Genomic DNA, 111,946 nt, shown 5'->3' on the forward strand with positions numbered 1-111,946 from the left:
TGTTCAAGGCCCTCCTGGTCATACCCGCTCTGCCTAGCATGCTCTGCTGTTTGCGCAGCTTGGTGGATAGCAGCTTCGAGCGAAAGGTTCTCTCTAACGCCGATATCTACATAGTAGATCGGTGTGCGACGAGACTGCATGGTGGACTTGCCTCGCAGTCGAATCTCCAAGGCCAGGTAGGCCAGCAAATCTCCAGATGCGGCTTGCAGGTAGTGCATGCGAGCCAATAGCGTGCGCAACGTGTTGATGCCCGTGGTGCGCAATACAAAGGTGCTCAGTGAATCGGCTGGGTTTCCTGGATGGTCGATCCGTACATGAAAACGCCCAAACGGCTTGCATCCTCCCTGCTGAGCAAGCTCACAAAGATCTGGTCCAGCACAGGTCAGTTGCTTGATGCCAGCGTCAGTGACACGTTTGCAGCTCTGGCCATCACCAACACAAACTGGCCGTGCTGTGGCTCGGTCAAACAAGGTGTAGTTGGCACGCAGGTTCAATGCTGGATCGTTGAAGAGTAGCCGCACGGGAATGCGGCGCAGCTTGGTGCCAATCGCGCGAATTGTCGGCTTGGCTTCTTTGCCCGCGCTGTTATCCGATGCTTGGTCCAGAACACAGCTATGGTTGGCTGCAGTGCTTTTGACCTTCACACGCTGCGAGAGCTTTTCTCGCAAGCTGGGCTTAGTCGATTGCAAGGATTGCTGCGGGTCCTCTGGCTGGCCTTCGCTATGTGGCTGGTGCTGCTGCTCGTGCTTCTCAAAGTGCTCGGCAAATTCTGGAGGTACCTCTTTGAGCTCAGTCACCTCTACGCCTGTAGTGATCTGCGCACGGTCCAACTCTTCTTTGCGCAAGATGCCATCTAGAGGGTGCAGCACCCAGCCCTGGCGGCTTTGCATCTGCGTAGTGATGGTGAATTCATCGTCTTTCTCTGGCAAGCGCATGCCGTTGCGCTCAACCACTTTGCCAATCGAAATCCGCCCAACTACGGGCGGGGTCATCATCAGTCCTTTAATCATTTCTTACTCCATTCGTAAATGCAAAAGCCCCGTCTGCCTGGTGTGGCGGACGGGGCTGCTGTGTTGCTGTGCTCTGCTGAGCAGCATGTGTCTGTTGTGCGTTCTTGACTTGCGTTATGTCTCACTATTCGTGAACTTGTTTGCGCTGCAGTGGCCATCACGGCTGTGCATGCAGCAAGAATCGCCGGGAGCCTGGTTTGGCTCCCATGTAGGCCTTGGCAAGTGCTGGATGCTCTTTCTGGAACAGGGCTGCGTTAAAGACCTGGCTATCCTTGCTCTTCTTCCAACTGACCGAGCCAGCGGCAAACCGCGCAAGGCTTGCATTGCCCATGCGCTGCTGGATCTGGTGCTTGAGAAGCGCCTCTTCTGTTTCGCCCTCACTCATCTGCAGACGTACCTGCTGGAGCTGGATAAAGGCACTGGTGGCGGCCTCGTCTTCCGACAGGTCCAGCTCATCTCCCATGTCTTGCGCATAGAGGCATCGCAGCGCAGTTGCAGCGCTTTCTGAGGCATCCGCAGGAGGTTCCTGCTCCGCCTTGACCCACTCCCAGAATTGCTGCTCCAGGGCAATCAGTTGGGAGATCATGGTTTCGTCGCGTTCGATGCGGTGGATCTGCAACTCCTGCCCACAGATAAGGACGGCGACATCGGCCGCACGCTTGCCGGTGACTGCCAGCTGGTGCATGACCTGAAGTTGGATGTACTCAGGAACACCATCCTTCCAGAGCTTGGCACCATTGATACCTGCGGTTTTGCATTCGAGGATCTGTACGTCGAGGGCACCCACGACTTCTCTGTCGATGTTGGCCAGCATCCAGGGGACTTCGGGGTGCCCAAGAACCGCATTGATACGGCGTACGCGGTTGCCGGTGCGCTTGGTGTAATGCGCAGCAACGATGGGTTCGAGCAAAGTGCCCCAGTACATGGGGCTGATCTCATCATTAGGATCGACTGCTGGCAAGAGCTCTCCCTTGCCTGTTTTGTGCATCCACAACTCTAGCTGAGACTGGTAGGGGTTCAAACCCACCGCAGCGGCTGCATCGGAGCTACCAATGCCTTGGCGGCGAACATCCAGCCAGGTCTCGCGGGCCATGCCTTTGGTGGAGACCAAACGCAATGCGGGACGCTGGCGGGGTAAAGAGTGGGCAGCATCGGTGGCTGCCGTTGTTGAAACGAGAGTTGGCATAAAGCCTCCTACAAGGTTGCACCCTCCCCCACAAAGCACAAAGCCCCTACCGCGATGGCAAGGGCTTTGGCTGGGTGGAATGTGGCGAGAAGGAAAGGTGGGTGGAATTGATAAAAGAACAGGATTGGAATGAATTACTGCTTGTCGAGTGACAAACCTTGCGGCCTACGAGATAGACACTTATGAGCCGGATCCCAACTACGCGACGAGCTGGAGAGCATGCTCCAAAGCCCGCTGCTTGAGTACTGCGCCTTGGCCGAACCAGGCACTGTCCAAGCGATTGTCTTGGCTGCGGGCTTGCTTCTCATGATCGACGAATTCGGTCACGGCGCTCAAAAGACCCCAAGCGGTGTCCTTGGCCGCTTGCAGCTCTGCACCGCGTCCATGACCTTCGAACAAGGTTTGCACTTTCTTCAAAGCTCGCTCGTTGGCCAGGCCAGAAGCACCTGAGCCACCACCCTGCCCTTGTTGATCGGTTTGACAGATCACTTTGAGGAAGTAGTTCATAGCCTCATGGGTCTTGACCTTGCGTTCCGCCAGCGTCTTCATGCGGTACATGAAACTGTCCCATTGGCCAACTGCAATACCCAGTTGCCGTTTGACAGCTTGGGCATCGAAGCTGGTGGAATGTGGGACCTTGATGGATCCTGCATTAGCCCCTTGGAGAGCCATCGCCAGGGTGTTGTTGCACACCACGCGAACTGTCGTGGGGATCGCCATGGTGGCCAGAGTTCCGTCGCATGACGTTGCCAGCAGCAGGTAGCTGTGCACAACATCGTTGCCTTTGAGGCACGCAGATTTACCAGTTCGAGCCAACGCCCAAAAGCGCCGGCCAGCCTTGAGAACACCTGCTGTTTCAAGTTCAAACCCGGCAACCTCGGAAAGATCGCGGTAGAACTCCAGCACCTCTTGGGGCTGCACTACCTTGTATCGCTGGCTGACCACAGACAGGGCAGCATGGTTGTCGCTGCGGTAGAGTACTTTTTGCTCGGGGAATTCCAAGGCTTCGCCGTAGAGAGCGTCGGCATCGCCCGTAGCCATGTAGCGCACGGGAGTTTCTTGAATTTTCCACTGCATGCTTGCCGCTTGCGCCCAGACATCAATGGATTGCTTCTTGGGTAGCGCGTGGCCCAGTTGGTGCCACGGGGTTTGGCCGGTGTAGGCCATGGTTTCGACAAGATGGGACATAGTAAATATCTCCTTAAATCAAGCTTGAAAGGAATGGCCGCAGTTCTGACATTCGTGGTTGTCGAGATAGGTCTGGTCGATCTGCTCGCCAATACGGCCTCCGACTTCGTGGCCAACGGTGCCGCCTAAAACGCCACCGATGATGGCCCCGAGCAAGGAGCCGAGAACACTGCCGACGGGGCCAGCAGCTAGACCAACGCTCGCACCAGTAGTTGCGCCTTGCATGGCTCCTGCGATACCGGTGGCAGTTCCTGTAGCTGAGCCAACTCGCTGACCCACCTGTTTGGCGACACCCTTGGCACGAACATTCAGAGAATGGCAATGGGGACACTGGATAGACATAAATGCTCCTGACGTAAAAAAGCGCCCCTGGCACGAAGCCAAGGGCGATGGTTGAAGAGAGAAATCAATGCGGAACGAGTCGCTACGAAGCAAACAGCTCCTGCATCACGTCAGGGATATATGATTGAAAAGATTTGGAATCGAAGAAATGGCTGGCAGCTCCAGGCTGGATGCGGAAGCTCACCAGAGACCGCTTTGTGGCACTTGATGCTTGACAATTGAGTCCTGGAGAACGTGATCGAGGGCTGCGGTTCTTTGTCGCCTGCTCTCGCCCACATAGCTTGGGGTTGGCGGAAATCAACTTACTTGACGCGCAGCCCCGGTACTTCACGTAGCACCGCAAAACAGGCGTAATGCGCCCCGCTTAAGTCGTTAGCCTGCCGCATCTGCTTCCTCAGGCTGCGGACTACGCGCTAGATGGATTGTCTTAAAGGACTCTCCTAGAAAGCTGAATTTCTTCGAGAACAAAGATGCCACTCGGGTGTCAGCGGTGGCGAAGAAGATTTGCCGACCCGAGTTCACCGCCAAGTCGCGCAGGTAGTCAAGGAACGATAGAGCGTTGAGGTCGTCGATGTGCGCGATGGGATCGTCGATGAGCAACATAGGTGGGGCTGCCCCGGCCGTGCGATTCCTGGCAAGGAAGATTGACAAAGCAAACGCGGCTCGCTGCCCAGTGCTGACCTCATCTAGCGTGCGGGAATTATGACCATCCGCAGTCCGCAGAAGAACATTCGGGCTTCCGACGTACTCGTATTCTCGCGGCGAGTGGATACGCGAGAATACTTCATTGATTTGACCGCCGATGGTATCAAGCGCCTCCTGGGTGGCGTTCTCCAGGGAGGCGTTCTCAATTAGGTCGTCCAATACCTTGCCGGCATCTTGTAGCGCCTCCTCCTCGCTGCGATGCTTTCCTAGGCTGAGATTCACCTCCTGAATCTTCTTCATCAGATCACGCTGCTCCGTCGATTTCGCCGAATCCCTATGCGACGCTTCGTCAGCATGCTTAAAGGCGGAGGTCACGGCTGCAATGCGCGCCTGAACCTCGACCAGCGGAATATCGTCTTCGACAGTAACGTAGGAACGAAGCTCGGCAGCATTGCTAGTAGCGGCAAGGAATTCGTCATGCAGCGCAACAAGCGATGCGAAGGTGCCGCTGCGCTCGACGCGAGTGACCCAACCGTCAACGTCGACAGATCGAGCAAAGCCTCGCATGACCTCAACAAGGCCTCCCATGTTGCTTCGGCACTCACCCAGAGTTTTTCGCGTCTCTTCCACCGCGTCCGACTGACGCCGCCTTTCGCCCGAGACAATGTCGGCGGTGAGACTGCCGGACTCGGGCTCGAATAGCCCAGCAATTCGACCCCAAACCAAATCCGCCTCGTTGCTGGAGAAGCCCGCGCTGCGCAGATCCTGTCCCTCCTTTATGACGCGCTGCAGCTCCAACTGCGCTTGATTTGCCAGCTCACGTAGTCTGACTAGTTCTTCCAGAACCTCCTTGGGCGTGGTCGCCCTCAGTTGCAATTGCGCTGCAAGCTTCTGACAGAGCTCAACGGCGCTAGCCCAACGCCGCGCTTCGTTCGCCTCGTCTCCCGCCAGAAGCAACGACTCCGCAAGTGCCTCGACCTCCCGCGTCGTCTCAGGCCCCGAGGTGAGTTCCTCGATGAGATGCTTCAATGTGCCGCTCGCATGCACCGTACGGCAGACTGGGCACCTGTCCGGATTCTCCAAAGACTTGAGCGCTTCATTCGCCGCGTCCTTTAGCTTCGCGGCCGCAGTAGCGCGAGCAGCAGCGGCCCGTCCATGAAGGTCAAGGGCTTGCTGAGCGCGGGTAAGCCTCGCGTGGGCGGTAGTGGCTGCTTCGCCCGAAGCCTGCACGGCATGTTGCAGTTGGAGGGAGGTGTACTGCGGCGGCACCTCGGGCAGGCCGCCGGCGATTAATCCTCCAAGGCGTGTGGCCAGTTGCTCTGAGACCTCGCGAGCCGACTTGTAACGACGACGAGCGTCCTGAAACCCCGCAGACTCATACGCAATCCATCGGTCCAGGTTTTTGACGTTGGCCTCAAGCTCCTCCATCTTCGAAACAAGTTGTTTCTCTTGCTCGAGGGTTCCAACAAGCTGCGTGTCGACAGGCTTTGCGTTGCTAACTGTGGCCTGCAGATGCGCCATGCGATGATCGACATCCTTGATGGTTCGGGCTGCGCCGCCGAGGGAGACCAGCGCTTGCATGTGCGTCAGCGCGGCCAGAAGCTCTTGACCCTCCTTCGGCATGGGAACACCGGCTTCAGTTGGCCTCATCCAACCGAGGCCTGCAAGCGCGGCGCGATATGCCTCCGTCAGCGTTTTAGCCATGGACGGCTTGTCTTGTAGTTCCTTCAGACGCCGCTCGAAAACGGTCAACTCCACCTGCAGCCCATCGACTCGGCGCTGAGCTCTGTCCCAAGCCTTATCTACATCTGCTCTAATCTTCTGCAAGTAGTCAAACGTCGTAGCAGCTGAAGAGCCCACCAACAACCGGCTCAACTCGGTCTTAATGTCATCGGGCTTAAGATTGCCGGACAAGCGATACGCGGCATCGGTATCGAGAAAATTGTAGAGCGAGAAGCTGTCAACGATGTCTGCAATGCTTTGTTCCTTGCGGTTGTACCAAGCAAGATTTCGAGCCTTGATGCGAGGGCCATCCCCGGTGGATGAAAGCTCGAGCGTGCTGCCACCTGCGCTCGGCCGCAGTTTCCCTTTGAGACGCACTGGCCCCACGGCTGTGCTTCTGCGGTTGTTTCCGCAGTAGAAGTATTCGACTGCCTCGAGCAGGGATGTTTTCCCGCTTCCATTAGCGCCAACTAACAGCGTGACGTCGCCGAATTCATAGGTTTTTCCGTTGTGTATCGGACGGAACGAAGCGATGCTCAGGCTGAGTAGCTTCGCAGTCGCCAACGGCGTGTCGGCTGCGTTTATTTCGTTCACGCGCTGCTTAGCGTTCGCAGCCGAACCTACTTCGCGCTGAGCAATCTTCTCCACCACCGTGGTGCGAGGAGTAGGCGCGTCGAGCAGTAGCTCAAGCCCAGCAGCTGACAGGCGTTTCCGCCAGTCCGTCAGCACGTCGTACGTGCTTCCGAGCTCAGTTGCCTCGAACAGCTTCGGCCCTCCCAGCAGGGACTCGAGGTCGTCCTGTAAGACGACACGCTTGCGCGCGTAGTCTTTGTCAGCCTCGATTGCGGCTTTCGCCTGAGCAAATTGAGGACTTGCCTTCGAGTTCGGGCCGGCGACGATGTAAAGGTACTTGTTCCATCGAAGATCGCCTGGCGTGTCGAAGAAATCGTCAGCAAGGATGCGTTCTTGAAAGTCGCGCAGGTGTAGCGAGCGCGCCACCACATCATCAGCGAAATCAACGTAGGCAACCGCGTAGGTCTGGTCACCGAGTTTCTTCTCGCCGCGCACAACGGAATCGTCGACGTCGTGAAGCCCGACGAGTAGATGAGACAGCGCTTCACGCGCAGCTTGCATTTCAGCCATTTCACTGTCCTCCGGTGATGGAGGCCATGCTGCTTCCATCGTATGTAATGTCAGTCTGCTGCTTGATGTCGGCGAACTTCGTGACGCCCGCGACCGTGCGATAGCAGATGGCCACGCGCTCCTTGTGGTCCTTGTTTTCTTTTCGCAGGAGCTCGAAAGCGTTCTCGCCAATCCTCTTGACCATATCCATCGGCGGGTTGTCACCGAGGTAAGCCACTAGTGCCGGACGCAAGCCGGCCTTGATGACATTGGTGTTTGGAGAGTCGGGAGACCACGCTATCGCGGCTCCGCCACCGGCAAGGTCCTTGATTTGCGGAGGCAACGTCTCTGTCTGAAGGATGTGTGCCAAGGTCGCAACGCGGGTGATACGTCTATTACGCTCTTCGGAGGCTGGAATGTCGCGGTCGAGTTGAAGGGTGGCGCGGGCTACGACTTCAGACTCTGGGATGCGGCACACGTCCAGGTTATTCACGCGATGCCACTGGTCCCTCATGCTGTAAGGACCGCATGAAAGCGAGATGGCCCGCTCGATGTGTAGCCGGTTCGCGATGTCCTGTAGGCTTTGAAACGCTGCGTTCACTTCCGGGCTGGTATTGATGACGTCGCCCCATCCGGTCTCCGGAGAGTTCGCACAGGCCAGCCATGCGCCAGCTCCGTCGTCCCAGGCGAAACGCGTATCTAGCTGCGGTCCGATGAGCACATCGTGTACAGCTGGGCCATCCTGCATGACTTTGGGAACCGTCAGCGCAAAAACGGCCTCGTCGTAGTGGAAGTGCAAGACGTGGCGCCGCTTTTCATGCCAAGTGTAATACAGGCCATTGGCCTCATTGCTAGCAACCTCGTCATCTTTCACTGAGCAGCGACGCTCTGGTATATACCAAGCTGAACCGCTCTCGTTTTTCCAGGCATTCGCATGGACAGGTGAGTCGTGTTGAATGACGTTGTGAGCCCAGTTCAAGCACACGATGTCGCAGTCGGTAGCGACTGGACTGCGCCGGAAGACCTCATTTCGGTATCGGCGGTAGTCGGTGTGCTTGGGCTTCGGGTTCAACTGGATGTGGATGAGGATGGTTCTGTCCGATAACTTCTTATTGGCATTAAGGTCTTCGCCTAGATTCAGTGCGTCGGAACAAATGATGGTCGAAAGCTTGATATACCCGTCTTTGCCCTGGAACCGGTAGATGGCGCGGCCACAGCGCAGTTGCTTGTTCTCAAAGCCGTGGTCATCCCGAGATGGCGCGGTCTTGAATTGGAACAGGACGACCCGCTTGAGCGTCTGTTCCGCATCACGAGTGACAAAGCAATACGCGACCGGGTCAAAGTAGTTGCCCTGCACCGCCGGCGCGGGGTCCTCCTCGTAGATTACGTCGCAATGTCCAGCGCAGTCCGCTTTAAACGTCGCGAGCCTTTCGGGAGTCATGCTTTCGCATCCCAGCACCCAAAGTGCGCCGTCTACGGGGAACGGCCCACCCTTCGCTGCCTTCGCCAGCGAGCTCACCGGGAGAAAGTATTCCGGCGTCACCACTAGCTGGTCACCTCGCTCTGCAGCCATCGCGAGAAAGGCGTCAGCCCTAGCGGCTGCGACGGCCAAGTCGAGGTGACCAATTCGGAGGGGGTCTGCGTAAATAGGACCCGACGGCTGGAGTAGAAGTGCGCGGTAGCTTTGATGCGTGGCTTGGAGCGCAGCCAAGTCGGGCATCTCCAGACCCCGCAAGGCAAGTACATCTTCCACATCACTGATGAATACAGGCAAAGCCATTTCCCTTCCACAGACGGTGAATACCCTTTTGAGCAATATAGTAGCAATTTGTTGCTTACTTGTTGATGGTATCAGTATCGTCTCGACGCCACCTCTGGCAGCAATGCTTCGGAAATGTTGCCGCGCGGTTCAACTTCAACGATGAACGACAGATTCAGATTCGCTCCATGAGCGTATCGATGGACCGCAACCGCTGCGCAGCCGAAATAGGCTGATTGCCGTCAGTCAACTCAGAAGTACCCATGACTGCTGATACTCAGAACAGTCATTGATCCGAGGCTTCTGCAGAAATCTTCCCATGGACAAAACAGTCCAATGTCTGCCTAGAATGGGTTTGTCGATTCACAGCCGCGATCTAAGCCAAGATAGCATTAGGTGATGAACCAGCACTACTACGACACATTGTTCTCAGCAGCCCGCGAAAAAGGCTTGACGATCTCAGCAGCAGCGGACGAAGCAGCGATGGCATTTCTTGACGGAAAGCCGATGGGTCAGGGCAAGAAAAAGTGGAGTGGTAGAGATCGACACACAGCCCTCTGGAGCTCCGAGTTCCTGAAGGCTCTACCCGCTGATGTTTGGAGCCAAGAGCCCATTCGCTTAGCTTTAACGCAATACTTAGCGCAAGATCGAGTTGCATGTCCCGAGCTTGTGGCGCGGGTTGCCGCCATCGCTCCCGATGTGCTGATGTGGGCTACCCGCCATTCTGACCTCGTGATGCGACAGGATTCTCCGCGTTGGTTGGAGATCAGCAAGCTGGATGCGGATCAGCATGAGGCGCTCGCTGAACTGACGCGCGTGTTTCTCATATTCCGCGAAGCTCACCAGGTACGGCTTGATGAAGTGGCGCGTCTACGCAACCCCTTGCGTGAGCTCGCTCCTGTAGATTTGCTGATCTATGCCAGCCTTTTCGCCTTTGAGCACCAAATACCAAATTTGCTTGATGGTCGGTCGCGACCAAATTTGCCCGATGTTCAAGAGGCATGGGATGCCATTGACGATATATTGGCCTGGAGCCTCGCCAACTGCGATGAGTCGGACCTGCAATTGAGCGAAACATCAATCGCTTCATCATTGAGGCAGCATCTGATTCCATTTCTATTCCCGTCTGCGGAAAGGCCACGACACGATTGTTATCAGGCATTTCTTGCATTGCTTGGCGCACAGGTCGAACTGAACGCATTTGTGCATAGATCTGCTGACGCCTTCAGCTACGACGACTCTATTCGGTTTGAACGATGTGGAGATCACCTTGAGATAGTCGAAGTGGATGCCGATGCCATAGCGGCGTGGCGTCGAGATGGCAAGAAGTTCGACCTTTTACACCAGTACTGGTTGTACCGGGGCATGGATGCCCTCCTGAACGCTCCTGATCTGCTAGCCCGTGTAAGCCCTGCAAACCTTGAAGCCAATCTTCAGGCTCTGGCCAAGGCGATGGGCACATGGCTTCGCTTGCAAGAAGTCTATGGCATGGCCGAGCAGGTCCGAACAGACACTGACTCATCTGCAATAGTCTTTCATGTTCTGATGGCCATCGAACTGATGACAGCCTTTTTCATTGAAGACTACCTCCGGCCATATCAGCAGTCCCTTTCTGAGACCGGAAATTCTTTTCTCGCGATGGGGCGGCTGGCATTTGGTGGTTTGCTTCAGCCAGACATGCAAAATCGCTTCCCACTCACATGGTCGGATAGAGCGGCCAAAGTTGAGCGTATTAAGCCTTGGACGGCTACGGCAAAGCATCCGAGTGGCTCCTCACGAGCTGCCGAGACAGTCTTGGACTTCATGACATGTGACTGGGCTGCGATGGCGAAGCAGTTGCGCGCCGGTGAGGTGGCATTGCGGCCCCGCTGGCAAGAGCGACCTTTTTTCAAGATGGGACGACTCTCGCTTCAGTTGCCATGGATGATGGCTGTACAAAATAACTCTGCGGCTGTAATCAATAACCTACGGCGGTTGGGCGCTCGGCGAAATGAAACCAAAGAAGAGACACGTCGAATTGAAGAGCGGCTCGGAGCACTGTTTCGAAAACGCGGGTTTCAGGTGCTTATTGGGTATCAGGTTGCAGAGGATGCCAATGCGGGAGAAATTGATTTAATTTGTGCTCGAGACGGTCATGTACTCATCTTGGAACTCAAATCAACCTACCAACGCCGCTCTGTAAAGGAGGCTTGGGCGCATCGAACTTCTACGCTTCGAAAGGCTGGGCTGCAGTTGAGCAGAAAAGTGCCTGTTGTCCAGCGGGCACTTGGGCGAGACATGGAATTAATGAATGCGCTCGGTCTTAAGAACGGCCAGCCCACGGTCACAGCTTGGATCGTTGATACCTCAATCGAATGGGATCACCAACTTTTCCGAGGTTTCCTCAAGATATCTCTGGAAGAGGTACTGATTGCGCTGCGAGATGACAGGATGCTGCTAAATCACCCGCATGGGCTATTTGCCGGCCATGCCGACCGTGCTCACCCGCCTGATGATTATGCGAAACCCTACAAAGATGACACTCTATATCCGGATGGCTTTTCTGCTGCGCGACTTGTTGAGGTAATTAAGACGGCTGCCGTATGGGAAGGTAGCCTTTGAAGATGTATTGTGCACAGCTGAGTCGGTCCGACTGAGTCAAAGACGCCTGATCCTTATGCATGTGGAGACGACAGCTTTGTAGCTGATCACCGCCGTTCGAGCTTTGCCAGGCGTTGGCCACAATCACTTGTGAACTCAACCTTGTAGGCTGAAGTCTGGTTCAGGCTGGTTGCAGTCTTCCATGTCAGATGAAGCAATGACCGCGTTCGCAAAGACCAGACATTGGTCGGCGAACCGGTCAGACGTGTGATGAAAATTTTGGAGCAGCAGTTTCAACGACTGCTTCCCGAACTTTGAACTGGCGATCTAGACCAATTACGTAAGTTCGCTCTTGGCCAACGCAGCAATTCATCCACAGGCAAGAATCCAACAAAAAAGCAAGAAGGGGCATGGCACGTCGGTGCTTCTTGATTGTTGCCAGATCTACTGGCTATTCCGACATCAAGCTGCTCTACGCGACCGCAGGACCAACGCAGACACGTCCACCACCATCAACGACAGCAGCGGCTTCTCCCACAGCTCGCCAAACAAGCTGCGCATGCGTTGCCACGAGTTCAACGACGCCATTGTAAACAATTGCAAGCATTGCTGTGTTCTCACGAAGCATTGTAGTTTTTCAGCATCTTGAAGGTTGACTTGCCATATTTGTTTCCATACGATGAATTGAAATTTCCTCTGATGCAGATCAATATTTCAGTAAATTAATCGAACGAACTATGAGAATCCTGTTGAAAAATTCTCCGCGTTACCGCTTTGCAAGCCCATTGATGCGAGGGTTGCTGGCAGCAGGATTGCTTAGTGCGAGCACTGCCTGGGCCGGTACTTGGAATATCAACTATACGCCTCAGCAGACACCGAATTCTTCTTTTTATACGTCTCCACCTTCAGCTTCCTCACTTACACCTGTGATGGCGTTCAGTCCGCCTACAGGCATGAAACTTGGCGTTTATTTCTCTTGCAATGGTGGTGCCTTTACGCCTGACCCAGCAGCAGGGGTTTATCAACAGGTTAATAACCCAAGCGGTGGATTCATCGCATTCGATAATTTAGGGGCTAGTCCATCGGCGGTCGCGATCAATGTCACACCGGATACTGTTGGGGGCGTGGCTAATTGCGAGCTTGAAGCTTTCCCTACATATTATGATGTAGTGACGGGCGACTCAGCGCAGGTAGAGGACGTGCCTCACGCTGGATATGTGAGTAATGCACAAGGTTATGATCAGAGTGGAGATCCTTCTGCACCAAGCTATTATGCGTGGGTGTCGGAGATGCTCGTTTTTCACTCGGAGCCGATCATATCAATTCCAAGCATTGAGTCCGGCCCCATTAGTGACTCGGGGTCTGTTACCAGCAACTTATTCATCAATTCGAAGACTACCACGGCTACTGTTACGTTCGAGTTGACTAATGCGCAGGCCACAGACAGCACCATCACTTTCATGGTGACAGAAGTTCCTCAATCTTATTTGGGTGGCAGTTATGACCCTGTATCTGAGGGCTATTTACCCGCTTATGGGAATTCCACACCAATTACGGTTACTATCCCCGCCAATCAAACTAGTATCGTTGTGACTTTGCCCGCCATCTTGCCAGGATCGCAAGTCATTATTAACCCCACCACCTATCCGGGAGCCATCGATGGCACACCTGTTTTGGATCAGTTGACGCCCTTGGTATTTAGAATGATGGGTAACCATGGCGATCCCGAGCCATTGGTTTATGTAAAAGGTATTCCTGGTTCAGACCCTGCAGCTCAAGTCGTCCCAACTAACCAGATTAGCTTCAGTGTGAAGTTGAATGTGCCACCACCGCCGAATGTTAGCCTAAGTTGCCTCCCATCCGAGATTTTGGACTCAGACAACCAGTCCGCGACCTGCACCATTTCATCCGATGTGGCCGCAGGCACTGCTGGTCTTCGGGTCAACTTGAATCTGCCGCAATCCAATCCACGATACTCCACCGATTGCCCTAACCCGATCATCATTGCTTCGGGCGCAACCGCAGCAAGCTGCAAAATAACTGCCACGTCCAATATGGTCGCAGGCGACGGCAATGTGACAGCAGCGCTTTCTCTGGCGGCCCCTACCAATGCGAACGAATATGTAGTCACAGGGTCTGCCGCCCAGGTGCTGGTCAAGGATGACGATGTCGTCACGCCACCAGACCCATCTGTTACGCCTCAGCCTGTGCCGACCCTTGGGGGTTGGGCATTGGGACTTTTGAGTGCCTTGTTGTTCGGATTCGCATCCATTCGACGCTCTGCTTTTGGCGTTCGGGAGTGACCATCAAGCCTGAGATACTCTCGGGCTCTCAATTTTTCTGATTCAGCTTATGTTTTCCTCGCTATTGCACGCCAAAACGCTATTGTCCAACTGTCTTTTGGTGCCGGTGGAGCACATTGGCGATGACGCCAATGTGGGCGATCTTCGGGATGTCGACAGTTTGATGTTCGAAGGAATTGTGATTGAAATCGAGAATGCCACTGGGATGCCGGTGGATGTGATGGATTTGCTGCAGCTGAGAACAGTTCGAGACGTAGCGAAGCTATTGGATGGTCAGCCGTTGAACATGGCTGATTGATAGCGACAAATACACGCTGATGGATCCTTCCGATATCTGCAATGAGTTGTACCACTTAGCACGTACCCAGCCTGGTATTTCGTCTTTGCATCGTCTCAGTGATCGCAGAGTCTGGATTGTGCAGCATCCCTCAGATGCCCATCACATTCTGAAGGCAAATGCGGACAACTGGCCCAAGCATATGGCGTGGATGCGTCAAACGCTGGGGCCGTCGCGCATGTCGGAGAATCATGGCGCCTGGGTGTTTCGCAGGCAGCTTACACAAACTCATTTCAACCGCTATGACGTTGTCAAAACGGTTCGTGCATCGCGCCAAGCCTTTTCGGAGGCTTTACCACAACTGATTGCACAAACGGCAACCGCTCCGCTCTCAGACCATTTGCTGCGGGAGATGACACTGCGGATTTTTCTGGATGTGTTTTTTGATGTGGATTTGCGCGAGACAAATATCAATTCAGAGCATCTGTTTCGATTGTTGGAGATGAGTTCTCAGTATGCTTTTATTCCTCCTGGTGACCTGACGGGGGATGAGCGGCGGCACCACGTAAGCCAATTGAACGCCGCCAAAGCACGGGTAATGCAAGATATGAGCGTATTCAGGCAACCCGAATATGCCAATAAGCCTGTCATTCGAGAGATGCTGGCGGCCGAGTCGGTCACCCGTGGTCAGCCTGATCGTTTTGTTTTGGAGCAGGAGCTGATCACCTTGCTGGCGGCAGGTTCGGAGACTAGTGCAAGTACCTTTGGGTGGGTTTGTTACTTGTTGGCTCAGCATCCTGACGTGCAGAAAATGCTACGTGATTGTGAGGACTCCTCGCCAATGCTCGATGACTTCCTGAGTGAAACGTTGCGGCTGTTTCCCGCCAACCCGATATTGAGCCGTCATGCTGTGTCCCATGATGTTTTCAGTGCTGGCGCGGTTCAGCCTGGCGACGTTGCCTTGGTTTCCTTGGTGGGACTTCAAATGCATGGTGTACGCCGCGACAAACCGTGGCAGCTTGAAATGGCGGCGTCTCGCGAGTTGCATAATCGAGCGGAAAGTGGTTTGGGTACGGCCTTTGGCGTGGGTGAACGGGTTTGTGGCGGACGTCTGTTTGCAATGACGGAGATGCGCACGCTGCTTCATGCGTTGCTCGGCCGAACTGAAGTTCACCCAACGGCCCACGAACCACTCGACCAGCCACTGGATATGCAGTGGTGTTCTCTCATGGTGCGACGTGGTGGTCACCGTGTACGCATTCAGCCTCTTATGTCTCACTGATGAATTCACGATTGCAACCGCTATCCCCTGAGCAACACTTGGGCATGGGCCTGCGTACTGACAAAGACTGGACGTTTTGTCAGACCTTGGATGCGGCGCCCATAGCCTTGACAGAGTTCGCGAACATGGTCGGCAGCCAGCCCATTGTTTTTTCAATCGGGCCAATGCCCCAGCCGCTTGCCATATTCGGAATGCAGCCAGGCAAGAATGATTTCCTAGACTTGCAGCATCAATGGCCTGTGCACTATACGGTTCCTAACGTACTTCTGCATCACCCTTTTTCGATTGCGCAAGATCAAGACAATCCAAAGAGAGCCGTGATGTGTGTGGATACGACGGCTTCCCGCTTCGTGCCATTGGAGGAGGATGAGTCGGCTTTACCCTTGTTCACGTTCGATGGCCGTCCGACGCCCATGCTATCGGGAATCACGCAACAGCTGGGGGCGCATTGGAGCGCCTTGCAAGAAGCCATTGCATTCGGCCAAGCCTTGAACAAGGCGGGTTTGCTGGAAGACGTGTGCGGGAACGTCCGCCTGTCAGATGGTTCAACTCACACAACCCGGACCTTTCGCCGCGTGAATGCCTCGGCGTTCCGTGCTTTGCCGGAAGCTGAGCTGACTCGCTGGTTCCGCCAGGGTTGGACTGATGCCATTGCTTTGCATCTGGCCAGTTTGAATCGCTGGATGCAGTTGTTTGAAAGGCACCAACGCTCAAACCTAGTGATGTCGCCAAAGGCGCATGATGGTGAGTAACTCATCCTATTCAAAGATCAGTTGCCTCGCGGAAGCGTTGGAGTATGCGGCTAGCAGTTCGGCAGGGCTGCGTATTTTTGATGCTCGCGGCAACCTGACAGCGAAAATCAGTTATCAAGATTTGTATCAGGCTGCGCGGATGCGGGCGACGCAATTGCAAGGGTTAACAAGGAAATGGCCCCAGCCTGCAGTGATTGGATTGATTGCCCAAACCAGCTTATCCTTCATCACTGATTTTTTCGCTTGCCAATTGGTGGGGCTTCTGCCGTGCCCATTGCCTCCCCCCCCGGTTGCTTTGGGGTTGGAAGCATATGTGCGGCGCACCAGGCAATTGCTGGCTGCTGTTCAAGCGAGGATGCTGCTGTTCGACTCCATCCATGCGCCTTTGCTGGATTGGTTTGAGCGTTTTGCACGCTCAGATGATCCAAATTTGCAACTGATCAGGAGTACATCGTTGCCCGTACCCGACGAGTCGTTGACGTCGCAGCCTCTGAAGGGTGATGCCGCTGCCTACATACAGTTGTCATCGGGCACCACTCATGAGCCCAAGGGCATTCAAATCTCTCAGCACGCCGTATGTCACAACCTCAAGGCGATTTTGCATGAAGGGCTGCAAATCAAGTCTTGTGACCGGGCTTTTTCGTGGCTGCCACTCCACCACGACATGGGGCTAGTGGGGTTTCTATTGGCTCCTTTAATGGGTGCCGTACCGCTGGATTTGCTGCCTCCTCAGGCCTTTGCACGTCGTCCGCAAATATGGCCGAACTTGATGGCGAAATTGGGCAGTACGGTGTGCTTTGCCCCTAGCTTTGCCTGGGGCCTTGCGGCCGACAGAACCTCTCTGGAGGAAGCGCAGCAGTTGCGTTTGAACTTGCGTATTGCAGGTGTTGGTGGCGACATGGTGCGTGCTCACGACCTGAATCGATTTACCAAGCGCTTTGAAGCTAGCGGATTTGCTCCCCAGAGCTTTCATCCCTGCTATGGTTTGGCTGAAGCCACATTGGCTGTCAGCATGGGATCATCGAATCCCGACGCCTTGGATCGACTCAGCAGTGGTAAGCCCCTGACGAATTGGGAGATCCGCATCGTGGATGATGCCGGAGCGTCCCTTCCTGCGCTGAAGTCGGGACACATCCACATTCGTGGACCTGCGTTGATGACAGGGTATTGGCAGGAGGGCCTGCTATCTCGTTTGTCGCCTCAAGCGTGGTTTCGAACGGAAGATTTGGGGTATCTCACTCCATCAGGAGAATTGGTTGTGACTGGACGCATGCAATCACTCTTGCTGGTTCGTGGTCGCAACGTCCATGCGGAAGCTATTGAGTCAGCTATCTGCGAAGATCTTCAGCTACCCCATGGGACAGTGATGGCCTTCCAAGAAGAAAGACCTTTTTCGGCTGGGATTGTCATTGCGGTGGAGTGTGGGTCAAAGGATCAGGCACTGCGACAACAATGGACTGAGGCTGTAAGGAAAATAGTCTTTGAAACGTGTCAGGACGCTGCTGAAATTCTGCTTGTGTCCCCTCGAACTGTGAAGCTAACGACATCTGGAAAGATTGCGCGACAGATGACGTTAGAACGATTAAGCGACCAACGCCAATGAAAGATTCTGTTCAATCTTCGATCGCATTGAATGCGGCAGGTGCTCGGCTTGATCTCTTGCAGCCCAATGAAGTCCCTTCAGACTGGTCTTGGTTACGCCCGGAGACTTTGGCCAGCTTGAATATGGCATTTCCCTTGTCCGCGGCGGATCAGATCCCAAAGTTGCTGACACAATCCGGCATTCAATTTTGGGGCATCAATGTAGATGGGCGATTGCGCGCCCTGTATCTATGCAGTAATCATTTACAGCATCAGGTTACACGCATTGCATTTATAGCACTACCGCACGCCCGCGGCCTGAAGCTCCTCACTCAAACTTTCGGGCAACTGGCGGACAGGCTATTGTCTGCTAGTTCTCCAAAATTGTCTGTTTACTTGCTTGGCTGTGAAGTGAGGAGATTGTGGCCCTTGCTTCGGGTTAACAGGCATTTTTTTTTGGAAGGTCGGTTACGTCAAGTTTGGCATCCTGCACTACAACGCAACGAGGACGTGTTCGTTCTGTCTGCGCTAGGATGTGGCTCGAAACCGCCATATGGTTCGCTATGGCTAAATGCGAGCGCTAAAGCAAGTCGTCGATTTTTCAGTAGTTGGACGGTGGATCAGTCAATCACCAATTTACCTGAAAGACCAGCTCGAGGGAGTACTCTTGTCGACGCATCTGGATATCAGTTGCGGACATTAACGGCTAAAGATGCCAATGAAACGCTGGTGCATTGGCTTAATTCCCCCCGGTTGATAAGCAGCATGAATCTGCCGCGATTCAATTACAGCTTGGCGAGTGTGCGTGCTCTGCTGGCCAGTTTTGACCGTCAATACAATCAATTCATTGGAGTGTACAGGCACGGAAGTGATCAGCTCATTGGCTTTTATACGGTGTTGGTGGACGAGCGTGCCCGACATGCTCAGTTGGCGTTATGCGTTTACCCTGTCGATGTACCAGCAGTACGCATTATGGTTGACACAATTACGCCATTAACCGATAGTTTTTTTGAGCGTTTTGCCATTCAGAAAATCACTGGCAATGTTCTTGTCACCAATAGACGAATGCTTCTCAGCTTATCGTACAACTTCACCTTTTTGCTTGAGGCTGTGCTCCGCCAAGAATGTGAAGGCGACCATAGTCGCATCGATGTAGCGGTGTTCTCGACGTTTCGAGACCATGATCTTCGTCCTAAAACAGGTCATTTCATGTTGTCAAAGGGGGATGAAAGCCCATAGTCAGATAGACAAACTCCGTCTATCTGTGGCGATTCAACTGCTCAAAACGCACCAATGCCTGGTCTTTGGGCTACCGACCTATTGAAATGTCGTCATGAGCGGCAGCAATCGCTGCGAAACTGAAGCGGTATTGAGCAAATGGCACCCCCATCGATCATTTGCTGGATTTGCGCAGTAATGGAGGCGCTAGTTGCGACCAAGAGGCGGTCACCGTGTGATGCCGCTCGTGTTAATAGGCACCCATATACTCGCGTTTGCCGATCGCGACACCGTTGTGGCGCAAGATGTCATAGGCAGTAGTCACATGGAAGAAGAACTGCGGCAGACCGTAGTGGAATAGATATGTACTCGCGGTCAGTTTCTTTTCCTTGGGCGTGCCGGGGCGCAGTACGATTTCACGGTTTTCGCGGAGATCAAATTGCTCGGGCTTGAAAGTTTCCAGATGGGCCAGCGCCTTGGCGATCAACGCTTGAAGGTCGGCCCGTGTCGGGCCAAGATGGCACTTCTGCACCAGCGAGGCGGGAGTCGATGCCCTTGGAGAAATCCGAGGCGATCTGCACCTGACGTATCAGTGGAAACATATCGGGAAACAGCCGCGCCTGCAGCAACGCATTTGGATCGAGATTGTTAATTTCCATGCAACCCTGAGCCGGCATTTCCATCTAACTTTGATCCACCCTCTTTGCAAGCCTGGAAGGCTTACGTTGTGGATAAGTTCTTGGTTCTCTCCTTCTTGGATTGTGCCGGCAGCGCCGAGCTGTTCTTGAAGCGGAAGCTGTCGTTGCCAGTCTCCAGAATATGGCAATGGTGCGTGAGCCGGTCCAGCAGCGCTGTGGTCATCTTCGCATCACCGAACACGGTGGCCCATTCGCTTAAGCTTAGGTTGGTCGTGATCACAACACTGGTTCGTTCGTAGAGCTTGGACAGAAGGTGGAACAGCAAGGCCCCACCAGACGCGCTGAATGGCAGGTAGCCCAGTTCGTCGAGGATGAGCAGATCGGCGTACATGAGCCGCGTGGCGATCTGCCCCGACTTGCCTTGCGCCTTCTCGACCTCCAGTGCATTGACCAGTTCGACCGTGGAGAAGAATCGCACCCGGCGATGGTGATGCTCGATGGCTTGTACGCCGAGCGCCGTGGCCAAGTGGGTCTTGTCTGTGTATTGACCCAGCAGTTTCTGCACAGTCGAGCGGCTAATGCGCAAGCTGGGGCTACGCGGGGTGATGCGAGGCAAGGTCGTGCGCACCACCATCGGGGATGCCAAAGTGCCATGCCCGATGGACCGCGTCAACCGCCAGTTCCGAGCCGAGCGTCCGAACCAGTTATGGGTCAGCGACTTCACCTACGTTTCGACCTGGCAGGGCTGGTTGTACGTGGCCTTTGTCATCGACGTGTTTGCCAGGCGCATCGTGGGCTGGCGGGTGAGCAGTTCAATGCGCACGGACTTCGTGCTCGATGCACTGGAGCAAGCCCTCTATGCCCGGCAGCCTGAGCGCGATGGAAGCCTGATATGCCACAGCGACCGCGGGTCGCAATACGTCAGCATTCGGTACTCCGAACGACTGGCTGAAGCGGGCATAGAGCCTTCCGTGGGCAGCAAGGGCGACAGCTATGACAACGCCTTGGCCGAGACCATCAACGGCCTCTACAAGGCCGAGTTAATCCATCGCCGCGCGCCATGGAAAACAAAGGAAGCCGTGGAGTTCGCCACGCTCGAATGGGTGTCATGGTTTAACCACCATCGCCTGCTCGAACCCATTGGATACATCCCACCTGCGGAAGCTGAGGCAAACTACTACCGGCACCTAGCCAATCAGAACACTGCTGTGGTGGTCTGACTTAAACCAAACAGCCTCCTCGAAACCCGGGGCGATTCAATTAGCACGCTTCCATGCATTCCGATAAGCGGCCCTTCCTTCGTCTGGCCATTTCCTGACTACGTACCTACTGCGAGTACTTCAAGGAGTTGTGAATGAACGGTTGCGGTTCCCACAGCAGCCATCAGCTCGCAATGCGTGAAAGACTGCATTCGCTGCATACCAGCCGCACACTTCGAAAATCAGACAGTATTACTCCCCCTCACATCGCAAGGCTAACCTTTAAGCCTGTCGAGCTAAAGGAACAATTTCCACACCCAACCGCAGTTGATCAAGGTAGTCAGCCCATAGCTGAACCATCTCAAATCGCTTCGTTAAATACTTTGTCCGGTTGTAACTACGTCCATTGGCATCCTTCACCATATGTGCCAGATTCGCCTCAATCGCGAGCGGATCTAGATCGAGCTGATCAACAAGCATCGTGCGAGCACTTGCCCGGAAACCATGCCAACTCTGTTCAGTCCCGAATCCAAGGCCATATAGAGCACTTCGCACAGAGTTATCAGACATTGGTCGCTCATGGTCACGCTGCCCAGGGAAAACATAAGAGCTTCGACCTGTCAGCTTCTGCAGATCTCTCAGCAGCTCGACTGCTTGCGTCGGCATAGGTACCACATGCGGTTCTCCGTTGGCCTTTTCCTCAACTGTTCGCTTCATCTTGGCACTTGGAATCGTCCATGTAGCTGCATCCAAGTCCAGTTCAACCCATTCCATCATGCGCAAGTTTCCGGGGCGCTGATAGAGCATTGGCGCCAACAACAGCGCTGTACGGACAATCGGACCACCCTTGTAGGCATACATAGCCCGAAGTAATTCACCGAAACGCTGCGGCTCAACAATTGCAGGGAAGTTCTTGCCACGATAAGGTAACAATCGACTTTTCAAGCCTTCGGTGATGTCCCGTTGATCATTTCCAGCAGTTGGAAGCCAGTAACGCCATATTTGACGAACAAGCATCAGACCTCGATCCGCCGTTTCGATAGCACCCCGTTCTTCTACTTTCTTCAGAACAGACAGGAGCTCCATTGGCTCAATGCTTTCCATTTGTCGATCACCGATCCATGGAAATAAATCTCGTTCAAGCTGGCGTTTTGTTCGTTCTGCGTGGCTAGCACTCCACGTCCCTACTTGCTTGGCGTGCCACTCCAATGCCACAACCTTGAACACGCTTCCGTCGACTGCCAAGCCCTTGAGCTTTTCCATCTTTCGAGCCTGAACAGGATCGACACCTTCCGACTTCTTCAATTTGGCAATATCACGCGCCTTGCGAGCCGCCGTCAGGGAAACCGTCGGATAGCTGCCCAATGCAAGCTGCTTTTCCTTATTTTGGATTCGGTACTTATAGAACCACCGCTTGGAGCCATTCGGACTTACCTGCAAGTAAAGCCCTCCGGAGTCAGCAAATCTCGCTTGTTTGCGATCAGCGGGGCAAGTGGCGTTTCGGCATTGCACATCGGTCAACATGTGGTGTGAACTCAATTAGCTAGGGGGGTACAACGCCCACCTGATACACACCCCACGGGGGTACAAGTGATACGCCAGAAGGCCCATGTAGCAAGGTCTAGCGTCAATCAGGGGGTACATATTGGCTAAAGTATATGCAAAAATAGGAATGCACCCCCACCCGTACCCCCATCACCCTCTGGCTGCCAGCGAACGACAATGAACCATCTCGAACTATAACCCATTGATTTCACAAAGAAAAAAGGCGCTCACTGAACTTCAGTGAACGCCTTTGAACGTTATGGTGGTGGAGCTGGCGGGAATTGAACCGCCGTCCGATCCTTGTCGCATGCGGGGTTCAGCCCATTCGGTGCGAATTCGGTGCGAATTTAGAAAAGTCTGCAGACACCATCAGACACCCCGCACGCAGATTGCGGAGGGGGTGAGAGCTAGTGACACGCGTTCTTTCCCCCTGTCCCTTTTACAGCCAGCCCTGCCACCGCTGCAGGCTTCTCTGGCGATCCTATCCCCCCTCCTCCTTCCGCTTCAGTTTCATCTAGAACCGTTACAGCTGTTAGCTTCCTTTCAGATATACTGTATGCATGCACAGTACTTTTCAGCCCAACACACCGATCCTGGTGTCCGCGGCCCCGCTCTCAATCCTGCGGGCCGAGGGGTCTGTGCGCGCTGGCTTCCCGTCGCCTGCAGAAGACTTTGCCGTCACCCGGCTGGACATAGGCGCCCTGCTCGTGAAGCACCCGCAGGCCACCTACCTGCTGCGCGTGGCTGGGCCGTCCATGCGCGAGTTCGGCATTGATGATGGCGACCTGGTGGCGGTCGACCGGGCGCTGCAGGCCCGCCATGGGTGCATAGTCGTGGCCGTCATCGAAGGCGAGTTCACGGTCAAGAAGCTGTTCAAGGCCGCAGGCATGGTCAAGCTGAAAGCCGGCAACCCCACCTACCCTGACATCACGCCCAAGGAAGGCCAGAGCCTGGAGATCTGGGGCGTGGTCACCAGCTGCATCAAGATCTTCGCGTGAGGCAGCCATGTATGCGCTCATCGACGGCAACAACTTCTATGTGAGCTGTGAGCGGGTATTCCGGCCGAGCCTGCAGGGACTGCCGGTGGTGGTGCTCAGCAACAACGACGGCTGTGCCATCGCCCGATCGGATGAGGCCAAAGCCTTGGGCGTCAAGATGGGCCAGCCCTTCTTCCAGCTGCAGCACCTAGTCGAGCTCAAGGGGTTGGTCTGCCTGTCGGCCAACTTCGAGCTGTACGGCGACATGAGCGACCGCATGATGACGCTGGCTGCCGGCCTGGGGCCTCGACAGGAGATCTACTCCATCGACGAATCCTTCATCGGCGACCTGGCCGGTGTGCGCGACCTGACCCGCCGGGCATGGTCAGTGCGTGCACGCATCCTGCAATGGGTTGGCATACCCTGCTGCGTCGGCCTGGCCCCTACCAAGACCCTGGCCAAGCTCTGCAACCATGTGGCCAAAGATTCAGAGCGCAAGCCCGGCAGCTACCCGGCTGAGCTGGCCCGGGTCTGCAACTGGCAGGAGATGCCGCCCGCCATGCGCGAGGATGTGCTGCGCCGGACCATGGCCGGCGATGTCTGGGGGATCGGCCGGCGGATCGCTGTGCAGCTGGCAGAGCGCGGCATTGTCACCGCCCTCGATGTCTCCCGCATGCCCGGCCCAATGGTGCGCAGCAACTGGGGTGTCGTGCTCGAGCGCACCGTCCGCGAGCTGCAGGGCATCAGCTGCATACCGATGGAACTGGCGCCGCCGCCCAAGAAGCAGATTGCGTGCACGCGCAGCTTTGGCCATGGCATCAATGAGCTCGAGCCCCTGCTCGAAGCCGTCAGCGAGTTCGCCACGCGAGCGGCTGAGAAGCTGCGCAAGCAGGATCTGCGCGCCGGCGCCCTGCACGTCTTCGCCCATACCTCACCCTTCCGGCCAGGGCCCAGGTTCTACGGACAGACCACCACCCAACTCGTCCCCCCCACCTCCGACACAAAAGCCCTGGTGCGCGCCGCGCTGGGCGGCATGCACTCCATCTACCAGCCGGGCTTTCGCCTGGCCAAAGCCGGCGTGATGCTGATGGATCTTGCCGAAAGCCGCCATGAGCAGCACGACCTGCTCGCCGCCGCAGACGTTGGCCGGGATCAAAGCCGCCTCATGGAGGCCATGGATCGGGTGAACGGCCGCTTCGGCAAAGGCACGGTGCACGTTGCCAGCACAGGCTTTGCCTCGCAAGACGAAGCCGGATGGCGCATGCGTCAGGAGCGGCGCACGCCCCGCTACACCACCAACATTGACGAAATTCCCATTGCAAGGTGTTGATATGCAGAACCAGCAGTTTGATTTCTGGACATGCCCACCTGATAAGCTCCCGCCTCAGGAGCAGCAGGTGGTGCGCATAAAGCTACGGCAGGTCACGCCACCGCCACCCATGACGCCCGCTGAAATGCAGCTCCTCTATAGGAGCTTAGAGCAAGATATTCCCTACTGAACCTGAGCGGATAGCACATGATTATTACTTCAATAAAAATCCTAACATACTACTCAATTCAGCACTTGCAGACTGCAGAGTATTTTACCAAAAGAGCTGCCAGGCTTGAAAGAAGAACCAATAAAGATTTTTTCAATAGCAACCTAAATAGCCTGATACAGGGGTATTCAGCATCAACGCTATTGACCACTGTTGCATTTCTTGAAGCTCTTGCAAATGAAATCTTTGCTGATGCCCATTTACCAGATGGTGGTAATCTAAGAAAGCTTTCAGAAAGCGAAAGACAAGCAATTTGCCAAATTGGAGATAAGCAAACTTTCGATAAAATGAAACCCCTTTGCAAATATAATTCAATTTTGCAAGCAGTCAACAAAAATAGGATATCACTGGGATCAAATCCAGGACAAGATATGTCTACAGTTATTAAACTGAGAAATGAACTTGTTCACTATAAAGCAGAGTTATTTGATTCTGGCACCACCGTAAGGTCAGGCACATTCGAACAGAGAAAACTACTTGATAAAATTAAAGGAAGATTCGAACCTATCCCGGGAACAAATCTGAATTCAAGTGGTTGGATTAGTGCCGGCTGCTCTGAGTGGGCAGTAAAGTCAGCAGTAGCATATACCGATAGATTTTTTGTAGAGTTGGGTATAGATCCAATTTACGAGCACGTTCGACCTAAGATAACAAAAAAATTCAAATAGGTCAGTTATAAATAAAAAAATTGGATAAAAAAACCCACGCTTTTGAGTTGAAGCGTGGGTAGCGAGTAAAGCAACCGCAGGTTTTTTTGCTTGGCCGTACGTTATTGTGCCAACTCGTCGGCCAAACGGAAACCGAGCAGCAGCCACATCTTTTCGATGGCGTTGGCTCGGGCAATGTCGCGGCCGGTCTGGGCGTTGAAGTTTTCCGGGCTGACGCACGCCGACTCGCCTGTAACGGTGAAGCCGTTTTTCAGCTGCAGGACACAGAAGGTCATTCGCAGAGTGGCGCCGAGGTGCCAGCCGTGCAACCCGAAAACATGCACAGCATTGTCGTGCTGGATCGCATCACTGGCGACGAAATAGTGCTCGCTGACAATCTCGGCCTGAATGTCTTCCTTGGTCACGCGCGGCGCGGTCAGGCCCTTGGCTTGAATCTCGCGCTCCTGCGCATCAGCGCCAGCATCGACCACTGGGAGCTTGATGGTGTCCACTTTCTGGCAGCCGCCGCAGTTTGCTTTGCTGAAGCCGGCGCTGCTCAAGATGCCATCGACTGGCGCTGCAGTTGGTGGAGCCTCCAGGGCATCCAGCATCGTCTTGACGTGCTTGCCCGCCAGGGCTGGGTCACTAAGCGGCAGATCGCCCATGCGCCCGACCATTGCCAGCTCAAGCTCCTGCCGGTGCGTTCGCGGGCTCGGCCAGGACACCGAAGCGACCGCCTGGGTCGTCTCGTTCGTCACGGCCGTGGCCTGCTCCTTGAGCTTGCGCAGAATCTCGTCGCCCATGCTGGCGATGGGGACCAGCAGCAGCCCCACACCCAGCACCACAAAGGCGCCCAGGTCGATGGCTTTGGCAGCCGCGCCGAACAGGCGCCAGCCAAAGAAGAACATGAATGCGATCAGCGCCAAGGCGGCAGCGATCTGCCAATGCTTTTTCAGGAAGGTCATATTCTCTCCAAATGATCCGGCAGCCGGCCGGTGCGGGCCGGATGGCTTAAACCGGGAAATAGCCGCTCTCAAATGCTTTGGCGGGTGAAAACGATTGGTGGCCGTCTGCGTGAACCACGAAGTAGCCGCCCGCCTGGGGGCGGTTCTTCATGGCCCAGGGCTCATTGACCCAGAAGGGCGCATAGCGCCCATCGGCCGGCGTGATGAAGGCTTCGCCGCGCGGCACGCCCTCCAGGGGCTCGCGGCTGTAGGTGACGGTTTTGATCTTGAGCGCCCGCACTGTGGCGCGGGACGTGTAGAGGGGCAGTGGGCGTTGTGCGGCCATGCCCTATTCCTTCACTGGGGCGAAGCTGGGCCAGGCGTCGTGGGCGGTGACGACATCACTTGCGTGGCCTGCAGCCTTTGCTGCCATGTCGCCATACGCTGCGCGGCAGTCTTCAAATACGACTCCGAGGGCAGTGGCGTACTCAAGGACGGCGGCGGGGGGAGCAGCGGCAAGTCGGCGGGCGGCATCGGCGTTTTGGTCGCGCAGGCCGTCATTGACGCGGCGCAGGCCATCAAGCTCCAGGCGCTGCAGCGCCTCACGTTTGAGGGATGCATTCAGGGCTCCTTGGTATTTTGCGGCCGCGCTGGCGCTGGCCCTGGCTACGCGCTTGTCGGCCGCGCTGCGCTCGCTGGTAATCTGCTCGCGGAACTGACCCGCCTGCAGGCGCTCGTCGGCCAGGTCAGCACCCAAGCGGGCCTCCTGGAAGAACCAGACCAGCAGGCCTGCCAAGATGGCGACGGCGCCATGGGTGATGGTTGCGAGGCTCACCCCGCCACCCCCGCCACCTTTTCGGCGCAACGGTCCAGCGGCACATTGCCCAACCGGTGATCCACCCATCCAACCATGAAGCTGGCATTGGAGGCACTCTTGGCAAGCTGGGAGTAGTGGGCGGCCTGGTAGCCATCGAGCAGCTTGATCGTCAGCTCGCAGGCCTTCACCCGGCCCCGGCGCTTTTCCAGCGCGGCATAGGCGGCCAGCGTGCGGGCGCCAATGTCACCGTCGGTGGCCACCATGGTGAAGTCCCGGCCACCACGGCTCAGGTCGTTGAGGGACTGCTGCAGCCAGCGCGCGGCGCGGCCTGGCCCGGCGTTCACCCCGATGTCGGTCAGCTTGGTGCCCACTGCAGGCGAAAGCGCCAGCACCTGGTCAAACTTTGGCCCCTTGATGTACGACTCGGCGTAGATGTCGATGGCCTTCTCCACCGGCATGCTCACCATCGGGCCGGTATAGCCGCTGTCGCGCGCCACTGCCACGGTGATGCCGTGGTTCGTCTCGCCGCCGGCGTCGTTGGGGTCGTTGACGTAGCCGCCCTCCTTGTAGAGCACACTCCCCACTACGGCGATGACAAGTGCGGCAAGGCTGCTCCAGATCTTGCCCGGCCCGCTCACAGGTCACCCCGCACAGTTTCTTCGGCCAGCTTGCCCAGGGCGCGGCGCGCAAGGTCACGCCGGTAGTCGCGGCGCCACTTCCATACCAAGTAGCCTGCCTGCAGGACGATAAAGAAGATGGAAGCCACAACCAGCCAGTCAGAAAGAGGCAGGCCGCCGTAGCGAGCTGCACCCCCTGCCACTGCTCCTGGCGTCGCGTGGTAGGCCGCTGTGGCAATGTCCTGGCGCTGTTCAGCACTTAGGTGCCGGTTGACACCTATGGCGGCGAGAAGGACGACGAGCGCTTTTTTCATGGGCCCATGATCCCGGGCCCAGCCTCTTGCGTCTAACCCTACGCGGGGGAGGATCAGATGGCGGACGCCTGCAGAGCAGAGCTAGCCCCCGATCCAGATCTTTAGGCTCACAGTCTGCCAAGCCACCCCATCAAAAACTCGCAGATTCCGTTGAACCCACGCGCTGCCATTCCACACTTTGACACTGGAAACTACCATCCAGTCTGAGGGGAATTCCTCCCCAAAAACCAGCTTCCCGCTCCCATCCGCTGGGGCAGTAAAGACGAGTTTTCCATCGAAGACAGCCACCTCTACCCCCTATAAGCTGGAAGAATCTACGGATTTAGGACGGCTTCACTGCGATCACGGGGCCGCCAGCGGTGCATTTGTGCCCTCCCGCCAGGTCAATGGCTGTAACTTGGTAGGCCACTCCAACTTCCAGACCGGTTGCGTGGTAGTAACCCAGCGCGTCGGAAAAGCCTTCCCAGGCCTTGTAGCCATCAGCCAGGCGCAGCGCCCAAACGCGGGCGCTGGCCATGGGCACCTCGGGCGCACTGGGGCTGGTCTTGAGCATGACGCGGTCATTTATTACGCCCCTCGTGTCGCCGACCTGCCGATAGTCCTGGACTAGGTTTGCGTGCACTGGCGTTGGGGCAAGACGGGTGAATTTGGAAGGAGCACGCCCCTGAATGAACCCCGGGAGTGGCTGAGGCGCTGTAGGAGTGGTCAAAAGAGCCATCAGCTTCTCCACGGACCCGTGATATCGATAAGGTAGCGACCATTCACCGTCGAGTTGGCATTACCAGTGGACACCGCAAGCAAGCGCCTTCCTGCCATGGATCCGGATCCGCTCAAAATATCACCGTCAGTCAAAATACTAGTTACACCAGACTGTGGAATAAATTGAATCCCGGGTATCACCATTCGAGGTGGTGCAGTAGCGTCGCCACTCTCCAATGCGAATATGCCGCTCGTCTTGATTTGCCCATCAACTCGACTCGGCGCAGCCCCCATGAAAGAGTCTCCACCAGAATAAGTAGCTCTCGTCCCTGTGAACGGCCGCACATCAATCATCACAGAGGACCCAAGACCCGTAATAGAGCGAGGGCTAAAAATCGCCCCAGTCCCCAGTGTGGAGAGAGCACTCGCATCAAACGCGCCAACTGCAAAGCTAGTGTTCGTCGCCGAACCAGCGGAACTAAGCACAGCGCCCCATGCATCACCGGACGTAGACAGCGAAATAGGATCACCAAAACCACGCGCGGGCGCTGCCATGACATCCCCAGTTGATGCACCCACATAGGGGGCAATACCATGCATGAAAAATTTGGAATCTCCAGCCATTTTCCAACGCACAGCAGTAGAGCCCGCCGTCATTGATTTGTGCCAATATCCACCACCTGACACTTGTCCTGCAGTTGGGAATGCACCTGTGCCGGTATCTACGTCCGTCATCGATTCATAGCCCACCACACGAGCCACCAGCGCAGCAGTATCGTCAATGCGCAAAAACATGCGGTTGCCGGTGAGATCCGAACTCCGGAACACGCTCACATTGGTTTTGGAGAAAACCTCCTCCCAGCCGCCCACCGGCGCATAGCGAACAGTGATGCTGCCAGCAATCGGGCCATTGGCTGCGGTGGTCGCAACTGTGATGCGGTCGCTGGCCGTAGTAAGCACACGTTCTTCGCCATTGAAGCCGGGCGTGGAGGCGCCTGCGAGCAGAACCACGCTGTGCTCTTCGAAGCTCTGGTCACTGGGCAGAATGATGGTGGCAATGCCATTCAAGGCCGTAGCCGAGACGGCAGAGGTCGGAGCGAAGCCGTTAAGCAAAAAAGCTCGCAGGGCGCCGATTAACGAGCCCGCAACACCATTGATGACCGGCGCGCCACGCATGCCGCTATGAGCCCACTTGACAGGAATATTTGCCATATGAATCCTAAACCCTTAATAGCACGACTCTCGTCAAGCCGTGATTTGAATCCACACATCGCCAAATTTTGGGGCGGCAGGTTCAGTGGCTGATAACGTCACCTTGCCTACCCCGGAGCCCGCGATCATTTGAGAAAATGAGCCCGCCCCCGTCCCCACGGCAATGGCTTCTTTATCAGTCACCAGGTACGGCTCTCCAGCAGCAAGTCCACCCACGGATGCAGCAGCCTCTATCTGTGCACGCGAGCCGCGCTTCATCTTGATGGCCGTCATCAGAATGTCCCGCCATCAACGACACCCACCGCCAGGGTCACGAATGCATTCCCTGGATCCTTGGTCCACGCCAGGCTGGCGTTCATGCGCAGAATGCCGTCAGTGCCGTCAGTCCCCCAGATAAATCCGGCAGTGCCGCCCGCGACGACTGCTACCTTTTCATCGGCGGAGCCGGGAGGAATGTTCAGGGCCGTCTTGAAGGCATCAAAGGTGATCTTCTTTTCTTTCTGCCCGGATGCTTCGCTCGCGTCATGGATCAGCAGCAAATCATCAGCGCCTGAGATCGCAGGCAGCGTGGCGAGATCGTCAAGGGCCGGCACCACCGGCAACTTGGTGGCCTCATCAAGCGCTACATGGAGTGTTCCCCGATCCGTGGTGACCAGCGGCTCACCTGCGAGCATTCCTGAAGTCGGAAGATTGGCCTTGAGGCCGCGTTTGAGTTGAATACGTGGCATGTGGCCTCCTAATTAAACGTTCCGCCGTCGATGATCTGCACACCCAGATTGGCGCGAGCGCTTTGCTTGGCTTCTTCGGTGTCTAGTTCCGCTAACCGGTTCGACACCAAGAAAGCGCCGTCAGCGTTCCCAATAGGTCCTGGCGGGCCAGGTGGGCCTGGCGGGCCTTGCTCCCCGGGCGCGATCAGCACTTCGGTAAGCTCGATCTCGCTCACGACCACCTGGCTGTCCTCTGGCATTACCAGAATCTCGCCGGGCTGCAGGTCCACGATGACGGAGGTATCGCAGTTCATCGCGTGCCCTCTGGGCTCAGGTTCCAGGAGATTTCCGCCACGCGCGACACATCGCCATTGGGGTGCAGGATCTCCAACTGACCCACCGCCGAGCACCAGGCCACTGGAGGGTTTTGCCCATAGGGGAGCCCCGCCGTGGTCGCGGCATCCAGCAAGAAGACCACGCGCCCCTCCCCACTGCTGAGGTCAATGCGGCCGTTTTCCGTGCTCAGCTCCAGCAGTACATCGGGGGCGAGCACATCGTCACGCAGCTGCATGCGGGCCGCGCAGCCCGTGAGGTCCACCGGCGTCAGGTCAGTCTTGGGGACGGGCCGGCCGTTCTGGGCATTGACCAACTCTCCATTGACGAGGCGCGTGGGGTAAGGTGCCGTGCACCACTGGAAGCCACGCCGGAACGTGGCCCCTTGGTAGATGGTGTAGCAGAGGTGAGCGGGCGCTGTCATGCATAGCAGTGTCAAGCCCCCGGCCCAGAACGTCGAACCCTATACGGGGTAAGCGGTTAGAAGCTCTGCACGGAGGTGCTCATGTTGTTGCTCACCCCTGCGCCGATACCGTTCAAGCTGGCAGCCACTGAGTCGCCAGCCATCTTGGCGTTGGCCAGGAAGGTCTGCACGCGCATCTGGTTGGTCTCCAGCTTAAAGCGGGCATTGGCTTCGGACACCCGGGTCTTTAGCTCGGCATCGGTGATGGACAGGCGGAGCAGCGGATCGATAGCAGCGCTCTGCGCCTGATACAGGGCCACCAAGGTGCGCGCTGCCTCGTTCTTGAGCCCGGACATCGAGGTAGATAGCTGGGCGGCCAACTGCGGCCCCAGCGCAATGGCCTTGACATACTCGCCCACGGCAGCAATGGCCTTCGTGTACATGTCCGACACGGCGCCGACGGCAAAGCGGACGTTCTCCACCTCTGTCTCAAAGCTCTTGATGGAAATGTCGCGGCTTTGCTCGGCCAGCTTGTCTCGGCTGTCTTGGCGGATCAGCGCCGTATCGTGCAGCATCGCGCCAGGCGGCAGCGGCCAGCCGGCGCGGGCATAGCGCTCGGTGGTGCTAGCCATGTCACGGTCGGCTTGGCGCAGGATACGCGCCCGGCCGCGCTCCCACAATGCGGCCTCCACATTGGAGTTGATGCCCGTGCCGCCCTGCGTGATGGCGCGCCGGCACCAAGCCAGTGCCTCGGCCAGAATGGACAAATCAGGGAAGGCTTCGCCCAGCATCGAGCGGAACGCCGTATCAATCTGGGCTGAGATCTCAGAATTCTTGGCATCAAAGTACGCCATCGCTGCCGTTGGGTCGTCAAAACTCAGGTTGTTTGGCGGGTCGACCAGTTCAAAATTCTGCACAACAGAGGGCTGCTGCACCACGGGCGCAGTCCCCGCTTGTGCCATGGCTTCCTGCCCAAAGCCGATTGACTGGGCGTGCCAACCCATGGCGTTGTCCCATTTGGCGTTGATGACCTGAGTGGTTTGCAGGGCCGGGCCCGTGATGCCGGGCGGAATGGTGACGATAGGCATGGCTTAGATCCTCCGGTTTGACTCGTTGACGACGAAGCGAATGGCATCCACCTCAAACGCATCGCCGTTGCTGTTGTAGAAAGTGGGCGTGGCGTAGGCGCTGCGCAGCCCGCGACCCAGGTCAAAGCGCACCTCGCGCATGCTGGCCCCGTGCCCACGGGCTGGATAGGTGTAGCTGGCGGGCCGGCCGTTGAGCAAGGATTCGATCTGCAGCCGCATGGAGCCCGCCGCCGCGCCCAGGTAGCAGTAGCTCAGGATCTTCACCTGCGGACTGCCGAAGTCCAGTTGGCCCATGCCGAACACGGCCTCGATGGGCTCGCCCGCATCGTCATCACCATCCAGCAGGAACAGGCCTTCCTCACTGGCCCCATAGTGCTTACCGCCAATGGTGGCAAAGCTGTTGTAGGGGTAGCGCTCGTAGCGGGTGGTCCCGCCCGGGTTGCCGCCGGTCATGTTGAGGGCGAACACCTCACCCAGGCCCGACAGAATCGAGATCTTCCCGCTCAGCACAGCGCGCATGGGCACCACCGGCAAAGTGACCTCGCCCATGGCCGTCATGTCGCCGCTGAGCATCCCGCGCATCACCACCGTCTGCAGGGTGGCCTCTGCATACGGAGACACGGATCCAGACAGCACCGCGCGCATGGGCTTGGTCTGCAGGGTCACCAAGCCCTGCAACGAGATCTTGCCGCCCAGCATCAGCCGCCCAAAGGTGCCCGGCAGCTCGCCGTAGGGCCAGTTGCGGCCGTAAAGGGTTGGCGCTGGCAGGGGCAGCTTGAGCCGGCCGATCTCCCGGTCCGACGCTGCGAGATTGACAGGAGGGATAGTCAGGACCAGCTGACCCACGGCGCCCACCAGCGCATTGGCATACGGCTGCACCGGCGGCAGGGTGAGGCTCAGCAATGCGAACGATGGCGCGGCCAGCTTGCCAAACGACATGGCGGGCTTGGCCTGGCCCAGCACCAAGCGCAGGACCCGGCCCTTGTCGAAGGCGGCGTTGGCCGGGGGCAAGGTCAACTTGATCTCACCTGTCACTGGGCTCGTGTCTGGGGGAGACAGCTGCGTGAGCACAGGGTTGAAGATCTCATCATCCCCGGCATACAGCGCGGCCTGCAGCCACAGTGGCTCGGTGCTGCCGGTGGTACTGCTGGTGTAGACCAGCTCGTCATCGAGGAAATAGCTCACCACGCCATCGACGCGCTCGATCTTGAACACGGTGGCATCGGTGTAGGGGCGCGAACCAGTCTTTGCCTTGCCCAGCTCCATCACCTTGGCAAGGCCCTTGGCCAGGTAGAAGCCGTAAGCGGTGGTGAGGCCCGTGTACTGGACCGGGTCCTCGTAGCCATTGAGGCCCACCACGGCGCCGATGAGGCTGGCCCGGCCCTGGAAGGTGGCCGAAGCATCGCCAGTCACGAACATCAGCGAGCGCGCCCCGTTCTCCCAGCCCAGGGCGTAGTCCCAGCCCGGCGCGCGGGCAGCGACCCCCTTCTGCCCCGGGTCAGCCGGAAGGTGAACCAGCACCTTCTCCTCCCAGCAGGCATAGGTCATCTCAATCTCGCTCACCAGGGTGACGGTGCCGGTCTTCTTGTCGGGCACAAAGATGGCCGAGACCTGACCGGTGGCCGCATTGGTCACATACTTGTAGCGCCCGGGCACATTCTTGGATACGGGGCGCATGCCGCACACCATGGTGTCGACAAAGATATCTCGAGCTGGCCGGGCCGGGCGGTATTCCTGGCCCTGCTCGCCCGGGACGTAGACTTTTTCCTTGATCAGTGAATTGGCCACCGCTTGCTCCTATGCGCTGGGCGCTGGGAATCGAGAGTCAGAAATCCAGGTAGCCCCTGGTGTGGCATTGGCCGCGAAGTTGGCAGCGCGCAGCTGGGTGATGCTGGCAAAGTCGCGCAGGTAGGACACGCCCAATTGTTTTACCGGCGCGGGCGCATCCACCGAGAGCACGGCGCGCTGCTTCCAAGTCGCTCCCAGGTCCGTGGACTGCATGAGCGTGTAGCCCTGGCCATATGCCGCCACCGCGCCGCCCGATTCCACGAGGACGGGCTCAGCCCTGAATACGGGCAGCGCCAGGGTCCGGGCATCAATGGCAAAGGGAATGCCGACATGCCAGCCTGGCCAGCCGGTGCTGGGCTGGTACTGCAGGTCATAGCCATCGGTGGTGAAAAGGCACACGGCCGCGTTGTCCCGGTAGTCAGCCTGGCCGGGCGGGCGCAGCACAAACAGCGCGCCACCCGCGATGGGCACGCAGCCGCCATTGGCGAACGCCGCGGCATTCTCCGCGCCGCTGTCCCAGTCGTCTGCGTCTTCGGAACGGAAGTCCTGCAGCACCGCCGTCTGCACGACGGTGCGCTCCTCGTGATCGATCCGGGCCAGCTTGACCTTGGCATGCACCCGGTAGCCGGTGGGCAGGCTGGCATCCACCTCGATGTAGGGCACAGAGACAATGGCCACGGCATAGCGCTTGGAGACGGGCGCCACGTTCACATGCACCCAGTTGACCGCCGTATTGAAGGCGATGGCGGCAGGGACAGAGTCGGCCGGCAGCGCCAAAGCGGTATCGCTGAATTCGGCCATCACCGGGAGCGCAGCGGCGCGCACCCAGTTCATGCCTGAGTCATCAGAGAACTGAAAATCCACCCCGGGGCAGGCGGCCACATTGATCGGGTGCGGCATCCCTGCCTGGCTGTATTCGGGCCGCAGGTATTTACCCAGTGCAAAGCGCTGCTCGGGCGCCGTGGACCAGGCCTCAAACAGCAGCGGCAGCTGCCAGGCAATCGTCAGGGTGTTGCCATAGCCTCGGGAGATCCCGTCATCCACGATGTAGACAAACTGGTACTGGCCGTCCAGGAACTGCACGGCGCCCAGGCCCATGTAGCGCCACCCCACCACGCCCTGGCGCACCAAGGTGGGCCCGGTGGCGAAGATGGCCGCGTTATAAGAACGGAGCGCAGAGACGTAGGGCACAGAGGCGTAGGTCTCGTAGACCTGCTCAAAGGTGCGGCCGTTGCGCGTCTTGTGCACGGACACGCCCGCCACGATGGATGGCATGCCGTTAAAGTCTGGCATGGTGCCCCGGTAGACCACCCGGATCATGGCGCCCAGCCCCGCACCGTAGTAGAACATCTGCCTGATGTCGGTGTTCACATAGTCCGCCGAGTTGCCAAAGACGCCGCGATCGAGGAATACGCCTATGGCTGTGGCGCTGCCCACAACATGGATCGAGCCATCACCCACCGCCCCGGCGCTGTAGTAGCCGTCCTCTGCCTGGTCTTGCGCCGGATCGACATACAGACGGCCGCCTACCTTGGACGAGCGGCTGCCATCGAGGTTGGCATGGCGCAGGGCAGGAGCGCCCAGGGTGTCCAGAAACCTGGCCTGTCGCTCGCCCTGCAGGCTGCGGGGCATGCCTCGGTGGTGGGGGAACTTGCTGTAGTCCATCAAGGCACTTCGCGTGCGCCCGCGAACTCCGTCCAGAAATCGGGCATGTTGAGCGAGCCGATGCCGTCTACCTTCAAATTGCTGAGCTTGACGGTCGTGGCGCCCTCCTCCACCGAATACATGATCAGCTTGAGGTTGGTGTCTGAGAAGTAGATGGGCCCGTAGGCGCTGAGAATCACATCGTCTTCACGCCCAATCTCCTCACCGACGCCTGCGACAATGCGCATCTCGACCGGGTCGAAGGTGTACCAGATTTGTTTGCCCACGGCATCGTCCACGGTGGCAATGCCAGCAAAGGTGGCTCCTGCTGTAATCGCGCCGCCGACACCGGGTTGGTTCATCAGGAACACATCCAACCCGCCCATGCGCACGGTGATCACATTGGGGCTATCCCCTCCTGTGCTGACGGCCGCTAAGCGCAGCGCTACCGAGAACGGCCCCGTGAACATGGCTGGCGGGAGCGACAAGATGGCGTCCCTTTCAGAAGAGTCCTCCTGGATCACGTTGCCCATGCCATCCATGATCGGCGTGGGGTCGCCCCACTCGCTCGCCCACAGCAGCTCAGCCCCTACCCCCGCGTTGCGACCCTCAATACGGCTACCCGCAGGCCCGCCAAAGTCAGCATCTACCAACAGCGTCATGGCTGCCCTTACATGCTGGCCGGCACCGTGGCGCTTGCAGCATCAATGGTCAGCGGCGCGCCATTGGCAATGGCCAGGCTGCTCAGTGCCAGGTCTGCGCTCGGGTCTGACACCAGGCCCACCTTACCTTGCATCCGGACGCGGGTGTTGCTCAAGGTGCCATCGTCATCGGGCGCTTGGTAGCGGAAGAACGTGGGTGTGCCTGAGGCAACCGCGACAGCCGACCAGACATCGCCTGCCACCTTGGACACCGAGCCATTGGCCGGGGCGCTCCAGGCGAGCGGGTCACCGGTGCCGTTCAAGCTGTAGGTGGCCAGCAAGGTGGCGCTGTCGAGCGCTGCGTCAGCCGAGGCAGGCATGCTGCCGGCATAGAGCATCAGCACGCAGCCATCCATGATGGGGGCGGACGGGGCCGCGTTCAGCGCGCCGCCTGCTGCAGCATTGCGGTATCCAGTGGAAAAACTAACCGTCATGTGACGCTCCTTCGGGGTTCGGGTTAAACGGCGTTGGCGAGCAACAGGCTCACCGGGATCTTGACCACGTCGCCCGGGCCATAGGTGCGGGGCGATGGCAGGCGCTGGTAGCACAGCAAGATGCCGGTGCTCGACCCCTTGCCTGCGCTGGACACCAGAGCGAAACCGGAGACAGCTTTCTGCGCGGTCAACGTGACGAGTGCCACCGCACCAGAGTTGCTGGTAGCGCCGCCAGTGGCCGCCGCTTCCTTGAACTCCTGCCGGGTGGTCTCGGAATAAGCCGTGATCTCTGTTGCGCGGCTACCGATGTTGGCCGCCGTGTCGTCCTCTTGAGGGTCGTAGTCGCCCTCAAACAATGCGATGTGCCAGGTGGGCACCTGCGTGCCGCCGTGGACACCGACATCCATCAAATAGTCGCGGCCCTGGGCCGGGAAGTTCAAAGACATGGTTCAATCCTCATGAAGTTCTTCAACATCAAACCGGGCGGCAATGATGTGGGTTTCGCCGTCCTGGTCCCGCACCAGCGTTGCGCCCGACTCAGCCCTGCCAAACTGCAGAGCATCGTCCTGGGGCGCGACCACAATCCCGCCTGGCTTGGCCACAATCACCCCGAGCTCGCTTTGCCAGTAGCTGGCCTGCTCCTTGGGGTCATAGGCGAGAGAGCCTGGCATGGCGCCAAAGGGCAGCACCACCACGGGGGCCGAGTTCAGCGGGTCGCCAGCGATCCAATAGGTTTTGTCGGCGCAGATGTAGACGCCGTCCTCGCATGGCGCGATGACCGACACATCGCCGGGGAATGGAATAAAGGCCCGGCCCAGGTTCACCCGGCCGTACTCGTAGGGTTCGCTCACATAGACGAAGCGCCCTCGTCCCACCATCAGCGAGCCGCGATAGTGGGCAAGGGCACGGCCCGCCGGCATGGTCTTGTGCATGAGGGTGCCGCATGCAGCGCCCGTGTTGCCCAAGCTCACGTAGTCGCCGGGGGCGATCTCGTTGAAGATCTCGCCATCGGGCCCCGTGGCGTAGACCAAGGTGTTGGGGGTCAGTCCGGCAATGGCAACACCACCACCGTTTGGTAGGTGGATGGCCTGGGGCTCGGTCGTTGGCGATTCGCCATCAGGACCCAGGGCGGTGAACAGAACCTGGTAGCGGCCAGGCGGCAGGCTGCCACCGGTAGCGCTGGCTACGGGCACAGGGTTGGGGACAGGCGTTGCAATGCTGCGCGCGGTTGCGCCGGCCAGGCGCCCGATCTGGTTGCCGTTGGTCCAGTACACCATGCCGTCGGGCAAGCGGGCGTACTGCACTGGGGCCTGGCCCACGCCTGCAACCACTGTGGTCTGCACCAGGCTGCGAGCATTTATGTGCACTAGGTCGCCATCGCGCACCATATAGCCTTCGGTCTTGTCACCCCAGACGGAATGGCAGCCGGCAGCGACCTTCTTCCCCGCGCCGCGCCGGCGCCGGATGAATCCATTGCTGGTCAGGTCGATGTTGGTGGCCACCTGCAGCCATGCGGCCGTGGTACGGTTGGGGAGCGCCACTTCCATGCGTGTTGGAGGCAGGCGGTTGTTCAGGCCCAGAATGGCGCCAAGGCTTACCGTGCGTGGCATTACCTGCCCCGCTTTCTGGCTGCGGCTTTGGGATCAGTTGCTGGGATGAATCGCATGCCTGGCAGTTTTGCTCAGGCGGTGCTTAGCGTCGAACCCTATCCGGTGATGGATGTTCAGTAAAACTTACAAGGAGCCTTTTAAGAGTGGCTCAAAGCAAGTCACCAACACGAAACTATCGCTATTTGTTATACTTAAGGCACTTCGAAAGAAGTTCGGGCTTGGTCGCCCGATTAGCAAGGCGCAGAGCAACAGCCGCGCCATCATGGTCAGCGGCTTTTTTTCTGTGTAGCACAGTCTCATTTAAGGTGGGACTGTGCGGGACACGTGCAAGCGTGTGCCGGTCCTTGCCCGGTCGACCAACCCGCACAGTCCTGCCACCATCTCTTGGTCGAGTGTGGCGGCAGGTTTTGAACCAGTTCGCAAGGAGCCGCATCATGGCTGACACCACACTTCAATCGTCTTTGGCTTTTAACGGAGCCGACTCCCCATCAGTTTTTAACTTTGGCACTCATTCGGTGCGGATCATCGTTATCGATGGCGAGCCATGGTTTGTAGCCAGCGATGTAGCCGCTTCCCTAGGCTACCGAGATGCGAGCAATGCGGCTCGGCATCTCAAGCCCCATCAGAAGGGTACTCGCAATCTGAGTACCCCTGGCGGCGAGCAAAAAGTGACAATCATTACTGAGTCGGGTCTCTACAAGCTTGTCCTTCGAAGTCGCAAGCCAGAGGCCGAGGAATTCAGCGATTGGGTGACTGGCGAAGTCCTTCCGAGCATCCGCAAAACTGGGCAATACGTGAAGGCTGGGCGCGCTCTGTCGCCCCAAGAAATGGTGGTCGCTCTGGTAAAGCACATCGAGGCTCCGAACAGCGTGCCAGCCATTGAATTTATGCCTTTGGTTAACGCAGTGCTCCGCAAACAAGGGTTCGATTTGAGCCCAGCTTCGATGTCACCGGAGCAAGCAACTGCGATCACCGACAGAATCAACAGCCTGGCCAAGCTATTTCACCCGCTCTCACCTCAATTTGCTGATGTGCTTGGCATTCGTCGCGCAATGAGAGGTCTCCATCCCAAATTCGGGACCAGGGAGCCTGGATATAGCCAACTCCTTGCTGCTCTGTAATGATTACTGGGCACGCCTCGAAAATCACCAACTGGTTTGCTGCGCGCTGGCAGCGCGGGCCTGCGGTGCACATCGCGCCCACGGCGCGCGACTTGCCGGTACCGGCGCCGGCGGACGCGCGGGGCGTCTTCCATCAGGGTGCGGTTCATGTCGTTGCGCAGCAAATGCCCACCACCCTGGCCCAGACGCTCATGCACGAGGCCGTCGGCCACTACGGCATGCGCAAGTGGCTGGGCGCCGAGTGGCCGGCATTTATGCGCGCGGTCCAGAACGGTGCAAAGGCCGGGGACGCGGGGCTACAGCAGCTGCAGGCGCACATCCGCCAGACCTACGTTGATGACGCTGGGGCATATCAGCTGTCGGCCCGCCAAGAAGCTGATGAGCTGTCCGCCTATGTTGCGGAGCAGCTGGTTTGCTACCAGACAGGAACACTGCGCCCAGATCGCGCGTGGCAGAAGGCGCTACAAGCCACAAAGGGCCGGCTGATCCGAGAAGGCTTGCTCGTTGAAGGCCAGGTGACGCAGGCTGAATTGGAAGGCGCCCTCTTCCTGGCTGCCAAGCACATGGAAGGCTGGCCGTGGTTGCAGGCGCAGGGGCAGATTTCGGAGCTTTTGGCGAGGTGCGGTATTATTCTGCACATGCCCAAGTTCGACCCCCTCAAACGACCACCTACCTACCTGGAGAACTTGGAGCTTCTGCGCCGTGCTGATCAGCAGGTGAAGGACAAGGAAGAGCGCGCAGGATTTTTTCGAATTGGGGGTAGTCTTCTGCTCTTGGCCGTATTGGTATTTGGCGGGGGTGCAATGCTCATCTATGGGATAGCCAAGCTATTCTGACCAGCGTCCGCCCTCCCGCCCAAGCGCCCTCGTAAGAGGGCTTTTTCACATGTGTTTCCTTCATTAGAATTTGCGGTAACGTCACAGCTAAGGTGAGAAATGACTACGGAGGATTTGCTGCTTGTAGCAGCTTTTGCAGGGGGAGCCATTGGATTGTGGATGCTCAAAAGATGGGATGAGCGGCGCATGGATCATCTGGCTCAAATCAAGTTTCCCAAAGCCACATCTAACAATCCGCTGCAAAAGAAGTTGACGTGGGAGCAAAAGAAGCAAGAGTTAGAGCAAGAATTGAAGCGCGCCCACTCCCTAAGCGATGGACAGGCATTGGCACCTTACGCTGGCTTCCTCTTAGGCTTGGCAGTGGGGTTCCGCTTCTTTGGCGGGATTGGATTGCTCTTCGGAATACCTTTAGGCATTGTGGCCTACTACCTTGTCAAAGCATGGGTATCAAGAGGTCGCGCGAAAGCCGCGAAGGCACTTGCAGATCATCTGGGTAGCGATAGAGGAGGCAGTTACTTAGCGCAGCGGTGATACGCAGCCCTCTTCGGAGGGCTTTTTTATGCCCGCTCCAGCACCTGGCGGACGACGAGCCTCACCAACTATGATGCTCAGCATGCAAGACGATCAGCAATCCGAAACACCCCTGGGCGACGTACTTCAGCCCCGAGTGAAGCGAATTCTTGAAAGGAATGGGATTCATACGGTGGAAGCGTTGCGCAGTGCCTATCCGCATCAGCTCGTGAAGATGTGGGGCCTGGGCATGTACCGCTTCCGTCTGATTGAGAGAGCGTTCTTCCCAGATAAGTCATTCACACCGGCGCGGATCTATTCACCAGTGCGACACATCCGCGGCTCATCTCTTAACGGAGCCCTCGACCCGTCCATAGTCATGGCCTTGCTGAGCGCTGGAATCACTACTCCTGAGGAGCTGAAGGCGGTGGAGCCGGCTGAGCTTCTTAAGATCAAAGGCCTCGGAGTAAACAGGCTTCGCGAGATTGAGCGGGCGTTTTTTCCAGGTCAACACTACGAGATCCCGCGCGTCAGGAAGCAGGCGGCAGTGGACGAGGGTGCCTGACCAGGATGCAGTGAGCACGTTGTGCTCGGGCATGAAAAAACCCGCCGGAGCGGGTTGAGAATTTCAATTCAAGAGCTGCATTTGTTTTACTTTCCTCCACCTTTCGGGAAAAGGCCGCGAATCACTCCAAGAAATGCAGCGAGCACACTAACCGTCACACCGGTCGTAGCAGCCATGATGACATGATCTGACCACATTTCTATGCCCGTAGTGGCCTTGACTACTCCATGCGAACCAAGCATAACTACCCAGGCGCAGATGCATCCACATGCCAATTCGTATGCCCGATTAGCATACTTGTCACGTAATATTCTGTTCGCCTCCATATCTTTTGCAGCTTCAGTGACCAGAATATCCTTCTGCTCACCAGGTGGCTTATCCACATTTGCAAAAGAAAAGCCACCAGCCACTTTTGGCTGGGGCTCATTGGGGTTCTGGTTTGGCTGCTCGCCGACAAACAGCTTCCAATTTTTGGGAGCTTGCTCGCCAGAAGGCTGCGGGGGCTTATCTTCTGACAACTTGTATTACTTAATTGTCGGGTCGGTGAGAATCTCACCGTGCGTTATTACCGATCCATCTCCACCACCGCCGCTCGCCCAAGCTGACTTTTCCAAATGTGTCATGTTTGACAGTACCTGAGCATCGATACTTCCGTATCTGTTTATGATCGCATCTACAAGCCCCCACGCGCTCACGTCACTGGAGGGGATCATTGGAACATTGACCGAAAAATCGTCACCATCAAATGCCAATGTTGTCGCTTTCCGCGTAATAGTTCTGTAACCATAAGCCTTGAACTCATGGTAAAGAGCAGGGATTACCGGGCCGTGTTGCCACCGAGCAAAATTGTCATCCAGAAAAGGCGCGCCACTAGTCCCTTTAAGATGCCACGCTTGTGCGAAGTACAGCAACTTCTGCAGCTTCATCGGCGTGAGGCTCGGGATGCGACCTTGCTCAGCCCTCTCAATGAAGGCGTTGGCCACAGCAAAAGCAGAATACGCCATACCAATCTCCTTTCATCAAAACAACTGTACAAACAACCAGTATTTGGCTACTCGAATTGTAGCAATTTTCTGTTGCCACTACAAGCAATATAGCGCTTGAGTCCTTGTGTTTCAAGGGTTCTCGGGCTTGCACGCTACACCGCGCGCTGTAACAATCCACCTGTATGAACAGACACCCCGCCCCAAGTCTATACAGTGCTTTGCGCCAGTCCCTCGTGCGTATGGCGCGCCGGCTGTGTGTGGGTGCTGCAGTAGTTGTAGCGGGGCCGGCCATGGCTGCGAACTACGCCACCTGCATCCTGGACAAGGCACCAGCTGCGCAGAACGACGTTGCGGCCCACGCCATCATGCAGTCGTGCCTGGCTGAGCACCCAGTCACTTAACGCGGCGCCAATCTCCACCCGCCCGGCACATCCACCACCTGCATCCCGAGCTTCCGCGCTTCCGCACCGGCCTTCAGGCGATTACGGTAAATCGGCTGCTCGGTTTGCGTGGCCTGGTTCGCGACATTGATGGCGGCGGCAGGGGTGGCGGCGTTGAGTCTCGTACTCTCAGCGAGCCAGCGAGTGTTGCGAGGATCTGCGACGATTCCCGCTGCCACCCGAGAAGCTGCAGGGACGGCCAGCATGCCTGTCAACATGGGGACATTTCCTGTTGCGATAGCCGTCATGACCCCTGTCAGCCCGCCAATAAGGCCTGTTTGGCGCGCCGTCCCGCTGGGATTCGAGAACACCTGAGCCCCTTCGCGCCGTAGCGAGGCCATGCGCCCCATCTGCTCTACTTTCTGGCGAAGGCCAGGGAAGCCGGCATTGGCGAAGAGCGCGGTGCGCGCCGGCGCAGACATCGCGGCCAGGTTGGTCAGGAAGGATTCAGGGCTAAACGCGGCTCCCATTTCGTCCTGAGACGAGTTCCGCGCGCGGCCGAGGCGTTGCAGCACAGCGGCGGCCACCTCGCGGCGGTTCTCGATAGGCATGGACTTCATGATGCGGTTGATCTGGGTCCCGCCATCCGACAAGCCGCTGGTGGCAGCCTTGAAGATCTTCTCAGGCGCATCACGGTTCACCACGGACTCCAGTTGCTCCAGGCGCTGGATGCTGGCCTTGGTGTACTGGTTGGCCCGACTCCATGCCTGCTGTGCTGCCGGACCAGCGGCTTCTGCGGCAGTGCCCAGGTCATCGCTGAGCGCAGCGTACAGAGCGCGCCATTTGCTGCGGGGTACATCGGCCGTCAATCCGCCCTCGCTGATCTCCTGGCCGACCAGCGTGCGCAGCTTCTTCAGCGACTCATAGGGAAGCTGACCGTCCACTTTGCTGGTGAGCATGCCCTGGACACGCGCTTCGATCTGCTCCGGCGTCATCACAGGCTGCAGATTGTTCATGCCCAGAAGCGACCGCTCGGCATTTTCGGCCTCAACGCGCGCGGCCTGGGCCTGCAGCCGGCCGCGCAGCTCATTGGCCTGATCTCGCACCCCCGGACGGGAGAGGATGGCCGCAAGATCAGTGGTGTCTCTGCGCAGGCCTCCCTCAATGCCTTGGATGCGTGCATTCTTGAACCACTCGGAAAGCGCAGGGGCGCCATCGATGCCGGCGTTCAGATCCTCCAGTGCGGCCCGCGTCCTATCCGACGAGATCATGGTGTTTGCAGGGATGTGCTCGTCCAGCTTGTCATACAGGTTCTTCTGCACGGTTTTCACGTTGTTCTTGAACGTGTCCACGCCCTTGGCAATGGCCTCACCCGCGCCCCAGCCGTTGGCATTGGGCGAGAGCTTCTGCGTGATGTCGTCGACGGCAGCCTGCAGGGCATTTGCCTGCTGCTCGCCTCGGCGCGCCATGAAGCCAGAGCTGCCGGGCACGTTGGCCAGCGCCGTCTCAGTGGCTTGGATGGCCCGAGACTGCGTGGCCTGGCCCAAAGTCGGCGTAATTCCGGCCGACTCCTCGAAAGTCTTGATGTTGTCGGCCATCTGCTGGCGGCCAGCTTCACCGCCGCGCACGGCGCCGCGAATGGCAGCTTTACCAGCGAAGGCGCCCACAGTGGGCGACAGTCCAGCGGCAAGGCCTGCGGCCAGCTGAGCGCCCTCGCCGCCGCCACCCTCGCGAGCAGCGCCCGATCCAGCACCGGCAGCCGCGCCGCTGGCAATCTGGGTGCGAACACCCTCTGCCAGGCCCTGGCCCACTGCAGAGACGATGGGAGATGCTGCGCGCGCGAGCACGCCGCCAACCCCTACACCTGCAGCAGCTCCTGCGCCACCCTCCACGATGTCTTGGGCAACTCGCTCGCTGGCAGTCTCCGGCTGTGGCAGCCCGACTTGGGTGGCCAGGTTGCCCGTGGCCTCCTTGAGCATCTGCAGGCGCGGGCCGTTACCCTCACCCATCACAGCGTCTGCAACAGCATTCAGCGGCCTGGCGATCAGGTTGTCCGTCACCATCGCCGGGACGCTGGCCAGGCCCTGCGCCAAGCTGCGAGTGCCCAGCCCGATGCCGCGCACCGCTTTATCGACATAGGATGCCTCACCCGCGGGCGCCACTGGCGCTGATGCAGCAGCAGGCGCTGCAGCCTGTGCACCTGGCGCGGGCCGAATCACAACATCGTTGTCCCAGGGATTTGCAGCAGGCGCTGTCGCCGGCGCGCTTGGCGTTGCAGCTGCTTGCGCTTGTGGCGCTCTATCCGGCTGGGCTTGAGAGGCTTGAGGCTCATAGGCAGGTGCAGTTGGTGCAGCAGAAGGCGCCGGCGCGGCGGAAACGGCCGGCAGAGAAGGTGCAGGACGGATGATCTCGTCGTTATCCCAAGGATTTGCCATTACTGCTTCCTCCGCACCGAGCCGTCTGCCGTCTTGTAGTAAGAGCCAGAAGCAAGGGCTTGGTATGCGGCAGCGTCATTTGCCACCGGCAGGTATTTCATGTTCAGGTCCTCGACCGTCTTCATGGCCGCCTTGCGCTGATCAACTGGAATGGTGGGATCGCCGATCTGGCCGGCCATCTCGCGGTAGAGCAGCACATCCTTGTCGGACTGTGGTCCGGACATCTTGGGCATCTTCGACACCAACGCGCCTTGGAGGGCCTTGAGTTGGGCCGCCGACTGTGCACCCTCAGTGGATACGCCAAATGCGCGCGCCACCTGGTCTGCGGCCGCGCCGGCGTAACTGCCGGTGGCAGTGTCCATCAGGGGGCGGGCTTGGTCCAAGATCGAGAACACATCCTGCGTGTCCTTGTTCTGCTGCAGACCCTCTTTGCTTGCGGCAGGATCTGCCGGGCCGCCGGGAATGGCCTGCAAATTGCCATTGGGCAGCGTGCGGTAACCTGTTGGCGCCGCCTTGGCAGCCGTGGCTCGCAACTCGGCTTCTTGAATGCCTCCCAGCGTCTGCAGCAGGGAGCGCTGATTTGCACCAGTTTCTTGCACCTGCGTGCGCGCCATGGCATCTTGGCCGGCCAGCTGGGCCTGACTGAGGTCTGTCATGCTGGAAAGCCGGGAACGCGCATCGGCTCCCTGCTCCCGCATGCCTGTTTGCTGCAGGTCGACATTGCCTTGCAGGCCAGCTTGGTCAAGGCGCGGCTGGGCCTGCTGCAATGCCGCGTCAGTTCCCAAGGCCTGATGATAGGCGGCAACTGCCGGGGGCACTTCCCCGCGCTGCCAGCCTCCCCATTTGGCGGAATTGGTGATGCTGCTGGCAGAGGTGGCCAGGTTCTCCAGCTGCTTGCGCGCTGAAAAGTCATTGGTGCTGTTGGAGACTTGAGGTGTTGCAGTCTGCGGGGTATTCAGGGCTGCAGGCAGCGTTGCCATGGGATTCACCTGCGGCCGAGTCAACTGCGTCTGCGCTTGTGGCATGGGTGGCGAACTTGCCCCTAGATAACCTCCCCCTGCGCTCGCGCCATTGATAGCTACATTGCCACCCACGTTCCCGCCACTGTAGGAATTGCCATCGCGGGTGATGCTGGACATCATGCCCATGGCAGATTGGGGGGCTGGAGCAACGCTCAAAGACTGCGCAGGCGTCTGAATTGACGCGGCAACACGCGAAAGAGGTCCGGTAGCCAGTGCTGCCGATGGTCGCGCTTGCACGCTGGGATTGCTTTGGACTGCCGCTGCGTCACCGAACGAATTGGCGGCGGGCGGCTGAGCCGCAGGCGCTGCACCAGGTAATTGGCTGAGCAGATCTTGTGCACGTCCACGCTGTGTGGGGTCAACGGTTGCCATTGATGGGCCTTTCACTTGAGACTGGTGCAAGTCTCCCAGCGCAAAGGCCTCCAGCCAAACCCTAGCGGGTGGCTTTACCAGTGGCTCCGGACAATTGGCGGCCGCCGGTCTCGCTGCTTGCGCTGCACATTGGCATCCGGACGCTTGCCAAATGCCAACTCAAAAAGTGTCAGATGCTCTGCGGCCTTCACTGCATCGAAAGTGTCGGCATCCTGCTTCAGGTGCGCGCGGTACATCATCCAGTGCAGCAGCCTTGTGTGATACCGGGCAGGCAGCTCCGGCGAGTCACTCCGAGAACATGGATTCACAGGCCGAAGGGCACCACGATAAACGGTAAGTGAGATTGTGCCTGGCACAGAAGGCTTTGGCAGAACTCGCAGCTGCGGAGGCCGTGCCCCGCTGGCCTGCTCGAATATGAAGTCGCGCGGATGGCCGGAGCGCTGCTCCCAATTGCAATTCAGCGCATCCTCAGCCTCCACGCTTGTTTCGTGGATCGCACGCCCGTTGAACGTAGCCCGCTTGATCTCCAGCACAGAGGGATGGAGTGGATATGTGTCTTGGCCGATGGACAGCGTCAGCGTGCATACAGCAGCGGTGAAGCGATCCTCAATGAGCTTGGCGCGTTCGCAAGCCTCCTGGACCGCTTCGTTGAGATAGCCGACGATTTCTTCCGTAGACCAGAACGGGGGATCCGCAGCGTCTTGTACCGCTTTCCGGAATGCTGTCGTGAAATCGTCGACATTCATGGTGCTGCCTTAGTCGCCGGCGGAGACCACCAGCCACTCTGCTTCGACTTCTTCGCGAGTGATTGCGAAGCCCAGGCGAGCTTTGAGCTTGGTCAGGTTGGGCTTGCCTTCAGCAGTGAAGTCGCCTTCTTCGCCGCCATCGAGCATGGCCTGCAGCGCCTGCTTGATCAGATGGGAGCGGTTGGCCGTGTCGACTGGAGCGGTGCCGCCGGCGGTGGGCTGGGCTACTGCACCTGCTTCATCAGCTTGTCCGGTGACGATGATCGCGCCACGGGCAATGGCTTCGCGATGGAAGATTGCAGGGATTTCGTTACCTTCGGTCGAGATGACCGTGGTGTGGCCACTGGTCAGCCCGATGTGCATAGGCTCTGGGGTGGGTGAGCGAAATTTGAGCATGGTGATTCATCTTTCAAAAGACCCGGCAGGTTTGACGCTGCCGGGTGAAAGGCCTTAACGGCCCGACCACTGAGACAAACTCAGCCTTGAGTGAAAGCCGACCGGCCTTCCACGTAGTAGTGCACAGTCACCCGCGCCAGGCCAGCGGTGGCAGCCGCGCCCGTCTGGGCGAGCAGCGCATTGATGGCTTGGGCAGCAGGCGTCTTGAAACCTGTGATGGTCAGCGCAGTGCGGCCAGCAGTCTTCAAGTCGATGGGTGTTGCGGTGTAGCGGTCATCGTCGGCCGCATCGCCCAGCTTCAGAGTCGCCGTGGTGGCGCTGTTCCAGGGCGTGATGACTGTCACATCACCGCCCACGGGCACGGCATTGCCGGGCAGGTCAATGGCAGCTTCTGCGGTGCCGTAAGCTTTGGGATCGCCAAAGGCGATCAGCATGGTGGCCACAATCAGTTCCTGGCGGCCGGCGTTCTTCTTGATCGACATGATCAGCTCCTATCAACAACAAGGGAAAAGGGATGGCAGGGCACGCTGGCCCTGCCCTGGAGGCTGCTTACTGCAGGTAGTGGTCGACCGCCACAATGCCGAAGTCTTCGACACTGTCGTCGTAGATCGAGTGGAACTGCGGCTTGAGGAAGCCGATCATCTTGTCCACGTTGATACCCTGCTGGCTGTCGTACTGGAAGAGCTTTTCAACCCAGTCCGGCGCGCCCAGGTCGCACATGGCCATGGCTTGTGCACCGCACAGCAGCGTGCGGGTGCCGTTGACGTTGCCGTCGGCGCCCCACTTGGAGCCAGCTGCTGCACCCTTGGTGTTGTAGACCTTGTTGTGCTCGTGGATCACGGCTCCGTCCACAGTCACAGTCGCGCCGCTGAACCATGGCGAATCCGTGCCCGCCTTCGTGGCCACCGCCACCACCGCGCGCTGGTAATCGGGGTCCTTCTTCAGAGCCGCCAGCGTGCCGGGGGCCACCAGCAGCACAAAGTACTGCTTGCCGCCATCGGTCAGAGGGCGCACATAGTGCTCCTTGGCGTAGGCGATCAGGTCCACGATCATCTTGTACGAAGGCAGGAACGCTGGCGTGATGGCCGCAGTGTTGGACGCCTGCAGGCTGGCGCCGTCGTACATCAGGGAGCGCTTGGCGCTCGGCGCACGCACATCGGCGGCGAAGGACAGCGATGGGAATGGCGAACCCACGCGCAGCGCGCCGTTGGGCTTGTAGGCGTAGCTGATACCAGACATGGTCAGGAATGCCAGCTGGTCGCAGCGATCAGCCAGCCAGTAGGCCAGGTTGTCGCGGCCTGTCTCGCGGAAGTTGATGACCGTCTTCTGGTCAGACAGCTTGCCCTTGTTGCGCACACCATGGGTCATCAGGTCCAGGCTGATGATCTGGCTGTGCGACTGCATGGCTTCTTCGTTGCCTTCGCGCTCGTTGTCGCCGATCACACCGTCTTCGACCAGGTCGGCGACCAGTTGGAAGATGGCCTGCTCGCCCTTCTCTGTCTTGGTCAGCTCCTTGATCACCTGCACCATCGAGCCCTGGGTGGTGCCCATAAAGCGCTTGAGGAACATCTGGTCGCGGGCGGCGCGCCAAACGTCGCGCGACCAGACCAGCTTTTGAACGGGCGTCAGCCCTGCGAAATTCGTCTGCATTGCATGCTCCAAATAAGTGGTTACTTGTTCGGGACATGCGCCGCCCTATTGCGAAGTGCATGGCATGGGCTGCCAAGGGGCCAGGCCTTTTACGTCGGCCAGCAGACGAGGTGCACCCTGTTTGAACCAGCAGGCCGGGTGAGCGCCTGCTGGGGTTTGGTTATCAGTCGCCGCGCAGCTTCTTGATCTCAGCGGGTGACAGGTTTTCGAACTGCTCGTCCGTCATCTGCGCCACATTGACCCTGCCTGCATTGGCTCGATCACCTACACCGCCGTTCAGTGCTGGGGGCTGAGCCACTGAGGCTGCAGCACCGCGAGCAATTGCAGCGGATGTACGAGAGTCTGCCGGAGCTGCTGCAGAAGCAGAATCCTTACCCGGGGTAGGCGCTGCAGCGGCGGCAGCGGCGACAGCGGTGGCAGGAGTGAACCGGGGTGCGATTGCGGCCACAGCCGCTCGCAGAGCTTCGTGCGCAGGCATGCCCTTGGCGATCTTGGCGTCGCGCGCTGCCACGATCAGCTCCACTGCCTCGGCGCCTTCTGGCGTGTCCAAGTACGGGTACTTCTCGACAGTAAGTGCCGTCTCAGCCGCCAGCGCGCGGCCCACGGCCTGCTGGTGATCAGCCTGGCGCTGCTCGTCGGCACGCAGGATTGCCGCCTTGGTGGCTTCATCACGCAGGTGCGCGTTGATGCCCTTGCGGATGTCGGCGGCTCGCTTGTGGTCGCCGTCGATCAAGGCGCTCACATAGGCCTGCTCCTGGGCATCTTCGTCGAAGGGTGCTGCCGGCGCAGCTGCTGGTGCTGCTGGTGCTCCTGCAGCAGGTGCAGGGGCTGGGCTGGGCGCTTGGCCAACGCCCTGGCGCAAGCGCTCAATCTCTGCCTGAGCTTCGGCCAGGTCCTTCTCGGCCTGCTTGCGGCGCTCGTTCACTTCATTGAAGCGGGCGGGAGGGATGCCAGCGGATCGGCCGCCTTGGCCGCCCTCGCCAGCACCTTCTGCTTCCTGGCCTTCGCCGGCGCCCTCGCCGCCTTCGCCACCCGCTTCACCAGCCTCTGCACCTTCGCCCTCAGCATCTTGGCCGACCAGGCTGGCCAGGGTGCTGGCGTTCAGCTCAGGATCGACAACGTCGCCACGGTCTTCAGCAGGTGCAGGCGCAGGAGCAGGAGCGGCGCCAGTGCCGCCTGCGTCAGAGCCACCGTCACCGGCTTCGTTCAGGCGCTTCATCAGTTTCAACAGCAACACGTTCATGGTTCAGTCCTCTCAGTGGTCTATGTAAATGGGTGCTCAGTTCTTGCTGCCGCTCTGGAGCGCCTGCAGGGCACCCAGCTCGGCCATCTTTTCCTTGGCCTTGCCGAGCGCAGCCTTCAGCCGGGCCGGGTCCTTGCGGATCTCCTCAGCGCGCGCCAGGGTGCGCATGTCGTCTTCTGCTTGCCAGTCGCGCTCAGAACTGGCCACGGCAATATCTTTCTTCGCCATATCGGCTCCTTCAAGGTTGCAGGCCGTCAGGCCCAGGGGTTTTGATGCCAGCCATCATTCCGACAGCAGGATTTGCGGGAAGCACGGGGTTCGAGTTCTGGGCGGCGCCTGGAGGTAGCACAGGTTCAGACATCGCCGCTGCGACACCGCCGGCTGAATCGGTCAGTCCCGGCACGCCAGATGCAGCGGGCACGATAGGCGCCGCGTCGTGGTCCACGTAGCCAGCTGAGCCCAGCAGTCCATCAGCAGTGGTAGCGGTGCCAGGTGTCATCTCGATGATCTGCGCCGTCTGGACAGCGCTGTATTGCGTCTCGACGTTCGTGCCAATGGCCTTGTTGTCCGACAGACGGGCATCCGCCTGGGCCTTCATCGCTTGAGCAGCCATCAGCTCTGCCTTTGCCTGCAGCGTTGGATCGACGGGGGCCTGGTTCGAATTCATAGCTTCCAAAATATCGGCCTTGTCGGCCAGGTTGGAGTAGCGGATCACCGTGGCATCAGGCAAGCGGATGCCTGCGTTGCGCATCTCGATCACCTGCTGGAACTGGCTGTTCTCGAAGGTGACCTGCATTGGCTGCTCGGAAATCACCACGTCATAGGTGCCCACGGTCACATCGTTGATGTAATCACCAGTCGCAGGGTCAAACTTGTTGATCTCCAACACTTCGTCCGTTGGCTTGCCGCTCAGAGGATCCATCTCCGTGATGCGGAAGATGCGGTAGCTGTCGTAGTAGCGCTGGATCAGCTTGGTGATCCGAGTGGCCAGCAGGTGCCGGGTGTAGGCCAGGTTGTCGAGTGGCACCGCCAGTTGCTGCTGGCTGGCGAACTGCTTGGACTGGATGGCGATGCCAGAGATCTCAGGCCCTTGGCTGCCACGCATCGCGTCGGGCACCGTCACATCCTTGAGCGCCTTGTCTGCGCGGTCGATGATGCGATCAATGCCGGTGGGCACCTGGTTGGGCCCGATCTTCGTGGGAGGCTTGCTGTCCTTCTTGTACTCAATGACCAGGCCCGTCTGCGCGCCGACATTCTCCAGTTCCTCGGTCTCCATATTGGAAAGCGACCCCTCCTCCACCATCCAGCCGCCATTGGCCGAGCTGTTGAGGATGTGGATGAACTGGCTCACCGCTTTGTTCAAGACTTCTTGCGGCCCAATGGCGCTATCCACCATGCCGCGCGTTTTGCCGCGTCGGAAGTAGGCGAAATACGGGACAGGCGTGAAGTGGTCGTAGGGACTGTAGTCATCGTGCAGCGTGCGGCACCAAGTACTCACGATCCAGCGAATGCGCTTGCGCATACGCTTTGCACGCACCGCGCCTTTGGCCAGTGCGTCGGCTTTCGAATCCTCCGCCATGGTGGCCTCCACGAGCACATCACCAGTGCTGGGGTGCACCAGGCACGGCGTGAGCTCGTAGACAAACTGCTGCCGCTCAATCACGCGGTAGCGCTTGAAGCCTTGTTCGTCAGTGCGGTAGGCGTCATATAGACTGGCTTGGCTGAACATGCCGAACTTGCCGCGCTCTGCCTCGTCATCGAAGTCGCCGAAGTCCGGCCCATCGTCGTTGCTCGATTCCGCCTCGGTGCGCGCGGCCTTCCCGTAGCGCTGTTCAATCTCGTCCAGCGTCAGCCAACGGGTCACCAGCACATCGGCCCAATCGTCAGGGTCGTAGCTCTTGGCGTCTGGATCCGGAATCACATCCAGGGGGTCCAGTGTGTCGATGGCCACCTCGCCCAGGATGTTGTTCTCGAAGTCCATGCGCAGGTCAAAGTAGCCCCGCTGTGCGATCAGGCCGTCGCTGAACACCTGCGTCTCCATCCAGTGCAGGTTTGTCGAATCCGTCACCTGCTTGACCAGCTTGGTCAGGATCGTGGCCCGATCCAGATCTGACTGACCGCCGCGCGGCTTGTAGACGATGTCCATGCGGTTGTGGATCTGGTAGCCCACGGCCGAATTGATCGACGGCTGCACCTCATTGAACTCGTAGCATGGCCGGCCCTGCTCCTGCAGCACAGCGCGGTCCACTGCGCTCCACTGCTCACCGCCGCCCAGGTACATGCCCTCGCACCGGTTGGCATGCTCCATGAATTGGGTGTGGCCACGGTCCTTGCCGTAGAGGTAGCGGGCCCAGTTCTCTCGCGCCTTGTCGTTGTCTTGTGCCATGGTGTTCATGCGGCCTGAGCCGATCCTCGTTTGCGCTGGCTGATGCCCAGGCGATCACGCCAGGACCGTTCCTTCTTCGCCTGCTTGGGGGTGGGGATGTTGGAGACAAAGGTCATGGCCACGCAGTCACCCTTGTCGGGGCTGCGGCCCAGCGCCTCGCGAATCTCGTCCTTGCTGCGCACCTGAATGGCGGCCTTCTGGCCCATGGTCACCACCTTGTAGCGAACGGCGCACAGGTCGGCGGCCAGCTCTGGATCAGGCGGCAGGGCCACGGGATCTGGGTTCAGTGGGTCCAGGGCTTCACGCATGCGCCAGTACATCTCGGCGCGCTTGTTGCGGAAGCGCAGCTGCCCGGCCTTGTCCATGAGCTCGCTCGAGGCGGAGCCAACAACGGACAGCACCAGCAGGTTGAGCCCCACCAGGAAGTCCAGCGCGCTCGAGCCGATGCCAATGCCGTCCACGCAGATGCACGCGCCATTGCGCACCAGGGGCACCACAAAGCCGGCGGCCTTGGGGCCATCATTGGTAACAATGCCCGGCACGGTCACCAGGTGATCGAACCAGTTGCCATAGCGCGGGGCAGCGCTGGACTTGTCGATGCCGCCGCGCGCGGGGTCGAAGCCGAGAGCGGTCATTTGGCCCTTGGCATCCCTGGGCTTCCAGCGGGCCTGCGCTGCCTTCACCCATTCGGTCGGGATCAGCTGCCAGGCAGGGTCAGCCGCGCCGGCGTTGAAATCCCCGCGCAGCATCTGGGAGCGCAAGGGCTCGGGCAGCGCCTGCAGCTTGGCCTTGTAGCCAGTGGCGGCCAGGAACAGGTTGTCATCCACGCTCGATGGAATGAATGTGCGGCTCTGGGGCTTGACCAGCTCGCCACCCATCATCACTGGCTCAGGCCCGTCGGTCTCCTGGTCCTCGCCCTTTTCGTTGGTGTAGTACCAGCGCAGCTCTCCAGGCTTGGCAGGGTTGCCGTGGTTGGGGTCAAGCCATGGTGCCCAGAAGCGCTTCACCCACTCGCCTTCCGGCTCAGTGGGTGGGTTGCCCGCGCACACCACGCGCTGGCGCACCTTGGGGTTGTCGGTGCGCAGCCAACCGATGAGCGTGCGGAACTGCATCTCCGTAAAGTGGCAGATCTCGTCGAACAGCTTGGCATCATGCGGCCGGCCCTGGTACTTGATCCAGTCTCCCGCATCCTTCACGCTGCCCAGCTCCAGGATCCGCTTGCCAGGCAGACGCCAGACACCGTCTTGGCTGTTGTAGCCCTTGCGGGTGCCGATGATCTTGGCCATGCGTTCTTCGATACCCACCAGCTGCACGGCTTCGCGCCGGAAGATGATGCTGTGCTCTTGGGAGGTAAGCGATAGGCCCAGCAGCAGATCGGTCTTGCCGCCGCCGGCCGAGCCGCCGTAGAAGACGATGTCCGCTGGCGAGTTGTAGGCGCTCAGCTGGGGACCATCCTGCGGCACCCAGATCGGTGCACCGTCGGCCAGTAGCAGCTTGTCCAGCTCCCGTTTGAGGTCGGCAGGCATGGCCTTCACCATCTCCAGCATTTCAGCGGTGGATGGAGCCTTGCTCATGAGGCCGCGCCTCCAGAGATGGCAGCCAAGGCGCCGGGGTTGGCGGCCAGCATTCTGGCCATGCGCACGGCACGCTCTGCATCGGTCAGCTCGCGCCCACCCAACTGGCCCGGCATGTCACTACCCTCTGCATCATCCTTGATGCCCCAGGCTTGGCGCTCCAACCCTATCAGCAGGCGCAGGGATTCAGCCAGAGAGCGCATGGTGCTGGAGCGGCCAGCCAAGCTCATGGCCCGGTTCATTCCGTCCTGTAGCTTGGCGCGTGCCGCGCTGCTCAGCTGTTCGCCGGCCGGGCGCTCGGCCAGGGCCTGCTCGATTTCCTCGAAGAGTTCGGGTCGCGTGGTCTGGCGCTCAAGCTCCTCCAGCAGGGACAGACACAGACTGCGGGCCCGCTGAATGTCGCGGCGCTGGCCCAGGCGGACCTCCGTCACCTTCGTCGCGCCCTCTTCAACAATGCGCTTTTCGGGGATCTTGGTGTCTGGCGTAACCTTGCCCGTAACCATGGCAGCCGTAACCATCGCATCGGACTTGGCCTGAATCTTCGCGGAGAGGTCACGAGGAATGCCGCGATCACCAAAATGCTTGATGATGGCTGCGTGCGAAACCTTCTCACCGGTCTCTTCTGTGTAGGCCGCTGCAAGCTGGCGAGGGCTCTGGATGCCAGCCCGCCAGCCCGCTTCGATGCGGTCGTAGTCGATGCGTTTACGCGCCCCCATCACGCGCCTCCGCCAATAGCCGCCCAACAGCAGCTGTGGTGGCCTGCATCACCACCATGCTGGCCATAGGCAGCGAGATGACGCCAGCCTGTTCGCAGGCGATGTCAATGATGGCGTCCAAGAAGTGGTTGCCAGTGCTCGACCACAGCAAGCAGCGCCGCACACGCTTCACAGCGCATTTGGACATGCCCAGCTGGACAGCGTATAGAGTGGCCTGGCCGATTCCAGCCACAACGTGGGTGTAGCCCTTGGTCCCATCCTTTGCCTCGATGACGCTTGCGCTGCCGTCCGAGTGGTACACAACGATGTCAGCCCGCCCGTACTTGAATGCCTGCTCTCGTACCAGGACGCATTCAGGGGTCAGAGGAATCAGGTCATCGGAGTACCCGCACTCGTGAAGGTAGATGAATTGATCAACCAAGTCCTTTTCTACGCCATGCGGCACTTGGCGGTTCTTGATGAGTTCCTCCCGCAGCGCCGCGATCTTGGCGGGATCCAGCGCTGGAGGTTTGCCCGCTGATTCCGGGGGGCAAACTGAGGGTCGATCTGCTGCAGGGTGTTGCTTGGGCGTTGTCATTACCCCAGATCATTACCAGTACACTCCATTCGCACCACCCCTAGGCGGGGGCACCACAAAACACATATATGCCAACCAAAAAATTTACTAGCCCCGGCCGGACTTATCGGCGCAGTCAAGTCGCATTGATGCTCGGCTTACTCGCTCTTGCGATAGCAACAGGTTTTGCGATTCAGTTTGATGTCAGGGGCGGCGACTTATTTTCCGGTCTGATGGCCGGAGCAGGCGCAATTGGTGCATTGATGGCGGCTTACGAGTCTGCGGACGCAGCAGAAGGAGCGGCTGATGCTGCACGAATTTCGAATGAGTTGACGAAAAAACAATTTCTACCATCGATTTTCGTTTTTGGGCTTCATGGCGAATACGAAGAGGTCGTGAATTCTGGTACTCGATGTATTTACGATCTTATGGACATAGGGATTCATAACGTAGGTCACACGTATACGTCGGTGAAGGAGTGGAGACTTGACATCTATTTAGATATGCATTCAGCACCGAGAACATTTCAACGATATTATCAAGAGTCAGTTAAGCCCAACAGTACGGTGTTAATAAGACTTGATAGAGATCTGAGGAAAGAATGTAATTTCGCTAATATTCAAGCTTATGCCCTCCAAATTTCCACAATTCACGGCACAAGGCACGGTTGTATTGCGATCGTTAACGGGAGCAAGAGAGATGTGATAAGTAGGCAGCTTGCTGAGGGCGAGAAAGTTCCGGCAATGTTTCCATTTACCCTAGGAGTTGAAGCTGAGCAGCGCCTCTAGCATCTTTCAGTTCACGCTCCAGTGAAAGTTGGGTCCGTTCCAGATCAGACAGCCGATCGGCCAGCGCCCGGTTGCGCACCGTGGCTTCCACGAGCAGCGCCGCCACATCGTTCTGCGTCTGCAGCTGCGAATACTGCAGGGCAAACCCCCCCAGCTGGCGGGCCAGGGCCCGCACCTCTGGGGTGAAGAGGCGCAGTTCCTGGTCCCCGATCTCGATCAGCACCATGTTGTTGTGCAGGTCGGTCACGGAGATGGCCCGGGGCTCGGGCAGGGGGTCCACCACTTCATAGACGCCATCGACCAGGCGCCGCATGCGCCCTTCTTCGATCCAGCGGCTGACGTGGTCGTCGACCTTGGTGTAGGGGAAGTCTGTGAGCTCCATCAACCGCTGACGACTGATCGCCTGACCAGCTTCGCGCAGCGAGACAATGCAGTCCCAGATAATCTGACCTGTGGAGTTGGTGCTAACGGTAGTATTCATCATCATTTCCCGGTAAACTGAGTTTGCTCAGGTCTCAGACCGGGAAACGCCACCTTCGGGTGGCTTTCCTTTTTTCAGCCGTCCATCAGCCGGCGCACGGTCACATTGAGGGCATCGACCTCGTCCATCTTCTTGATCCGCCACATTGCGCGCTGGCCATGCCACCCGTTTCGGCTGCCCTGATGGCAGTCCTTGCAAAGGGCCACGGTCGTGTACTGGCTCCCCTGCTTTACGTGGTGGGCATCGCTGGGTCCCGGCTCGTCGCAGACGCTGCAGGGCAGTTCCTTGACCCTGGCCAAGTGGTCGCGCTCATTGGCGTTGAGGCGGTTCAGCATGCTCCGCACCCTCCCTGTGCCAGTGCAAACACGCAGTTGGGCTGCGTGCGCAGGGCCAGCGCCACCGTATCTGCCGCGCTCAGAGGTGCTGGTGGCTCCCCTTTGACGGGTTTGTCAGTGCTGGCCATGGCCTCCAGCATGGTCTGGCTGCCATCGGCCAGCTGGTACTTGACGGGCCTTCGGCTGCGATCGACGCTCATGAGGCCCAAGCTCACGGCCCGCGTGCAGTAGGTCCAGGTGTGGCGCGGCTCGATCTCTCCCGTCATGCGCGCGGTGATCTCCGAGCAGGTGCAGGAACCGAGCTTGCCGACGATATCCAGCACTTCGCGGAAGCGCTGCCCAAGGGGGCGGCCATTGCTGTGGGTCATTGGCGGAACTCCCCAAAAAACGATTCCATGCTGTTCCAGCGCTGCTGGACGCTCTGCGCTGGCCACAGGACCAGCTGGGCGTGCTCAGTCCACAGGAACTGGTCAATGTCGCGCTGCAGCTCACAGAAGGCTGCTTCGTCCATGCTCTCGAAATCCATGCTCTTGGGCACAGCGTTGGGCTTGCCGTCCAGGCCTGGCACGAAATCGCAGTGGCCGGCGCCCATAAGGAGCCAGGCGCGCAGCTTGCTGGCATCGTCGAAGGCCTCGGTGCGGTCCAGCAGACGGTTGATCCTCAGGAAGAAGAACCGGTGATGCTCGGGCGAACGTGGCAGCCAGAACTGGAAGCCCAAGGTTTCGCCGGGCTTGAGGCTGTTCACCGCGTTCTTGAACCTGGCATAGGCCCGGTGCCCAGCAGCGTCGGAGCCGCAGAGCTTGCCGTCCAGGCCTTTGGTGATCACGAGGCGGGTCATGCCAGCTCCTGGCGGCCCCAGTGGGCCAGCAGCACGCTCTCAGCGCGGTTGTGGTCTTTGGCGCGGGCCAGCGACGCGGCAGCTTCTGGGTGCTTGGTGCGGGCCAGCGCGAGCGACTCGCCCTTTTCCTTGCCCACGCCCAAATCCTTCTTCCACTGACGCGGCGCAACGTACCGCACCTTGTATTTCAAGCACTCCAGCACTGATTCAATGGCGCCCAGCGAGCGCAGCAGGCTGCCTTGCGTCTGCACAGCATTGTTGGCACCGCCCATGGTGCCCACTTGCTCGAGCACGACGGTGGGCAGGCCATCTTCTGCCGGGCAGTGCTTGAGCAGCAGCTGGCACAGCGCGCGGCCGTCGATCTTGCGCTTGACCAGCGCCTTGGGGCCGGCACCCGGTGCAGCCATGGTGGGCAAGTCGAACACCACACGCACGCCGTTGTGGTCGGTGACGGCGATCGCGCCGGTCAAACCTGGGTCAATTCCAATAATGATCATTGTTAGTCGCTCCAATTTTTATAGCTATTGGTCACTGGATGCAGCAAGGTCGTGGAAGTACTCAAGAGCAATTTCTTTCGGGAATGCTTGGATCACCGCCGCGATCAGCAGCCCGGCCGTTGCCTGTGCTGAACCGCTGGGGAACCGCTTAGTGCAAATGGGGCTTTGGATGAAGCCGTACACGCTGAGAAAATCGGCGGCCAAATCCTTGCTCTCCAGCGTGCGGATTGCGAACTGGATACAGCGCCCTGCCTCCGTAGGCATCTGCACGCATGCCAGCGCGGCAATCAGTTCCTCGTCCTTGCAATCGCCAAACAGCACGCTTCCGAGCGCACGGATCTCGTCGGTCTGAATCACTTGAATCACGTCAAATCTCCTTCGTTGGATCTGTTGCTGAGCTCACGGCCCAGCGCCTCGCGGGCAAACCGCAGGCGGATAGCTGAAACCTTCTTGCCCAGGCGCTCTTCTTCGAGGATGTCGCGCGCCCACTGCTTGGGATCACGCTTGGCACTGGTGGCAAAGGTCTGCTTCAGCTGCGTCAGCACGGCAGCAGAGCTCTCGCGGGTGTGGGCGCCGGAGCTCATGCAGCCACCACTGGGCGTGAAGCTGGCAGCAAGCCGGCGGGCGCAGCTTCAATGGCGTCCAGCGCCTGGTAGCTGATCGCGGTCTTGCCCGTAGCGCTGCCCTGCAGGTACACCTGGCGCGCCGCAACTCGGTCGCCCACCACCACAGGTGCAGGCGGCTTGAGGCCGATTTTTTGATACTCGCTGTCGGGGCTGCGGTCGCCCGACAGGCGTCGCGGATAGTCGAACTCACCGCGGCCGGCGTATGCGCGGTAAGACTCGGTAAACCGGTGCTGCAGATAACCGAGCTCATCAAGCGGCATGCGGCACACCTTCTGCCAGCCGCCCAAGTCGTCAACCACCGCATGGATCGCGGGGTCGTCAAAAACAACGTCCTGGTACGCACCCACCGATGACATGGCGCCGTGCACCTTGCCCCAGGCGATGGCTGCGCGGTCAGTTGCAGTGCCCTGCAGAATCTTGGCCAAGTCGGCCACCTTCGGTGCAAACTGTCCGCGCTCGGCGTCAGTGCAGTGGCGTTGGATCGCTTGACGGAGCTGCTCCAGCTCAAAGCCTCGGCAGGCGTTCCACCACAGCTCCAGCACAAAGCGGCTGGCGTCTTGGCGGTAGTACGCCAATACGTCGGTGATCAGCTGCGCAAACGCAGCGCGGTCAGACATTTGCATGCTCGCCTCCTTCGGCCGCCCAGGCGTCGGCCACATTGCGGTTTCTGCTCTCCAATGCTTCCTGGCGGTTCACGGGTTGGCGTTGGCCGGCGCCGTGCTGGCACGCTGCCTTCAGGTACTCCCTGGCGTCAGCCGGCTGTTCGGTAACGGCTGCAGCCACCGCCTGCTGCACCACGGGGAACGAGTAGTCCTTGACCAGCTTGCCCATGAACGACCTGGCCTGTGCCTGCGGGCAACCGCCCTGCTCCAGCACCGACACGGCAGCTCGCCAAAGTTCAGCCTTCGCCAGTTCCTCAGGCGATTTCGCTGGCTTGGCTGTCGATGCAGTTGTCGAGCCGGTATCGTCTGGTTGAGGTGCCGCCGGCGCATGGTCGCCGTCCGTACCGTCAGGTACGGAATTAAGTGGTGTTTGGTGATTGGGGATTGGAGTCTGGGGACGGGCGCGTGGTGCATTCCGTTCGGAATGCGTTCGCATATGCGTTCGCATGTCAGTTTCCGATGCGTTCGCATTGCCTTCGGATTGCATACGCTGTGCGCTCCAGCGTGCGTTCGCACTGCGCTGCGCCTTTGCTTGCTTATCCTTGAATCGAGCAATTTCCTCGTCTGCGCGGCCCTGGTGATGTCCATCCGCATGCAATACAAAGAAGTCCTGCAATACATCGCGTACTGCATCGCGCTCCGCTTTGCTGATAGCGCGTGCCAACTTGCAGCACTCGCGCACATCAGCAGGCAACGGCTTTTCGGTCGTGTAGTAACGATCCAGCAGCCTGCGGTAAACACCTTCTTCAACGGCGTTCAGGTGCACCGTCTTTTTCAGAAAGTCACCGATGTGGTGTTCGTAGTAATTAATGGCAACCTCCATCAGTAGATCGATGTGTCACCACCTGCTGTTGGAGCATGTCCGCGAGCTGCTTAAAGCCGCGCGCTTGCATTTGCAGGAATTCCGTCTGCACCTCAACAGGAGCCGAAAAAGGCACTTCATCGAATGAGACCACCAGGGCCAAAATTTCCTGCACACCATCAGGACTGGCCACTCGTACCATCGAGATCTGGGACTTCATGACTGCTCCACAGCCCGCTCGTAAGCGTCGACAAAGGCTTCTGCAGCTGCTGTGCCCAAAGGCCAGGGGCATGCTTGTTCGATGGGGGTGCCGGCCGCGCGCGCTCGCAGGGCCAGGCTCTGGATGTATTCGAGGCTGACGACTTCAGGCATGGGTGCCTCCTGCGGAATCCGAATCGAGTGGATTGCCCTCGCAGAGCTTGAGCGTCAAAGTAGCGCCATGCCACTTCTGGTTCGCCCACTCGTTCATCACCTCGTTGACCACAGTGCCCCGGTCCGCGTTCACGCCATGGAAAGCCTTGCGGTGCTCGGCCGCGGCACTGATCACCTGGAGGGTGGTCTTTGGCACGCTCGCGCGCACGCACTCGAACTTTTCTTCCGACTGGGGCTCAACGAACTCCAGCGCCTTTGCAGCGATCGCCGCGAAAGGGTTGTCGCCCGCTTTATCGCACTGGATCTGGGCGGCTTCCCATTGGCGCTGCGCCCAGTTGGCCAGCACTTCGTTGATCACGCGGCTGCGGCTGCAGTCGGCATCGCTGTAGCGCAGGCGGAAGTGCACTTCGGCGTCGATCATGTTCAGGGTGAACTTGTGCATGTTCACGCGCAGCTCCGAGCGGTCGAGGTTCGGATTTGCTTCTCGGGCGAAGCTGGGCGCTTCGTTGTCTTTGCTCAGTGTCATTTTTGGGTCCTTGTTGTGGTCAAGGTTGCTCAGGGGATGGGTGGTTGCCAGGTGGATCAGCGGGCAGAGGACTGGCGCAGGTGGTTGGCGGCGAAGGCCGCTCTTCGGAATGGGGACGATGGGGTGCCCGCCACCTCCTGGGGCAGAATGGGTGCTCCTACACAACCATCCCCAGGAGGGGCAGACATGAGCGGAAACGACTTCAACGGCATTTCAGGAACCCCGCAAGGACAAGAGCCGCCATCAGCCATGGAAGCAATTGCTGTATTGGCGGAGCACATTTCGCGGATCGAGACCAATCTGATGGCTTACCAACACCTTGTTCATGCGCTGTATGCCACCCATCCGGATCGCGCGGCGGTGAAGTCAAAGTACTTAGACCATATGGATCACGTCGCAGACTCTGTGCCTCAGCAGGCAGCTGTTCAGTTTCGGGAGGCGATGCAGCGGGTGCTTCGGGAGTTAACTTAGAAATCCCCGTCAGCGAATTGCGGATGGCAGCACTTCTTTGCTGCACGTTCCGCAGAACCGCATCAACACACTCTTGCGAATCCAACGCTTCGCGGTGGAGATCCCCTGCGCTATCCCACTTCTTGTTGATGATCTTTTGGATAGAAGGTGGCAGCTTGTCAGCCATGGGTAGTCTCCTCAGAAGCCTTCGCCCCCAACACTCCTTGCGGCACCACATCCAACTCGGGGAACACCAGCACACCAGCGCGGCAGAAAACGCACTCCCTGCTGCCATCGGCCAGAGCGCGTCCATACACATGGCCGAGAACGCCGCAAGAGCGGATCAGGTCTGCATGCTTTGCCTCGATCTCGCCGCACACGGCGGCCAGGATCTCGCGCTTGCGCTCGTCAAGACGCTCGAGCTCGTCCACGATGGACTGGCGCTGTTGGGTTTCGGTGCCTGCAGGTTCAAACATGAGGGACCTCCACAGACGCCCTGGCGCCCAGCACCCCGTCAGGCACAGCAATGCCGGTACGGACGCATGCGGCAATCACGCGATCAACCAGCCGTGCTGGAAGCACGTCTGGCCACTGCGAAATGGCTTGCGGGTTGATACCAATGGCTTTGGCGGCTACAGCCACCGAGCCACCCAACAATTCAATGGCGTCTGCTTTTTTCATTCCCGAATGTTAGCACGCTTACAATCATGCAAGCAAGCACACTAACCATCAATGCAAGTAAGCTCACTTTCGTGAGCACACTTCAAGAACGAATCGCAGAAATCATGGCAGCGGCCAATCTGACAGTCGGCCAAATCGCCGAGCTGACAGGGGTGTCGTCGTCTGCTGTTACGCAATGGAAAGATGGTCCGACCAAGACCATCAAGGCATCTCCCGCGACAAAGCTTGCCGCCAAGACGGGCTACAGCGCGATCTGGATATCCACAGGTGAAGGCGCCAAGCGTTTGGCACCGCAGCATTCGTCAATCTCGTCTGAAGTAGGTGATCGGATCGAACTTCGAGAAATGAGGAAGATACCGGTGGTGGGCGAAGTAAAAGGCGGGGACGACGGATACCTGGAAGAGCTCGAATATCCGGTGGGACACGGCGAGGGCTTTGTGCTCTACCCGACGAACGACCCGAACGCTTATGCAGTTCGAGTGCGTGGAGATTCGATGCATCCAAGATACCGGGCCGGCGAGTTCGTGATCGTCGAACCGAACATTGAACCGCAGGAAGGCGATGACGTAGTGGTGGCGTGCACCAACGGCAAGAAAATGCTCAAGCAGTTGAACTGGCGTCGGGATGGCGAAATCCAGTTGCTTTCCATCAACAATGGCTACGGCCCGCTCACTGTCTATGAGCACGAAATTCAAGCGATCCAGCTGGTGGCAGGCAGAGCGCGTCGCAATGCTCTGCAGTTTTAGCTCGAACATTTATCGAGGTGCCACATGAATGAAAAGGATGTGTGCCTTGCTTCTCTCCAGCGCCATGTGCCACACACATTTGTAGCGATGCAACACCTGGTTATGGCCATGGACGACTATGTCAAAAGCATGGGTAAGAAGACCATCTTCGGTAAGGAGAAGGCGCCAGCGGCCTACGAGAAGTACCTTCAACACCTGCAGCGAACTTGCCTTGCGCTACAGCGAGACGGGCAAGTCTCCCCCAGTGCAACCTCTGAAGAAATCATACTGAAGCTGCAATCAGTCCTTGCTCTCTTCAAAAGAGCATTTCCTAATTGGCCCAATGCCTACATGTACTTCGAATGGTCAACGACGGAAGACAAGAGCAATACCGCTGGGCTGATCACTCTTCTTGTGGGTTGAGCATCAGCGCTGTTGTGTGACTTATCTATACCGGCTACCTACGCACTGACTGCGTCCCCTACACCCAAATGCACCGCCGCAAAGGCGGTTTTTTTTGGTCCGCACCCAAAAATGTTAGCTTACTTAAAAATATTTCGTAAGTATGCTTGACTTTAAATGTAAGTACGCTAACAATACTGCTTAACGACACCATACAGCACAACAGTTCTGCAGGTGGCGCCACCGGCCAGATGGTCAACCGGCGTCGAAAGATGGGAAGGCGAGAGCCAAGGAGCCATGAAGGTGTTGTCCCTGCACCGCAAAGGAAGGGGTATTGTTAGGTCTGGAGCCGAAGAACCGGGCAACCGGTGGAAGCGGGAACAGCTAGACCGAAAACCAAAGCGCTCCATCGGGAGCGTTTCGCTTTTCTAAGGAGGTTCACATGAACATTATCCAGATGCTTGCGCTTGCCGAGCGGGAACAACATATCGAGCGAGCCCGGATGCTCGGCAGCCTTGTTTCAGTTGACGCTGCTCCATGCCAGGTGCGCGTGGAGCCGGAGTTTGAAGAGCTGGATCTTGAACAGATCCCTCAGTTCTGGGTATCGGACTACAGGAGGGAGGCATGAAATTTTCGGAGATCTCTCTGCCCACTGAAATGACTGAGGAAATGCTGGTCGCTGCACACGAAGCCGCAAATGCATCTCGCCATCTTCCTTGGCGCGAGGCTGAGAGAATGCGTTGGGACGCCATCCTATCCGCCGCCCCTCAGCAAGACGACGCATCGCGCCTAGTGTGGGCTATGGGCAATATGAGTTCTACAACTCACCGTGACCGGTTCGCAGCGTATGTGCTAAACGTCGGCGGGACTGGTGATCTGGGGGACTGTAGAGCGTACATCGACTCAGTCCTCATTGAGAAATGAATGCTGCACTACCACCGAGCAATCGGCGCTCCCCTCTGGGCGACATCAGAGGGAAATCACAAGCGTCACGAGTTGGCGCTTTTGTTTTTTAAGGAGCGAGCGATGGGAATTGACATCACTGCTTACAGCAAAGTAAAGAAGTTGGACTGCAACTACGACGATGACGGAGAACCAGTCTCGAAAGCAACTGGAGAGCCGGTAGACTTCGGCTTTCTTGCCAATGTCAACACCGACTTTCCAGGCCGCAATGGCAGCCTTGAGGCAGGAGCTGCTTACGACTTTGAGAAGCGTGTTGTAGGCATGGACTGCGGATACGGCGCATACAACGGATGGCGCAATCAGCTTGCGGCTTTAGCTGGCTGGCCAGCCGTCGAATACAAGCGCTACAGCACGGTAGAACTGCGACACGACGCGGCGGCTTGGGCAGCAAGTGAAGGGCCGTTCTGGGAATTGATCACCTTCACCGACTGCGACGGGATCATTGGCGCCGAGGTTGCCGCAAAGCTCCATAAGGACTTCAAGCAATTCGCTGAAAAGGCCGCTCAACATGATGATGAGTGGTTCCGAGAAAACTACGCCAGCATGAGCGCGGCATTTGAACTTGCTGCAGACGAAGGCGCCGTCCGGTTTCACTAACCCCTAAGCGCCCTACTCAGGGCGTTTTCAATTTATGCGCACAGGCGCGGAAGGATGATGATGGAAGAGAAGCACACGCCTGGGCCTTGGTCGTACCACGACGACGCAGGATATTGCGCACAGATTGATGGAGCCAACGGAGCAGTCGTCTGCTGCTTTGACCAAGACCCGCACGACGCCGATGCCCACTTGATGACTACAGCCCCTGAACTGCTGGAGTTCATCAAGGAGTGGCTCGACCGTCAAGGTGGAGATGCCAACTACATGACCGAAAAGGCCCGTGCATTGATCGCCAAGGCAACCTCATAAGCACCCCAAGAGCATCATTTCAGATGATTTGATGCTTTGGGTACTCCTCGAAAGAGGGCCATCATTTGGGCGGCGGCGTGGTGCGACGGACACACGCAAAGAGGAAAGAATGGCACCTCAGAAATCCAAGCCATAAAGGTAGGTAGGTGGCCGCAGACCGCTCTACGTCACAGGATGGCGTGAAGTCGAAACACCTTGCAGGAGTAGCGCCCTGCCCGCTCAAATGATGGTGAATGCGCCGAAGAGGCGTGGCACGTCGTAGTTGAACCGGCGCCGGCTGGTACTAGGCCGATACCTTCGGGCTTTGCGGCTGCCATGAAAAATCCCGTGCGGCCCTGACCACCATCAACCCACCCTCCCCGCCCGATACCCCTCGGGCGTTTGAGCCACCCTCACCGGTGGCTCTTTTTTATTCCCCTGAGCGCTGCCCTCCAGTCGGCGCCTTCGCCCGCCACCCAGCGGGCTTTTTTATTCCAAGGAGAAGCCCATGAACGACTTGTCCATTCACCGCGCGCTGGCTCGCGGCCAGCGCCGCTGGGACGGCATGGAGCCGGACGACGACGATCCGCCTGTGCCGATGTCGGTGCACATGGAGCTGGTCGACAAGTTTTTTAAGTCAGAAGAACAGAAGGCCCGCCTGCTTGAAGAAGCCCGCGACCTGGCCGAAACCGCCAACCGCACCCGCTGCTGTATGGGCGACAGGATGCTGCGGCTCTGCGACGAGATAGAGGGCATTACCCCGGACCCAGAGGTATCACAAGAGGAGCCAGAGGCATGAAGCGCATCCCCTTCCCCGCTGATGTCAGCGACACCACACGGCGCTACCCGCGCACTCTGGAGCAGGCCTTTGGCCCGTACCAGCGGCAGTCAGTGATTGTGCCCATGGGCCCGGCTGTAAGCGGCCAGGCCTCAGCGTCGCTTTCCGCCTTGGTCGTCTGCATCGCCGCAGCAGCGCTGGCCCTGCTGAGCGGCTGCACTGGCGCAGATGCTGGTGAGCAGCCCCAGCCCAAGCACCTGGTCGCCAAGCAGGAGCAGCGCCGAGCCGTCGCAGCGGCACAGCTTTGCGGCCCAGGCCAATCGGCCGTCTGGCACGACAGCACTGAAATGCAATGCATGCGCGAGGTGAACCCTTGAGAACCATTCTTCACGCCTTCCTCTGGAGCGCCATCACGGCGCTTTCTTTTTCTGCAGCTGCCGTGCTTTCGACATCGGCCCGCTTTTTCTGATCCCGCTCACCACCACCAAAACCATGACCACTTCACAAACCAACAACCAGCTGGCACCGCGCCAAAACACGCAGGTCGACCTGTCGCCCCAAACCTTCGAGCAGGCGCTGACCTTTGCGCAGTACCTGTCAGACAGCAACATGGTGCCCAAGGACTTCCAGGGCAAGCCAGCGAACTGCCTGATCGCCATGCAATGGGGCACTGAGCTCGGGATGAAGCCGCTGCAGGCCATCCAGAACATTGCGGTGATCAACGGCCGCCCGGCTCTCTGGGGTGACGCTGTCATCGCCCTGGTGCTCGCCAGCCCGGTCTGCGACTACGTCACAGAAGAAGATGACGGCACCACCGCCACCTGCCGTGTTCGGCGCAAGGGCGGTGAAGAGCAGATCCGATCCTTCAGCACAGAAGATGCTCGCATGGCCGGCCTGGCTGGCAAGCAAGGCCCCTGGACGCAGTACCCCAAGCGCATGCGCCAACTGCGCGCACGCGCATTCGCGCTGCGCGATGTCTTCCCTGATGTGCTGCGCGGCATGGCCGTAGCCGAGGAGCTGCAGGACATGGAGACTGCTGGCAAGCCACCGGTCAACAAGCACATGGGCCAGGCCGAAGAGGTCAAGCAGGACTATCCGCAGGCCGACTTCGACGCCAAGCTCACCGAATGGAAGAAACAGCTGGACAAGGGCGTACCTGCCGAGCGGCTGATCCAGTTCGTGCATTCCAAGAACGCCAGCTACACCCTCACGGAATCGCAGCAAAAAACCTTGGTCGATTACAAGCCGGTGGCTCCTGCTGCCAAGCCAACAGCGCAGAAGGAGGAGATCACCGACGTGCAGCCCAAGAGCACGCCGGCCGCCGACGCTCCGGCACTGAGCCCTGAAAAGCTGCAAGCCGATATGGCAGCCGCCAACGACTTGGAAAAGCTCTACGAGCTGGGCAGCCTGATGGATGCCATCCCCGACGAAGCGCAACGCCTGCGCCTGAACGAAGTTTTCGATGCTCGCGTGGCCGAGCTGGAAGGTCAATAAATGGAAGTCGTGAATCTCACACAAGGCACGCCGGCATGGCATGCGCACCGGGCCGCCCACTTCAATGCCAGCGACGCGCCGGCGATGATGGGCTGCAGCAGCTACACCTCGCGCTCGGAGTTGATTCAGCGCCTGGCCACCGGCATCGTGCCGGAGGTGGATGCGGCCACACAGCGCCGCTTTGACGCTGGGCACCAGTTTGAAGATTTGGCCCGGCCTGCTGCTGAGCTGATCGTCGGCGAGGAACTGGCACCCCTGGTGGGCACCAATGGTAAGTACAGCGCGAGCTTTGACGGGCTGACCCTGATGGGCGAGACGGCGTGGGAGCACAAGAGCTTGAACGATCGGCTGCGCGACGCAATGACGCCAAGTGCCACGGGTGCCGATCTGCCGCTGGAGTACCAAGTGCAGATGGAGCACCAGGCCATGGTCGCCGAAACCGTGGAGCGCACGCTGTTCCTGGCCAGCAAGTGGGTGGTGAACAGAAGCACCGGCGAATGGGTGTGCGAAGAGCAGCGCAGCTGCTGGTATACGCCGAACCCTGAACTGCGCGCCAAGATCGTTGCCGGGTGGGCACAGCTGGAACAAGAGGTTGTCGCGTACCAACCGGAGGCCGAAGCACCCAAGCCCGCGCCTGAGGCCAAGCTGCGCGACGCCCTGCCGGCGCTGCGCCTGGATGCGAAGGGTGAGATCACCACCAGCAATCTGGATGAATTCAAGGCCGGCGCGCTGGCACGCATCAACAGCATCAACACGGTGCTGGAGACCGACCAGCAGTTTGCTGAGGCCGACGACGATGCCAAGTGGTTGCGAGGTGTTGCTGACGCCATGAAGCAAGCTGGCAAGCGAGTGCGCGCCAACATGCAGAGCGTGGACGAAGCGCTGACGGTGCTCGAGCAGCTGGACAAGATTGCCACGAGCAAGGCGCTCGATCTGGAAAAGCGCGTGAAGTCCGAAAAGGATGCGCGCAAGCAGACGCTGGTGCTGCAGGCCCAGCAGGATCTGGACAGCCATACCGCTGCGCTCAACCAGCGCTTGGGCACCAACTGGCTGCCGCGCCTGGCCGGCGGATTCGCCGAAGTGATCAAAGGCCTGAAATCGCTCGACAGCATGCGCGACAAGGTGGCGGTGGCGCTGACCAATGCCAAGGTGGACGCGAACGCGCTGGCCGACCGGTTTCATGCGAACCGTGATCACCTGGAACATGAAGACGGCAGCTGGATGACCCTCTTTCCAGACTTCGCCACCGTCGGCGCCAAGGCTCCCGAAGACTTCCAGGCGTTGGCCGCCATGCGGATTGGCCAGCACCAGGCTGCGGAAGCCAAGAAGCTAGAGGCCGAGCGCGAGCGCATCCGAGCAGAGGAAGAAGCCAAGGCCAAACGCGAGGCCGACGCCCGAGCAGCTCAAGAGGCGGCCGAGCGCGACCGGCAGCTCGAAGCCGATCGTGCCCGCATCCGGGCCGAAGAGCAGGCAAAGGCCCAAGCCGATGCAGCAGAAGAGCGCAAGCGCATTCAGGATCAAGCCCAGAGCGCCAAGGCTGAGATCACTCAGGCAGCACAGACCGGGGCGCTGGGCGAGCCTGTGGCCAATGATCTTGCCCGCCTGGCCACCAGCAACGCTGTGGAGGCAGTGGCCGGGATCGACGCCAAGCAGGTGATCAATGCAGCCCAAACCAGCGCGGCAGCCCAGGCGGATGAAAGCGTGATCAGCATCGGCAAGATCAACACCACCTTGAAGGCCGGCGGCATCGATGTGCTGGTAAACGCCGGCACGCTCGAAAGCCTGGGCATCAGCTACCGCAAGGAGCGCGGCTCTGTCCTGATGCCTGAATCCAGCTTCCCACGCCTGTGCCTGGCCTTGGCGATGCGCTTGCAGAAGATGGCCGACGAATACACGCATCAAACCGTGTGACCACGCCGGTACCAGTGCCGGCCCCTCCCCGCGCAGCCCACAACAGGCTGCGCTTTTTTCATCCCGACAAGGAAATCACCGTGAACAAGTCCGAACTGATCGAACACATCGCCGACAACGCCAAGCTCACCAAAGCAGAAGCCGGCCGCGCCCTCCACGCCGTGACAGCGGCCATCACCGACACGCTGCGCAGCGGCCACTCGCTGCAGATCATGGGTTTTGGCACCTTCGAGGTGGTGCGCCGCGCCGGCCGCCCAGGCCGTAACCCTCGCACGGGCGAATCGGTGCGCATCAAAGAATCCAAGGCCCCCAAGTTCCGCCCTGGCAAGGAGTTGAAGGCGGCGGTGAACTGAAATGCCTCAAGGAAGCCACCGACCAGGCTCAGGCTTTCGCAAAAAACCTCCTATCTACACCCTTCAGCACGGGATAGAGGTCATAGGCGAATACCCGCCTCGGGGCCAGAACCGGTACTGGCGGGTGCGCATCAGGCCGCACCCATTCTTTCCGGGGGTGCCAGTCATCTCAGGCGGCTGTTATGTGCGTCGCAGTCGAGTTGTTCTGGCTTCAAAGCTGGGGCGCCCGCTCACGCCTGCGGAGCATGCGCACCACGACGATGAAGATCGGGACAACGACTCCATCTCGAACATCAAGGTACTCACACCTGCTGAACACAACCGGCTGCACAAAACAGGAACTCGTCACAGGCCAGACAGCCGCGCCAAGACTAGCACCTCCCTGAAGCGCTCATACGCAACGGGCGCTAAAAAGCCGACCGCCATCCTTGGTAGTCAGCAATGGTGCGCCAAATTGACCGAGAAGGAAGCCAGCACGATCAAGCACAGCAAAGAAGGGACGACTGCGCTATCAAACCGGTACGGCGTCAGCCGCACTGTCATCAAACAAATCCGCAATGGAAAAATCTGGAAGCACGTAACATGAACCTCATACTGGCCTACGATTCAGAGACCCAGGGTCTCCCCAAATGGGATCTCTCCTCAGACCACCCCGACCAACCGCACATCGTGCAACTGGGGGCGCTGCTGGTCGACCTTGACACCCGGGCCACCATCGCCAGCATGGACGTGATCATCCGCCCCGATGGCTAGACCATTCCTGACGAGGTGGCCCAGGTGCACGGCATCACCACCGAGCGTGCGCTCGCCGTCGGCATCCCTGAGCGCACAGCGCTCGAGATGTTCATGACCTTGTGGGATGGCCGCCTGCTGCTGGGCCACAACGAGAGCTTCGATCGCCGCATCTTGCGCATCGCCCAGCACCGCTTCCCCGCCAGCGTCTGCGATGACCAGCGCGACAACTGGAAGGCCGCCAACAGCCACTGCACGCAACTGCTGTCCACACCGATCCTGCAGCTGCCGCCCACGGAGAAGATGAAGGCCGCGCGCCGCTTCCACCACAAGAGCGCCAACCTGCGCGAGGCCTACGAGCACTTCATGGGCAAGCCGCTGGTGGACGCGCACAGCGCCATGGCCGACTGCCGGGCAGCGCTCGATGTGTTCTTCGCCATCCAGGATCTGAAGGCAGCTCAGGCTGCTTGAAGCTTCACAACTCCAAAGGAGCACCATGCCCTTCCAACTTACAGAGCCCACCAAGGTCACGATCGTCAATGCCAACCCCCGCCGCGAGCTGCACGGCGAAGAAAAGGTCCGCGCGATCGACATTGCGTTCGTGATCACCGGGTCGAACGACTTGCTGGACCTGCTTGAACCAGGTCTGCGTGAACACCACTTCTGCAACAAGGCCGCCCAGGCCGGCCAGGTGGAGCTGCCGGATATCGCGATCCCCCTGCCGAACATCCGCCACCCCCAGTTGCCACTGGCCTACCACTACGCGAAGGGCCAAAAATGGCGCGGCTATCGCTTCATCTGGGACTGGGGCACCGAAGGCGAGCACGTCGACTTCACCGATGCCGTGCTGTGCGGCCTGCAGTATGAACTGGTCGAAGGCGGGAGCGTGACCATCAAGGGCACCATCCAGTACAACGGCGACGAGCTGCAGGACAACGACACCTTCGGCGAGCTTTCAGGCCTGGCCGCCGAGGGCGAAATCTACATCAAGCTTCTGGCACCGGCCGAAGTCATGCTGGCCAAGAAGGGCTACCGCGCCGGCAAGCCTGACACGCCATCGTCTGGCAGCGACAGCGACGATAGTGGCCAGCAGGATCTGGACGGGCTCGATTCCAATGGCGAAGGATTGACACCGGAGAAGGCTTTCGCCAACTCCCTGGAGGATGACTCACCGATCTGATCACTATCCCCATCGGAGCATGAGCACAGGGCCTGATGGGCCTTGTCCTGATTTTCCTTTGAAACCCTTGCCTGCCATGAGCAGGCATTTTTGTTTGGGAACCTATGACAGACCCCTACCAACAGTTTCTTCACGACAAAGTGACGTTGCCGGAGCAACTGGGCTTCCCCTGTGAACCCCATGAAGTAAATCCCCTGCTCAAGCCACACCAGGTGGCTATGGTCTGCTGGGCCGTGGAAGGCGGCCGCCGCGCGCTGTTTGCCGCCTTTGGGTTAGGTAAGAGCGTCATGCAGTTGGAGATCGTGCGAATCACTCGCGCCAAAGCTGGCGGGATGGCGCTGCTGGTGATCCCTCTGGGCGTGCGTCAGGAGTTTTTCCGCGATGCCGCCATGTTGGGTATCAAGGTGAAGTTCGTGCGCAGCATCGATGAATGCGACGATCCAGAAGGGATCTACCTCACCAATTACGAGACGGTGCGGGATGGCAAGTTGAACCCCACACTCTTTACCGTGACCAGCCTGGATGAGGCATCCTGCCTGCGCGGCTTCGGCGGCACAAAGACCTTCCGGGAATTCATGGCCCTGTTTGCTGGTGACCGCAAGACGATGGACCGACGCGAGCGCTCCGCGGGTGTGGCCTACCGTTTCGTGGCCACGGCCACGCCCAGCCCCAACGAGTTCATCGAACTGCTGGCCTACTCTGCATTCCTGGGGATCATGGATGTTGGCCAAGCCAAAACCCGATTCTTCAAGCGCAATAGCGAGAAGGCTGACCAGTTGACGATCCACCCCCATAAAGAGCGCGAGTTCTGGCTGTGGTGCGCTTCCTGGGGCCTGTTCGTGCAGCGCCCGAGCGATCTGGGCTTCAGCGATGTAGGTTACGAGCTGCCGCCGTTGGATGTGCGCTGGCACGAAATCGCCGCCGACCACGATCTTGCTGGGCACGAAGTCTATGGCCAGGCCCGGATGTTCAAGGCCGAGGCGCTGGGCATCATCGAGGCCTCGCGCGAGAAACGCGAAAGCCTGCAGGCGCGCATTAACAAGATGATGGAGATCCGTGCTGAAGACCCTGACGCCCACCGCATCCTCTGGCATGACCTGGAGGCCGAGCGGTACGCAATCGAGCGGGCTGTTCCAACGGCTGTCAGCGTCTACGGGAACCAGGATCTGGACGAGCGCGAAGACGCCATTGTCGATTTCAGCGATGGCAAATTCCAGGAGCTGGCAGCCAAACCCGTGATCGCGGGCAGCGGCTGCAACTTCCAGCGGCACTGCGCCTGGGCGATCTTCCTGGGGATCGGCTTCAAATTCAACGATTTCATACAGGCCGTTCACCGGCTACAGCGCTTCCTGCAGACGAAGCCGGTCCGCGTTGACCTTATCTATACCGAGGCCGAGCGCCAGATCCGCCGGGATATGGAACGCAAGTGGGCCCAGCACAACGAAATGATGGCAAAAATGACAGAAATCATTCAGGAATTCGGCCTGTCTCAGGCTGGCATGGCCGCATCCCTTACCCGAAGAATGGGTGTGGAACGGGTCGAAGTCAGCGGCGAACGCTTCACCTGCGTAAACAATGACTGCGTGTTCGAGACCTCCGCCATGGCCGAGAACAGTGTTGGCCTGGTGCTGACCAGCATCCCGTTCAGCACACAGTACGAATACTCGCCCAACTATGCCGACTTCGGGCACACCGATAACAACGCGCACTTCTTCCGCCAGATGGACTTCCTGGTACCGGAACTGCTACGTGTACTGCAGCCTGGCCGGATCGCAGCCATCCACGTCAAGGACCGGATCGTGCCCAGCAGTGTCGGAGAACATGCTTTCCAGACGGTGTATCCCTTCCATATGGACACCATCGAATGCTTTCGGCGCCACGGCTTTGGCTACATGGGCATGAAAACCATCGTCACAGACGTGGTGCGCGAGAACAACCAGACCTACCGCCTGGGCTGGACCGAGCAGTGCAAGGACGGTACCAAGATGGGTGTGGGCATGCCGGAATACCTGCTGATCTTCCGCAAGCCCCCCAGCAGCACCGAGAAGACCTACGCTGATGTGCCGGTGGTCAAGACCAAGGATCGCTACACCCGAGCCCGCTGGCAGGCTGACGCCCACGGCTTTGCGCGCAGCTCGGGTGACCGGCTGCTGCAGCCAGAGCATCTGGCCGGCATGCCAAGCGATGCCATCTTTCAGATGTTCAAAAAGCACAGCTTGGAAGAGGTCTACAACTACGAGCACCACGTCCGCATCGCCCAGTACCTGGAAGACGCCGGCCAGCTGCCAGTGACATTCATGCTGCTGCAGCCCCAGAGCTGGAGCGATGAAGTCTGGAGCGATGTGACCCGCATGCTCACATTGAACGGCGCCCAATCTGCCAAAGGCAAGGAAATGCACCTGTGCCCCATGCAGTTCGATATCGCTGATCGAGCGATCGTGCAGTGGAGCAATCCTGGCGATGAGGTCTATGACCCATTCGGCGGGCTGATGACTGTTCCCTACCGCGCGCTGAAGTTGGGCCGGCGTGCCCGAGGCTGCGAGCTTTCGCCGCAGTATTTCTTGGATGGGGTCAGCTACTGCCAAGCGATGGAGCGCGAAATCAGCATGCCATCGCTCTTTGACACGCTCGAAGCTGTCTAGCCCTCCACCATCGCCCCCAGTGGGCCCCTATTCACAGCCCGCCCTGAGCGGGCATTTCCATTTCTGGAGCCCAACATGGCTGAAAACAACTCTTCCGCTCCCGTCAAGACTGCCGGCGAGCCGTTTGTCGCCCTTGGCGAATGCATCGCAGATCAGATCTGCCTGAGCGTGGCAGAACTCCCAGATAGAGACAGCCCGGCCGACTGGCCGCAGGCAATGCTGGTCACAAGCGATGAACTGCGCAACATCGTTCTCAACGCCATCAGCTACGCGGCCCAAGCAGTGGCAGCACAGGCAGCGCCCGCAGCAGTGGCTGTGCCAGAGTGCGAGCGCTGCGGCCTCTCGCCGGCAGAGCACGACCTGATGCACTGGTGCGACAACCAGAGCTTTAGGCACGAAGACGGCACGGTACAGATGGGCGCCGCCCCGGCCCTTCCAGCTACCGAGGATTCCTCGGCAGGTGACCTGGCAGTGGTGCAGTCAGACGCAAACGACCCCATCAAAGAAGTGATGGAATTGGTCAGGTCGGCAATGGACGCGGCAATGTGGGCTGGAGAGCTAATTTTAGATACGGAGGGACATTTCGATGCTAAGTTTGAATTGGCTAAACGCCGGAAAAGCTCCATCGAAACCAAGCTGCGCGCCCTGCTTCCTGGTTCCGCCACCCTGGCAGAGGTGCAGGCCAAGCCGGTGGCGTGGCGATGGGTATTGCCCAGCGGGGAACCCGTGGGAACGCATTGCTTCCCCATGCCAGGGCCAAGCGAAGGCGCTGTGAGGCTAGCTGCTGCCGCTTACCCTCCATGCACTGTGCAGTACCTACACGACCACACAGCACCCCAGGCCCAGCCCGCTGATGCGCTGTTGCTGGACTACCTGCAGACCACCGGATCAACTGTAGAAATTATTCCAGGACCCACGGGGTGGAATTTCAGGGTTGGCGGGCTGCACACCACAATTCGCTCCAACTTGCGCAGCTCCATCGACGCCGCCATGGCTGCAGCCCAGGAAGGCGGCAACCATGCTTAAGAGACTCTGGGCGCGACTAACTGGTGGCCGCATTGTATGGCTGATGGATTTTGACGGTGAGCAAACGCGCTCGATTGCACGACCACAAGGTTTTGGGAGATTGGTAGCAAGAAGAATGCTATTTGCCTCGAAGGCTGTACTTCTTGAGGGTGGAACGGTCGCACACCCATCGTACGTAAAGCGATGGGAATATGAGAAGCCCACCCAGCAGAGGGAGGGCCAGCCCAATGCCTGACATCTGGCTGCTCGTGTTCATCTCCAGAGGGCTGATCGGTGCCGCTGGCGACGCCATGCCGCTGGAGCAGTGCGAGGCTCGGGCCCGCGACCTGGACCCTGACCTCTCCCATGTGGTGTGCATCAACACCCACGACCCATCTTGCCGGATCTACCGGGACCGATCTACCAACCTCGCCCAGTGGCAGCAGGAGCTTGAACAGCGCTGCCGGAAGCGGGTCAAGCAACAGAAGGACAGCAACCAATGAGCACGCTCCCGAATCATGTTGCGCGCTGCAACGGACACATCGCCACCTGGTCAACAGGCTTTGGCACGGCATCTGCGGGCAAGGTCGATTGCGTCCGATGCTTGCGCCGAACCGAGCCCCGGAAAGCACCCGTCATGGAGCCGCCCACTTTTGTTAGCGGCAATTGTCCAATGCGCATTGGCGCCGAGGCCGCCCAGCGCGCCCAACAGAGGGAGGGCCAGCCCAATGCCTGATCTGCACGATCTGAATGACCTTGAAGACACACCCACGGCCCAGTGTGAATGGTGCAGCGGTTCCGGCTGGCTAGGCGGCCCCTCTTACTACAACCCAGGTGAAGGCGGCGAAGAATGCCGCCACTGCCAGGGAGACGGCTGGGTGTACCTGCCGCCCGCCCAGGCCCAACCACAGAAGGACAGCAAATGAAAGAAACCGGCTTGATGTTCAAGGCACCGCTGGTGCGCGCCATCCTGAGCGGCCAGAAGACGCAGACGCGGCGGATTTGCAAGCCTGCAGTAGCCCACAACCTAAGCCAGGTTGTCGAAGTGCCAGACCCACAAGAGCGCGGACAGGTTTACAACGGCAGCACTTTTGGCGACGAAGAAGGTGACATCCTGTTCTCGTCACCATTCGGTGGACTGGGTGACCGCATCTATGTGCGCGAGACATGGGCTTACGGAGTGCATGCGCTGGCCGCTTCTCGCGATGAAGACGGCCCTTTCGTCTATGCGGCAGAAGGAACCACACAAGGCCGTCTATGTGAGCGCTGGAGGCCCAGCATCCACATGCCCAAGCACGCCGCGCGCATCTGGCTTGAAATTACCGGCGTGCGCGTTGAGCGGCTGCAGGCCATCAGTGAGGACGACGCCGAGGCCGAAGGCTGTGAGCGACTTGAAACTGAACGCGATGAGCGTGACTACAAGCTTTGTCCAAAGTGTGGCGGCACTCGGTTGCACAACGCCATAGGAGGCAATGGTGGCGTGATCTTTGATGTGGATTGCCAGGCGTGCGACACCTATGCCAAGCGCTTTCGCCACCTCTGGGACTCGACTGGTGGCGACTGGGCCGCGAACCCGTGGGTGTGGGTCATCGACTTCAAGCGCATCGACCAGCCCGCCCCCAAGGAAGCACCATGACCGACAAGACAGAAGCACAGCCCGAAGCGCTGCGGCTGGCCGCCCGCCTGGACTGCGATGCAACAGATGCAGACATGGGCCGCAAGCCCATTGCATGTACCCGTCGAAAGGCCGCCGCCGAACTGCGCCGCCTGCACGCCGAGATACAGCAGCTCAAGGACCAGCTATCAGCGCGGAAGGCTGCGCCTCTGACGGATGATCAGATTGCACGGGCTGCTGTAAATGCAGGGATGAAGCCGATATATGACAAGCCCAAAAAACCTATGGTGAATGCACTGGGCACCAGTGTCCCGTTCACATGGCTTAAGGCTTTCGCACACGGAATAGGAGCCACCAATGGATAAAGCCACCACCAAGCGCTCTCAACGACAGCCAACCCACAGCCGCGCATTGAAAAACGGCATCTACCGCAAGGCCTCTCCCATCGAGGCCTTGATGGTGCGCCAGAGCATTCAGGCCGATGTGGTCAACCTGGGCCTGCACTGCATGATGACCGACCACGGCAGCGAGCAGCCCGAGATGCTGGCCAGCCTTTCCTATCTGATCGGGATCGGCGCAGAGATTGCGCGAGCCATTCCGGTGGCCGGCAACAACAGGCCCGGCCTGCACCAGGCGCTGGCCGCCGTGGTCGACATGGCCGTAGACGGGCACCGCTGGGATTCAAGCTGGGGAGCACAGCTCTCGCATGCTGTCGAAATCAGCATTGACCTCCTCTGCAGTTATCGAAACCTGGGCCGCCGCTTTGAGCCGGGCGCCCGCCTGCTCTCGCACGAGGTCAAGGCCGGCACCGTTGGCACTGATGCGATCAAGCCACTGGATCTTCCAAGCGAGGCCCTTCAATGAACCGATCCATATCGATGAGCAAACGAGCACGCGACCGTGGCGATAAACGCGACCGCTGGCGAGAGCCACAAGAACCAACCCAACCCCGCCAGTGAGCGGGGTTCTTCATTCAGGTGATATGTATGAAAGAACTTACCCCTTCTGATATGAGCACCAACGACAATGCCGCCGCTGCGAGTGGCCCCGAATGGGTCCTTGCGAGCAAGTACGAGGAAATGACAGGCGTCACCCGCGAAACCGTCAAACAACGCAAGAAGAACGGTACATGGAAGATCGGCCAGCAGGTCGCAGTCGTTTCCCGCCGTCTCTACGTCAACATCAAGGCAGCAGACCAATGGATAAAAGACCAAAACTCGACACGCCGTCCGGCGTAAAAATCCGCGAATTCGTTACCGGGGATCGCATCCAGATCGCCTTCAGCTATGAAGGCAAGGAGTGCCGGGAGCTATTGCCAGCCGGCCCCATCAACAAGTCCAGCATTCAGCGAGCGGCCGTTCTGCGCGATGACATCAGAGCAAAGATCAAGGCCGGAGAATTCGACTATGCCGAATTCTTCCCGGAGAGCCCGCGCGCCGGCGTGAGCAAAAAGAAGGCTGGGCTGATGCGAGCCTTGCTGCAGAACCAACTGGAGATCTATGAGCGCCAGGTGCAAAACGGACAGCTCTCACCCTCCACTTACAACGGCTACGCCAAGATCATCAACGGCGATCGCATGAAACGCTGGCACGAGCTGCATGCATCCGAAGTGACTCCAAGCATGTTGCGCGACTGGATCAGCGAAATGGACTGCACATCGAAGGCGATCCGGAACACGCTCACGCCTCTGCACAGTGTTTTCGAGGATGCGCTGAATGACGAGTTGATCGACTTCAACCCCCTCGATCGCATTGCACTGACCAAGCTGATCAGACAAACGTCCCGGGCCAGCGACTACGTGGTCCAGCCTTTCACCCAAGCTGAGCGCCAGGCGTTGCTGCAGGCCTGCCGCAGTGATGAATGGCCCACCATCCAGTGGTGGCTAAATACCGGCCTGCGCCCAGGTGAGCTGCAAGCCCAGGAGTGGACGCATATAGACCTGGCCAAGCGGATTGGCAAGGTTGTGCAGAACCAGGTGGCAGGCGTCATCAAAACGCCCAAGACGGCGGCCGGTATCCGGGACATTGACCTCAACGAAGATGCACTTGCCGCTCTGCGTGCGCAGCAGCTCATCAGCAAAGGCAGTCCACGGATCTGGTTGAATCCCCGGAGCATGAAGCCATGGGAAACCGATGCCCAGATCCGGAAGACCATGTGGCTGCCTCTGATGGAGCGGGCTGGCATCCCATATCGCAACCCTTACCAGCTGCGTCACACTTTCGCGTCCACGCTATTGACTGCGGGCGCCAATCCTTGGTACGTGGCTCAACAGCTCGGTCACGAAGATGTCGAAATGGTCTTCAGGACCTACGGCAAATTTATCCGGGAAGATTATCAAAAGCCCAGGGCAGAACTGCGGCTGGTCGATAAAGCCTGATCGGTGCGAAACGCGTGCGAAATCGGTGCGAATTGCTGGACACCGGCAGACACTTCAAGGCAAGAAAAAACCGCCACATACTGAGGTTGTCAGTGTGTGGCGGTGTCTTGTATGGTGGAGCTGGCGGGAATTGAACCCGCGTCCGTCAGCCTTCGTCGAGCAGATCTACATGTTTAGTGTTCTGGTTTGAATCTCGCCTGCAAAGCCGCGCAGACACACGCTGCATTGCAAGCCAGTACCCTTAGATCTTGCCATCTACCAAGGTACCCGGTAGACGGCCAGCTGATGTAAATTCCCTTGCAGCCGGGAGGTATTGCTACCCCCTTGCCCAGCCCATCAACATACTGTTGCAAGGCTCACCGGATTTAAGCGGCGAGTGCGAAACGTTCGTCGTTTGCAGTTAGTTTTTTGAACGGAGATTTACGAGCGTCATTCAAGCTCGACATGCACCACACCGATCCCGAACCCACGTCGAAACCAGGACAGCCCCATAGCATCTATTTTAGGCCAGATTCAGCCGTTTCAAGAGCTCGTGTGGAGAATTGATGACATCATCGGCCTCCCAATGCGCGACCGACTGCTTTTCGCCCAGGTAGCCGTAGACAGCGGCGACGGTGTGCATGCCGGCGGCCTTGCCCGCGATGATGTCGCGCTCGTCGTCACCCACATAGACGCAGTCCTGCGGATCGACGCCAATGCGGCGTGCTGCTTCAAAGAGCGGCTCGGGATGGGGCTTGGCATGCGGTGTGGTGTCGCCACTCACGACGGCGCCGGCACTGGCGAACAAGGCCATCTGGCGCGACAGCGGCTCGGTAAAGCGCTTGGACTTGTTGGTCACCACGCCCCAGTGCAGCTGGCGCGCCACAATGCTGGCCAGCATGTCGGACACACCATCGAACACCGTGGTGTCCTGCGTCATGCGGCGCTCATAATTCTGGAAGAACTCCTCGCGCATCGTGGGGAACTCGGCATCCTCGGGCTGCATGCCAAAGGCCACGCGCAGCATACCGCGCGCGCCCGATCCGGCATACGGCCGGTAATCGGCCATCGGCAAGGATGGCATGCCTCTTGCCACCCGCATCTGGTCTGCAGCGGCGCCCAGATCCGGGGCGCTGTCAATCAGGGTTCCGTCCAGGTCGAACAGAATGGCGCGTATCGATCTTTGCATCAGCCGGGCTTTCGGGTTGCAATCATGTAGTTGACGCTGGTGTCTTCATTGAGCCAGTAGCGCTGCGTCAAGGGATTGAACTGCAGGCCCTTGCTGTGCGCATGCACCAGGCCGGCGCTGCGGCAGTAGTGGGCCAGCTCCGAGGGACGGATGAACTTGGCAAACTCATGCGTGCCCTTGGGCAGCATCTGCAAGATGTATTCCGCACCTACAATCGCCAGCGCAAAGGCCTTGGCATTGCGGTTGATGGTCGAGAAAAACACCCAGCCGCCGGGCTTGACCAGGTCATGGCAGGCCTGGACCACCGATGCGGGGTCGGGCACGTGCTCGAGCATCTCCATGCAGGTGACGGTATCAAAGCTCTCGGGCTGCAGCTGTGCCAGCGTCTCGACGGCGATTTCCTGGTAGGTGATACTGGGGGTTTGCGCCTCCAGCGCATGGAGCTGGGCCACGCGCAGCGCCTTGGTGGCCAGGTCGATGCCGGTCACGGTGGCGCCCTTGCGCGCCATCGAGTCGCTCAAAATGCCGCCGCCGCAGCCCACATCCAGCACCTTCTGGCCATTCAAGGGACTGAAGGCATTGATCCACTCCAATCGCAGTGGATTGATCTGGTGCAAGGGTTTGAAGTCACTGTCCGGATCCCACCAGTGCATGGCGAGCTCGGAAAACTTGGCCAATTCGGCCGGATCGGCATTCACAGTCTGGTTCATGGCCTGATTGTCCACCATCTGCAGGCGCATTCAGGCATAAAAAAAGCCCCACGAATGGGGCTTTTTTGCGCAGGGGCAGAAGAATTACTTCTGGGTGCCCACCACTTCGATTTCCACGCGACGGTTCTTGGCGCGGCCAGCTGCAGTCTTGTTGTCTGCCACTGGTTGCTTTTCGCCCTTGCCTTCGGTGTACACGCGGCTCTTGTCGATGCCCTTGGACACCAGGTAAGCCTTCACAGCTTCAGCGCGACGCACGGACAGCTTTTGGTTGTAAGCATCGGAGCCGATGGAGTCGGTGTGACCCACAGCGATGATCACTTCCAGGTTGATGTTCTTCACCTTGGAAGCCACATCGTCCAGCTTAGCCTTGCCTTCTGGCTTCAGCACCGACTTGTCGAAGTCGAAGAATGCGTCAGCAGCGTAGGTGACCTTTTGGGTCTGGGCAACTGGAGGAGCCACTGGAGCTGGTGCAGGAGCAGCTGGGGTAGCAGCAGGTGCTGGTGCGGGTGCTTCAGCAGCCTTCACCAGGGCACCGTCGCAGCCTTCAGCAGCGGTAGCAGGGGTCCAGTTAGCATCGCGCCAGCACAGTTCGTTGGTACCGTTCTTCCAGACCAACTCACCGCTGCCGTTTTGCCAGTTGTCAACTACTTTGCCGCCATCAGCAGCCTTAATTTGTGCTCCAGCGGCGGTTGCAAGCGCTGCAGAGGCAAACAACATCGCCACTTTGTTCAGTTTCTTCATGGTTCTCCTCTTGGGGAAAAAGCCGCAGCCGCGCTGCGAATCAAGACGTCGTCAGTGACCATCACCAAAAACGTTCTTACTTATTGTGCCATAGGCGTACCGGATCGCCATAGTTATCTGTAGCGCCAACGGTAAGACAAAAGCGCATTGGGCCTAGAATGTTGCCCACATGCAACATCAGCTTGCGCCTAAAATGCCTCTTGTACTTCGCCACCTATGCCCGCACTATGACCCAGTTTGCTAAAGAAACATTGCCGATCAGCCTGGAAGAGGAAATGCGCCGCAGCTACCTCGATTACGCGATGAGCGTGATCGTTGGCCGCGCTCTCCCAGATGCCCGTGACGGCATGAAACCGGTGCACCGCCGGGTTCTGTATGCGATGCATGAGCTGAACAACGATTGGAACCGCCCTTATAAGAAGAGCGCGCGTATTGTGGGTGACGTGATTGGTAAGTACCACCCGCACGGTGACAGCGCCGTCTACGACACCATCGTGCGCATGGCCCAGGATTTTTCACTGCGCCATATGCTGGTCGATGGCCAGGGTAACTTCGGCTCGGTGGACGGCGACAGTGCTGCGGCCATGCGGTATACCGAAATCCGCCTGTCCAAGATCGCCCACGAAATGCTGGCCGATATCGACAAGGAAACCGTGGACTTCGGCCCCAACTATGACGGCTCGGAAAGCGAGCCGCTGGTGCTGCCCGCGCGTGTGCCCAATCTGCTGATCAATGGATCGGCCGGTATTGCGGTGGGTATGGCCACCAATATTCCTCCGCACAACTTGAATGAAGTGGTGGATGCCTGCCTGCACCTGCTGCACCATCCCGAGGCATCGGTCGATGACCTGATGGAGATCGTGCCCGCGCCCGACTTCCCCACCGCCGGCATCATCTACGGCATCAATGGCGTCAAAGAAGGCTACCGCACCGGCCGTGGCAAGATCGTGATGCGCGCCAAGGTGCACTTTGAAGATATCGACAAGGGCCAGCGCCAGTCGATCATCGTCGACGAGCTCCCCTACCAGGTCAACAAGAAGACCTTGCAGGAGCGCATGGCCGAGCTGGTGCATGAGAAGAAGATCGAAGGCATCAGCCACATCCAGGACGAGTCGGACAAGTCCGGCATGCGCCTGGTGATCGAGCTCAAGCGCGGCGAAGTGCCCGAGGTGGTGCTCAACAACCTGTACAAGCAGACCCAGCTGCAGGACACCTTCGGCATGAACATGGTGGCGCTGGTCAATGGCCAGCCCAAGCTGTGTAACCTGAAGGACCTGATCAAGGTCTTCCTGGAGCACCGCCGTGAAGTGGTGACGCGCCGCACCGTGTATGAGCTGCGCAAGGCACGCGATCGCGGCCATGTGCTCGAAGGCCTGGCTGTGGCGCTGGCCAATATCGATGACTTCATCGCCATCATCCGCAATGCGCCCACGCCCCCGGTGGCCAAGGCCGAGCTGATGACCAAGAGCTGGGACAGCAAGCTGGTGCGCGAGATGCTCACCCGCACGCGTACCGATGGGGGCGTCATCAATGCCGACGACTACCGCCCCGAAGGCCTGGAAGTGGAATTCGGCATGCAGCAGGACGGCCTCTACCGCCTGTCCGAGACGCAGGCGCAGGAAATCCTGCAGATGCGTCTGCAGCGCCTGACCGGTCTGGAGCAGGACAAGATCGTTGCCGAGTACAAGGACATCATGGCGGTCATCGAAGACCTGCTGGACATCCTGGCCAAGCCCGAGCGTGTCTCGACCATCATCGGCGAAGAGCTGGTGGCCCTCAAGACCGAGTTCGGCCAGACCAAGCTGGGCGCACGCCGCAGCCTGGTCGAGTACAGCGCGCAAGACCTGTCCACCGAAGACCTGATCACCCCGACCGACATGGTGGTGACCCTGTCGCACACCGGCTATATCAAGAGCCAGCCGCTGAGCGAGTACCGCTCGCAAAAGCGCGGCGGGCGCGGCAAGCAGGCGACAGCTACCAAGGAAGACGACTGGATCGACCAGCTCTTTATCGCCAACACGCACGACTACTTGCTGTGCTTCTCCAACCGGGGCCGCCTGTACTGGCTCAAGGTCTGGGAAGTGCCTGCCGGCTCGCGCGGCTCGCGCGGCCGCCCCATCGTCAACATGTTCCCGCTGCAGGACGACGAGAAGATCAACGTGGTGTTGCCGCTGACCGGTGAATACCGCAGCTTCCCGGCCGATCACTATGTGTTCATGGCCACCCGCATGGGCACCGTCAAGAAGACCTCGCTGGACGAGTTCAGCAACCCGCGCAAGGCCGGCATCATCGCCGTGGGCCTGGACGATGGCGACGTGCTGATTGGCGCGGCGCTGACCGAAGGCCGCCACGATGTGATGCTGTTCAGCGATGGCGGCAAGGCCGTGCGCTTTGATGAAAACGATGTGCGCCCCATGGGCCGCAATGCGCGCGGCGTGCGCGGCATGAACATCGACGACAGCCAGAACCTGATCGCGATGCTGGTGGCCGAGCAGCACCCGGCCGAAGTCGAAGCCCGCAAGGCCAAGGACGCGCTGGACAACCTGCAGATCCGCGACAAGGAATTGCAGGACGCCCAGGCACCAGCGGCTGACATTGACGCGGTGCGCAAGCAGATCGACGAGGCCCGCGCTGCGCTGGATGCGGCCGACCTGGCAGCCATTGCTGCACTGGGCGAGCTGCCACGCGAGACCTTGCACAGCGTGCTGACTGCCACCGAAAACGGCTACGGCAAGCGCACCTCGATCGTCGAGTACACCCGCCACGGCCGTGGCACCAAGGGCATGATCGCGATCCAGCAGTCGGAACGCAACGGCAAGGTCGTGGCCGCCACCCTGGTGAGCCCGGATGACCAGATCATGCTGATCACCGACACCGGCGTGCTGGTGCGCACCCGGGTGGCCGAGATCCGCGAGATGGGCCGCGCCACACAGGGCGTGACCCTGATCAGCCTGGATGCAGGCGCCAAGCTGAGCGGGCTGCAGCGCATTGTCGAGAACGATGCGCAGGCGGACGAGAACGCCGAGGCCGACGGTGCCGATGGCGCCGATAACGCCCAGGGGGCGGACGGCAACGACGCCGCAAGCCCGGCAGACGGCTCCTAAGCCCGCACAGAAAAAGCCATGTTGCGACATGGCTTTTTCCTGCCCTTTATGCTCCTTTTTCCATAGCTATCACCGCTCGCTGTGCGAGCCAACAAGGCCTTCCATGCAACGCCCCTATAACTTCTCGGCCGGTCCGGCCGCCATCCCTGAAGACGTGCTGCAGCAAGCAGCCAGCGAGATGCTGGACTGGCGCGGCAGCGGCATGAGCGTGATGGAGATGAGCCACCGCGGCAAGGAGTTCATCTCGATCTGCGAGAAGGCCGAAGCCGATTTCCGCCAGCTGCTGGCCGTGCCGCAGAACTTCCACATCCTGTTCATGCAAGGCGGTGGCCTGGCGGAAAACGCCATCGTGCCGCTGAACCTGTCGCAAGGCGGCGCAGTCGATTTTGTCGTCACCGGCAGCTGGAGCCAAAAGTCGACCAAGGAAGCGGCCAAGTTCTGCAACGCTGCCGTGGCTGCGACCGACGAAGCCCAGGGCTTTACCCATATCCCCGACCCCGCCAGCTGGAAGCTGCGTGCCGATGCGCGCTATGTGCACATCTGCAGCAACGAGACCATCAATGGCGTGGAGTTCCAGCAGCTGCCCGACCTGGCCAGCCTGGGCTGCCAGGCGCCGCTGGTGATCGATTTCTCGTCGCATGTGGCGTCGCGCAAGGTGGACTGGAGCCGCGTGGGCCTGGCCTTTGGCGGCGCGCAAAAGAACCTGGGCCCCGCCGGCCTGACCCTGGTCGTCGTGCGCGAGGACCTGCTCGGCCACGCGATGGCCATGTGCCCCAGTGCCTTCAACTACCGCCTGGTGGCCGACAACCAGTCGATGTACAACACGCCTCCCACCTGGGGCATCTACATCGCCGGCCTGACCTTTGAGTGGATCTTGCGCCAGCAAGAAGGTGCGGCCAGCGGCGTTGCCGCGCTGGAAGCGCGCAACAGCGCCAAGGCCGAGCTGCTCTACCAGGCCATCGATGGCTCGCAGCTCTACGAGAACCGCGTGGCGCGCGACTGCCGCTCGCGCATGAATGTGCCCTTCTTCCTCAAGGATGAGTCGCGCAACCAGGCATTTCTGGATGGCGCCAAGGCGCGCGGGCTGCTGCAGCTCAAGGGCCACACATCGGTCGGCGGCATGCGCGCCAGCATCTACAACGCCATGCCACTGGCAGGCGTGCAGGCGCTGGTGGACTATATGCAAAGTTTTGAAAATCAGGGCTGATCAGCAACGCCCCGGTTTTGCCCGGGAAACACTCTTACGTTATTCTTACTGGCTGGCAGCCTCCCCGGGAGCTGCCCGCATCGCACACCCAGGCCACCATGAGCACTTCACCCCAAGCGTCCCCCGAACTCGCCGCACTGCGTGTCCAGATTGACAATCTCGACACGCAGCTGCTGACCTTGCTGAACCAGCGCGCCCTGGTTGCCGAACGGGTGGGCGAGCTGAAAAAGCGCGAAGGCACGCCCTTCTTCCGCCCAGACCGGGTCGCCCAGGTCATCCAGAAGATTGAAAACGCCAACCCTGGCCCCTTGAAGGCCGCCCATGTCTCGGCCATCTGGCGCGAGATCATGTCCGCCTGCCTGGCGCTGGAATCGCCCCAGCGCGTGGCCATCCTGGGCCCGGCCGGCACCTTCTGCGAAGAAGCGGCCATCCAGTACTTTGGCGGCGCTGCCGACATCAAGTACTGCAACAGTTTTGAAGAGGTCTTCCATTCCACCGCTGCGGGCAGCGCCCAGTTTGGCGTCGTCGGCGTGGAGAACTCGAACGAAGGCGTGGTCACGCGCTCGCTGGACATGTTCCTGCACACGCCCTGCCATGTCGTGGGCGAGGTGAGCCTGCTGATCCGCCACAACCTGATGCGCACGACCAACTCGCTCGAAGGCATCGAGGTCGTGGCCGCGCACCCCCAGGCGCTGGCGCAGTGCCAGGGCTGGCTGTCCAAGCACCTGCCCCATGCCGAGCGCCGCCCGGTCGAGAGCAATGCCGAAGGCGCGCGCCTGGCGGCCCTGCACCCGAACATGGCCGGCATCGCCGGCGAGCGTGCGGCCCAGCAGTACGGCCTGCACATCATCAGCCATGCCATCCAGGATGACGCCTACAACCGCACGCGCTTTGCGATCATCTGCCTGCCCCACACGCTGGCCACGCCCGAGCCCAGTGGCAAGGACTGCACCAGCCTGGTCGTCTCGGTACCCAACCGGCCCGGTGCCGTGCATGAGCTGCTGATGCCGCTGAGCAAGCATGGCGTGTCGATGACGCGCTTCGAATCCCGCCCGGCCCGCACCGGCCAGTGGGAATACTATTTCTATATTGACCTGGACGGCCACCCGTCGCAGCCCCATGTGGCCAAGGCCCTGGATGAGCTGCGCGCGCTGTGTGCGTTCTACAAGGTGCTCGGCGCCTACCCTGTCGGGAGTTGAATCGGTGAAAAAGTTTGAACATATGGCGCTGATCGGCTGCGGGCTGATGGGCGGCTCATTTGCCCTTGCAGCCAAACGGGCGGGGCTGGTCAAACGCATTGTCGGCTACAGCAAGTCGCCATCCACCACCAGCCGCGCGCGCCAGATGGGTGTCATCGACGAAGAAGCCAGCTCGGCCCTGCAGGCCGTCTCGGGCGCCGATCTGGTGCTGCTGGCTATCCCGGTCGCCTCGACCGAGTCGACCCTGGCCAACATCAAGCACCTGATCAACCCCGACACCCTGGTGATGGATGTGGGCTCGACCAAGATGGATGTGGTGGCTGCCGCGCGCCGCGCGCTGCGCGACCGCTTTGGCTGCTTTGTGCCGGCCCACCCGATCACCGGCAAGGAAGTCTTTGGTGTGGACCACGCCGACGTCAACCTCTACCGCGATGCCCAGGTGGTGCTCACCCCGACTGAGCTGACCAAGGTCGCCCAGCTGCGCCAAGCCGAGGCCATCTGGAAGGCCATTGGCACCCATGTGACCAGCATGGCGCCCGAGCAGCACGATGCCGCATTGGCCGCCAGCAGCCACGCGCCGCACCTGGTGGCCATGGCCTATATGAACTCGCTGCTGTCGCAAGACGGCGCACACCGCATGCTGTCGCTCGCCGGCCCCGGCTTTCGCGATTTCACCCGCATTGCCGCGGCCGAGCCGCAGATGTGGCGCGATATCTTCCTGGCCAACCGCAGCGAGATCCTCAAGCAGATCCAGTCGCTGCAGCACATGCTGGGCAGCTACGAGGCCGCGTTGCTGAGCGACGACCAGCCCGCGCTCGAGCAGCTGCTGCGCGAGGCCAGCGGCACCCGCGCGCAGTGGAAGCAGGGCAAGCTCTACACGCCAGAGTCGCTGTCCAAGCACAAAACCACCGCTTGATCGGCGCAGCACCAGCACTGGCCCAGCCGGTGGACCGATAATAGCCAGTGGCGCTACCTGATAACGGGCAGCGCCACCTTCGTTTGCGACCACCGCGCCGCCTGCGCAGCAGGCCTGGCGCAACCACCCCACAGCAGAGCCCCGCCATGTTCTCCACTGCATTTCTCGATATCCCCGCCTTGCAAAGCGCCCATGGTGAAGTGCAGCTGCCCGGCTCCAAGAGCATCTCCAACCGCGTGCTGCTGCTGGCCGCGCTGAGCGCGGGCACCACCACCATCCATGACCTGCTCGACTCCGACGACACCCAGGTGATGCTGCGCGCGCTCGAGCAACTGGGCTGCGCCGTGGTGCGCAGCACCGACCCGGCCCACCTCAACAGCTACCACATCACCGGCATTGCCGGCCAGTTGGCGCCCGCGCTGGCCGCCCGCAGCACCGCGCTGTTCCTGGGCAATGCCGGCACGGCCATGCGGCCGCTGACCGCTGCGCTGGCTTTGCTCGGCGGCCACTTCGAGATGAGCGGTGTGCCGCGCATGCACGAACGCCCCATCGGTGACCTGGTCGATGCGCTGCGCCAGCTGGGCTGCCAGATCGACTACCTGGGCAACGAGGGCTTTCCGCCACTGCGCATCCAGCCCGTGACGGCCGCGCAGCTGCAGCTGAACACGCCCATCACCGTGCGCGGCGATGTCTCCAGCCAGTTCCTGACCGCCCTGCTGATGGCCCTGCCCTTGGTCGCCACGCGCCAGGACATCGTGATCGAAGTCGCCGGCGAGCTGATCTCCAAGCCCTACATCCACATCACCTTGGAACTGCTCAAACGCTTTGGCATTGCCATCAAGAACGAGCAGTGGCAACGCTTTACCGTGCTGGCCGGCAGCCGCTACCAGTCGCCGCACGAGATCCATGTCGAGGCCGATGCCTCGTCGGCCAGCTACTTCATCGCGCTGGGCGCCATTGCCGCCAGCAAGGGCAGCCGGCCCAATGCGCAGGGCGGCACCTCCAGCGTGGACCGGGTCGTCAAGGTCGTGGGCGTGGGCGCGCAGTCGATCCAGGGCGATATCCGCTTTGTCGATGCCGCACGCGCGATGGGTGCGGCCATCACCAGCGGCCCCAACTGGCTGGAGATCCGCCGGGGCGCCTGGCCGCTGCAGGCCATCGACATGGACTGCAACCACATCCCCGACGCAGCGATGACCCTGGCCGCGATGGCGCTGTACGCCAATGGCACGACCACCTTGCGCAATATCGCCAGCTGGCGCGTCAAGGAAACCGACCGGCTGACCGCGATGGCCATCGAGCTGCGCAAGCTCGGCGCAGTCGTGGTGGAAGGCGCGGACTACCTGACCATCACCCCGCCCGCCAACCGCGAGGCCTGGAAGCCCGCCAGCATCCACACCTATGACGACCACCGCGTAGCGATGTGCTTCTCGCTGGCCGCCTTCAACCCCGCCGGCCTGCCGGTGCGCATTGAAGACCCCAAGTGCGTGGCCAAGACCTTCCCCGGCTACTTCGAGGCCATGTTCTCGGCCGTGCGCGCCGTGCCCGGCTCGATTCCGGTGATCTGCATTGATGGGCCCACCGCCTCGGGCAAGGGCACCGTGGCCTCGGCCGTGGCCGAGCAGCTGGGCTACCACCTGCTTGACTCGGGCGCGCTCTACCGCATCACCGGCCTGGCCGCCACCCGCGCCGGCATCCCGATCGATGCCGAGCATGCCAGCCAGATTGCCGCGCTGATTGCGCAGATGGACATCCAGTTTGGCGCGGACCATGGCGTGCGGCTTGACGGCGAGGACATCAGCCTGGCCATCCGCAGCGAAGAAGCGGGCATGAACGCCTCCCTGGTCTCGGCGCTGCCCGCCGTGCGCCAGGCGCTGGTGCAGGCCCAGCATGATTTTCGCCAGCTGCCCGGCCTGGTCGCTGACGGCCGCGACATGGGCACGGTGATTTTCCCGCTCGCCCCTTTGAAGGTCTATCTGACGGCCAGCGCCGCCAAGCGCGCCGAGCGCCGCCATAAACAGTTGATTGAAAAAGGAATACCGGCTACAATAGCCGACCTTCGTGCTGACCTTGAGGCGCGGGACGCGCGCGACATGAACCGCGCCACCGCCCCCTTGCATGCAGCGCAGGATGCATTCTTGCTGGACAACTCCGAGATGAGCGTGGACAACGCGGTCGCTCAGGTGCTGTCCTGGTGGGAAAAGCGACAGCCGTTTGGCAAAGAACAGGCCTGAGGCGCCCAGCGCGCCCCTTCTCCTGCCTTTGGCGGCGGTGTTACCCGCCCCTGCAACCTTCTACTGGTGGATCTAACCGCCATGGGTTGCCGGGTTGTTTAACTTTGAACCCCGTGGTGTCACAACCACACAACCTGCACGGCCAGCCATAAAAACGTCAGCAATAGTGCTGCCGGAAACCTGCCCGTGTCTAAGGAAATACATGTCTGAATCTTTTGCCGCCCTTTTTGAAGAGTCGTTGACACGCACCGAAATGCGTCCTGGCGAAGTGATCACTGCTGAAGTCGTGCGCGTTGAGCACAACTTCGTGGTGGTGAACGCCGGCCTGAAGTCCGAAGCCTATGTGCCAATCGACGAATTCAAGAACGACCAGGGCGAAATCGAAGTCCAAGTGGGTGACTTCGTGTCCGTGGCCATCGGTTCCATCGAAAACGGCTACGGCGACACCATTCTGTCGCGCGACACCGCCAAGCGTCTGGCTTCCTGGCTGGCCCTGGAAAAGGCGCTGGAATCGGGCGAATTCGTGACCGGTACCACCTCCGGCAAGGTCAAGGGCGGCCTGACCGTTCTGGTCAACGGCATCCGTGCCTTCCTGCCAGGCTCGCTGATCGACACCCGTCCGATCAAGGACCTGACCCCTTACGAAAACAAGACCCTGGAATTCAAGGTCATCAAGCTCGACCGCAAGCGCAACAACGTGGTGCTGAGCCGCCGCGCTGTGGTGGAAGCCTCGATGGGCGAAGAGCGCGCCAAGCTGATGGAAACCCTCAAGGAAGGCTCCATCGTTCAAGGCGTGGTCAAGAACATCACCGAATACGGTGCGTTCGTGGACCTGGGCGGTATCGACGGCCTGCTGCACATCACCGACATGGCATGGCGCCGCGTGCGTCACCCATCCGAAGTGGTGACCGCTGGCCAGGAAATCACCGCCAAGATCCTGAAGTTCGACACCGAAAAGAACCGTGTCTCGCTGGGTCTGAAGCAAATGGGCGATGATCCATGGATGGGCGTGTCGCGCCGTTATCCATCGAGCACCCGCCTGTTCGGCAAGGTCACCAACATTGCCGACTACGGCGCGTTCGTGGAACTGGAACCAGGCATCGAAGGTCTGGTGCACGTGTCCGAAATGGACTGGACCAACAAGAACGTTGCTCCTTCCAAGCTCGTGACCCTGGGCGACGAAGTCGAAGTCATGGTTCTGGAAATCGACGAAGACAAGCGTCGTATCTCCCTGGGCATGAAGCAGTGCAAGGCCAACCCATGGCAAGAATTCGCGCAGAACACCAAGCGTGGTGACCGCGTGAAGGGCCCGATCAAGTCGATCACCGACTTCGGCGTGTTCGTGGGCCTGGCCTCCGGCATCGACGGTCTGGTTCACCTGTCTGACCTGTCGTGGAACGAAACCGGCGAAGCCGCGGTTCGTAACTACAAGAAGGGCCAGGAAGTGGAAGCCATCGTGCTGGCCGTGGACGTGGACCGTGAGCGTATCTCGTTGGGCATCAAGCAGCTCGACAGCGATGCATTCACCACGTTCGCTACCGTGAACGACAAGGGCCAGATCGTGACCGGCAAGGTCAAGTCTGTGGATGCCAAGGGCGCTGAAATCGACCTGGGCGACGACATCGTCGGCTACCTGCGTGCTTCCGAAATCTCGGTGGACCGCGTGGAAGACGCACGTTCGGTGCTCAAGGAAGGTGATGAAGTTACCGCCGTGGTGACCAATGTGGATCGCAAGAGCCGCAGCATCTCCCTGTCCATCAAGCAGAAGGACCACGCTGAACAGCAAGAAACCATGGCTTCGCTGTCGCAGCAATCGTCCAAGGAAAATGCTGGTACCACCAGCCTGGGCGCACTGCTGCGCGCCAAGCTGGACGCCGACAAGTAATTGACGGCTCCGCTACCGACCCATGCCTTGCCCGTCTTGGTATAGTCGGTAGCTTGCAGACAAGGTGGGCGCCCAGTGCGCCCACCAACGCTTTGACTATTTGATTCACGAAGATTCCACATTCGTATGACCCGATCCGATCTGATTGAAGAGCTTGCCGCTCGATTCCACCAGCTGACGCAGCGGGATGCGGAGCAGGCCGTCAAAACGATTCTGGAGGCCATCGAAGACTCGCTGGTACGCGGACAACGCATCGAGATCCGTGGCTTTGGCAGCTTCACCATCACCCACCGCCAACCCCGCCTGGGCCGCAACCCACGCAGCGGCGAAGCCGTGCAGGTGCCCGCCAAGCGCGTCACCCACTTCAAGCCAGGCAAGGCCTTGCGCGAATCGGTGGACGACCCCAGCAACATCCTGACCTCGACCGCCAGCCCCAAGAACAACGACGAATAAAGCGCCGGCTGAACCACCCGGATGGCCCATCTGCCGCTGGCAGTTGGCAGCCAGCCCAACGAACGCTCCCTGTGGGGCGTTTTTTTATGCCCTGCCATGGCCCACGTTCCCCACGTTGCCCGCTGTCGCAGAGGTAGCTGTGCGGCACACTGCGGATCTGCACCAGCGCTATGCTGAGCGATCCACCCCGTCGCACCATGCCGCAACACCCCCTACCCGGCCCCCTGGACCAAGACCTGCTTCAAAATCTGAACCAGGATCTGGCCCAAACGCTGGCCCAGCACCCCAACCGGCGCCAATGGCTGCAAGGTCTGGGCGCCCTGGGCCTGGCCGCCCAGTTGCCGGCCATCGCGCAGACAGGCAGCGATGCGCCGCTGGCCATGGCCCCCTGGCCGGTCTCGGAGCAGCTGTTTGGCCTGGGCGTTGCCAGTGGCGAGCCCGATGCCAGCAGCGTGGTGCTGTGGACGCGGCTGCTGCCCAGCGCCAGCGCGCCCTTGCTGCGTCCAGTGGCCGTGCACTGGGAGCTAGCCCAGGATGCGCAGTTCCGCCAGATCCTACGCCAGGGCGAGGCCCTGGCCAGCCCGGACGGCGGCCACAGCGTGCATGTGCTGGCCCAGGGGCTGGAGGCCGACCGCTGGTACTACTACCGCTTTCACTGCCAGGGCCAGACCAGCGCCACAGGCCGCACCCGCACTGCGCCAGCCGCTGGTGCGGCGGTGGCCCGGTTGCGCCTGGTCTATGCCTCCTGCCAGCGCTGGGAGCATGGCTACTATGCCGCCTGGCGCCATGCGCGCGAGGACGATCCCGACCTGGTCGTCTTTCTGGGCGACTACATCTACGAATACGCCTCTCCCGCATCCGCTGCCAAGCAACAGCGCAGCCAGCTCGCGCGCCTGCAGCCGCTCTCCCATGCCGTCAGCCTGCAGGACTACCGCGACCGCTATGCGCTGCACAAGAGCGACCCGGACCTGCAGGCCATGCATGCGCACTGCCCCTGGCTGGTGACCTGGGACGACCATGAGGTTGAAGACAACTATGTCGGCGACGATGGCGTGGGCCAGGTCCAGGCCTTTGTCGCCAAGCGCATGGCCGCCTACCAGGCGTTTTACGAGAACATGCCGCTGCGCGCCTCAGTCGCCTGCAAACAGGGTGGCCTGGCCCTGCCCCCGGTCCACACGCCGCTCTACCGCCAACAAAGCTGGGGCGCCTTGGCCGCGATGTGGGTGCTGGATGCACGCCAGTACCGCGATGCCCAGGCCTGCCGCGTAGTCACCGAAAAAAGCCCGGCCTCCGTCAAGGGGGCAGAATGCCCCGACCTGGCGCGCAACAGCCGCAGCTTTCTGGGCTGGAGCCAGGAGCGCTGGCTGGCAGCGCAGCTGGCTGGCAACAGCGCGGCTATGCCCGGGAGCCGGCGCTGGAGCATCATCTGCCAGCAAACGCTGTTTGCGCCTCGCCACTTTCCCAACGGCCGCACCAGCGCCGATACCTGGGATAGCTACCCCGCCGCCCGCCAGCGGCTGCTGCGCGCTATGGAGCAAGCGCAGCTGCGCAACACCGTGCTGCTGGGCGGCGACATCCACCAGAACTATGTCTGCCGCATCCAGGATCCGGAGAGCGCTACTCCAGAACGCGTGCTGGCCAGCGAATTCTGTGGTACCTCGATCAGCTCGCACTCGGGCACCACCCAGGCCCGGGTCGATGCCATCGTGGCCCGAAACCCCCATGTGCTGCTGGCCCGCTGCGATGAGCGCGGCTATGGGCTCTGCGACATCACCCCCAAGCTTTGGACCACCCAGCTGCGCGTGGTCAACCAGCCGCAGTATGCGGACAGTGCCGCCCACACCTTGGCCCGCTTTGTGGTGGAGGACCAGGTGGCGGGGCCGCAATGGGCTTGATCCTGGCTGCGATCCCTTAATCCGAGCGCCCAACATTCTGCAACGCCCTTGCGGCACTGTCCGCTACGCCTGTCGCGGCAAAGCGGTTAGCATGCCAGACATTGCCGCCACAACCAGGAGATCGCCATGCCACGACTGTCCCCGGGATCCCGCACCCGCCGCCCGCATCTGCCGCCTTCCCACGCCACGGCCAGCCGCTGGTCGCTGTCTCTGGCGGCAGTCGCTACGGTGGCCTTGCTGGCCGCCTGCAGCAGCCAGCCCCAGCTGCAGTACCAGCCCCCCGCTGCGTCTGACCAGCCCGAAGGCAGCTCCGGCTGGACCGACAAGCCCGGCTGGGCCACCGAGCAATACGCGGTTGCCGCTGCCAACCCTTTGGCCACCGATGCCGGTTACCAGGTGCTGCAAGCGGGCGGCTCGGCCATCGATGCGGCCATTGCCGTGCAACTGGTGCTGGGCCTGGTCGAGCCCCAATCGAGCGGCATCGGTGGTGGCGCCTTTTTGCTGCATGCCCAAGGCAGCCAGGTCGAGGCCTATGACGGCCGCGAGGTGGCGCCGATGGCCGCTAACGAGAACCTGTTCATGCGTGACGGCAAGCCCATGGCCTTTCATGATGCGGTGGTGGGCGGCCGCTCGGTGGGCGTGCCCGGCGCCATCCGCATGCTGGAGATGGCGCACAAGGAGCACGGCAAACTGCCCTGGGCCAGTTTGTTTGAGCCGGCCATTCGCCTGGCCACCGATGGCTTCAAGGTGAGTGCGCGTCTGAACGCCCTGACTGTTCAGGAGAAATTCCTGGGCCAGGACCCGGTTGCCAGCGGCTACTTTCTCGATGCCCATGGCAAGCCCTGGCCCGTAGGCCATCTGCTGAAAAACCCCGAATACGCCGCCGTGTTGCAGGGCATCGCCCAGCACGGCTCCAAGGCCTTGCTCGAAGGCCCGGTGGCCGAGGCCATCGTGCGCAAGGTGCAGGGCCATGCCAGCAACCCCGGCAAGCTCAGCCTGGCCGATCTGGCCGCCTACCAGCCGCTCAAGCGCCAGGCGCTGTGCAGCGATTACTCCCCCAGCGCTGCGGGTGCCCCTGCCAGCCAACCGGCTTCCACCCGCAGCTACCGCCTGTGCGGCTTTCCGCCGCCCAGCTCGGGCGGCATTGCGGTGGCGCAAATCCTGGGCATCCTGGCCAACACGCCGGCCGGGCAAATGGGCCTGGGCGCCGATGGCCTGCCCAGCGCCGACTGGCTGCACCTGTATGCCGAGGCCTCGCGCCTGGCCTTTGCCGACCGCAACCAGTATGTCGCCGACCCGGCCTTTGTCGGCGCGCCGGCAGGGGATTGGTCGAGCATGCTGCGCCCCGACTACCTGGCCCAGCGCGCCCGCCTGATCGGCGCGCGCAGCATGCAGCAAGCCCAGCCCGGCCAACCCGGCAGCGTCAAGATGGCCTATGCTAGCCAGCCCTACCAGCAGGAATACGGCACCAGCCATATCAGCATCGTGGACCGCTACGGCAATGCCATCGCGATGACCACGACCATCGAAGACCAATTCGGCTCGCGCCAGATGGTCAACACCGGCCGTGGCCTGGCTGGCGGCTTTCTGCTCAACAACGAGCTGACCGATTTCAGCCTGGCGCCGCGCGATGCGCAGGGCCAGCCCATCGCCAACCGGGTCGAGCCCGGCAAGCGCCCGCGCTCGTCGATGGCGCCCACCCTGGTGTTCGACAAGGCCACCGACCGCCTCGTCATCAGCGCCGGCAGCCCCGGCGGCGCCTGGATCATCCACTACACCACCAAGACCTTGTACGGCATGCTCAACTGGGGCCTGATGCCGCAGCAGGCCATCAACCTGCCCAACTTTGGCAGCCTCAATGGCCCCACCGTGCTGGAGGAAAAGCGGTTCCCCGCTGCCACCGTGCAGGCCCTGCAGGCCCGTGGCGCCGAGGTGAAAGAGCAAAACCTGACCAGCGGCCTGCAGGCGATCTCACGCGGCGAGGCGCATGGCAAATCCTGGTGGTTTGGCGGTGCCGATCCGCGCCGCGAAGGCATTGTCATGGGCCAGTAAGCGCCCCCGCTGCTTGCCAACCCACGGGCCGCTTGCGGCCCGTTTTTATGCCTGCCTGCCATGTACAGAGACTGTTCGCAGCCAACCCTAAAAAGCCTGCTACACCTGGTCACATAGCGCCTGGGCACCGCATTGCTGATTTTGCAGCCCGCCCTCTACAATGCGGGCTCCACGCAAGGCGCGGCACCCAAGCACACCACAAGCTGCGTCCATCCGGTTTCAAACCACAGAGGGGAAAACACATGAAAAAACTAGGCATCGGCATTGCCGCAGCCGTGGCCGTATTGGTCGCGGGTGGTGCAGCCACAGGTTACCTGGTCGGCAACAACATCGAACAAGGTTTTGCAACCGCTGCCAAGGAGTGGAGCAAGCCGCCGCTGCTGGTGCAGGTACAGGACTACCAAAAGGGCATTTTCTCGTCGACCGCGCAGACATTGTGGACGGTGGACACCGGTGAAGAAAAGCTGCAGTTCACCGCCCAGCACGCCATCAGCCACGGCCCGCTGCCCATTGCACACCTGGCAGAAATCGTCTCGACCTTTGCGATCAACCCCGATGCCCCACCCGAGTGGGTGGTGGCCTTCAAGGACAAGGCGCCTCTGGTCTGGAAGAGCAAGGTGGGCTGGTCCAAGAACACCCAAAACGAGGTGACATCGCCCGCGTTCAATGGCGAATTTGGCGCGGACAAGCTCGCCTTTGGCGGCTTCAAGTCGGACTTCGAGATGTCTTCCGATTTCAGCCGCATCAAGGGCGATGCATCGATGCCCAGCCTGCTGGTGCAAAGCAAGCCCGGTGAAGAAGACGACGGCCAGGCCTCCGAGATGCTGATGAGCGGCAACACCATGCGCTTTGACATGCACCAGCCCACGGGCCAGGAGTTCATGGTGGGCAGCATCGAGTGGGCGCTTGCCAGCCTCAAGGTCAGCCCCAAAAACGGTGACAGCCCCGCTGAACTCGCCGACCTGAAAATGGTGGCCGACACCCAGCTGCAAGGGGAGGTGGTCAACACCACGATCAACGCGTCGATCAAATCCTTTGTGCAAAAGGACCACAAGATCGACGACATGGTGATGGACCTGGGCCTGCACAACCTCGATGCCGGCTGGCTCAACCAGTTCACCAAGGAGTCGCAGAAGATCCAGGGCGATCCGCAGGCCATGCAGATGCTGCTGTTGCAGGGCATGCAGCAGCTGCTGGCGCGCAAGCCCGAGCTCGAGTTCAAGCGCATCAGCTGGCGCACCGCCGAAGGCACGGCCGAGGTGGCTGCCTCGCTGGCCTACCAGGGCGATGCCAACAAGCCGCTCAACCCGATGATGGACTTCAAGGCGCTGCTGCGCCTGGATATGCCCAAGCCCGTGCTGCAGTCGCTCTACGCCAGCAAGGTGCGCGAAGCCTATCTGCTGGAGAACGAAGGCGCGGACGACATCGATGCCAAGCAGATCGACAGCGCCGTGCAGCAGGATGTGGATGCGCGCCTGGCGGGCCTCGTGCAAGCGGGCCTGTTGGTGGACAACAAGGACCGTGTGGCCAGCGAGCTGCAATGGACTGACGGCAAGCTGCAAGCCAATGGCAAGCCGCTGGACCAGAACGGGATGATGGGTCTGCTGTCCGCGATGCCCTAAGTTGCAAGAGCCTGCGTGGCCAGTCTACGGGCCACGGGCAAAAAACAAGCCCGACATCTTCACGATGGCGGGCTTTTCTGTTGCCGCTTGATCGACCTGGTGACCAGGCCGCAGCGCCGTATTACTCGACGAATTCTTCGTCGCCGGTCAGGCTTTGCTGGCGCAGTTCATCGTCCTGGCGCAGGTAGGATTTGATCAGGTCAAAGAAGCTGTCGTAGAAGGTGGCCGAGCTCACCGTCTCGCTGCCCACCTTGACCATGGAATCATTGCCGGCAGAAAACGGCAGCGAGAGCGAGCCTAAAGCGCCCACACCGACACTGGCCGAGTTGCTGCTCTTCTTGAGGTTGTAGGTGTCTTTGAGTGCAGAGACAAAGCCCAGGGTCACCTTGCCGTCCTTGCTGTCGGCAGCGCAGACGACGCGGATGGTGATGATCTGGTGGTTGTCCGTCGCTGGCTGGAAGCTCTTTTGGCCTTCGACCTCTTTGCCCTTGGAGACATTGATCAGATAGCCCTGGCTCAGCAGCGCGCGGCGTGCAGCCTCGCAAGCGCGCTCCGGCGGCGCATCAAACAGGCGTGAATAGGTGGCAGACGATCCAAAGGTCTCATGGGCCACCACGTTGTAGCGGTGGCTGTCGGCCTCGCGGTCCAGGCTGCCGCAACCCGATACCGACAGCGCCAAGGCTGCCACCAAGGACCAACCCGCCCATGAGCGATGCGGTGCGCAGCGGGTGGATGCAGCCAGTAAAAATAGATCTGAATGCTTGCCCAACATGAACGAAACGAACTCCCGAAACAACATGATGACCTGGATGACAGAGATGCAGGCCCAGCCGCACCACTGTAATGGATATGGCCGGCGCAGCATGTCAGCCAACGCCTGTATAGCACGCCCGGCGCGTGGGGCAAAGAGGCATGCTACCAGCCGCATTCCCCAGCACCAGCAGCGCTGCACTGGTTTACCAAATTTTGCATATTATGCGCGGCATTTACCCAGGATGGAAAAGCACAACGCGCTATGCTTTTAAAAGCACATTCAACCTCCCTGCCCAACCCCCATGTCCATGCCAGACCCTGCCCGCCCAACCGACTCCCCAGGCCCGCAGCGCCGCCTTTTGCTGCAGGCTGGCAGCGGCCTTTTGCTGCTGCCCTGGCTGCACGGCGCGCAGGCGGCGGCCACCGACGGCTGGCCTGCTGACGCGCGCGTCCCCGGTGGCGTAGCGCGCCTGTCGCTGGGCCCGGCGGCCGAGCGGCCCCAGGCCTTTGCAGGCGATATCCCGCTGCTGGTGCTGGGCGACGCCATCGAATGGACGGCGCTGGTCGGCATACCGCTGTCGGCCCCCACCGGCGCCGCAGAGATCCGGCTGCAAACGGCCAGTGGCCCACGCAGCATCGCCTACACGGTGCGCGACAAGAAATACAGCGAGCAGCGCCTCAAGGTCGCCCCCAAGACGGTCGATCTGTCTGCCGCCGACAATGCCCGCTATGAACGCGAACGTGACCACCAACAAACGGTGATGGCCACCTTCAGCACACCGCTGCCCGCGCAGATGCAGCTGCCCGTGCCGGTGCCCGGTCGGCGCTCGAGCTCCTTCGGGCTGCGCCGCGTCTTCAATGGCCAGTCACGCAATCCGCACAGCGGCATGGACATCGCAGCCCCCACCGGCACGCCGGTCAAGGCACCGGCCGATGGCAAGATCATCGATGTGGGTGACTACTTCTTCAACGGCCACACCATCTGGGTGGACCATGGTGGCGGCTTTCTGACGATGTACTGCCACCTGAGTGCGACCCAGGTGACGGTGGGCCAGAGCGTGCGCGCTGGCGAAGTGATCGGCAAGGTCGGCGCCACCGGCCGGGTCACGGGCCCGCATCTGCATTGGGGCGTGATGCTCAACCGCAGCATGGTCGACCCTGCCCTCTTCCTCAGCGCCTGATAGCGCGCCTGTGGTTATCCCAGATATCTGTGGGTCAGCATGTGGACAAGGCTCTGGACAAGATGGCAAGCCTTTGACTTGCTTCAACAATTTCCATGCGCCTAAGTTTTAGGCAAACGCTGCTGCGGCAGCGCCCATGGAGCGGGCTGCCAAGCGCCAAGCTTGGCCTACACCAGCGCCGGCCGGCATCCCCTAGGATGGCAAGCTGAGATCGTAAAAACGTTCTAGGTTTGCTTTCACCCACCGCAGCGCGCGCCTGTGCGCTGCCTCGAACAAGGAAAAAATTCATATGCAACGTTGGAAACTGATGAGCCTCAGCGCAGCCGCTGCGATGGCCCTGGCCGCCTGCAGCAGCACCCCATCGTCCACCCCTGCGGCACCTGCCACAGGCAGCACCGCACCCGCCATGAACGTATCTGCCACCGACAAGACCTTGCAGGCCTACCACTGGGATCTGGAACGCGCCGAAGACCAGTCCGGCCGTCCGCTGCCCGCCTTCACCGCACTGGCCCCCAAGAAGGTGCTGCGCCTGGGCTTCAGCGGCGATGCCAAGACGGCACACCGCGTGAGCATCGGCAACCTCTGCAATGTCATGGGCGCGGGCTACCAGCTCGATGGCGACAAGATCAGCATCAGCAACCCGATTGGCACGATGATGGCGTGTGAGCCCCCACTGATGCAGCTTGAGCAGGCGGTGAGCGCACAGATCACGCGCGCCGAGAGCCTGCGCATCACGCAGGACAGCAACGCCCCGCGCCTGACCTTGCAGTTCAACGATGGCAGCCGATGGCTGCTGAAGTCGGTGCCCACCAACGCCACCAAGTACGGCAGCGCCGGGGAGACCATGTTCTATGAAGTGGCCCCCCAGACCAAGCCTTGCAGCCACGGCGTGGCCAAGGGCGTGCAATGCCTGCAGGTGCGTGAGCTGCGCTATGACAGCAATGGCCGCAAGACCGTGGCCGGCGACTGGCAGCATTTCTACGGCAATATCGAAGGCTACCAGCACGAGCCCGGCTACAGCAATGTGCTGCGCGTGAAGCGTTACACCATTGCCAATCCGCCAGCCGATGCCTCACGCTACGCCTATGTGCTGGATTTGACGGTCGAGACCGCCAAGGCCCCTTGATAGTGCAGGCGGGTGCTGCTGACAGCGCCCGCTTACTCCGCTGAGATGGAGGTCTGGCCAGCTCGCAGCTACTGCAAGTTAGAGGCCTCAAGCTAAAGCCACATCACCAACCCCCAGTCGCCCCACAGCGGTGACTGGGGATTTGGTTTTTGCAGCCCACATTGGCGCAATGCGCGCATCGCAGCGGCGTTTGCGCCCATGCCCCGCTTTTGGGCATGCCCTGCTTGCCGCATGGATAAGCCCAACTCTTATATAAGAGTTGAGCAGGCATGGCAGAATGGGGCCACAAACACCTACAACCATCCAGCGGTTGCAGCAGCTGCACCAGCGCAGGCTGCGCCCCACCCCATGCCAGCGACCACCCACTCCGCCCCTCCGCCGCTGCTGCGCGACCAGCAAAGCGGCTTTCTCGTTTTTCTGATCGCGCGCGTCTTTGCCGTGGGTGCCACCCAGATCCAGGCCGTGGTCGTCGCCTGGCAGGTCTATGACTTGACGCGCAACCCCATGGCGCTGGCCTTTGTGGGCCTGGCCCAGTTCATCCCGATGCTGCTGCTGCTGCTGCCTGCCGGCGAGCTGATCGACCGGCTGCCACGCAAGAAGGTGCTGGCCACCAGCTGGGCGCTGGGCAGTGTCTGCAGCGCGCTGCTGCTGTGGCTGTCGGGCCATGGCCATGCCGGGGTCGCAGGCATCTATGCGGTGCTGGTGCTGTATGGCGCCACGCGCGCCTTCTCCGGCCCATCGCTGCAAAGCCTGCTGCCGCAGCTGGTGCCGATGGCGCTGCTTCCCAAGGCCATTGCCACCAACAGCGTGGTGATGCGCTGCTCGGCCATTGGCGCGCCGATGCTGGGCGGCTTTTTGTACGCCGCTGGCGGGGCCGTGTGGACCTATGCCGTCTGCATGCTGGCCTTTGCGATCGGCACCGTGCTGCTGCTGCGCGTCAAGGTGCTGTATGCGGCGCCCAAGGCCGCTACCGAGCCGGGCGCTGCACGCGACACCATCTGGCAGCGCTTTGGCGCGGGCATCCGCTTTATCTTTGGCCGCCCCATGGTGCTGGGCACCATCTCGCTCGATCTGTTTGCCGTGCTGCTGGGCGGTGTGGTGGCGCTGCTGCCCATCTATGCCCATGAGGTGCTGCACACCGGTCCCGAGGGCCTGGGCCTGCTGCGCAGCGCCATGGCGATGGGCGAAGTCTGCGCCGGTCTCTACCTCAGCAGCCGCCCCTTTGGCACCCAGGTGGGCCGCCGCATGATGCTGGCCGTGGCCGTGTTCGGCATCGCCAACCTGGTGTTCTCGCTGTCGCACTGGCTGTGGCTGTCCTGCCTGGCGCTGGCCGTCGCCGGCGCTGCAGACATGGTCAGCGTCTATGTGCGCGGCTCGCTGCTGCAATTTGCCACCCCCGACAACATGCGCGGCCGCGTCAATGCCGTCAATATGCTGTTCATCGGCTCGTCCAATGAGCTGGGCGAATTCCGCGCCGGCAGCAGCGCCGCCTTGCTGGGCGCCGTGCCCGCAGCGGTGGCGGGCGGCCTGTGCTCACTGGCCGTGGTGGCCTTGTGGACGCGGCTCTTTCCCAGCCTGTGGAAGGTGAACCGCTTCGAAGATGCGCAGCACCAGTCTGCAGGCCGCTAAGACCAAACCTCAACGCTCCCTCAGAGCGCATCGACTGGCAGCTTGAGAAAACGCCGGCCCTGTGCATCGGCATCGGGCAGGCGCCCGGCGCGGATATTGACCTGCACCGACGGCAGCATCAGCTGCGGCATCGCCAGCGTTGCATCGCGCGCCTCGCGCATCACAACAAACGCGGCCTCGTCCACCCCCTCGTGCACATGGATATTGTGCGCACGCTGCTCGGCCACCGTGCTGCACCAGGCGGCAGCGCGACCGGCTGGCGGGTAATCGTGACAGACATAGAGCAGCGTCTCTGGCGGGTGCGCCAGCAGCCGGCCAATCGAGCGGTAGAGCGCATGGGCATCGCCGCCAGGGAAATCACAGCGCGCTGTGCCCACATCGGGCATGAACAAGGTATCGCCGACAAAAATGGCGGCCACCGTGCCTGCCGCAACACCGCCCTCTTCCACCGCATAGGCCAGGTCCGCCGGCGTGTGGCCGGGCACACCCAGCGCGCGGATGCGGATGGCCCCCAGCGCCAGCACATCGCCATCGCGCAGCAGGCAGTCAAAGTCCGCGCCCTGCGGCGCAATGCAGCCCTCCATGCCGTAGATGCCGCCAAAGACTTTTTGTACCTGGGTGATGCGCTGGCCAATCACCACCGGCGCAGCAATACGCACCGCGCCTGCGGGCATCTGTGTGCGCAGCCACTGGGCCGCAGACAGGTGGTCTGCATGGGCATGGGTCTCCAGCACCCAGCGCAGCGTCAGCTGCTCGGCATCCAGGTAATCAGCGATGCGCTGGGCTGATGCGGTACTGGTGCGGCCGCTCTTGGCATCAAAGTCCCAGACCGGGTCGATGACGGCCGCCTCGCGGCTCGCCACATCGTGCAGCACATAGCTGACGGTGCCGGTCACCTCGTCAAAAAATGCCTGAACGCCAAAAGAAGGGGCAGAGCGCATGGTTAAAACACATTCACACAAAACAATATATCTTTTAATATAATAAAAATCCCCCTTTTCGGCAAGCCTGTGGCGTCCAAGCCTTCTGTCCATGTCTGTAAAAACCAAGGCCTCCCCTTCGCCCGAAGCCATGCGCAAGGCAGCGCACCATGCCGTCTCTGCCCTCAAGCTGCTGGGCAATGAGGACCGTTTGATGCTGCTCTGCCTCCTGAGCCAAGGCGAATGCTGCGTCAGCGATATGGAGGCGCAGCTGGGCATTGCGCAGCCCACCTTGTCGCAGCAGCTCGCCGTGTTGCGGCGCGAAAACGCGGTCAGCACCCGGCGCGAGGGCAAGAACATCTTCTACCAGGTGGCCGATGCGCGCCTGCTGGCGCTGTTGCAGACGCTCTATGCCCAGTACTGCCCGGCAGCCTGAAACCCCACCGCATCGCTCACGCCAAGAAAGTCGCCCATGTCACTCGATCTGTCTGCCTTTACGCCGCTGGCCGCCCTCGCAGGCGGTGCCTTGATCGGTCTGGCCGCCGTGCTGCTGGTGCTGTTCAATGGCCGCATTGCGGGCATCAGCGGCATCGTGGCCGCACTGCTGCCGCCGCGCCCACAACCCGGCGCCTGGCGGCTGGCCTTTGTGGCTGGCCTGCTGGCGGCCCCTTGGCTCTACCAGCTTTTTGCGCCTTTGCCAGCGGCCAGCAGCCCTGCAGCCTGGCCGCTGTTGGTGCTGGCCGGCCTGCTCGTGGGCATAGGCACGCGCCTGGGCTCGGGCTGCACCAGTGGCCATGGCGTCTGCGGGCTCTCGCGCCTGTCGCTGCGCTCCCTGGTGGCCACCTTGGTTTTTATGGCCAGCGGTTTTGCGACCGTGTTTGTGCTGCGCCACGTGTTGTAAGGAGAGAACGATGGCTATCCTGATCGCAGCCCTCGCTGGCCTGGTCTTTGGCCTGGGCCTGCTGGTGTCCGGCATGGCCGATCCGCAGAAGGTGCTGGGCTTTCTAGATCTGGCCGGTGCCTGGGACCCTTCGTTGGCCCTGGTGATGGGCGGCGCGATAGCGCTGGGGCTGCCCGGTTTTGCACTGGCCCGCCGGCGCAGCCGCAGCCTGCTGGGCGAGCCCATGCAGCTGCCTGCACGCCAGGCGGTCGATGCACCGCTGCTGATCGGCTCGGCGCTGTTTGGCATCGGCTGGGGCCTGGCCGGCTACTGCCCCGGCCCTGCGCTGGTGGGTACGGCAACGGGCTTGGGTTCCGCAGCGATCTTCAGCGCGGCGATGCTGGCGGGCATGCTGTTGTTTGGACTCTGGTCCAAGAGGTCTTGAGGCGCGGTCACTATAAAATCCATAGCTGGTCACCCCAGCACCATCGCTCCACCAGCTCGCCCACCCATGTCTTTCGCCATCGACCCTGCTGTTGCGCATGCCCATGCGCAGGACTGCCCCCTGCCCCTGTTGTGGCGCGACGAGCACCTGGTGGCGATCTACAAGCCCGCCGGTTGGCTGGTGCACCGCACGGGTCTGGATGCGGGCGAGACCCGCTTTATCGTGCAGACCTTGCGCGACCAGATCGGCCAGCATGTGTTTCCGCTGCACCGGCTCGACAAAGGTACCTGCGGCGTGCTGCTGCTGGCGCTGCATGCCGAGGCCGCCAGCCGCACGCGCATGCAATTTGAAAACCACCAGCTGCACAAACGCTACCTGGCCCTGGTGCGCGGCTGGGCACCGCTGCAAGCAGATGTTGACCACGCGCTGCGCCCCGACGATGCCCCGCAAGACGCGCCCGCCCAGCCGGCCCAAACCCGCTTTGCGCGCCTGGCGACGCTGGAGCACGCCGAGGCCTACGACAACCGCTTTGCCGGCACGCGCCTGTCCTTGGTGCAGGCCGAGCCCCACACCGGGCGCCGCCACCAGATCCGCCGCCACCTCAAGCACATCGCCCACCCCATCATTGGCGATGCCACGCATGGCAAGGGCCCGCTGAACCGCTGGTGGGCCGAGCGCCTGGGCCTACAGCGGCTGTGGCTGCATGCCTGGTCGCTGTCGCTGCAGCACCCCTATACGCAGGCCCCCTTGCATATTGAAAGTGGGCTGCAGTTCCCGTACTCAGAACCCGCAGCGGGCATGTCCGAGCCGCAATCGCACCCCAGCCTGCAGCAATGGCAGGCGCTGCTGCGCAACCCGGCCTGGTCGCGGCAAGCCTAGCAGCTGCGCCAAGACCAAGGGTGCACATTGTTTTTCGGATGCGCGCACACTCGCCCCGTGAAAAATAAACAAACAACATCCTCTCCCGCCGCACCCTCCTCGGCAGCGCCTGCTGCAACGCTCAGCCCTGCCGTCTTGCTGCTGATGGCCACGGCCTGCGGCCTCTGCGCCGGCGCCAATTACTTCAACCAACCGCTGCTCAACTCCATCGCCCATGCGCTGCAGGTGAGCGAGAGCACGGCCGGCATCCTGGTGACCTGCGCGCAGGTGTCGTATGCGATTGGCCTGCTGTTTCTGGTGCCGCTGGGCGATATGCTCGAGCGCCGCAAGCTGACCGTGGGCCTGATGCTGCTCGCTGCGATCGGCCTGCTGGTCAGCGGCTTTGCCGGCCTGATGCCCTCGCCGTTCACGGCCCTGGTGCTGGGCACCTTGGTGACGGGTCTGTTCTCGGTCGCCGCCCAGGTGCTGGTGCCGATGGCCACCAGCCTGGCCCCGCGTGAGTCAAGCGGCCGCGCCGTCGGCCTGGTGATGAGCGGCCTGCTCACCGGCATTTTGCTCTCGCGCACCGTCGCCGGACTCCTGTCGGCCGTGGGCGGATGGAGCCTGGTCTACAAGGCGGGCGGTATCACCATGGTGCTGGTGGCGCTGGCGCTCTACCGGGTTCTGCCCAAGGTGGCACACAGCGGCCCACGCCTGCACTATGGCCAGGTGCTGGGCAGCATGGCGACGTTGATCCGCACACAACCCCGTCTGCGCACCCGCACCTTGCTGGGGGGCCTCGCCTTTGCATCGGTCAGCGTGCTGTTCTCGACGATGGCCCTGATGCTCGGCGGCCCCGAGCACGGGCTGAGTGACTCATCGATCGGCCTCATTGGCCTGTCGGGTGTGGCCGGCGCCTTGATGGCCAATGCTGCAGGCCGCCTGGTCGACAAGGGCCTGGAGCGCCCGACCACCGCCTTCTCCGTGCTGCTGCTGGTCGTCAACTGGGCGCTGCTGTGGTACAGCCAGCATTCGGTGTTCCTGTTCATCGTCGGCATGCTGGTGATCGAGCTGGCGCTGCAAGGCACCCACATCTGCAACCAGAACGTCATCTACCGCCTGGCACCCGAGGCGCGCTCGCGCATCAATGCCTGCTATATGACGGGCTACTTTATCGGCGCATCGGCTGGCTCGGCCATCGGTGCCTGGGCCTGGCACCACGGCGGCTGGACGGGTGCCTGCATCGCCGGCACAGTGCTGGCACTGCTCAATGTCGCGGCCTTGCTGGCGGACCGCAGGTTGTCGCAGCCGGGCGCCGTGGCCTCTGCCACCCGCGCGGCATAAAGGGGCGGCCCGGAGCTTCCCGCTCAGAGCTTCCCGCTCAGAGCTTCCCGCCCGGAGCTTCCCGCCCAGAGCTTCCCACCAGGCACTGTCGCGCAGACACGCCGGGCAGACAGGAGGACAATGGTAGGCTTGCAGTTCCGGCATGGCGGTCAGTGGCCGCCTGCACCGACACGAGAGAGAAACCATGTACCTCGACCAAGACAACGCCCCCAACATCAACCAGCTCACCGCATTTCGCCGCGATCTGCACATGCACCCGGAGCTGAAGTACGAAGAAAACCGCACCGCCGACAAGATCGCAGCCTATCTGACGGCGCTGGGCATCCCCATGGTGCGGGGCCTGGGCACCACCGGCATTGTGGCCAGCATCTACGGCCAGGGGCGCGATGCCGCCAACCCCGGGCCGGCGATCGGTATCCGCGCCGATATGGATGCGCTGCCGGTGCAGGAGACCAACCAGTTTGGCCACATCAGCCAGTACCCGGGCCGCATGCATGCCTGCGGCCACGACGGCCACACGACGATGGTGATGGGCGCGGCCGAGCTGCTCGCTGGCCAGCGTGACTTCGATGGCACGGTGCACATGATCTTTCAACCCGGTGAAGAAGGCGGCGCCGGCGCCCGCGCGATGATGAACGACGGGCTGTTTACCCAGTTCCCCTGCCAGGCCGTGTTTGCATTGCACAACTGGCCCGCGCTGCCGCAGGGCCAGATGGGGGTGCGCGTGGGGCCCATCATGGCAGCTGCCCTGCGCTTTGAGATTGTGGTGCGCGGCCGGGGCGGCCATGCGGCCCTGCCCCACACCACGGTGGACCCGATCCCGGTCGCCTGCTCCATCGTCGGCCAGCTGCAGACCCTGGTCTCGCGCGGCACCGATCCCTTGGATGCGGCGGTGCTGACCGTGGGCAAGATCGAGTCGGGCACGGTGGAGAACATCATCCCGGATGAGGCCCGCATCTACGGCACCTGCCGCAACCTGACGCTGGCCTCGCAGCAGTTCCTGATCGACGGCCTGCACCGGGTCTCCGGCCACATCGCCGAGGCGCATTTTGCCAGCGCCGAAGTGATCATCAAACCCGGCTACCCCAACACCACCAACCACCGCAAGGAGGCGCTGTTCATGGGCGAGGTGATGCGCGAGATGGTCGGCAACACCAACGCCCACACCGATGTGCTGCCGGCGATGACGGCCGAGGACTTTGGCTTCATGCTTGAAGAAGTACCCGGTGCCTATGGCTGGATCGGCAACGGCGCCGATGGCCAGCCCGGCGTTGGGCTGCACAACCCAGGCTATGATTTCAACGACAACAACATCGCCCTGGGCGCCACGTTCTGGGATCGCCTGGCACGCCGCTGGTTTGCGACCCAGGCGCAGCGCTAAGCGTTAATCACCGCAAGGGCTCGCATCACCGCAAGCCTTGCGGCCATGATCTGGAGCCCGTTTTGCAGCGTTCAGCACCCCTCTTGCATCGACCTCATCCACTGGCGTGTGCCCTGCGCCGCATGCCGCACCTGCTGCTGGGCCTGGCCTTGCTCGCCGGCGGCCATGCGGCCCAGGCACGCACGCCAGCAGCCGCGCCAGCACCACAGCTGGCACCAGCGGACAACCCCTCCTGCCCAGCGCCACCCGTCAAAGATCCTGCGGTCTACCAGGCGGAATCGCGCAAGCCGCACCCGGACCGGGGCGTGCTGTGGCAACTGCGCAAAGGCGATACGGTTGCCTATCTGTGGGGCAGCATCCATGTGGGCCAGCTGCCCTGGATCTTTCCCGGCCCGCGCACCGCACAAGCGCTGCGCGCTGCGCCGGCCATTGCGCTGGAGCTGGACCCGGTGGACCCCGCCACCCTGCAGGCCCTGACCCAGGCGATGCGCGAAGACAGTGACCGGCAAAAGCTGGTCATGCGCCAAAACCCCGAGCTGCAGACACGCATGGGCCGCATGGCCTTCGAATCCTGTGTGGACCAGAGCAGCTGGCAAACCAATGCCGCCACCCTGGCCCGCCTGATCGCGCTGGGCATGCAGGACATGGCGCGCAGCGGCTACCACCCGGCCTATGGCATCGACCTGAACCTGGCGGCCATGGCCCATGCGGTGGGCAAGCCGGTGCAGGCCATCGAGACGGCGCAGGAGCAGCTGCTGGCCATGGGCCTGGGCGGCGATGGTGTGCCCGCGCAGCTGGCCACGCCGGATGACATCCGCAAGGCGCTGGACGATATCGACAGCGGCAAGAACCGCCAGGTCGCCCGGCAGCTGGCGACCTACTGGGAAAGCGGTGACCTGGCCGCCCTGAAGCAGCTGATGCAGGACTGCCAATGCCTGGGCGATGTGGGCATGCAGGCGGCTCTGCTCGACACCCGCAACCAGCGCATGGCCGAGCGGCTGCCGGCCATGATGGCGGCCCAGCCCCAGCTCTTCATCGCCGTGGGCCTGCTGCATATGGTGGGCGACAACAACCTGCTGCAATTGCTGCAAAAGCAGGGCTTTACGGTGCGGCAGCTGACCGGCAAGGGTGCAGAGGCTGCAGCCGCTGCCAGCAGCGCAGTGCCTGCGAGCACGCCCGCCAAGGCCCCATAAGCGCCCATAAATGCACCCATAAAAGCGCCCATAAAAAACGCCGCCTGTTGGGTGCAACAGGCGGCGTAAAAAAATAGCTGAACAGCTCGGGCACTCAGACCATGCGCGGGCGCTGGTCGTGCTTGGCCAGCATGTCGGCATAGGGCTCCAGCACCCATTTTTGTTCGGCCGCATCCGGGATCTGCGCCGCACTGGCCTGCACCGCCTGGCCATGCTCGGCGCACAGCTGGGCCATCGCGGCGGGGCTGATCAGGCCCTCGCGCAGCAGCAAGGCGGTCATCGCCATCAGCAAGGCGTTGTGCTGCACCAGCAGATCCTGCGCACGCAGCATCTGCGCTTGCAGCAAGGCTTCCATACCGGCATTGCTGGGTGCCACTTCGGTATTGGTGTTGTCGCCAGGCTCCTGGGCCACATCGGTGCGCGACAGGCGCGCACCAAAACCCAGGTGGCGCAGGTAGCGCGCCGCATCCGCCGTGGCCTGCCGGATATCCTGCTCGGCCCCGGTGGTACAGGCTTCCTGGCCAAACACATGGCGCTCGGCCGCGCGGCCGGCCAAGCCCACGCAGACCATGTCCAGCATATTGCGCCGCGATGTCGCCTGCAGCTCGGTAAAG

The 111,946-nt window shown here is 60.4% G+C and carries 117 protein-coding genes, 1 other RNA gene and 3 pseudogenes (2 of these 121 cut by a window edge); 59 read left to right on the plus strand and 62 right to left on the minus strand.

What is annotated here, in order from left to right:
- The 6 genes from WH367_RS16155 to WH367_RS16180 all read right to left on the minus strand — a co-directional run.
- Positions 1-1,010, minus strand: partial view of a recombination directionality factor gene (locus WH367_RS16155; RefSeq protein WP_339536882.1) — the 5' portion only. 178 nt of this gene lie to the left of the window's left edge; only the first 1,010 of its 1,188 coding nucleotides appear in the window; its start codon is at positions 1,008-1,010; the stop codon falls past the left edge of the window.
- A gap of 157 nt (positions 1,011-1,167) precedes the next feature.
- A complete protein-coding gene (locus tag WH367_RS16160) occupies positions 1,168-2,196 on the minus strand; it encodes a YqaJ viral recombinase family nuclease (RefSeq protein ID WP_339536883.1) in 1,029 nt (342 codons plus the stop codon).
- 198 nt (positions 2,197-2,394) lie between these two features.
- The gene (locus WH367_RS16165) at positions 2,395-3,384 is read right to left on the minus strand and encodes a DUF932 domain-containing protein (RefSeq protein WP_339536884.1); all 990 of its coding nucleotides are present in this window, start codon (positions 3,382-3,384) and stop codon (positions 2,395-2,397) included.
- Positions 3,385-3,402: 18 nt separating this feature from the next.
- Positions 3,403-3,609: a hypothetical protein gene (locus WH367_RS16170; protein WP_279494915.1), complete on the minus strand. Its 207-nt coding sequence runs from the start codon at positions 3,607-3,609 to the stop codon at positions 3,403-3,405.
- A 489-nt stretch (positions 3,610-4,098) separates the two neighbouring features.
- A complete protein-coding gene (locus WH367_RS16175) occupies positions 4,099-7,236 on the minus strand; it encodes an AAA family ATPase (protein ID WP_339536885.1) in 3,138 nt (1,045 codons plus the stop codon).
- Between the two features lies 1 nt (position 7,237).
- Positions 7,238-8,995 carry a hypothetical protein gene (locus tag WH367_RS16180; protein WP_339536886.1) on the minus strand — a complete coding sequence of 586 codons (1,758 nt, stop codon included), beginning with the start codon at positions 8,993-8,995 and terminating at the stop codon, positions 7,238-7,240.
- A gap of 378 nt (positions 8,996-9,373) precedes the next feature.
- Here WH367_RS16180 and WH367_RS16185 point away from each other — a divergent pair, with 378 nt between their 5' ends.
- The 7 genes from WH367_RS16185 to WH367_RS16215 all read left to right on the plus strand — a co-directional run bounded on the left by WH367_RS16185 (position 9,374) and on the right by WH367_RS16215 (position 18,988).
- Positions 9,374-11,575 (plus strand): hypothetical protein, encoded by a 2,202-nt coding sequence (locus WH367_RS16185; protein WP_339536887.1) that lies wholly within the window; start codon positions 9,374-9,376, stop codon positions 11,573-11,575.
- Positions 11,576-12,291: 716 nt separating this feature from the next.
- Complete coding sequence (locus WH367_RS16190) at positions 12,292-13,857, plus strand: hypothetical protein (RefSeq protein WP_339521313.1); 1,566 nt, start codon at positions 12,292-12,294, stop codon at positions 13,855-13,857.
- A gap of 49 nt (positions 13,858-13,906) precedes the next feature.
- The gene (locus WH367_RS16195; RefSeq protein WP_339521312.1) at positions 13,907-14,155 is read left to right on the plus strand and encodes an acyl carrier protein; all 249 of its coding nucleotides are present in this window, start codon (positions 13,907-13,909) and stop codon (positions 14,153-14,155) included.
- Between the two features lie 19 nt (positions 14,156-14,174).
- Positions 14,175-15,416 (plus strand): cytochrome P450, encoded by a 1,242-nt coding sequence (locus WH367_RS16200; RefSeq protein ID WP_339521311.1) that lies wholly within the window; start codon positions 14,175-14,177, stop codon positions 15,414-15,416.
- Complete coding sequence (locus tag WH367_RS16205; RefSeq protein WP_339536888.1) at positions 15,416-16,168, plus strand: SapC family protein; 753 nt, start codon at positions 15,416-15,418, stop codon at positions 16,166-16,168. Before WH367_RS16200 ends, WH367_RS16205 begins: the two co-directional genes overlap by 1 nt.
- Entirely contained in the window at positions 16,155-17,771 is a 1,617-nt protein-coding gene (locus tag WH367_RS16210; RefSeq protein ID WP_339521309.1) for an AMP-binding protein, read from the plus strand. The genes WH367_RS16205 and WH367_RS16210 overlap by 14 nt, the downstream gene beginning before the upstream one ends.
- Positions 17,768-18,988 carry a GNAT family N-acetyltransferase gene (locus WH367_RS16215; RefSeq protein WP_339521308.1) on the plus strand — a complete coding sequence of 407 codons (1,221 nt, stop codon included), beginning with the start codon at positions 17,768-17,770 and terminating at the stop codon, positions 18,986-18,988. Before WH367_RS16210 ends, WH367_RS16215 begins: the two co-directional genes overlap by 4 nt.
- A gap of 229 nt (positions 18,989-19,217) precedes the next feature.
- On the opposite strand, the pseudogene WH367_RS16220 reads toward WH367_RS16215, so the two are convergent.
- A pseudogene (locus tag WH367_RS16220) lies at positions 19,218-19,614 on the minus strand (DUF1993 domain-containing protein); the annotation flags it as partial.
- A 73-nt stretch (positions 19,615-19,687) separates the two neighbouring features.
- Positions 19,688-20,155 (minus strand): annotated as a pseudogene (locus WH367_RS16225) (ATP-binding protein); the annotation flags it as partial.
- 10 nt (positions 20,156-20,165) lie between these two features.
- Here WH367_RS16225 and WH367_RS16230 point away from each other — a divergent pair.
- Positions 20,166-20,825: pseudogene (locus tag WH367_RS16230) on the plus strand (IS3 family transposase); the annotation flags it as partial.
- A 261-nt stretch (positions 20,826-21,086) separates the two neighbouring features.
- On the opposite strand, the gene WH367_RS16235 reads toward WH367_RS16230, so the two are convergent.
- On the minus strand, positions 21,087-22,328 hold the full coding sequence (locus tag WH367_RS16235; protein WP_339536889.1) for a tyrosine-type recombinase/integrase: 1,242 nt from the start codon (positions 22,326-22,328) through the stop codon (positions 21,087-21,089).
- A 581-nt stretch (positions 22,329-22,909) separates the two neighbouring features.
- On the opposite strand from WH367_RS16235, the gene WH367_RS16240 reads away from it, so the two are divergent.
- The 3 genes from WH367_RS16240 (at position 22,910) to WH367_RS16250 (ending at position 25,532) form a co-directional block, all read left to right on the plus strand.
- Entirely contained in the window at positions 22,910-23,347 is a 438-nt protein-coding gene (locus tag WH367_RS16240; protein WP_182341036.1) for a LexA family protein, read from the plus strand.
- A gap of 7 nt (positions 23,348-23,354) precedes the next feature.
- Complete coding sequence (locus WH367_RS16245) at positions 23,355-24,656, plus strand: Y-family DNA polymerase (RefSeq protein WP_339536890.1); 1,302 nt, start codon at positions 23,355-23,357, stop codon at positions 24,654-24,656.
- Between the two features lie 186 nt (positions 24,657-24,842).
- Positions 24,843-25,532, plus strand: a complete 690-nt coding sequence (locus tag WH367_RS16250; protein WP_339536891.1) for a hypothetical protein — start codon at positions 24,843-24,845, stop codon at positions 25,530-25,532.
- A 101-nt stretch (positions 25,533-25,633) separates the two neighbouring features.
- On the opposite strand, the gene WH367_RS16255 is transcribed toward WH367_RS16250, so the two are convergent.
- From WH367_RS16255 to WH367_RS16340, 18 genes are all read right to left on the minus strand, one after another.
- Entirely contained in the window at positions 25,634-26,476 is an 843-nt protein-coding gene (locus WH367_RS16255; RefSeq protein WP_339536892.1) for a Gp49 family protein, read from the minus strand.
- Between the two features lie 46 nt (positions 26,477-26,522).
- A complete protein-coding gene (locus tag WH367_RS16260; RefSeq protein WP_339536893.1) occupies positions 26,523-26,801 on the minus strand; it encodes a hypothetical protein in 279 nt (92 codons plus the stop codon).
- A 3-nt stretch (positions 26,802-26,804) separates the two neighbouring features.
- Positions 26,805-27,290 carry a hypothetical protein gene (locus WH367_RS16265; protein ID WP_339536894.1) on the minus strand — a complete coding sequence of 162 codons (486 nt, stop codon included), beginning with the start codon at positions 27,288-27,290 and terminating at the stop codon, positions 26,805-26,807.
- Entirely contained in the window at positions 27,287-27,847 is a 561-nt protein-coding gene (locus WH367_RS16270; protein WP_339536895.1) for a glycoside hydrolase family 108 protein, read from the minus strand. The genes WH367_RS16265 and WH367_RS16270 overlap by 4 nt, the downstream gene beginning before the upstream one ends.
- A 59-nt stretch (positions 27,848-27,906) precedes the next feature.
- On the minus strand, positions 27,907-28,203 hold the full coding sequence (locus tag WH367_RS16275; protein ID WP_339536896.1) for a hypothetical protein: 297 nt from the start codon (positions 28,201-28,203) through the stop codon (positions 27,907-27,909).
- Positions 28,204-28,525: 322 nt separating this feature from the next.
- The gene (locus tag WH367_RS16280; RefSeq protein ID WP_027011206.1) at positions 28,526-28,756 is read right to left on the minus strand and encodes a hypothetical protein; all 231 of its coding nucleotides are present in this window, start codon (positions 28,754-28,756) and stop codon (positions 28,526-28,528) included.
- Positions 28,757-28,920: 164 nt separating this feature from the next.
- Positions 28,921-30,114 (minus strand): hypothetical protein, encoded by a 1,194-nt coding sequence (locus tag WH367_RS16285; RefSeq protein WP_339536897.1) that lies wholly within the window; start codon positions 30,112-30,114, stop codon positions 28,921-28,923.
- Between the two features lie 33 nt (positions 30,115-30,147).
- Positions 30,148-30,387 (minus strand): hypothetical protein, encoded by a 240-nt coding sequence (locus WH367_RS16290; RefSeq protein WP_021026306.1) that lies wholly within the window; start codon positions 30,385-30,387, stop codon positions 30,148-30,150.
- Entirely contained in the window at positions 30,387-30,842 is a 456-nt protein-coding gene (locus tag WH367_RS16295; protein WP_021026307.1) for a hyaluronate lyase N-terminal domain-containing protein, read from the minus strand. The genes WH367_RS16290 and WH367_RS16295 overlap by 1 nt, the downstream gene beginning before the upstream one ends.
- Before the next feature lie 8 nt (positions 30,843-30,850).
- Complete coding sequence (locus WH367_RS16300; protein WP_021026308.1) at positions 30,851-31,135, minus strand: hypothetical protein; 285 nt, start codon at positions 31,133-31,135, stop codon at positions 30,851-30,853.
- On the minus strand, positions 31,132-31,578 hold the full coding sequence (locus WH367_RS16305; RefSeq protein ID WP_021026309.1) for a hypothetical protein: 447 nt from the start codon (positions 31,576-31,578) through the stop codon (positions 31,132-31,134). Before WH367_RS16305 ends, WH367_RS16300 begins: the two co-directional genes overlap by 4 nt.
- Positions 31,579-31,634: 56 nt before the next feature.
- On the minus strand, positions 31,635-32,645 hold the full coding sequence (locus WH367_RS16310) for a hypothetical protein (RefSeq protein WP_021026310.1): 1,011 nt from the start codon (positions 32,643-32,645) through the stop codon (positions 31,635-31,637).
- Between the two features lie 3 nt (positions 32,646-32,648).
- Positions 32,649-34,433: a hypothetical protein gene (locus WH367_RS16315; RefSeq protein ID WP_339536898.1), complete on the minus strand. Its 1,785-nt coding sequence runs from the start codon at positions 34,431-34,433 to the stop codon at positions 32,649-32,651.
- A gap of 9 nt (positions 34,434-34,442) precedes the next feature.
- Complete coding sequence (locus tag WH367_RS16320) at positions 34,443-36,098, minus strand: hypothetical protein (RefSeq protein ID WP_339536899.1); 1,656 nt, start codon at positions 36,096-36,098, stop codon at positions 34,443-34,445.
- Positions 36,098-36,739 (minus strand): hypothetical protein, encoded by a 642-nt coding sequence (locus WH367_RS16325; RefSeq protein ID WP_021026312.1) that lies wholly within the window; start codon positions 36,737-36,739, stop codon positions 36,098-36,100. Before WH367_RS16325 ends, WH367_RS16320 begins: the two co-directional genes overlap by 1 nt.
- 8 nt (positions 36,740-36,747) lie before the next feature.
- On the minus strand, positions 36,748-37,212 hold the full coding sequence (locus tag WH367_RS16330) for a hypothetical protein (RefSeq protein ID WP_339536900.1): 465 nt from the start codon (positions 37,210-37,212) through the stop codon (positions 36,748-36,750).
- A 23-nt stretch (positions 37,213-37,235) separates the two neighbouring features.
- On the minus strand, positions 37,236-37,658 hold the full coding sequence (locus WH367_RS16335) for a phage tail fiber protein (protein ID WP_339536901.1): 423 nt from the start codon (positions 37,656-37,658) through the stop codon (positions 37,236-37,238).
- Between the two features lie 3 nt (positions 37,659-37,661).
- Positions 37,662-38,822 (minus strand): hypothetical protein, encoded by a 1,161-nt coding sequence (locus tag WH367_RS16340; RefSeq protein WP_339536902.1) that lies wholly within the window; start codon positions 38,820-38,822, stop codon positions 37,662-37,664.
- 434 nt (positions 38,823-39,256) lie between these two features.
- Between WH367_RS16340 and WH367_RS16345 the strand changes: the two genes are divergently transcribed.
- From WH367_RS16345 to WH367_RS16360, 4 genes are all read left to right on the plus strand, one after another.
- A complete protein-coding gene (locus tag WH367_RS16345) occupies positions 39,257-39,943 on the plus strand; it encodes a BRO-N domain-containing protein (RefSeq protein ID WP_339536903.1) in 687 nt (228 codons plus the stop codon).
- Positions 39,943-40,779, plus strand: coding sequence for a hypothetical protein (locus WH367_RS16350; RefSeq protein WP_339536904.1), 837 nt, complete (start codon positions 39,943-39,945; stop codon positions 40,777-40,779). The genes WH367_RS16345 and WH367_RS16350 overlap by 1 nt, the downstream gene beginning before the upstream one ends.
- A 99-nt stretch (positions 40,780-40,878) precedes the next feature.
- Positions 40,879-41,310, plus strand: a complete 432-nt coding sequence (locus WH367_RS16355; protein WP_339536905.1) for a hypothetical protein — start codon at positions 40,879-40,881, stop codon at positions 41,308-41,310.
- Between the two features lie 82 nt (positions 41,311-41,392).
- A complete protein-coding gene (locus WH367_RS16360; RefSeq protein WP_339536906.1) occupies positions 41,393-41,854 on the plus strand; it encodes a helix-hairpin-helix domain-containing protein in 462 nt (153 codons plus the stop codon).
- Positions 41,855-41,940: 86 nt separating this feature from the next.
- Here the strand turns inward: WH367_RS16360 and WH367_RS16365 are convergent, their stop codons facing one another.
- The 14 genes from WH367_RS16365 to WH367_RS16430 form a co-directional block, all read right to left on the minus strand.
- The gene (locus tag WH367_RS16365) at positions 41,941-42,372 is read right to left on the minus strand and encodes a hypothetical protein (protein WP_339536907.1); all 432 of its coding nucleotides are present in this window, start codon (positions 42,370-42,372) and stop codon (positions 41,941-41,943) included.
- A gap of 6 nt (positions 42,373-42,378) precedes the next feature.
- Positions 42,379-42,858: a Panacea domain-containing protein gene (locus tag WH367_RS16370; RefSeq protein WP_339536908.1), complete on the minus strand. Its 480-nt coding sequence runs from the start codon at positions 42,856-42,858 to the stop codon at positions 42,379-42,381.
- 379 nt (positions 42,859-43,237) lie between these two features.
- On the minus strand, positions 43,238-45,655 hold the full coding sequence (locus WH367_RS16375; RefSeq protein ID WP_339536909.1) for a hypothetical protein: 2,418 nt from the start codon (positions 45,653-45,655) through the stop codon (positions 43,238-43,240).
- Positions 45,655-46,635, minus strand: coding sequence for a hypothetical protein (locus WH367_RS16380; protein ID WP_339536910.1), 981 nt, complete (start codon positions 46,633-46,635; stop codon positions 45,655-45,657). The genes WH367_RS16375 and WH367_RS16380 overlap by 1 nt, the downstream gene beginning before the upstream one ends.
- Positions 46,636-47,123: 488 nt before the next feature.
- Positions 47,124-47,795, minus strand: a complete 672-nt coding sequence (locus tag WH367_RS16385) for a phage adaptor protein (protein WP_339536911.1) — start codon at positions 47,793-47,795, stop codon at positions 47,124-47,126.
- 9 nt (positions 47,796-47,804) lie between these two features.
- Positions 47,805-48,191 (minus strand): hypothetical protein, encoded by a 387-nt coding sequence (locus WH367_RS16390; RefSeq protein WP_339536912.1) that lies wholly within the window; start codon positions 48,189-48,191, stop codon positions 47,805-47,807.
- An 80-nt stretch (positions 48,192-48,271) separates the two neighbouring features.
- Positions 48,272-48,673, minus strand: coding sequence for a hypothetical protein (locus WH367_RS16395; RefSeq protein WP_260719454.1), 402 nt, complete (start codon positions 48,671-48,673; stop codon positions 48,272-48,274).
- 67 nt (positions 48,674-48,740) lie between these two features.
- A complete protein-coding gene (locus WH367_RS16400) occupies positions 48,741-49,841 on the minus strand; it encodes a N4-gp56 family major capsid protein (protein ID WP_339536913.1) in 1,101 nt (366 codons plus the stop codon).
- A 163-nt stretch (positions 49,842-50,004) separates the two neighbouring features.
- Positions 50,005-51,084 carry a hypothetical protein gene (locus tag WH367_RS16405; protein WP_339536914.1) on the minus strand — a complete coding sequence of 360 codons (1,080 nt, stop codon included), beginning with the start codon at positions 51,082-51,084 and terminating at the stop codon, positions 50,005-50,007.
- A gap of 36 nt (positions 51,085-51,120) precedes the next feature.
- Positions 51,121-51,312, minus strand: a complete 192-nt coding sequence (locus WH367_RS16410; RefSeq protein WP_260719451.1) for a hypothetical protein — start codon at positions 51,310-51,312, stop codon at positions 51,121-51,123.
- 10 nt (positions 51,313-51,322) lie between these two features.
- Positions 51,323-53,470: a portal protein gene (locus WH367_RS16415; protein WP_339536915.1), complete on the minus strand. Its 2,148-nt coding sequence runs from the start codon at positions 53,468-53,470 to the stop codon at positions 51,323-51,325.
- A gap of 5 nt (positions 53,471-53,475) precedes the next feature.
- Positions 53,476-55,044, minus strand: coding sequence for a terminase (locus WH367_RS16420; protein ID WP_339536916.1), 1,569 nt, complete (start codon positions 55,042-55,044; stop codon positions 53,476-53,478).
- The gene (locus tag WH367_RS16425) at positions 55,041-55,760 is read right to left on the minus strand and encodes a hypothetical protein (protein WP_339536917.1); all 720 of its coding nucleotides are present in this window, start codon (positions 55,758-55,760) and stop codon (positions 55,041-55,043) included. The genes WH367_RS16420 and WH367_RS16425 overlap by 4 nt, the downstream gene beginning before the upstream one ends.
- The gene (locus WH367_RS16430; RefSeq protein WP_339536918.1) at positions 55,747-56,337 is read right to left on the minus strand and encodes a hypothetical protein; all 591 of its coding nucleotides are present in this window, start codon (positions 56,335-56,337) and stop codon (positions 55,747-55,749) included. The genes WH367_RS16425 and WH367_RS16430 overlap by 14 nt, the downstream gene beginning before the upstream one ends.
- Before the next feature lie 68 nt (positions 56,338-56,405).
- On the opposite strand from WH367_RS16430, the gene WH367_RS16435 reads away from it, so the two are divergent.
- A complete protein-coding gene (locus WH367_RS16435) occupies positions 56,406-57,104 on the plus strand; it encodes a hypothetical protein (protein ID WP_339536919.1) in 699 nt (232 codons plus the stop codon).
- On the opposite strand, the gene WH367_RS16440 is transcribed toward WH367_RS16435, so the two are convergent.
- The 12 genes from WH367_RS16440 to WH367_RS16495 form a co-directional block, all read right to left on the minus strand.
- The gene (locus tag WH367_RS16440) at positions 57,070-57,585 is read right to left on the minus strand and encodes a hypothetical protein (protein WP_339536920.1); all 516 of its coding nucleotides are present in this window, start codon (positions 57,583-57,585) and stop codon (positions 57,070-57,072) included. The genes WH367_RS16435 and WH367_RS16440 overlap by 35 nt on opposite strands.
- A 74-nt stretch (positions 57,586-57,659) precedes the next feature.
- Positions 57,660-57,920: a hypothetical protein gene (locus WH367_RS16445; RefSeq protein ID WP_339536921.1), complete on the minus strand. Its 261-nt coding sequence runs from the start codon at positions 57,918-57,920 to the stop codon at positions 57,660-57,662.
- Complete coding sequence (locus WH367_RS16450) at positions 57,914-58,288, minus strand: hypothetical protein (RefSeq protein WP_339536922.1); 375 nt, start codon at positions 58,286-58,288, stop codon at positions 57,914-57,916. Before WH367_RS16450 ends, WH367_RS16445 begins: the two co-directional genes overlap by 7 nt.
- Complete coding sequence (locus WH367_RS16455) at positions 58,285-58,758, minus strand: DUF1367 family protein (protein WP_339536923.1); 474 nt, start codon at positions 58,756-58,758, stop codon at positions 58,285-58,287. Before WH367_RS16455 ends, WH367_RS16450 begins: the two co-directional genes overlap by 4 nt.
- Positions 58,755-59,255 (minus strand): hypothetical protein, encoded by a 501-nt coding sequence (locus WH367_RS16460; RefSeq protein WP_339536924.1) that lies wholly within the window; start codon positions 59,253-59,255, stop codon positions 58,755-58,757. The genes WH367_RS16455 and WH367_RS16460 overlap by 4 nt, the downstream gene beginning before the upstream one ends.
- A 24-nt stretch (positions 59,256-59,279) precedes the next feature.
- Positions 59,280-59,621: a hypothetical protein gene (locus WH367_RS16465; protein WP_339536925.1), complete on the minus strand. Its 342-nt coding sequence runs from the start codon at positions 59,619-59,621 to the stop codon at positions 59,280-59,282.
- Positions 59,618-59,839 (minus strand): hypothetical protein, encoded by a 222-nt coding sequence (locus tag WH367_RS16470; protein WP_339536926.1) that lies wholly within the window; start codon positions 59,837-59,839, stop codon positions 59,618-59,620. Before WH367_RS16470 ends, WH367_RS16465 begins: the two co-directional genes overlap by 4 nt.
- Positions 59,836-60,504 carry a DUF6475 domain-containing protein gene (locus WH367_RS16475; protein WP_339536927.1) on the minus strand — a complete coding sequence of 223 codons (669 nt, stop codon included), beginning with the start codon at positions 60,502-60,504 and terminating at the stop codon, positions 59,836-59,838. Before WH367_RS16475 ends, WH367_RS16470 begins: the two co-directional genes overlap by 4 nt.
- Positions 60,491-61,366 (minus strand): YdaU family protein, encoded by an 876-nt coding sequence (locus WH367_RS16480; RefSeq protein ID WP_339536928.1) that lies wholly within the window; start codon positions 61,364-61,366, stop codon positions 60,491-60,493. The genes WH367_RS16475 and WH367_RS16480 overlap by 14 nt, the downstream gene beginning before the upstream one ends.
- Positions 61,350-61,565, minus strand: a complete 216-nt coding sequence (locus tag WH367_RS16485) for a hypothetical protein (protein ID WP_339536929.1) — start codon at positions 61,563-61,565, stop codon at positions 61,350-61,352. The genes WH367_RS16480 and WH367_RS16485 overlap by 17 nt, the downstream gene beginning before the upstream one ends.
- Positions 61,562-61,717, minus strand: coding sequence for a hypothetical protein (locus WH367_RS16490; RefSeq protein ID WP_339536930.1), 156 nt, complete (start codon positions 61,715-61,717; stop codon positions 61,562-61,564). The genes WH367_RS16485 and WH367_RS16490 overlap by 4 nt, the downstream gene beginning before the upstream one ends.
- Entirely contained in the window at positions 61,710-62,243 is a 534-nt protein-coding gene (locus tag WH367_RS16495; RefSeq protein WP_339536931.1) for a hypothetical protein, read from the minus strand. Before WH367_RS16495 ends, WH367_RS16490 begins: the two co-directional genes overlap by 8 nt.
- 186 nt (positions 62,244-62,429) lie before the next feature.
- On the opposite strand from WH367_RS16495, the gene WH367_RS16500 reads away from it, so the two are divergent.
- Entirely contained in the window at positions 62,430-62,714 is a 285-nt protein-coding gene (locus WH367_RS16500) for a hypothetical protein (protein ID WP_339536932.1), read from the plus strand.
- A gap of 158 nt (positions 62,715-62,872) precedes the next feature.
- Here the strand turns inward: WH367_RS16500 and WH367_RS16505 are convergent, their stop codons facing one another.
- Positions 62,873-63,169, minus strand: a complete 297-nt coding sequence (locus tag WH367_RS16505; RefSeq protein WP_339536933.1) for a hypothetical protein — start codon at positions 63,167-63,169, stop codon at positions 62,873-62,875.
- Positions 63,162-63,374 carry a Cro/CI family transcriptional regulator gene (locus tag WH367_RS16510; protein ID WP_339536934.1) on the minus strand — a complete coding sequence of 71 codons (213 nt, stop codon included), beginning with the start codon at positions 63,372-63,374 and terminating at the stop codon, positions 63,162-63,164. The genes WH367_RS16505 and WH367_RS16510 overlap by 8 nt, the downstream gene beginning before the upstream one ends.
- Positions 63,375-63,400: 26 nt before the next feature.
- Between WH367_RS16510 and WH367_RS16515 the strand changes: the two genes are divergently transcribed.
- The 22 genes from WH367_RS16515 (at position 63,401) to WH367_RS16620 (ending at position 80,436) form a co-directional block, all read left to right on the plus strand.
- Complete coding sequence (locus tag WH367_RS16515) at positions 63,401-64,120, plus strand: LexA family transcriptional regulator (protein ID WP_339536935.1); 720 nt, start codon at positions 63,401-63,403, stop codon at positions 64,118-64,120.
- Between the two features lie 24 nt (positions 64,121-64,144).
- Positions 64,145-64,522, plus strand: coding sequence for a hypothetical protein (locus WH367_RS16520; RefSeq protein WP_339536936.1), 378 nt, complete (start codon positions 64,145-64,147; stop codon positions 64,520-64,522).
- Positions 64,523-64,943: 421 nt separating this feature from the next.
- The gene (locus WH367_RS16525) at positions 64,944-65,129 is read left to right on the plus strand and encodes a hypothetical protein (RefSeq protein ID WP_339536937.1); all 186 of its coding nucleotides are present in this window, start codon (positions 64,944-64,946) and stop codon (positions 65,127-65,129) included.
- A 296-nt stretch (positions 65,130-65,425) separates the two neighbouring features.
- On the plus strand, positions 65,426-66,061 hold the full coding sequence (locus WH367_RS16530; RefSeq protein ID WP_339536938.1) for a hypothetical protein: 636 nt from the start codon (positions 65,426-65,428) through the stop codon (positions 66,059-66,061).
- A 60-nt stretch (positions 66,062-66,121) separates the two neighbouring features.
- Complete coding sequence (locus WH367_RS16535; protein ID WP_339536939.1) at positions 66,122-66,370, plus strand: hypothetical protein; 249 nt, start codon at positions 66,122-66,124, stop codon at positions 66,368-66,370.
- A gap of 487 nt (positions 66,371-66,857) precedes the next feature.
- Positions 66,858-67,148 carry a hypothetical protein gene (locus WH367_RS16540; RefSeq protein ID WP_339536940.1) on the plus strand — a complete coding sequence of 97 codons (291 nt, stop codon included), beginning with the start codon at positions 66,858-66,860 and terminating at the stop codon, positions 67,146-67,148.
- Entirely contained in the window at positions 67,145-67,504 is a 360-nt protein-coding gene (locus WH367_RS16545) for a hypothetical protein (RefSeq protein ID WP_021028825.1), read from the plus strand. Before WH367_RS16540 ends, WH367_RS16545 begins: the two co-directional genes overlap by 4 nt.
- A gap of 115 nt (positions 67,505-67,619) precedes the next feature.
- Positions 67,620-68,621, plus strand: a complete 1,002-nt coding sequence (locus WH367_RS16550; protein WP_339536941.1) for a recombinase RecT — start codon at positions 67,620-67,622, stop codon at positions 68,619-68,621.
- Positions 68,622-70,532 carry a YqaJ viral recombinase family protein gene (locus WH367_RS16555; RefSeq protein WP_339536942.1) on the plus strand — a complete coding sequence of 637 codons (1,911 nt, stop codon included), beginning with the start codon at positions 68,622-68,624 and terminating at the stop codon, positions 70,530-70,532.
- A gap of 47 nt (positions 70,533-70,579) precedes the next feature.
- A complete protein-coding gene (locus WH367_RS16560) occupies positions 70,580-70,885 on the plus strand; it encodes an HU family DNA-binding protein (protein ID WP_339536977.1) in 306 nt (101 codons plus the stop codon).
- A gap of 184 nt (positions 70,886-71,069) precedes the next feature.
- The gene (locus WH367_RS16565; protein ID WP_339536943.1) at positions 71,070-71,471 is read left to right on the plus strand and encodes a hypothetical protein; all 402 of its coding nucleotides are present in this window, start codon (positions 71,070-71,072) and stop codon (positions 71,469-71,471) included.
- Complete coding sequence (locus WH367_RS16570) at positions 71,468-71,638, plus strand: hypothetical protein (RefSeq protein WP_339536944.1); 171 nt, start codon at positions 71,468-71,470, stop codon at positions 71,636-71,638. Before WH367_RS16565 ends, WH367_RS16570 begins: the two co-directional genes overlap by 4 nt.
- Before the next feature lie 15 nt (positions 71,639-71,653).
- The gene (locus WH367_RS16575; RefSeq protein WP_339536945.1) at positions 71,654-72,088 is read left to right on the plus strand and encodes a 3'-5' exonuclease; all 435 of its coding nucleotides are present in this window, start codon (positions 71,654-71,656) and stop codon (positions 72,086-72,088) included.
- Positions 72,089-72,113: 25 nt separating this feature from the next.
- Positions 72,114-72,797: a hypothetical protein gene (locus tag WH367_RS16580; protein WP_339536946.1), complete on the plus strand. Its 684-nt coding sequence runs from the start codon at positions 72,114-72,116 to the stop codon at positions 72,795-72,797.
- A gap of 104 nt (positions 72,798-72,901) precedes the next feature.
- Positions 72,902-75,439 carry a DNA methyltransferase gene (locus tag WH367_RS16585; protein ID WP_339536947.1) on the plus strand — a complete coding sequence of 846 codons (2,538 nt, stop codon included), beginning with the start codon at positions 72,902-72,904 and terminating at the stop codon, positions 75,437-75,439.
- Between the two features lie 75 nt (positions 75,440-75,514).
- A complete protein-coding gene (locus tag WH367_RS16590) occupies positions 75,515-76,465 on the plus strand; it encodes a hypothetical protein (RefSeq protein WP_339536948.1) in 951 nt (316 codons plus the stop codon).
- A 227-nt stretch (positions 76,466-76,692) separates the two neighbouring features.
- Positions 76,693-76,947 carry a hypothetical protein gene (locus tag WH367_RS16595; RefSeq protein ID WP_339536949.1) on the plus strand — a complete coding sequence of 85 codons (255 nt, stop codon included), beginning with the start codon at positions 76,693-76,695 and terminating at the stop codon, positions 76,945-76,947.
- 419 nt (positions 76,948-77,366) lie between these two features.
- Positions 77,367-78,080 carry a hypothetical protein gene (locus WH367_RS16600; RefSeq protein WP_339536950.1) on the plus strand — a complete coding sequence of 238 codons (714 nt, stop codon included), beginning with the start codon at positions 77,367-77,369 and terminating at the stop codon, positions 78,078-78,080.
- On the plus strand, positions 78,077-78,424 hold the full coding sequence (locus WH367_RS16605; protein WP_339536951.1) for a hypothetical protein: 348 nt from the start codon (positions 78,077-78,079) through the stop codon (positions 78,422-78,424). The genes WH367_RS16600 and WH367_RS16605 overlap by 4 nt, the downstream gene beginning before the upstream one ends.
- The gene (locus tag WH367_RS16610) at positions 78,417-78,923 is read left to right on the plus strand and encodes a hypothetical protein (protein WP_339536952.1); all 507 of its coding nucleotides are present in this window, start codon (positions 78,417-78,419) and stop codon (positions 78,921-78,923) included. Before WH367_RS16605 ends, WH367_RS16610 begins: the two co-directional genes overlap by 8 nt.
- 122 nt (positions 78,924-79,045) lie before the next feature.
- Positions 79,046-79,297 (plus strand): excisionase, encoded by a 252-nt coding sequence (locus WH367_RS16615; protein WP_339536953.1) that lies wholly within the window; start codon positions 79,046-79,048, stop codon positions 79,295-79,297.
- Positions 79,258-80,436 (plus strand): Arm DNA-binding domain-containing protein, encoded by a 1,179-nt coding sequence (locus WH367_RS16620; protein ID WP_339536954.1) that lies wholly within the window; start codon positions 79,258-79,260, stop codon positions 80,434-80,436. Before WH367_RS16615 ends, WH367_RS16620 begins: the two co-directional genes overlap by 40 nt.
- A gap of 112 nt (positions 80,437-80,548) precedes the next feature.
- On the opposite strand, the gene ssrA is transcribed toward WH367_RS16620, so the two are convergent.
- The 4 genes from ssrA to ompA form a co-directional block, all read right to left on the minus strand.
- Positions 80,549-80,926, minus strand: a transfer-messenger RNA (tmRNA) gene (gene ssrA, locus WH367_RS16625).
- Between the two features lie 12 nt (positions 80,927-80,938).
- Positions 80,939-81,604, minus strand: coding sequence for an HAD-IA family hydrolase (locus WH367_RS16630; protein ID WP_021027342.1), 666 nt, complete (start codon positions 81,602-81,604; stop codon positions 80,939-80,941).
- Complete coding sequence (gene ubiG, locus WH367_RS16635) at positions 81,604-82,314, minus strand: bifunctional 2-polyprenyl-6-hydroxyphenol methylase/3-demethylubiquinol 3-O-methyltransferase UbiG (RefSeq protein WP_027011002.1); 711 nt, start codon at positions 82,312-82,314, stop codon at positions 81,604-81,606. The genes WH367_RS16630 and ubiG overlap by 1 nt, the downstream gene beginning before the upstream one ends.
- An 84-nt stretch (positions 82,315-82,398) precedes the next feature.
- Entirely contained in the window at positions 82,399-83,055 is a 657-nt protein-coding gene (gene ompA, locus WH367_RS16640; RefSeq protein WP_021027340.1) for an outer membrane protein OmpA, read from the minus strand.
- A gap of 227 nt (positions 83,056-83,282) precedes the next feature.
- On the opposite strand from ompA, the gene gyrA reads away from it, so the two are divergent.
- From gyrA to WH367_RS16690, 10 genes are all read left to right on the plus strand, one after another.
- A complete protein-coding gene (gene gyrA, locus WH367_RS16645; protein ID WP_339536955.1) occupies positions 83,283-86,159 on the plus strand; it encodes a DNA gyrase subunit A in 2,877 nt (958 codons plus the stop codon).
- Positions 86,160-86,262: 103 nt separating this feature from the next.
- The gene (gene serC / locus WH367_RS16650; protein WP_339536956.1) at positions 86,263-87,366 is read left to right on the plus strand and encodes a 3-phosphoserine/phosphohydroxythreonine transaminase; all 1,104 of its coding nucleotides are present in this window, start codon (positions 86,263-86,265) and stop codon (positions 87,364-87,366) included.
- A 98-nt stretch (positions 87,367-87,464) separates the two neighbouring features.
- Positions 87,465-88,565 (plus strand): prephenate dehydratase, encoded by a 1,101-nt coding sequence (gene pheA, locus WH367_RS16655; RefSeq protein WP_021027337.1) that lies wholly within the window; start codon positions 87,465-87,467, stop codon positions 88,563-88,565.
- Between the two features lie 22 nt (positions 88,566-88,587).
- Positions 88,588-89,481, plus strand: a complete 894-nt coding sequence (locus WH367_RS16660) for a prephenate dehydrogenase (protein ID WP_043340473.1) — start codon at positions 88,588-88,590, stop codon at positions 89,479-89,481.
- A 146-nt stretch (positions 89,482-89,627) separates the two neighbouring features.
- On the plus strand, positions 89,628-91,715 hold the full coding sequence (locus tag WH367_RS16665) for a bifunctional 3-phosphoshikimate 1-carboxyvinyltransferase/cytidylate kinase (protein ID WP_339536957.1): 2,088 nt from the start codon (positions 89,628-89,630) through the stop codon (positions 91,713-91,715).
- Positions 91,716-91,917: 202 nt separating this feature from the next.
- Positions 91,918-93,600, plus strand: a complete 1,683-nt coding sequence (rpsA, locus tag WH367_RS16670) for a 30S ribosomal protein S1 (protein ID WP_021027334.1) — start codon at positions 91,918-91,920, stop codon at positions 93,598-93,600.
- A 126-nt stretch (positions 93,601-93,726) separates the two neighbouring features.
- Positions 93,727-94,053: an integration host factor subunit beta gene (locus WH367_RS16675; RefSeq protein ID WP_021027333.1), complete on the plus strand. Its 327-nt coding sequence runs from the start codon at positions 93,727-93,729 to the stop codon at positions 94,051-94,053.
- 197 nt (positions 94,054-94,250) lie between these two features.
- Positions 94,251-95,948 (plus strand): alkaline phosphatase D family protein, encoded by a 1,698-nt coding sequence (locus WH367_RS16680; protein ID WP_445228121.1) that lies wholly within the window; start codon positions 94,251-94,253, stop codon positions 95,946-95,948.
- Between the two features lie 126 nt (positions 95,949-96,074).
- A complete protein-coding gene (locus WH367_RS16685; protein ID WP_339536958.1) occupies positions 96,075-98,000 on the plus strand; it encodes a gamma-glutamyltransferase family protein in 1,926 nt (641 codons plus the stop codon).
- 242 nt (positions 98,001-98,242) lie between these two features.
- Complete coding sequence (locus WH367_RS16690; RefSeq protein ID WP_339536959.1) at positions 98,243-99,622, plus strand: YdgA family protein; 1,380 nt, start codon at positions 98,243-98,245, stop codon at positions 99,620-99,622.
- 121 nt (positions 99,623-99,743) lie between these two features.
- On the opposite strand, the gene WH367_RS16695 is transcribed toward WH367_RS16690, so the two are convergent.
- Complete coding sequence (locus WH367_RS16695) at positions 99,744-100,313, minus strand: DUF2242 domain-containing protein (RefSeq protein WP_021027329.1); 570 nt, start codon at positions 100,311-100,313, stop codon at positions 99,744-99,746.
- A 370-nt stretch (positions 100,314-100,683) separates the two neighbouring features.
- On the opposite strand from WH367_RS16695, the gene WH367_RS16700 reads away from it, so the two are divergent.
- The 3 genes from WH367_RS16700 to WH367_RS16710 all read left to right on the plus strand — a co-directional run bounded on the left by WH367_RS16700 (position 100,684) and on the right by WH367_RS16710 (position 104,311).
- Positions 100,684-101,556, plus strand: coding sequence for a peptidoglycan DD-metalloendopeptidase family protein (locus tag WH367_RS16700; RefSeq protein ID WP_445228123.1), 873 nt, complete (start codon positions 100,684-100,686; stop codon positions 101,554-101,556).
- Between the two features lie 289 nt (positions 101,557-101,845).
- Positions 101,846-102,682 (plus strand): META and DUF4377 domain-containing protein, encoded by an 837-nt coding sequence (locus WH367_RS16705; RefSeq protein WP_312986738.1) that lies wholly within the window; start codon positions 101,846-101,848, stop codon positions 102,680-102,682.
- Positions 102,683-103,030: 348 nt separating this feature from the next.
- On the plus strand, positions 103,031-104,311 hold the full coding sequence (locus WH367_RS16710; protein ID WP_339536961.1) for an MFS transporter: 1,281 nt from the start codon (positions 103,031-103,033) through the stop codon (positions 104,309-104,311).
- 20 nt (positions 104,312-104,331) lie between these two features.
- On the opposite strand, the gene WH367_RS16715 is transcribed toward WH367_RS16710, so the two are convergent.
- Positions 104,332-105,252 carry an MBL fold metallo-hydrolase gene (locus WH367_RS16715; RefSeq protein ID WP_339536962.1) on the minus strand — a complete coding sequence of 307 codons (921 nt, stop codon included), beginning with the start codon at positions 105,250-105,252 and terminating at the stop codon, positions 104,332-104,334.
- Positions 105,253-105,343: 91 nt separating this feature from the next.
- Here WH367_RS16715 and WH367_RS16720 point away from each other — a divergent pair, with 91 nt between their 5' ends.
- The 7 genes from WH367_RS16720 to WH367_RS16750 all read left to right on the plus strand — a co-directional run bounded on the left by WH367_RS16720 (position 105,344) and on the right by WH367_RS16750 (position 111,332).
- Entirely contained in the window at positions 105,344-105,667 is a 324-nt protein-coding gene (locus WH367_RS16720) for an ArsR/SmtB family transcription factor (protein ID WP_339536963.1), read from the plus strand.
- A gap of 36 nt (positions 105,668-105,703) precedes the next feature.
- Positions 105,704-106,132, plus strand: coding sequence for a YeeE/YedE family protein (locus WH367_RS16725; protein WP_027010992.1), 429 nt, complete (start codon positions 105,704-105,706; stop codon positions 106,130-106,132).
- A gap of 10 nt (positions 106,133-106,142) precedes the next feature.
- The gene (locus WH367_RS16730) at positions 106,143-106,556 is read left to right on the plus strand and encodes a DUF6691 family protein (RefSeq protein ID WP_339536964.1); all 414 of its coding nucleotides are present in this window, start codon (positions 106,143-106,145) and stop codon (positions 106,554-106,556) included.
- Positions 106,557-106,622: 66 nt separating this feature from the next.
- Complete coding sequence (locus WH367_RS16735; RefSeq protein ID WP_339536965.1) at positions 106,623-107,435, plus strand: pseudouridine synthase; 813 nt, start codon at positions 106,623-106,625, stop codon at positions 107,433-107,435.
- Positions 107,436-107,579: 144 nt separating this feature from the next.
- The gene (locus tag WH367_RS16740; protein WP_339536979.1) at positions 107,580-108,758 is read left to right on the plus strand and encodes an MFS transporter; all 1,179 of its coding nucleotides are present in this window, start codon (positions 107,580-107,582) and stop codon (positions 108,756-108,758) included.
- 184 nt (positions 108,759-108,942) lie between these two features.
- Positions 108,943-110,139, plus strand: coding sequence for a M20 aminoacylase family protein (locus tag WH367_RS16745; protein WP_339536966.1), 1,197 nt, complete (start codon positions 108,943-108,945; stop codon positions 110,137-110,139).
- A 122-nt stretch (positions 110,140-110,261) separates the two neighbouring features.
- Entirely contained in the window at positions 110,262-111,332 is a 1,071-nt protein-coding gene (locus tag WH367_RS16750; protein WP_339536967.1) for a TraB/GumN family protein, read from the plus strand.
- Between the two features lie 94 nt (positions 111,333-111,426).
- Here the strand turns inward: WH367_RS16750 and WH367_RS16755 are convergent, their stop codons facing one another.
- Positions 111,427-111,946, minus strand: the final stretch of a protein-coding gene (locus WH367_RS16755; protein ID WP_339536968.1) for an ATP-binding protein. 1,454 nt of this gene lie beyond the right edge of the window; the window shows 520 of its 1,974 coding nt (coding positions 1,455-1,974); its start codon lies off the right edge, out of view; its stop codon occupies positions 111,427-111,429.

It is taken from the genome of Comamonas sp. MYb21, from assembly GCF_037479395.1.
Taxonomy (GTDB): domain Bacteria; phylum Pseudomonadota; class Gammaproteobacteria; order Burkholderiales; family Burkholderiaceae_C; genus Comamonas.

Bases quoted from the DNA above. Each gene is read 5' to 3' on its own strand.
- WH367_RS16160 (WP_339536883.1), bottom strand. From the start codon at position 2,196: ATGCCAACTCTCGTTTCAACAACGGCAGCCACCGATGCTGCCCACTCT.
- WH367_RS16165 (WP_339536884.1), bottom strand. From the start codon at position 3,384: ATGTCCCATCTTGTCGAAACCATGGCCTACACCGGCCAAACCCCGTGG.
- WH367_RS16170 (WP_279494915.1), bottom strand. From the start codon at position 3,609: ATGCAAGGCGCAACTACTGGTGCGAGCGTTGGTCTAGCTGCTGGCCCC.
- WH367_RS16175 (WP_339536885.1), bottom strand. From the start codon at position 7,236: ATGGCTGAAATGCAAGCTGCGCGTGAAGCGCTGTCTCATCTACTCGTC.
- WH367_RS16180 (WP_339536886.1), bottom strand. From the start codon at position 8,995: ATGGCTTTGCCTGTATTCATCAGTGATGTGGAAGATGTACTTGCCTTG.
- WH367_RS16185 (WP_339536887.1), top strand. From the start codon at position 9,374: ATGAACCAGCACTACTACGACACATTGTTCTCAGCAGCCCGCGAAAAA.
- WH367_RS16190 (WP_339521313.1), top strand. From the start codon at position 12,292: ATGAGAATCCTGTTGAAAAATTCTCCGCGTTACCGCTTTGCAAGCCCA.
- WH367_RS16195 (WP_339521312.1), top strand. From the start codon at position 13,907: ATGTTTTCCTCGCTATTGCACGCCAAAACGCTATTGTCCAACTGTCTT.
- WH367_RS16200 (WP_339521311.1), top strand. From the start codon at position 14,175: ATGGATCCTTCCGATATCTGCAATGAGTTGTACCACTTAGCACGTACC.
- WH367_RS16205 (WP_339536888.1), top strand. From the start codon at position 15,416: ATGAATTCACGATTGCAACCGCTATCCCCTGAGCAACACTTGGGCATG.
- WH367_RS16210 (WP_339521309.1), top strand. From the start codon at position 16,155: ATGATGGTGAGTAACTCATCCTATTCAAAGATCAGTTGCCTCGCGGAA.
- WH367_RS16215 (WP_339521308.1), top strand. From the start codon at position 17,768: ATGAAAGATTCTGTTCAATCTTCGATCGCATTGAATGCGGCAGGTGCT.
- WH367_RS16235 (WP_339536889.1), bottom strand. From the start codon at position 22,328: ATGTTGACCGATGTGCAATGCCGAAACGCCACTTGCCCCGCTGATCGC.
- WH367_RS16240 (WP_182341036.1), top strand. From the start codon at position 22,910: ATGCACAGTACTTTTCAGCCCAACACACCGATCCTGGTGTCCGCGGCC.
- WH367_RS16245 (WP_339536890.1), top strand. From the start codon at position 23,355: ATGTATGCGCTCATCGACGGCAACAACTTCTATGTGAGCTGTGAGCGG.
- WH367_RS16250 (WP_339536891.1), top strand. From the start codon at position 24,843: ATGATTATTACTTCAATAAAAATCCTAACATACTACTCAATTCAGCAC.
- WH367_RS16255 (WP_339536892.1), bottom strand. From the start codon at position 26,476: ATGACCTTCCTGAAAAAGCATTGGCAGATCGCTGCCGCCTTGGCGCTG.
- WH367_RS16260 (WP_339536893.1), bottom strand. From the start codon at position 26,801: ATGGCCGCACAACGCCCACTGCCCCTCTACACGTCCCGCGCCACAGTG.
- WH367_RS16275 (WP_339536896.1), bottom strand. From the start codon at position 28,203: ATGAAAAAAGCGCTCGTCGTCCTTCTCGCCGCCATAGGTGTCAACCGG.
- WH367_RS16280 (WP_027011206.1), bottom strand. From the start codon at position 28,756: ATGCTCAAGACCAGCCCCAGTGCGCCCGAGGTGCCCATGGCCAGCGCC.
- WH367_RS16285 (WP_339536897.1), bottom strand. From the start codon at position 30,114: ATGGCAAATATTCCTGTCAAGTGGGCTCATAGCGGCATGCGTGGCGCG.
- WH367_RS16290 (WP_021026306.1), bottom strand. From the start codon at position 30,387: ATGACGGCCATCAAGATGAAGCGCGGCTCGCGTGCACAGATAGAGGCT.
- WH367_RS16295 (WP_021026307.1), bottom strand. From the start codon at position 30,842: ATGCCACGTATTCAACTCAAACGCGGCCTCAAGGCCAATCTTCCGACT.
- WH367_RS16300 (WP_021026308.1), bottom strand. From the start codon at position 31,135: ATGAACTGCGATACCTCCGTCATCGTGGACCTGCAGCCCGGCGAGATT.
- WH367_RS16305 (WP_021026309.1), bottom strand. From the start codon at position 31,578: ATGACAGCGCCCGCTCACCTCTGCTACACCATCTACCAAGGGGCCACG.
- WH367_RS16310 (WP_021026310.1), bottom strand. From the start codon at position 32,645: ATGCCTATCGTCACCATTCCGCCCGGCATCACGGGCCCGGCCCTGCAA.
- WH367_RS16320 (WP_339536899.1), bottom strand. From the start codon at position 36,098: ATGGACTACAGCAAGTTCCCCCACCACCGAGGCATGCCCCGCAGCCTG.
- WH367_RS16325 (WP_021026312.1), bottom strand. From the start codon at position 36,739: ATGACGCTGTTGGTAGATGCTGACTTTGGCGGGCCTGCGGGTAGCCGT.
- WH367_RS16330 (WP_339536900.1), bottom strand. From the start codon at position 37,212: ATGACGGTTAGTTTTTCCACTGGATACCGCAATGCTGCAGCAGGCGGC.
- WH367_RS16335 (WP_339536901.1), bottom strand. From the start codon at position 37,658: ATGTCTTTGAACTTCCCGGCCCAGGGCCGCGACTATTTGATGGATGTC.
- WH367_RS16340 (WP_339536902.1), bottom strand. From the start codon at position 38,822: ATGCCACGCACGGTAAGCCTTGGCGCCATTCTGGGCCTGAACAACCGC.
- WH367_RS16345 (WP_339536903.1), top strand. From the start codon at position 39,257: ATGGCTGACACCACACTTCAATCGTCTTTGGCTTTTAACGGAGCCGAC.
- WH367_RS16350 (WP_339536904.1), top strand. From the start codon at position 39,943: ATGATTACTGGGCACGCCTCGAAAATCACCAACTGGTTTGCTGCGCGC.
- WH367_RS16355 (WP_339536905.1), top strand. From the start codon at position 40,879: ATGACTACGGAGGATTTGCTGCTTGTAGCAGCTTTTGCAGGGGGAGCC.
- WH367_RS16360 (WP_339536906.1), top strand. From the start codon at position 41,393: ATGCAAGACGATCAGCAATCCGAAACACCCCTGGGCGACGTACTTCAG.
- WH367_RS16370 (WP_339536908.1), bottom strand. From the start codon at position 42,858: ATGGCGTATTCTGCTTTTGCTGTGGCCAACGCCTTCATTGAGAGGGCT.
- WH367_RS16375 (WP_339536909.1), bottom strand. From the start codon at position 45,655: ATGGCAAATCCTTGGGATAACGACGAGATCATCCGTCCTGCACCTTCT.
- WH367_RS16380 (WP_339536910.1), bottom strand. From the start codon at position 46,635: ATGGCAACGCTGCCTGCAGCCCTGAATACCCCGCAGACTGCAACACCT.
- WH367_RS16385 (WP_339536911.1), bottom strand. From the start codon at position 47,795: ATGAATGTCGACGATTTCACGACAGCATTCCGGAAAGCGGTACAAGAC.
- WH367_RS16390 (WP_339536912.1), bottom strand. From the start codon at position 48,191: ATGCTCAAATTTCGCTCACCCACCCCAGAGCCTATGCACATCGGGCTG.
- WH367_RS16395 (WP_260719454.1), bottom strand. From the start codon at position 48,673: ATGTCGATCAAGAAGAACGCCGGCCGCCAGGAACTGATTGTGGCCACC.
- WH367_RS16400 (WP_339536913.1), bottom strand. From the start codon at position 49,841: ATGCAGACGAATTTCGCAGGGCTGACGCCCGTTCAAAAGCTGGTCTGG.
- WH367_RS16405 (WP_339536914.1), bottom strand. From the start codon at position 51,084: ATGAACGTGTTGCTGTTGAAACTGATGAAGCGCCTGAACGAAGCCGGT.
- WH367_RS16410 (WP_260719451.1), bottom strand. From the start codon at position 51,312: ATGGCGAAGAAAGATATTGCCGTGGCCAGTTCTGAGCGCGACTGGCAA.
- WH367_RS16415 (WP_339536915.1), bottom strand. From the start codon at position 53,470: ATGGCACAAGACAACGACAAGGCGCGAGAGAACTGGGCCCGCTACCTC.
- WH367_RS16420 (WP_339536916.1), bottom strand. From the start codon at position 55,044: ATGAGCAAGGCTCCATCCACCGCTGAAATGCTGGAGATGGTGAAGGCC.
- WH367_RS16425 (WP_339536917.1), bottom strand. From the start codon at position 55,760: ATGGGGGCGCGTAAACGCATCGACTACGACCGCATCGAAGCGGGCTGG.
- WH367_RS16430 (WP_339536918.1), bottom strand. From the start codon at position 56,337: ATGACAACGCCCAAGCAACACCCTGCAGCAGATCGACCCTCAGTTTGC.
- WH367_RS16435 (WP_339536919.1), top strand. From the start codon at position 56,406: ATGCCAACCAAAAAATTTACTAGCCCCGGCCGGACTTATCGGCGCAGT.
- WH367_RS16440 (WP_339536920.1), bottom strand. From the start codon at position 57,585: ATGAATACTACCGTTAGCACCAACTCCACAGGTCAGATTATCTGGGAC.
- WH367_RS16445 (WP_339536921.1), bottom strand. From the start codon at position 57,920: ATGCTGAACCGCCTCAACGCCAATGAGCGCGACCACTTGGCCAGGGTC.
- WH367_RS16450 (WP_339536922.1), bottom strand. From the start codon at position 58,288: ATGACCCACAGCAATGGCCGCCCCCTTGGGCAGCGCTTCCGCGAAGTG.
- WH367_RS16455 (WP_339536923.1), bottom strand. From the start codon at position 58,758: ATGACCCGCCTCGTGATCACCAAAGGCCTGGACGGCAAGCTCTGCGGC.
- WH367_RS16460 (WP_339536924.1), bottom strand. From the start codon at position 59,255: ATGATCATTATTGGAATTGACCCAGGTTTGACCGGCGCGATCGCCGTC.
- WH367_RS16470 (WP_339536926.1), bottom strand. From the start codon at position 59,839: ATGAGCTCCGGCGCCCACACCCGCGAGAGCTCTGCTGCCGTGCTGACG.
- WH367_RS16475 (WP_339536927.1), bottom strand. From the start codon at position 60,504: ATGCAAATGTCTGACCGCGCTGCGTTTGCGCAGCTGATCACCGACGTA.
- WH367_RS16480 (WP_339536928.1), bottom strand. From the start codon at position 61,366: ATGGAGGTTGCCATTAATTACTACGAACACCACATCGGTGACTTTCTG.
- WH367_RS16485 (WP_339536929.1), bottom strand. From the start codon at position 61,565: ATGAAGTCCCAGATCTCGATGGTACGAGTGGCCAGTCCTGATGGTGTG.
- WH367_RS16490 (WP_339536930.1), bottom strand. From the start codon at position 61,717: ATGCCTGAAGTCGTCAGCCTCGAATACATCCAGAGCCTGGCCCTGCGA.
- WH367_RS16495 (WP_339536931.1), bottom strand. From the start codon at position 62,243: ATGACACTGAGCAAAGACAACGAAGCGCCCAGCTTCGCCCGAGAAGCA.
- WH367_RS16500 (WP_339536932.1), top strand. From the start codon at position 62,430: ATGAGCGGAAACGACTTCAACGGCATTTCAGGAACCCCGCAAGGACAA.
- WH367_RS16505 (WP_339536933.1), bottom strand. From the start codon at position 63,169: ATGTTTGAACCTGCAGGCACCGAAACCCAACAGCGCCAGTCCATCGTG.
- WH367_RS16510 (WP_339536934.1), bottom strand. From the start codon at position 63,374: ATGAAAAAAGCAGACGCCATTGAATTGTTGGGTGGCTCGGTGGCTGTA.
- WH367_RS16515 (WP_339536935.1), top strand. From the start codon at position 63,401: ATGCAAGCAAGCACACTAACCATCAATGCAAGTAAGCTCACTTTCGTG.
- WH367_RS16520 (WP_339536936.1), top strand. From the start codon at position 64,145: ATGAATGAAAAGGATGTGTGCCTTGCTTCTCTCCAGCGCCATGTGCCA.
- WH367_RS16525 (WP_339536937.1), top strand. From the start codon at position 64,944: ATGAACATTATCCAGATGCTTGCGCTTGCCGAGCGGGAACAACATATC.
- WH367_RS16530 (WP_339536938.1), top strand. From the start codon at position 65,426: ATGCTGCACTACCACCGAGCAATCGGCGCTCCCCTCTGGGCGACATCA.
- WH367_RS16535 (WP_339536939.1), top strand. From the start codon at position 66,122: ATGGAAGAGAAGCACACGCCTGGGCCTTGGTCGTACCACGACGACGCA.
- WH367_RS16540 (WP_339536940.1), top strand. From the start codon at position 66,858: ATGAACGACTTGTCCATTCACCGCGCGCTGGCTCGCGGCCAGCGCCGC.
- WH367_RS16545 (WP_021028825.1), top strand. From the start codon at position 67,145: ATGAAGCGCATCCCCTTCCCCGCTGATGTCAGCGACACCACACGGCGC.
- WH367_RS16550 (WP_339536941.1), top strand. From the start codon at position 67,620: ATGACCACTTCACAAACCAACAACCAGCTGGCACCGCGCCAAAACACG.
- WH367_RS16555 (WP_339536942.1), top strand. From the start codon at position 68,622: ATGGAAGTCGTGAATCTCACACAAGGCACGCCGGCATGGCATGCGCAC.
- WH367_RS16570 (WP_339536944.1), top strand. From the start codon at position 71,468: ATGAACCTCATACTGGCCTACGATTCAGAGACCCAGGGTCTCCCCAAA.
- WH367_RS16580 (WP_339536946.1), top strand. From the start codon at position 72,114: ATGCCCTTCCAACTTACAGAGCCCACCAAGGTCACGATCGTCAATGCC.
- WH367_RS16585 (WP_339536947.1), top strand. From the start codon at position 72,902: ATGACAGACCCCTACCAACAGTTTCTTCACGACAAAGTGACGTTGCCG.
- WH367_RS16590 (WP_339536948.1), top strand. From the start codon at position 75,515: ATGGCTGAAAACAACTCTTCCGCTCCCGTCAAGACTGCCGGCGAGCCG.
- WH367_RS16595 (WP_339536949.1), top strand. From the start codon at position 76,693: ATGCCTGACATCTGGCTGCTCGTGTTCATCTCCAGAGGGCTGATCGGT.
- WH367_RS16600 (WP_339536950.1), top strand. From the start codon at position 77,367: ATGAAAGAAACCGGCTTGATGTTCAAGGCACCGCTGGTGCGCGCCATC.
- WH367_RS16605 (WP_339536951.1), top strand. From the start codon at position 78,077: ATGACCGACAAGACAGAAGCACAGCCCGAAGCGCTGCGGCTGGCCGCC.
- WH367_RS16610 (WP_339536952.1), top strand. From the start codon at position 78,417: ATGGATAAAGCCACCACCAAGCGCTCTCAACGACAGCCAACCCACAGC.
- WH367_RS16615 (WP_339536953.1), top strand. From the start codon at position 79,046: ATGAAAGAACTTACCCCTTCTGATATGAGCACCAACGACAATGCCGCC.
- WH367_RS16620 (WP_339536954.1), top strand. From the start codon at position 79,258: ATGGATAAAAGACCAAAACTCGACACGCCGTCCGGCGTAAAAATCCGC.
- WH367_RS16630 (WP_021027342.1), bottom strand. From the start codon at position 81,604: ATGCAAAGATCGATACGCGCCATTCTGTTCGACCTGGACGGAACCCTG.
- ubiG (WP_027011002.1), bottom strand. From the start codon at position 82,314: ATGAACCAGACTGTGAATGCCGATCCGGCCGAATTGGCCAAGTTTTCC.
- ompA (WP_021027340.1), bottom strand. From the start codon at position 83,055: ATGAAGAAACTGAACAAAGTGGCGATGTTGTTTGCCTCTGCAGCGCTT.
- gyrA (WP_339536955.1), top strand. From the start codon at position 83,283: ATGACCCAGTTTGCTAAAGAAACATTGCCGATCAGCCTGGAAGAGGAA.
- serC (WP_339536956.1), top strand. From the start codon at position 86,263: ATGCAACGCCCCTATAACTTCTCGGCCGGTCCGGCCGCCATCCCTGAA.
- pheA (WP_021027337.1), top strand. From the start codon at position 87,465: ATGAGCACTTCACCCCAAGCGTCCCCCGAACTCGCCGCACTGCGTGTC.
- WH367_RS16660 (WP_043340473.1), top strand. From the start codon at position 88,588: ATGGCGCTGATCGGCTGCGGGCTGATGGGCGGCTCATTTGCCCTTGCA.
- WH367_RS16665 (WP_339536957.1), top strand. From the start codon at position 89,628: ATGTTCTCCACTGCATTTCTCGATATCCCCGCCTTGCAAAGCGCCCAT.
- rpsA (WP_021027334.1), top strand. From the start codon at position 91,918: ATGTCTGAATCTTTTGCCGCCCTTTTTGAAGAGTCGTTGACACGCACC.
- WH367_RS16675 (WP_021027333.1), top strand. From the start codon at position 93,727: ATGACCCGATCCGATCTGATTGAAGAGCTTGCCGCTCGATTCCACCAG.
- WH367_RS16680 (WP_445228121.1), top strand. From the start codon at position 94,251: ATGCCGCAACACCCCCTACCCGGCCCCCTGGACCAAGACCTGCTTCAA.
- WH367_RS16685 (WP_339536958.1), top strand. From the start codon at position 96,075: ATGCCACGACTGTCCCCGGGATCCCGCACCCGCCGCCCGCATCTGCCG.
- WH367_RS16690 (WP_339536959.1), top strand. From the start codon at position 98,243: ATGAAAAAACTAGGCATCGGCATTGCCGCAGCCGTGGCCGTATTGGTC.
- WH367_RS16700 (WP_445228123.1), top strand. From the start codon at position 100,684: ATGCCAGACCCTGCCCGCCCAACCGACTCCCCAGGCCCGCAGCGCCGC.
- WH367_RS16705 (WP_312986738.1), top strand. From the start codon at position 101,846: ATGCAACGTTGGAAACTGATGAGCCTCAGCGCAGCCGCTGCGATGGCC.
- WH367_RS16710 (WP_339536961.1), top strand. From the start codon at position 103,031: ATGCCAGCGACCACCCACTCCGCCCCTCCGCCGCTGCTGCGCGACCAG.
- WH367_RS16715 (WP_339536962.1), bottom strand. From the start codon at position 105,252: ATGCGCTCTGCCCCTTCTTTTGGCGTTCAGGCATTTTTTGACGAGGTG.
- WH367_RS16720 (WP_339536963.1), top strand. From the start codon at position 105,344: ATGTCTGTAAAAACCAAGGCCTCCCCTTCGCCCGAAGCCATGCGCAAG.
- WH367_RS16725 (WP_027010992.1), top strand. From the start codon at position 105,704: ATGTCACTCGATCTGTCTGCCTTTACGCCGCTGGCCGCCCTCGCAGGC.
- WH367_RS16730 (WP_339536964.1), top strand. From the start codon at position 106,143: ATGGCTATCCTGATCGCAGCCCTCGCTGGCCTGGTCTTTGGCCTGGGC.
- WH367_RS16735 (WP_339536965.1), top strand. From the start codon at position 106,623: ATGTCTTTCGCCATCGACCCTGCTGTTGCGCATGCCCATGCGCAGGAC.
- WH367_RS16740 (WP_339536979.1), top strand. From the start codon at position 107,580: ATGGCCACGGCCTGCGGCCTCTGCGCCGGCGCCAATTACTTCAACCAA.
- WH367_RS16745 (WP_339536966.1), top strand. From the start codon at position 108,943: ATGTACCTCGACCAAGACAACGCCCCCAACATCAACCAGCTCACCGCA.
- WH367_RS16750 (WP_339536967.1), top strand. From the start codon at position 110,262: ATGCCGCACCTGCTGCTGGGCCTGGCCTTGCTCGCCGGCGGCCATGCG.